The 114227-nt window shown below is 60.6% G+C and carries 107 protein-coding genes and 3 pseudogenes (2 of these 110 cut by a window edge); 38 read left to right on the top strand and 72 right to left on the bottom strand.

Annotation, left to right across the window (positions count from 1 at the left end; translation table 11 throughout):
• From OKC28_RS03685 to ribH, 8 genes are all read right to left on the bottom strand, one after another.
• Positions 1-794, bottom strand: the 5' portion of a protein-coding gene (locus OKC28_RS03685; protein WP_021138133.1) for an ABC transporter permease. The gene continues 148 nt to the left of window position 1, outside the view; only the first 794 of its 942 coding nucleotides appear in the window; its start codon is at positions 792-794; its stop codon lies beyond the left edge, outside the window.
• Between the two features lie 4 nt (positions 795-798).
• Positions 799-1773: an ABC transporter permease gene (locus OKC28_RS03680; RefSeq protein WP_005317584.1), complete on the bottom strand. Its 975-nt coding sequence runs from the start codon at positions 1771-1773 to the stop codon at positions 799-801.
• A 97-nt stretch (positions 1774-1870) separates the two neighbouring features.
• Positions 1871-3427, bottom strand: a complete 1557-nt coding sequence (locus OKC28_RS03675; protein WP_021138132.1) for an ABC transporter substrate-binding protein — start codon at positions 3425-3427, stop codon at positions 1871-1873.
• Positions 3428-3486: 59 nt separating this feature from the next.
• Positions 3487-5211, bottom strand: coding sequence for an ABC transporter ATP-binding protein (locus OKC28_RS03670; RefSeq protein ID WP_270687464.1), 1725 nt, complete (start codon positions 5209-5211; stop codon positions 3487-3489).
• 510 nt (positions 5212-5721) lie between these two features.
• Complete coding sequence (locus OKC28_RS03665; RefSeq protein ID WP_005317590.1) at positions 5722-6216, bottom strand: phosphatidylglycerophosphatase A family protein; 495 nt, start codon at positions 6214-6216, stop codon at positions 5722-5724.
• Positions 6213-7172 (bottom strand): thiamine-phosphate kinase, encoded by a 960-nt coding sequence (gene thiL, locus OKC28_RS03660; protein WP_169047554.1) that lies wholly within the window; start codon positions 7170-7172, stop codon positions 6213-6215. Before thiL ends, OKC28_RS03665 begins: the two co-directional genes overlap by 4 nt.
• A 101-nt stretch (positions 7173-7273) precedes the next feature.
• The gene (gene nusB / locus OKC28_RS03655; RefSeq protein WP_005317593.1) at positions 7274-7687 is read right to left on the bottom strand and encodes a transcription antitermination factor NusB; all 414 of its coding nucleotides are present in this window, start codon (positions 7685-7687) and stop codon (positions 7274-7276) included.
• 14 nt (positions 7688-7701) lie between these two features.
• Positions 7702-8172, bottom strand: coding sequence for a 6,7-dimethyl-8-ribityllumazine synthase (gene ribH / locus OKC28_RS03650; RefSeq protein WP_099994143.1), 471 nt, complete (start codon positions 8170-8172; stop codon positions 7702-7704).
• 198 nt (positions 8173-8370) lie between these two features.
• Here ribH and OKC28_RS03645 point away from each other — a divergent pair, with 198 nt between their 5' ends.
• Positions 8371-9573: a S1 family peptidase gene (locus tag OKC28_RS03645; RefSeq protein ID WP_270687458.1), complete on the top strand. Its 1203-nt coding sequence runs from the start codon at positions 8371-8373 to the stop codon at positions 9571-9573.
• A 52-nt stretch (positions 9574-9625) separates the two neighbouring features.
• Here the strand turns inward: OKC28_RS03645 and ribBA are convergent, their stop codons facing one another.
• The 7 genes from ribBA to glyA all read right to left on the bottom strand — a co-directional run bounded on the left by ribBA (position 9626) and on the right by glyA (position 15543).
• Complete coding sequence (gene ribBA / locus OKC28_RS03640; protein WP_270687456.1) at positions 9626-10735, bottom strand: bifunctional 3,4-dihydroxy-2-butanone-4-phosphate synthase/GTP cyclohydrolase II; 1110 nt, start codon at positions 10733-10735, stop codon at positions 9626-9628.
• A 143-nt stretch (positions 10736-10878) separates the two neighbouring features.
• Complete coding sequence (gene ribE1 / locus OKC28_RS03635) at positions 10879-11532, bottom strand: riboflavin synthase E1 (protein WP_270687454.1); 654 nt, start codon at positions 11530-11532, stop codon at positions 10879-10881.
• Positions 11533-11587: 55 nt separating this feature from the next.
• On the bottom strand, positions 11588-12697 hold the full coding sequence (ribD, locus tag OKC28_RS03630; RefSeq protein ID WP_270687452.1) for a bifunctional diaminohydroxyphosphoribosylaminopyrimidine deaminase/5-amino-6-(5-phosphoribosylamino)uracil reductase RibD: 1110 nt from the start codon (positions 12695-12697) through the stop codon (positions 11588-11590).
• 74 nt (positions 12698-12771) lie between these two features.
• The gene (gene nrdR, locus OKC28_RS03625) at positions 12772-13221 is read right to left on the bottom strand and encodes a transcriptional regulator NrdR (protein WP_005317604.1); all 450 of its coding nucleotides are present in this window, start codon (positions 13219-13221) and stop codon (positions 12772-12774) included.
• 134 nt (positions 13222-13355) lie between these two features.
• Positions 13356-13688, bottom strand: a complete 333-nt coding sequence (locus tag OKC28_RS03620; RefSeq protein ID WP_270687449.1) for an NIPSNAP family protein — start codon at positions 13686-13688, stop codon at positions 13356-13358.
• Positions 13689-13754: 66 nt separating this feature from the next.
• Positions 13755-14183 (bottom strand): hypothetical protein, encoded by a 429-nt coding sequence (locus OKC28_RS03615; RefSeq protein ID WP_270687447.1) that lies wholly within the window; start codon positions 14181-14183, stop codon positions 13755-13757.
• A gap of 106 nt (positions 14184-14289) precedes the next feature.
• The gene (glyA, locus tag OKC28_RS03610; RefSeq protein WP_111588446.1) at positions 14290-15543 is read right to left on the bottom strand and encodes a serine hydroxymethyltransferase; all 1254 of its coding nucleotides are present in this window, start codon (positions 15541-15543) and stop codon (positions 14290-14292) included.
• 560 nt (positions 15544-16103) lie between these two features.
• Between glyA and OKC28_RS03605 the strand changes: the two genes are divergently transcribed.
• From OKC28_RS03605 to OKC28_RS03575, 7 genes and pseudogenes are all read left to right on the top strand, one after another.
• Entirely contained in the window at positions 16104-16391 is a 288-nt protein-coding gene (locus OKC28_RS03605) for a hypothetical protein (protein ID WP_021138124.1), read from the top strand.
• A gap of 44 nt (positions 16392-16435) precedes the next feature.
• Positions 16436-16561, top strand: a pseudogene (locus tag OKC28_RS03600) (GFA family protein); the annotation flags it as partial.
• 147 nt (positions 16562-16708) lie between these two features.
• On the top strand, positions 16709-17353 hold the full coding sequence (torD, locus tag OKC28_RS03595) for a molecular chaperone TorD (protein WP_270687443.1): 645 nt from the start codon (positions 16709-16711) through the stop codon (positions 17351-17353).
• A gap of 4 nt (positions 17354-17357) precedes the next feature.
• A complete protein-coding gene (locus OKC28_RS03590) occupies positions 17358-17726 on the top strand; it encodes a hypothetical protein (RefSeq protein ID WP_005317625.1) in 369 nt (122 codons plus the stop codon).
• A 171-nt stretch (positions 17727-17897) separates the two neighbouring features.
• Positions 17898-19037, top strand: a complete 1140-nt coding sequence (locus tag OKC28_RS03585) for a hypothetical protein (RefSeq protein WP_270687441.1) — start codon at positions 17898-17900, stop codon at positions 19035-19037.
• On the top strand, positions 19027-19662 hold the full coding sequence (locus tag OKC28_RS03580) for a hypothetical protein (protein ID WP_005317632.1): 636 nt from the start codon (positions 19027-19029) through the stop codon (positions 19660-19662). Before OKC28_RS03585 ends, OKC28_RS03580 begins: the two co-directional genes overlap by 11 nt.
• A gap of 124 nt (positions 19663-19786) precedes the next feature.
• The gene (locus OKC28_RS03575; RefSeq protein WP_270687437.1) at positions 19787-22237 is read left to right on the top strand and encodes a sensor domain-containing protein; all 2451 of its coding nucleotides are present in this window, start codon (positions 19787-19789) and stop codon (positions 22235-22237) included.
• 45 nt (positions 22238-22282) lie between these two features.
• On the opposite strand, the gene OKC28_RS03570 is transcribed toward OKC28_RS03575, so the two are convergent.
• On the bottom strand, positions 22283-22582 hold the full coding sequence (locus tag OKC28_RS03570; protein ID WP_270687435.1) for a hypothetical protein: 300 nt from the start codon (positions 22580-22582) through the stop codon (positions 22283-22285).
• Between the two features lie 168 nt (positions 22583-22750).
• Here OKC28_RS03570 and acs point away from each other — a divergent pair, with 168 nt between their 5' ends.
• The 7 genes from acs to OKC28_RS03535 all read left to right on the top strand — a co-directional run bounded on the left by acs (position 22751) and on the right by OKC28_RS03535 (position 30820).
• Positions 22751-24697, top strand: coding sequence for an acetate--CoA ligase (gene acs / locus OKC28_RS03565; protein WP_058393738.1), 1947 nt, complete (start codon positions 22751-22753; stop codon positions 24695-24697).
• Between the two features lie 390 nt (positions 24698-25087).
• Positions 25088-25537 carry a type II 3-dehydroquinate dehydratase gene (aroQ, locus tag OKC28_RS03560; protein ID WP_021138116.1) on the top strand — a complete coding sequence of 150 codons (450 nt, stop codon included), beginning with the start codon at positions 25088-25090 and terminating at the stop codon, positions 25535-25537.
• A 36-nt stretch (positions 25538-25573) separates the two neighbouring features.
• Positions 25574-26029 (top strand): acetyl-CoA carboxylase biotin carboxyl carrier protein, encoded by a 456-nt coding sequence (accB, locus tag OKC28_RS03555; protein ID WP_034283807.1) that lies wholly within the window; start codon positions 25574-25576, stop codon positions 26027-26029.
• A gap of 15 nt (positions 26030-26044) precedes the next feature.
• Entirely contained in the window at positions 26045-27385 is a 1341-nt protein-coding gene (accC, locus tag OKC28_RS03550) for an acetyl-CoA carboxylase biotin carboxylase subunit (RefSeq protein ID WP_005317655.1), read from the top strand.
• Between the two features lie 207 nt (positions 27386-27592).
• The gene (locus tag OKC28_RS03545) at positions 27593-27856 is read left to right on the top strand and encodes a YhdT family protein (protein ID WP_021138114.1); all 264 of its coding nucleotides are present in this window, start codon (positions 27593-27595) and stop codon (positions 27854-27856) included.
• Positions 27846-29303 carry a sodium/pantothenate symporter gene (panF, locus tag OKC28_RS03540; protein WP_270687429.1) on the top strand — a complete coding sequence of 486 codons (1458 nt, stop codon included), beginning with the start codon at positions 27846-27848 and terminating at the stop codon, positions 29301-29303. Before OKC28_RS03545 ends, panF begins: the two co-directional genes overlap by 11 nt.
• A gap of 89 nt (positions 29304-29392) precedes the next feature.
• Positions 29393-30820, top strand: coding sequence for a PTS transporter subunit EIIC (locus OKC28_RS03535; RefSeq protein ID WP_270687427.1), 1428 nt, complete (start codon positions 29393-29395; stop codon positions 30818-30820).
• A gap of 2 nt (positions 30821-30822) precedes the next feature.
• Here OKC28_RS03535 and OKC28_RS03530 read toward each other — a convergent pair whose 3' ends face one another.
• Positions 30823-31695 (bottom strand): LysR family transcriptional regulator, encoded by an 873-nt coding sequence (locus tag OKC28_RS03530; RefSeq protein WP_270687425.1) that lies wholly within the window; start codon positions 31693-31695, stop codon positions 30823-30825.
• A gap of 100 nt (positions 31696-31795) precedes the next feature.
• Here OKC28_RS03530 and OKC28_RS03525 point away from each other — a divergent pair, with 100 nt between their 5' ends.
• The 7 genes from OKC28_RS03525 (at position 31796) to OKC28_RS03495 (ending at position 40049) form a co-directional block, all read left to right on the top strand.
• A complete protein-coding gene (locus tag OKC28_RS03525; protein WP_270687423.1) occupies positions 31796-32812 on the top strand; it encodes a zinc-binding alcohol dehydrogenase family protein in 1017 nt (338 codons plus the stop codon).
• Positions 32813-33341: 529 nt separating this feature from the next.
• Complete coding sequence (gene prmA, locus OKC28_RS03520; RefSeq protein WP_270687421.1) at positions 33342-34220, top strand: 50S ribosomal protein L11 methyltransferase; 879 nt, start codon at positions 33342-33344, stop codon at positions 34218-34220.
• 291 nt (positions 34221-34511) lie between these two features.
• Positions 34512-35897, top strand: a complete 1386-nt coding sequence (eat, locus tag OKC28_RS03515) for an ethanolamine permease (protein ID WP_265451924.1) — start codon at positions 34512-34514, stop codon at positions 35895-35897.
• 33 nt (positions 35898-35930) lie between these two features.
• Positions 35931-37367, top strand: coding sequence for an ethanolamine ammonia-lyase subunit EutB (locus OKC28_RS03510; RefSeq protein WP_265451925.1), 1437 nt, complete (start codon positions 35931-35933; stop codon positions 37365-37367).
• On the top strand, positions 37367-38224 hold the full coding sequence (gene eutC / locus OKC28_RS03505) for an ethanolamine ammonia-lyase subunit EutC (RefSeq protein WP_265451926.1): 858 nt from the start codon (positions 37367-37369) through the stop codon (positions 38222-38224). The genes OKC28_RS03510 and eutC overlap by 1 nt, the downstream gene beginning before the upstream one ends.
• Positions 38225-38382: 158 nt before the next feature.
• Positions 38383-39357 carry a D-2-hydroxyacid dehydrogenase family protein gene (locus tag OKC28_RS03500; protein ID WP_270687416.1) on the top strand — a complete coding sequence of 325 codons (975 nt, stop codon included), beginning with the start codon at positions 38383-38385 and terminating at the stop codon, positions 39355-39357.
• 137 nt (positions 39358-39494) lie between these two features.
• Complete coding sequence (locus OKC28_RS03495; protein WP_265451928.1) at positions 39495-40049, top strand: sugar O-acetyltransferase; 555 nt, start codon at positions 39495-39497, stop codon at positions 40047-40049.
• 409 nt (positions 40050-40458) lie between these two features.
• Here OKC28_RS03495 and OKC28_RS03490 read toward each other — a convergent pair whose 3' ends face one another.
• Positions 40459-41007, bottom strand: coding sequence for an NAD(P)H nitroreductase (locus OKC28_RS03490; protein ID WP_265451929.1), 549 nt, complete (start codon positions 41005-41007; stop codon positions 40459-40461).
• Between the two features lie 120 nt (positions 41008-41127).
• On the bottom strand, positions 41128-43155 hold the full coding sequence (locus tag OKC28_RS03485) for an NADPH-dependent 2,4-dienoyl-CoA reductase (protein ID WP_005317696.1): 2028 nt from the start codon (positions 43153-43155) through the stop codon (positions 41128-41130).
• A 220-nt stretch (positions 43156-43375) separates the two neighbouring features.
• Between OKC28_RS03485 and sppA the strand changes: the two genes are divergently transcribed.
• A complete protein-coding gene (sppA, locus tag OKC28_RS03480; RefSeq protein ID WP_270687411.1) occupies positions 43376-45220 on the top strand; it encodes a signal peptide peptidase SppA in 1845 nt (614 codons plus the stop codon).
• Positions 45221-45285: 65 nt separating this feature from the next.
• Here the strand turns inward: sppA and OKC28_RS03475 are convergent, their stop codons facing one another.
• Together OKC28_RS03475 and OKC28_RS03470 are read right to left on the bottom strand one after the other, a co-directional pair.
• Positions 45286-45843, bottom strand: a complete 558-nt coding sequence (locus OKC28_RS03475; protein ID WP_059111386.1) for an NUDIX domain-containing protein — start codon at positions 45841-45843, stop codon at positions 45286-45288.
• A gap of 6 nt (positions 45844-45849) precedes the next feature.
• Positions 45850-46650, bottom strand: a complete 801-nt coding sequence (locus OKC28_RS03470) for a DUF2989 domain-containing protein (protein WP_111588433.1) — start codon at positions 46648-46650, stop codon at positions 45850-45852.
• Between the two features lie 197 nt (positions 46651-46847).
• Here OKC28_RS03470 and OKC28_RS03465 point away from each other — a divergent pair, with 197 nt between their 5' ends.
• Both OKC28_RS03465 and OKC28_RS03460 read left to right on the top strand, forming a co-directional pair.
• Positions 46848-48281, top strand: a complete 1434-nt coding sequence (locus tag OKC28_RS03465; protein ID WP_265420896.1) for a glyceraldehyde-3-phosphate dehydrogenase — start codon at positions 46848-46850, stop codon at positions 48279-48281.
• Positions 48282-48366: 85 nt separating this feature from the next.
• The gene (locus tag OKC28_RS03460; RefSeq protein WP_005317709.1) at positions 48367-48660 is read left to right on the top strand and encodes a YeaC family protein; all 294 of its coding nucleotides are present in this window, start codon (positions 48367-48369) and stop codon (positions 48658-48660) included.
• A gap of 247 nt (positions 48661-48907) precedes the next feature.
• Here the strand turns inward: OKC28_RS03460 and ansA are convergent, their stop codons facing one another.
• Positions 48908-49915, bottom strand: a complete 1008-nt coding sequence (gene ansA, locus OKC28_RS03455; RefSeq protein WP_021138095.1) for an asparaginase — start codon at positions 49913-49915, stop codon at positions 48908-48910.
• Positions 49916-50359: 444 nt separating this feature from the next.
• Between ansA and gltS the strand changes: the two genes are divergently transcribed.
• Positions 50360-51559, top strand: a complete 1200-nt coding sequence (gene gltS, locus OKC28_RS03450; RefSeq protein ID WP_159167055.1) for a sodium/glutamate symporter — start codon at positions 50360-50362, stop codon at positions 51557-51559.
• An 88-nt stretch (positions 51560-51647) separates the two neighbouring features.
• Here gltS and OKC28_RS03445 read toward each other — a convergent pair whose 3' ends face one another.
• The gene (locus OKC28_RS03445) at positions 51648-53519 is read right to left on the bottom strand and encodes a methyl-accepting chemotaxis protein (protein WP_058393897.1); all 1872 of its coding nucleotides are present in this window, start codon (positions 53517-53519) and stop codon (positions 51648-51650) included.
• A gap of 254 nt (positions 53520-53773) precedes the next feature.
• Here OKC28_RS03445 and prfB point away from each other — a divergent pair.
• Together prfB and lysS are read left to right on the top strand one after the other, a co-directional pair.
• A protein-coding gene (gene prfB, locus OKC28_RS03440; protein ID WP_096118696.1) for a peptide chain release factor 2 occupies positions 53774-54872 on the top strand; the annotation gives its coding sequence in 2 pieces (ribosomal slippage) (positions 53774-53848 and positions 53850-54872; 1098 coding nt in all).
• Between the two features lie 22 nt (positions 54873-54894).
• Positions 54895-56433 carry a lysine--tRNA ligase gene (gene lysS, locus OKC28_RS03435; protein WP_021138091.1) on the top strand — a complete coding sequence of 513 codons (1539 nt, stop codon included), beginning with the start codon at positions 54895-54897 and terminating at the stop codon, positions 56431-56433.
• A gap of 112 nt (positions 56434-56545) precedes the next feature.
• Here lysS and OKC28_RS03430 read toward each other — a convergent pair.
• Positions 56546-57335 (bottom strand): annotated as a pseudogene (locus OKC28_RS03430) (PhzF family phenazine biosynthesis protein).
• Positions 57336-57534: 199 nt separating this feature from the next.
• Between OKC28_RS03430 and OKC28_RS03425 the strand changes: the two are divergent.
• The 3 genes from OKC28_RS03425 to OKC28_RS03415 are packed head-to-tail and all read left to right on the top strand — an operon-like array spanning position 57535 to position 61821.
• On the top strand, positions 57535-59325 hold the full coding sequence (locus OKC28_RS03425; RefSeq protein WP_270687528.1) for an assimilatory sulfite reductase (NADPH) flavoprotein subunit: 1791 nt from the start codon (positions 57535-57537) through the stop codon (positions 59323-59325).
• Positions 59325-61037: an assimilatory sulfite reductase (NADPH) hemoprotein subunit gene (gene cysI / locus OKC28_RS03420; RefSeq protein WP_270687401.1), complete on the top strand. Its 1713-nt coding sequence runs from the start codon at positions 59325-59327 to the stop codon at positions 61035-61037. The genes OKC28_RS03425 and cysI overlap by 1 nt, the downstream gene beginning before the upstream one ends.
• Positions 61027-61821, top strand: a complete 795-nt coding sequence (locus tag OKC28_RS03415) for a phosphoadenylyl-sulfate reductase (protein ID WP_270687399.1) — start codon at positions 61027-61029, stop codon at positions 61819-61821. Before cysI ends, OKC28_RS03415 begins: the two co-directional genes overlap by 11 nt.
• A gap of 98 nt (positions 61822-61919) precedes the next feature.
• Here OKC28_RS03415 and proX read toward each other — a convergent pair whose 3' ends face one another.
• The 7 genes from proX to OKC28_RS03380 all read right to left on the bottom strand — a co-directional run bounded on the left by proX (position 61920) and on the right by OKC28_RS03380 (position 68116).
• Positions 61920-62918, bottom strand: coding sequence for a glycine betaine/L-proline ABC transporter substrate-binding protein ProX (gene proX / locus OKC28_RS03410; protein WP_270687396.1), 999 nt, complete (start codon positions 62916-62918; stop codon positions 61920-61922).
• Positions 62915-64066 (bottom strand): glycine betaine/L-proline ABC transporter permease ProW, encoded by a 1152-nt coding sequence (proW, locus tag OKC28_RS03405; protein ID WP_021138085.1) that lies wholly within the window; start codon positions 64064-64066, stop codon positions 62915-62917. The genes proX and proW overlap by 4 nt, the downstream gene beginning before the upstream one ends.
• The gene (gene proV / locus OKC28_RS03400) at positions 64063-65259 is read right to left on the bottom strand and encodes a glycine betaine/L-proline ABC transporter ATP-binding protein ProV (RefSeq protein ID WP_017412696.1); all 1197 of its coding nucleotides are present in this window, start codon (positions 65257-65259) and stop codon (positions 64063-64065) included. The genes proW and proV overlap by 4 nt, the downstream gene beginning before the upstream one ends.
• A gap of 500 nt (positions 65260-65759) precedes the next feature.
• Entirely contained in the window at positions 65760-66254 is a 495-nt protein-coding gene (gene folA / locus OKC28_RS03395; RefSeq protein ID WP_256685164.1) for a type 3 dihydrofolate reductase, read from the bottom strand.
• Between the two features lie 24 nt (positions 66255-66278).
• Positions 66279-66746 carry a threonine/serine exporter family protein gene (locus OKC28_RS03390; protein ID WP_005317742.1) on the bottom strand — a complete coding sequence of 156 codons (468 nt, stop codon included), beginning with the start codon at positions 66744-66746 and terminating at the stop codon, positions 66279-66281.
• A complete protein-coding gene (locus tag OKC28_RS03385; RefSeq protein ID WP_046400741.1) occupies positions 66743-67540 on the bottom strand; it encodes a threonine/serine exporter family protein in 798 nt (265 codons plus the stop codon). Before OKC28_RS03385 ends, OKC28_RS03390 begins: the two co-directional genes overlap by 4 nt.
• Before the next feature lie 234 nt (positions 67541-67774).
• Positions 67775-68116, bottom strand: a complete 342-nt coding sequence (locus tag OKC28_RS03380; protein WP_270687391.1) for a DUF3135 domain-containing protein — start codon at positions 68114-68116, stop codon at positions 67775-67777.
• A gap of 411 nt (positions 68117-68527) precedes the next feature.
• Here OKC28_RS03380 and mog point away from each other — a divergent pair, with 411 nt between their 5' ends.
• Positions 68528-69058, top strand: a complete 531-nt coding sequence (gene mog / locus OKC28_RS03375; protein WP_005317752.1) for a molybdopterin adenylyltransferase — start codon at positions 68528-68530, stop codon at positions 69056-69058.
• 36 nt (positions 69059-69094) lie between these two features.
• On the opposite strand, the gene OKC28_RS03370 is transcribed toward mog, so the two are convergent.
• The 18 genes from OKC28_RS03370 to OKC28_RS03285 all read right to left on the bottom strand — a co-directional run bounded on the left by OKC28_RS03370 (position 69095) and on the right by OKC28_RS03285 (position 84995).
• Positions 69095-69472, bottom strand: coding sequence for a DUF2541 family protein (locus tag OKC28_RS03370; protein ID WP_442865738.1), 378 nt, complete (start codon positions 69470-69472; stop codon positions 69095-69097).
• Positions 69473-69601: 129 nt separating this feature from the next.
• Positions 69602-70828: a beta-ketoacyl-ACP synthase gene (locus tag OKC28_RS03365; protein WP_005317759.1), complete on the bottom strand. Its 1227-nt coding sequence runs from the start codon at positions 70826-70828 to the stop codon at positions 69602-69604.
• 91 nt (positions 70829-70919) lie between these two features.
• Positions 70920-71645 (bottom strand): 3-ketoacyl-ACP reductase FabG2, encoded by a 726-nt coding sequence (locus tag OKC28_RS03360; RefSeq protein ID WP_005317763.1) that lies wholly within the window; start codon positions 71643-71645, stop codon positions 70920-70922.
• A 9-nt stretch (positions 71646-71654) separates the two neighbouring features.
• The gene (locus OKC28_RS03355; RefSeq protein ID WP_270687384.1) at positions 71655-72116 is read right to left on the bottom strand and encodes a hotdog family protein; all 462 of its coding nucleotides are present in this window, start codon (positions 72114-72116) and stop codon (positions 71655-71657) included.
• Complete coding sequence (locus OKC28_RS03350; protein WP_270687382.1) at positions 72113-73294, bottom strand: beta-ketoacyl-[acyl-carrier-protein] synthase family protein; 1182 nt, start codon at positions 73292-73294, stop codon at positions 72113-72115. The genes OKC28_RS03355 and OKC28_RS03350 overlap by 4 nt, the downstream gene beginning before the upstream one ends.
• Positions 73291-73854 carry a DUF3261 domain-containing protein gene (locus OKC28_RS03345; protein WP_270687379.1) on the bottom strand — a complete coding sequence of 188 codons (564 nt, stop codon included), beginning with the start codon at positions 73852-73854 and terminating at the stop codon, positions 73291-73293. Before OKC28_RS03345 ends, OKC28_RS03350 begins: the two co-directional genes overlap by 4 nt.
• Positions 73851-76226 carry an MMPL family transporter gene (locus OKC28_RS03340; protein ID WP_270687377.1) on the bottom strand — a complete coding sequence of 792 codons (2376 nt, stop codon included), beginning with the start codon at positions 76224-76226 and terminating at the stop codon, positions 73851-73853. Before OKC28_RS03340 ends, OKC28_RS03345 begins: the two co-directional genes overlap by 4 nt.
• A 50-nt stretch (positions 76227-76276) precedes the next feature.
• Positions 76277-76867, bottom strand: a complete 591-nt coding sequence (locus OKC28_RS03335; protein WP_270687526.1) for an outer membrane lipoprotein carrier protein LolA — start codon at positions 76865-76867, stop codon at positions 76277-76279.
• Positions 76868-76887: 20 nt separating this feature from the next.
• Positions 76888-77313, bottom strand: a complete 426-nt coding sequence (locus tag OKC28_RS03330) for an acyl-CoA thioesterase (RefSeq protein ID WP_234576652.1) — start codon at positions 77311-77313, stop codon at positions 76888-76890.
• A 141-nt stretch (positions 77314-77454) separates the two neighbouring features.
• Positions 77455-79017, bottom strand: coding sequence for an HAL/PAL/TAL family ammonia-lyase (locus OKC28_RS03325; protein ID WP_270687374.1), 1563 nt, complete (start codon positions 79015-79017; stop codon positions 77455-77457).
• Positions 79004-80686, bottom strand: coding sequence for a glycosyltransferase family 2 protein (locus OKC28_RS03320; protein ID WP_270687371.1), 1683 nt, complete (start codon positions 80684-80686; stop codon positions 79004-79006). The genes OKC28_RS03325 and OKC28_RS03320 overlap by 14 nt, the downstream gene beginning before the upstream one ends.
• On the bottom strand, positions 80683-81039 hold the full coding sequence (locus OKC28_RS03315; protein ID WP_256685188.1) for an ApeI family dehydratase: 357 nt from the start codon (positions 81037-81039) through the stop codon (positions 80683-80685). Before OKC28_RS03315 ends, OKC28_RS03320 begins: the two co-directional genes overlap by 4 nt.
• Positions 81023-82393, bottom strand: a complete 1371-nt coding sequence (locus OKC28_RS03310; protein WP_270687368.1) for an AMP-binding protein — start codon at positions 82391-82393, stop codon at positions 81023-81025. The genes OKC28_RS03315 and OKC28_RS03310 overlap by 17 nt, the downstream gene beginning before the upstream one ends.
• Positions 82390-83028 carry a hypothetical protein gene (locus tag OKC28_RS03305; protein WP_270687366.1) on the bottom strand — a complete coding sequence of 213 codons (639 nt, stop codon included), beginning with the start codon at positions 83026-83028 and terminating at the stop codon, positions 82390-82392. Before OKC28_RS03305 ends, OKC28_RS03310 begins: the two co-directional genes overlap by 4 nt.
• Complete coding sequence (locus OKC28_RS03300) at positions 82997-83245, bottom strand: acyl carrier protein (protein WP_005317801.1); 249 nt, start codon at positions 83243-83245, stop codon at positions 82997-82999. The genes OKC28_RS03305 and OKC28_RS03300 overlap by 32 nt, the downstream gene beginning before the upstream one ends.
• A 3-nt stretch (positions 83246-83248) precedes the next feature.
• The gene (locus OKC28_RS03295) at positions 83249-83515 is read right to left on the bottom strand and encodes a phosphopantetheine-binding protein (protein ID WP_005317803.1); all 267 of its coding nucleotides are present in this window, start codon (positions 83513-83515) and stop codon (positions 83249-83251) included.
• A gap of 17 nt (positions 83516-83532) precedes the next feature.
• Positions 83533-84291 (bottom strand): lysophospholipid acyltransferase family protein, encoded by a 759-nt coding sequence (locus OKC28_RS03290; RefSeq protein WP_021140773.1) that lies wholly within the window; start codon positions 84289-84291, stop codon positions 83533-83535.
• A complete protein-coding gene (locus OKC28_RS03285; protein ID WP_270687362.1) occupies positions 84276-84995 on the bottom strand; it encodes a beta-ketoacyl synthase chain length factor in 720 nt (239 codons plus the stop codon). The genes OKC28_RS03290 and OKC28_RS03285 overlap by 16 nt, the downstream gene beginning before the upstream one ends.
• A gap of 181 nt (positions 84996-85176) precedes the next feature.
• Here OKC28_RS03285 and OKC28_RS03280 point away from each other — a divergent pair, with 181 nt between their 5' ends.
• The 3 genes and pseudogenes from OKC28_RS03280 to OKC28_RS03270 all read left to right on the top strand — a co-directional run bounded on the left by OKC28_RS03280 (position 85177) and on the right by OKC28_RS03270 (position 87016).
• Positions 85177-85638, top strand: a complete 462-nt coding sequence (locus OKC28_RS03280; protein ID WP_265451942.1) for a hypothetical protein — start codon at positions 85177-85179, stop codon at positions 85636-85638.
• Positions 85639-85656: 18 nt separating this feature from the next.
• Positions 85657-86753, top strand: a pseudogene (locus OKC28_RS03275) (methyltransferase).
• Positions 86754-86800: 47 nt separating this feature from the next.
• A complete protein-coding gene (locus OKC28_RS03270) occupies positions 86801-87016 on the top strand; it encodes a hypothetical protein (RefSeq protein ID WP_270687360.1) in 216 nt (71 codons plus the stop codon).
• 37 nt (positions 87017-87053) lie between these two features.
• On the opposite strand, the gene OKC28_RS03265 is transcribed toward OKC28_RS03270, so the two are convergent.
• Both OKC28_RS03265 and OKC28_RS03260 read right to left on the bottom strand, forming a co-directional pair.
• The gene (locus OKC28_RS03265) at positions 87054-87809 is read right to left on the bottom strand and encodes a DNA/RNA non-specific endonuclease (RefSeq protein WP_058393696.1); all 756 of its coding nucleotides are present in this window, start codon (positions 87807-87809) and stop codon (positions 87054-87056) included.
• 248 nt (positions 87810-88057) lie between these two features.
• Positions 88058-89035 carry a cytochrome-c peroxidase gene (locus OKC28_RS03260; RefSeq protein ID WP_270687356.1) on the bottom strand — a complete coding sequence of 326 codons (978 nt, stop codon included), beginning with the start codon at positions 89033-89035 and terminating at the stop codon, positions 88058-88060.
• Between the two features lie 448 nt (positions 89036-89483).
• Between OKC28_RS03260 and OKC28_RS03255 the strand changes: the two genes are divergently transcribed.
• Entirely contained in the window at positions 89484-90209 is a 726-nt protein-coding gene (locus tag OKC28_RS03255; protein ID WP_270687524.1) for a carbonic anhydrase, read from the top strand.
• Positions 90210-90282: 73 nt separating this feature from the next.
• Here OKC28_RS03255 and OKC28_RS03250 read toward each other — a convergent pair whose 3' ends face one another.
• The 10 genes from OKC28_RS03250 to OKC28_RS03205 all read right to left on the bottom strand — a co-directional run bounded on the left by OKC28_RS03250 (position 90283) and on the right by OKC28_RS03205 (position 103281).
• Positions 90283-91191 carry a pseudouridine-5'-phosphate glycosidase gene (locus tag OKC28_RS03250; RefSeq protein WP_005317829.1) on the bottom strand — a complete coding sequence of 303 codons (909 nt, stop codon included), beginning with the start codon at positions 91189-91191 and terminating at the stop codon, positions 90283-90285.
• Positions 91185-92276, bottom strand: a complete 1092-nt coding sequence (locus OKC28_RS03245) for a PfkB family carbohydrate kinase (RefSeq protein WP_270687354.1) — start codon at positions 92274-92276, stop codon at positions 91185-91187. Before OKC28_RS03245 ends, OKC28_RS03250 begins: the two co-directional genes overlap by 7 nt.
• Before the next feature lie 286 nt (positions 92277-92562).
• Entirely contained in the window at positions 92563-92985 is a 423-nt protein-coding gene (nirD, locus tag OKC28_RS03240) for a nitrite reductase small subunit NirD (RefSeq protein WP_270687351.1), read from the bottom strand.
• A 47-nt stretch (positions 92986-93032) separates the two neighbouring features.
• A complete protein-coding gene (gene nirB, locus OKC28_RS03235) occupies positions 93033-95567 on the bottom strand; it encodes a nitrite reductase large subunit NirB (protein WP_442865737.1) in 2535 nt (844 codons plus the stop codon).
• Between the two features lie 78 nt (positions 95568-95645).
• Complete coding sequence (locus OKC28_RS03230; protein WP_212538886.1) at positions 95646-96467, bottom strand: ABC transporter ATP-binding protein; 822 nt, start codon at positions 96465-96467, stop codon at positions 95646-95648.
• 31 nt (positions 96468-96498) lie between these two features.
• Positions 96499-97458: an ABC transporter permease gene (locus OKC28_RS03225; protein ID WP_270687345.1), complete on the bottom strand. Its 960-nt coding sequence runs from the start codon at positions 97456-97458 to the stop codon at positions 96499-96501.
• 14 nt (positions 97459-97472) lie between these two features.
• The gene (locus OKC28_RS03220; RefSeq protein WP_270687343.1) at positions 97473-98831 is read right to left on the bottom strand and encodes a CmpA/NrtA family ABC transporter substrate-binding protein; all 1359 of its coding nucleotides are present in this window, start codon (positions 98829-98831) and stop codon (positions 97473-97475) included.
• A 290-nt stretch (positions 98832-99121) separates the two neighbouring features.
• Entirely contained in the window at positions 99122-99706 is a 585-nt protein-coding gene (locus OKC28_RS03215) for an ANTAR domain-containing response regulator (RefSeq protein WP_270687341.1), read from the bottom strand.
• A gap of 128 nt (positions 99707-99834) precedes the next feature.
• On the bottom strand, positions 99835-100593 hold the full coding sequence (gene cobA, locus OKC28_RS03210) for a uroporphyrinogen-III C-methyltransferase (RefSeq protein ID WP_270687339.1): 759 nt from the start codon (positions 100591-100593) through the stop codon (positions 99835-99837).
• A gap of 30 nt (positions 100594-100623) precedes the next feature.
• Positions 100624-103281 carry a nitrate reductase gene (locus tag OKC28_RS03205; RefSeq protein WP_270687337.1) on the bottom strand — a complete coding sequence of 886 codons (2658 nt, stop codon included), beginning with the start codon at positions 103279-103281 and terminating at the stop codon, positions 100624-100626.
• A gap of 335 nt (positions 103282-103616) precedes the next feature.
• Between OKC28_RS03205 and OKC28_RS03200 the strand changes: the two genes are divergently transcribed.
• A complete protein-coding gene (locus tag OKC28_RS03200) occupies positions 103617-104141 on the top strand; it encodes an RNA methyltransferase (protein ID WP_270687335.1) in 525 nt (174 codons plus the stop codon).
• Between the two features lie 5 nt (positions 104142-104146).
• Here the strand turns inward: OKC28_RS03200 and OKC28_RS03195 are convergent, their stop codons facing one another.
• A complete protein-coding gene (locus tag OKC28_RS03195) occupies positions 104147-104884 on the bottom strand; it encodes a substrate-binding periplasmic protein (protein WP_212538882.1) in 738 nt (245 codons plus the stop codon).
• A 208-nt stretch (positions 104885-105092) separates the two neighbouring features.
• On the opposite strand from OKC28_RS03195, the gene OKC28_RS03190 reads away from it, so the two are divergent.
• The gene (locus OKC28_RS03190; protein WP_270687331.1) at positions 105093-105521 is read left to right on the top strand and encodes a universal stress protein; all 429 of its coding nucleotides are present in this window, start codon (positions 105093-105095) and stop codon (positions 105519-105521) included.
• Positions 105522-105588: 67 nt separating this feature from the next.
• Here the strand turns inward: OKC28_RS03190 and OKC28_RS03185 are convergent, their stop codons facing one another.
• The 10 genes from OKC28_RS03185 to OKC28_RS03140 all read right to left on the bottom strand — a co-directional run.
• The gene (locus tag OKC28_RS03185; RefSeq protein ID WP_265432729.1) at positions 105589-106224 is read right to left on the bottom strand and encodes a murein L,D-transpeptidase catalytic domain family protein; all 636 of its coding nucleotides are present in this window, start codon (positions 106222-106224) and stop codon (positions 105589-105591) included.
• A gap of 155 nt (positions 106225-106379) precedes the next feature.
• Positions 106380-107633 carry a glutamate-5-semialdehyde dehydrogenase gene (locus OKC28_RS03180; RefSeq protein ID WP_131729567.1) on the bottom strand — a complete coding sequence of 418 codons (1254 nt, stop codon included), beginning with the start codon at positions 107631-107633 and terminating at the stop codon, positions 106380-106382.
• 97 nt (positions 107634-107730) lie between these two features.
• Complete coding sequence (gene proB / locus OKC28_RS03175) at positions 107731-108834, bottom strand: glutamate 5-kinase (RefSeq protein ID WP_011898405.1); 1104 nt, start codon at positions 108832-108834, stop codon at positions 107731-107733.
• 222 nt (positions 108835-109056) lie between these two features.
• Positions 109057-109449: a sigma factor-binding protein Crl gene (gene crl, locus OKC28_RS03170; protein WP_021139789.1), complete on the bottom strand. Its 393-nt coding sequence runs from the start codon at positions 109447-109449 to the stop codon at positions 109057-109059.
• A gap of 60 nt (positions 109450-109509) precedes the next feature.
• Positions 109510-110778 (bottom strand): esterase FrsA, encoded by a 1269-nt coding sequence (gene frsA, locus OKC28_RS03165; protein ID WP_021139790.1) that lies wholly within the window; start codon positions 110776-110778, stop codon positions 109510-109512.
• A 110-nt stretch (positions 110779-110888) separates the two neighbouring features.
• Positions 110889-111356 carry a xanthine phosphoribosyltransferase gene (gpt, locus tag OKC28_RS03160; RefSeq protein WP_005317860.1) on the bottom strand — a complete coding sequence of 156 codons (468 nt, stop codon included), beginning with the start codon at positions 111354-111356 and terminating at the stop codon, positions 110889-110891.
• A 109-nt stretch (positions 111357-111465) separates the two neighbouring features.
• Entirely contained in the window at positions 111466-112512 is a 1047-nt protein-coding gene (locus OKC28_RS03155) for a phage integrase (RefSeq protein WP_270687323.1), read from the bottom strand.
• Positions 112509-113180, bottom strand: a complete 672-nt coding sequence (locus OKC28_RS03150; protein ID WP_270687321.1) for a DUF7424 family protein — start codon at positions 113178-113180, stop codon at positions 112509-112511. Before OKC28_RS03150 ends, OKC28_RS03155 begins: the two co-directional genes overlap by 4 nt.
• Before the next feature lie 21 nt (positions 113181-113201).
• Positions 113202-113828, bottom strand: coding sequence for a BRCT domain-containing protein (locus OKC28_RS03145; protein WP_270687319.1), 627 nt, complete (start codon positions 113826-113828; stop codon positions 113202-113204).
• 18 nt (positions 113829-113846) lie between these two features.
• Positions 113847-114227: the 3' portion of a S24 family peptidase gene (locus OKC28_RS03140; RefSeq protein WP_270687317.1), read on the bottom strand. Its footprint extends 378 nt past the window's final position; 381 of the gene's 759 nt are visible here — the last part of the coding sequence; its start codon lies off the right edge, out of view — the gene reads right to left on this strand; it ends in the stop codon at positions 113847-113849.

Here is a 114227-nt window from a genome sequence, read left to right as displayed (position 1 = left end):
AGCGAGCCCAGCGAAGGCTGATCCACCGGCATCCCCAATCCGAGGAAGGAGAGAGCCGCTTCGCTCATGATGGCGTTGGCCACCTGAACGGTGGAGATCACCAGGATGGGCGACAGGCAGTTCGGCAAAATGTGACGGAACATGATGCGCGGGGCACGGAACCCCATCACCTTGGCCGCTTCCACATACTCCTTCTTCTTCTCGGCAAGCACAGAGGCACGCACAGTCCGGGCATACTGGGGCCACTCGGCAATGCCGATGATCACCACCAGCATCAGGATGGCAAACTTGGAGTAAAACTCGGAGCCAAAGGTTGCCTGAAAGATGGCGGAGATGATGATGGCCACCATCATGGTGGAGAACGACAGCTGCACGTCGGCAAAGCGCATCAGCAGGCTGTCGATGCGACCACCGAAGTAACCGGCGATCAGGCCGATGACGATGCCGAGCACCAGTTGCAACCCCACCGCGAACAGGCCGATGGAGAGCGAGATGCGGGCACCATAGAGGATGGTGCTCCAGATATCGCGCCCCTGATTGTCGGTGCCGAGCCAGAAGCGCTCTTCGCCACCATCCAACCAGGAAGGTGGCAGCTCCGCATCCATCAGATCAAAACTGGTCTGGTCATAGACGTTGTGCGGTGCCAGCCAGGGCGCCAGCAACGCCGCCAACACGAACACCACGAACACAGCAAAGCTGAACATGGCTACCTTGTCCCGCAGGAAGTAGTAGACAAAATCAGAGTTCTTGAATCGAGCCCAACGGCTTGGGCTCACAGTCACAGCGTTACTCATGCGCTTACCCCTTGGCGGTCAGGTTGACGGTCGGGTTGATGAACCCGTAGAGCAGGTCGACCAGGGTATTGGTCACCACGAAGATAAGTCCCACGAAGATGACGTAGGCGGTGATGAGCGGCGTATCCACTCTGTGGATCGCCTCAAGGAACAGGAAACCGGTTCCAGGCCACTGGAACACGCTCTCGGTCAGAATGGTGTAGGCCACCATGGTGCCGATCTGCACGCCACCGACGGTAATCACCGGCAGCATGGTATTTTTCAGAGCGTGCTGGTAGTAGACCTTGTTGTTGTCCAACCCCTTGGCACGGGCAAACTTCACGTACTCGGAGGAGAGCTGCTCCAGCATCTCGGAGCGTACCAGCCGGATAAACAGCGGCAGCATGATGGAGGAGAGAGAGACGGCCGGCAGTATCAGGTGCAGGATACCGTCCCAAGTGAAGAAACCCGACTCCCAGCCCAGCACATTGGCGGTCTCGCCACGGCCATAGGCCGGCAGCCAGCCAAGCTGGATGGAGAAGAGGTACATCAACATGATGGCGGTCAGGAACACAGGAATGGAGATGCCTATGCTGCTCACGGCCATGATGATCTTGGTCAGGATGCTGCGCGGGCGGATCGCAGAATAGACCCCAAGCGGAATGGAGACCACTACTATGATCACGGCGGCGCCAAACACCAGCTCAAGGGTCGCTACCAGCTTGTCGAGGATCACCTCGAGGGCCGGTCGCTTGAAGAAATAGGAGGTACCCAGATCCCCATGCACCGCATTTTTCAAGAAGCGGCTGTATTTGATGAGGAAAGGATCGTTAAGGCCCATCTTCTCGCGCAATTCGTGACGCTGGGCTTCGGAGACGGATTGTCCCACCAGCTCGCGCAACGGATCCCCCAGGTTGTCCTGGATGGAGAAGGCGACCAGGCTGATGACGAACATCACTATCACGGCCTGATAGAACCGTTTCAGCAGGAATGTAAACATGCTTGTCCTTCTACGTGGCCTGTGTCTTGGCACAGGCTTCTGTTAATGGCGGGGGTTGCCACAGGCTACCCCCGCTCAGTCCTTCCTTGCGACTCGCTTACTTGCCGACCACCAGATCGCCGAAGTAAGGGAAGTTCATTACGTTGACGATGGGCTTGATGTCGGCGTTTTTCTTGGCGCCATACGCCAGATTTTCCCAATGGAGCGGCACATAGGCAGCATCATCGATCAGCATGGCTTCCACCTTTTGCAGCATGGCAGCACGCTTGGCCGGATCTGTCTCGGCGTTGGCATCCATCACCATCTTGTCAGCTTCTGCGTTGGCATAGCCGGCGCAGTTGTACTGACCCATGCCGGTTTCGGCATTCTTGGTGAAGGTCAGGAACTCGAAGAAGTTGGCCGTATCTTCGGTATCCGAGTGCCAGCCGATCAGCTGCATGTCTGCGGCGCACTTGTCAAACTCGGGCCAGTATTGCGCCACCGGCATGGTCTTCAGATCCACCTTGATGTTGATCTTGGCCAGCATGGCGGAGACCGCCTGGGCAATCTTGACATCGTTGACGTAACGGGCGGCCGGGGAGATGAAGCTCATCTTGAAGCCCTGCTCGTAGCCCGCTTCCTTCATCAGCGCCTTGGCCTTGGTCAGGTCATATTGGGGTACCAGCGCTTCGTTGTGACCGGCATAGCCTTTCGGGCTCAGCTGGCCTGCGGGGGTACCAAAGCCCTTGTTGATCTTGTCGACGATGCCCACCTGGTTGATGGCGTAGTTGATCGCCTGACGCACGCGCTTGTCTTTGAGCGCCGGGTTGGTGCTCTGGTTCAGCTCTATGATGATGGCGCGAGTACCGGACAGGGTCACCAGCTGGGTGTCCTTGCCATTCTTGACGCGTTCCAGATCGTTCGGGGCAACCGGGTAGATGACATCCACGTCACCACCCAGCAGGGCGGCAACACGGGTCGCATCTTCCTTGATCGGCACCAGGGTCAGGTTGTCAACGTTGCCCTTGGAGCTCTTGTCCCAGTAGTTGGCGTTGCGGGTGTACTCCAGCTTGACGCCCTGCTCGCGGAACTTGACGCTGAACGGACCCGTACCCGAGACATTGGTGGATGCATAAGAGTCACCGTTCTTGACGATCTCGGCCTTGTCTTTGCCTGCTTCTGTCTTGCCGGTATAGAACTTGGAGTCCATCGGGAAGATATAAGTGACGGTCTGCAGCACCAGGGGATAGGGCTTGTCGGTGATGATATCAACGGTGAAATCATCCACCTTCTTGATGTCGGCGATGGGGTCGAAGATGGCCTTGAAGTCCACCGAGTCTTTCAAACGCTTGACGCTCCACACCACGTCATCGGCGGTGAAGTCGTTGCCGGAGTGGAACTTGACACCCTTGCGCAGATGGAAGCGGACTGTCTTGTCGTCGATACGCTCAAACTTCTCGGCCAGGCGCGGCTCGAACTGCAGATCCTGAGTCCAGCGCATCAGGGGATCGAACACCAGGTGGGACATCTCCAGGGTCTGACCGGAGAGCTGCTCCTGGGGATCCAGCGAGGTCGGATCAGAGGCTACGGCGACCTTGATGTCGGCGGCAGAAACGTTAAAGGCGAGGCCGGCGGCGAACAGCGCCATGGCGATCTTGGATAATCCTTTCTTCATGTCTTTCTCCATGCTTTTGGCTTTCTTATTGACAGACAAACCGGCGAGCCGGTGCTTTCCTAGCTTGCGATTTCCAGCCCCTCACGGGACATTCCCTTGAATTCCGGCATGAGGGAAATCAGCTTGCGGCTGTACTCATGCTCGGCATTGGTAAACAATTTTTCGGTCTCGGCCACTTCCACCAGATGACCGTGCTGCATCACACCGATGCGATCGCACATCTGGCGGATCACCGGCAGATCGTGGCTGATGAACAGCATGGTGAGCCCAAGCTCCTGCTGCAGATCCTTGAGCAAGTTGAGGATCTGGGCCTGTACCGACACATCCAGCGCCGAGGTGGGCTCGTCACAGATGAGGAAGCGCGGCCGGGTCGCCAGTGCTCTGGCGATGGAGATGCGCTGACGCTGACCGCCGGAGAACTCGTGGGGATACTTGACCCCGGCACCACGGCCGAGTCCGACGTGATCGAGCAGGTCGTTGACTATCCCCTCGATCTGGCTATCGCTGCCCGCCAGCTTATGAAAGCGGATGGGCTCGGCGATGATGTCACGCACCTTCATGCGCGGGTTCATCGAGGAGTAAGGGTTCTGGAATACCATCTGCATCTGGCGGCGCAGGGGGCGACGCTCACGCTCGCTCTTGAGGGCGGTGAGATCGATCCCCTCGAAGAAGATCTTGCCGGTATCGGGCGGATAGAGGCCTGTAATGGCGCGGGCTATGGTGGACTTGCCGGAGCCCGACTCCCCCACCAGACCGAAGGTCTCCCCTTCGAAGATCTCGAAGCTGATATTGTTGCAGGCCCGCACGTACTGGCGGCGGCTCGGGAAGATGGAATCCTTGGTGACAAACCTCAGGTCCACGTTCTCCACCCGCAGCAGGGCCCCTTCGTAAGTGCGTTCATCCTGACTCTGACCAAGCCAGTGAGTCTTGAGATCGATATTGGTATCAGGCGCACTGGCATCCTCGATATAGGAGACCAGCGGGAAGCGCACCAGCTTGACGTCCGAGCGGGGCACAGCCGAGATGAGGCTGCGGGTATAAGGGTGATTGGGGCGGCCCAGTACCTGTTCAGTGGTACCGAACTCCACCAGATCACCGCGGTACATGACAGCCACCTTGTCGGTCACGTTGGAAACCACGCCCATGTCGTGGGTCACCAGCATGCAGCCCACCTGGCGCTCTTTGCAGAGGTTGCGGATGAGCTGGAGGATCTGATCCTGAATGGAGACGTCGAGGGCCGTGGTCGGTTCATCGGCAATGATGAGCTCGGGATCGCAACTCAGGGCGATGGCGATAACGACCCGCTGACGCATGCCGCCTGAGAACTGGTGCGGATACTGCTTGATGCGCAGCTCGGGCTGCGGGATCCCCACAGCCCCCATCAGCTCGAGGGCCTTGGCAAAAGCCGCGTCGCGAGAGAGCTCGGTATTGGCCAGAATGGTTTCCACCAACTGCTGTTCAACGGTGAACAAGGGGTTGAGGGAGGTCATGGGATCTTGAAAGATGAAGCCGATGCGGGAACCACGGATGGCTCGCATCTCGTTCTGGCTCTTGCCGGAGATGAGTTCACCGTTGAGATAAATGTCACCACGGGCGATGCGACCCGGTGGGCTCAGCAGGTCGATGACGGCGTTGCCTATGGTGGATTTTCCGGCGCCAGATTCGCCTACCACACCGACGATCTCCCCTTTTTCGACACACAAAGAGAGATCTTTGACCGCGGCCAGCACCCCATAGCGGGAGGGGTACTCGATCCGCAAGTTTTTCACTTCGAGCAAGGACATGTTTACCTCTGCGGGGGACATCCGTCCCAAATAATTCGTCCGTAAATCAGCCGCAGATGCCGGTTTGCCTTGGTATTTATCTTGAGTGCTTGTTCTGAGTAAGAAACGCTCAATTCATGAGGCAGTTAAACCAGCGATCCGGGCGGGTTTTTTGCATTTTTTTGGAATAACCCGCGAGTAACTTAGACGGTTTAACCGCGAGTGTAAATGATCGGGTTATACAATTTCGCAATACTTTGCCTAGCCAGTGGCCACTTCAATAGTCATAAATGATGACTTATGTCACATAGCCAGACTATATGACCATCACCAATCATTTTTAGTGCTTTTACTTTCAACAAAGGCGCAACAGGCGGGAATATTCACTATCAGCACAATAGCATTAAGCTTCGAATGAGTAGTGAATATTTATGTGAAATGATTTTTAAACGGCAGCATATGCCAGTGAATGAAAATTAAACAGTGGTATATAGGGGAATGCCAGTGTGGTCATCCCCCTGACAGGGCAATTCAACCCAGCCAATATGCCAGTAATTGCATACAAAGCAGGGCGAACAAACCGGCGATGAGATCGTCCAGCATGATACCGAGTCCGCCGTGAATGCGGCGATCAAACCAGGAGATGGGCCAGGGCTTGAATACATCGAACAACCGGAATAGCACAAAGCCGGCCAGCACCCAGGTCCAGCCGGCTGGCGCCGCTATCATGGTCACGCCAAAGCCGATCACCTCATCCCAGACGATGGCGCCGTGATCCGGCATACCGATGGCGTCGGTGGCACTCTGGCATATGCGAATACCCGCCACGAACCCCACCACCAGCAGGGCAATGAACCAGGGAGTGGAAAGCCCGCTCACCAGCAGGTACAGCGGTATGGCGGCCAGCGTCCCCATGGTACCCGGCGCTTTGGGAGAGAGGCCGGAGCCAAACCCCACCGCCAGAAAATGGAGCGGGTTCTTCAGGTTCAGCCTTTTCAGCTCGGGCTTTATCATAAACAAGGTCATGCGAAGTGATCCCAGCCTGTCAGTTGCAGCTCGACCGTTTGCTCGCCGCGAACATAGTCGATACCCGGTTCACCGGCCAGAATGCGGCCGATCCTGGTGAACTTGACGCCACAGTTGGCGAGCGCCGTGTCCAGCGCGCCGCGATACTCCTCGGGCACGGTGAAGCAGAGCTCGTAGTCATCGCCCCCGGCCAGCGCCAGCTGCCAGGCATCCAGCTCCGAGACCGCATCCTGCAGCACGGGCGAAAGGGGCAGCAGAGCAAGGTCAATCTGGGCCCGCACCCCGGAGGCCTTGAGGATATGGCCGAGATCCGAGGAAAGCCCATCTGAAAGATCCAGCGCACTGCCCGCCAGCCCGCGCAGAGCCTGGCCGGCCAGAATACGGGGATGGGGATGATCGAGCCTGGGCAGCACGGCGGCCAGCTGGTTCTCGTTGAGGGTGCGTTTGCCAAGCAGATGGGAGAGCGCCAGGGCGGCATCCCCCAGGGTACCGGTCACATAGATGCCATCACCGGCCTTGGCGCCGCTGCGCATCAGGGCCCGGCCTGCGGGAACGGATCCCTTCACCGAGACTGTGATGGAAAGCGGCCCGCGGGTCATGTCACCGCCCACCAGCGCCACATTGTAGTATTCGGCCAGCTCCAGAAAGCCTTCGGCAAAACCTGCTACCCAGCTCTCATTGATGGCGGGCAGGGTCAGTGCCAACGAGACCCAGCGCGGCTCGGCCCCCATGGCGGCGAGATCGGACAAATTGACCGCCAGCGCCTTGTAGCCAAGATCCACCGGATCCATGTCGGGAAAAAAATGGACGCCGCTCACCAGGGTGTCTGTGCTCACCGCCAGCTGGGTATCCGCTGGCAGGGTCAGCAGGGCGCAGTCATCTCCAGGGCCCATCACCACGTCCTTGCGGGCGTGGGGGATCTTGAAGTACTTATCAATCAGCTCAAATTCACCCATGCAATAAAAAGCCAGCGGTTAGGCTGGCTCCTCTCTTCAAAGCGGTTCACGATCTTGCTGCGAAGCCGTAAACACGCTCGTGATGCTGATGGACATCAGGATCAACGCTTGTTCAGCGTCTTGATCACCTTGTCCAGTACACCGTTGACAAACTTGTGGCTGTCATCGGCAGCAAAGGCCTTGGCCAGCTCGATCGCTTCGTTGATCACCACACGGGGCGGCACATCATCGCGACGGGTCAGCTCATAGGTCGCCAGACGCAGGATCGCCTTGTCCACCATGTCCACTTCTTCCAGCGGACGGGAGAGGAAAGGTGCAAACACCTTGTCCAGCTCGTTGCAGTGGAGGGCTACCCCGAACAGCAGATCGCGGAAATAGTTCAGGTCCACACCCTTGGTGTCCTGATCGATCTTGAACTGCTCTTCGATGTCGCCCACGTTGGCCCTGGTCATCTGCCACTGGTAGATGGCCTGGGTGGCGCAATGGCGGGCTTTACGGCGCTCGGACGGTTTCAATGTACTTCTCCTCGTTACACGTCCAGCTGTTTCAGGACGTTGATCATTTCGAGCGCGCTCAGTGCAGCCTCTGCACCCTTGTTACCCGCCTTGGTACCGGCTCGCTCGATGGCTTGTTCAATGTTTTCTGTAGTCAGTACGCCGAAGGCAACCGGAATTTCATATTCCATCATTACCTGGGCCAGGCCCTTGCCGTTCTCGCTCGCCACCAGCTCGAAGTGGTAGGTGCCACCACGGATGACGGTGCCCAGCGCGACTATGGCGTCGTATTGACCACTCTTGGCCAGCTTTTTGGCCGCTAGGGGGATTTCGACGGCGCCCGGCACGCGTACCAGGGTGAGATTGCTGTCCTGGACTTGACCTTGACGCTTCAGTACGTCCACAGCACCGTCTACCAGGCTTTCGTTGATGAAGCTGTTGAAACGGGCAACGACAATAGCAACGCGCGCCTCAGGAGCGGCGATATTTCCTTCGATAACCTTCATTGGAAATCCTGTATCTGTGCAATCAAAAGGGGCCGGAGTCAAAAGTGCGCACATTCTAGCACAAAGGGGAATCGGACAAAAACATGCATCACAGTTTCGACAACGAGACCACTATTGAGATTTTAATTAGCTGCTCCGACCTGTTAATAATACCGGGCCCTGGCACGGGGTAAAAATAATAACATCAAGGAGTTCAGTATGTTGGATTTCAAACGCAGCTGCGTCGCCTTCGCCTGCCTGCTGCCACTGGCTGTTCAGGCCGATGCTAGCAGTCCGCGCATCATCGGCGGCAGCGCCGTGACGGCCCCAAGCTGGATGGTTGCCATCGGAGAAGTCGTCAACGGCAATTGGAGCAATTTCTGTGGCGGCACCCTCATCGACAAGCAGTGGGTACTCACCGCCGCTCATTGCGTAGGCGATGCCCAGTCCGGCCCCATGGAAGTCGCCATCGGAGTGACTGACCTGAGCCGTCCCCACGCTCGCAGCAAGGTCGACCAGGTGCTGATGCACCCCGAGTATTATGTCAATCTACTGGGCAATCTGGGTTATGGCGAACCCCCGAACGCCTCGGATGTGGCCCTGCTGCACCTTGCCACCCCGGTTACCCAGGCCCCTATTGCCATCGCTGACCCAGCCATTAAGGATACTTGGCAGTGGAGCACGACCATGCTGCATGCCCTTGGTTACGGCGGCACCGACCCTGACGCGACCACATCCAGTCCACAGCTGCTGGCGGTGGATCTCGCCTATCGGGGGGAACGCGACTACTGGTACGGTGACCCCACCACAACCCACATTTTCGCTGGCAACCAGATCGATCAGGACTCCTGCAAAGGCGACAGTGGTGGTCCGCTGACTTATGGCGGAAAGCTGGTCGGCGTGACCAGCTATGGGGCTTTCCCCTGTGCAACCGGCAGCGCCGGTGGCTATGTCTACGCTCCTGCCTTTAGTGACTGGATCACCGAGCAGCAGCAGGGCGTCACCCTGACCACGATCCGCGGCCTCATCCTGCCCTCCGGCACCAGTGGCTGGGCCGACTACCTGCTTGCCAATCGCAGCAACCAGGCTGTGACCCTGAGCGGCGTCTACAGCGATGCTCCGGCCATGAGCAACAGCTGTCCCGGCCGTCTGGAAGCAGGCCAAACCTGCACACTGCGCCTTCGTGCCGACGGCAACGACACCCTCGGCACGCTTCGCCTGCAGGGGGTAGAACTCACTGTCACTGACGAGCGAGGCGCGAGTCAGCGTCTTGAGGCCGCCCTGATGAGCCTCACCAGCGAACCCACCAAGATCCCGGACACCACAACGACCACGGCCTCACATGGTGGTGGCGGTGGTGGCGCCATGGGCCTCGGAGCCCTGTTGCTGCTGCCGCTTGTCTGGCTGCGCCGTCGCCGCTAAGGCAAAACAATAAGGGATGACCGAGGTCATCCCTTATTTCATGGCATCAGGTTTATTCGCCTACGTATTCCACCACTTCCAGACCGAAACCGCCGAGGGCGTGGTATTTCTTCGGTGAGCTCAAGAGCCGCATCTTGCCAACCCCAAGCGTCTTGAGGATCTGGGAGCCGACACCGACCCGACGCGAAGTACCCTGCCACTTGGCCCCTTCCGGTTGCAGCCCCTTGTCGGCGGCCTCGAAGCCCTTGACCCGCGCCAGCAACTCGGCGCCGTGGGCCTCGGCCCCCAGGATCACCAGCACGCCGCCTTCCTCGGCGATGCGGGCCATGGATTTGGGCAAGGGCCAGCTGCGGGCAGCATGGCGGTCGGTCAACAGCAGATCGCTCAGCACATCGTGCAGGTGTACCCGCACCAGAGTGGGCTGGTCAGCCTGTATCTCACCCTTTTTCAGGGCGAAGTGAACCTGATTGTCGATGGTGTCGCGGAAGGTGACCAGATCAAACTCCCCGAACTCGGTGGGCAGTTTGCACTCGGCCACTTTCTCGACCGTGGTCTCGTGCTGGTTGCGGTACTCGATGAGGTCGGCGATGGTGCCGAGCTTGATGCCATGCTGCTCGGCGAACACTTCCAGATCCGGACGACGGGCCATGGAGCCATCCTCGTTGAGGATCTCGACGATGACGGAAGCGGCCTCGTAACCGGCAAGACGGGCCAGATCGCAACCCGCTTCAGTGTGACCTGCACGGGTCAGCACACCACCATCCTGCGCCATCAGCGGGAAGATGTGGCCCGGCTGCACCAGGTCGGCGGCCTTGGCATCGGGCGCTACGGCGGCCTGTACTGTGACGGCGCGATCCGCCGCTGAAATACCTGTGGTCACCCCTTCGGCCGCTTCTATGGTCACGGTGAAGGCGGTGGAGAACTGGGCATTGTTGCGATCAACCATCAGCGGCAGCGCCAACTGCTTGCAGCGATCCCGGGTCAAGGTCAGGCAGATGAGGCCACGGCCGTAACGGGCCATGAAGTTGATATCCTCCGGGCGGACACAGGAGGCGGCCATGATGAGGTCCCCTTCGTTCTCCCTGTCTTCGTCATCCATCAGGATCACCATCTTGCCAGCCTTGATATCGGCAATGATTTCCTGGGTTGTGCTCAGCGCCATGGGCTACTCCATCAACTTGCTTCGGGGATTGAGCCCGGAGGCTCACTTTGATACAGAATTATGTTGCTCTAGATGGGGGCTCTGGGCCCCATTTCAATCAGAGCGGGATCACAGAAAATCGTTTTGGTCAGCTGTTTCGCCACTTACAGGAAGCCGGACTGGGCCAGTTTCTCCAGAGTCAGGCTGGAGGTAGCAGCGTCCTGCGCTTTGCCTTGCATCAGCCGCTCCAGATAACGGGCTATCTGATCCACCTCGAGATTCACGTGATGACCCGGTTTCCAGCGAGCTATGGTGGTCTCCTGGGCGGTGTGCGGCACTATGGTGAGGCGAAACAAGTCCCCCTGCACGGCATTGACCGTCAGGCTGATGCCATCTACCGCGAGCGACCCCTTCTCGGCGATGTAGTGAGAGAGTTCCGCCGGTGCCTTGATCCAGTATTCGATGGCGCGGCCGCTGCTGGACTTGCTCTTCACCTCACCCACCCCGTCCACATGACCGGAGACCAGATGGCCGCCAAGCCGGGAGGTCGGCATCAAGGCCTTCTCCAGATTGACGGGATCGCCGACTTTGGCCGCGGCGAAACCGGTACGAGACAGGGTTTCCAGCGACACATCGGCGGTGTAACTCTTGTCGCCAAGACCAATCACGGTCAGGCAGACGCCGTTGGTGGCAATGGAGTCGCCCAGCTTGACGTCGCCAAAATCCAGCGTCGGCGCGTGGACTGTGAGCGCCATATCCTCGCCCTGGCGGCGCAGCGCGGCAAGGGTTCCCACCGCTTCGATAATTCCGGTAAACATGCAGATCACCTTGATGATGACGGGGCTGGTTCGGCCCCTGATAACGATTGGAAAATCAGGCTATCCTTGCGGTGATGCGGATATCCTGTCCCACCAGCCGCACATCCTTGATGCAGAGCTTTGGCGCCTGGAAAAGACGGGTGAGCGCTGGCAGATGGAACAGGCCACGCCCCTCATCCCCCATCAGTTTCGGCGCCTGATAAAGCACCAGCTCATCCACCAGCCCCTTGTCCAGCAAGGCACCGCAAAGCCTGGGGCCGGCTTCCACCAGCACGGAATTGATGTTCCGCTTGGCCAGCAGCATAAAGAGGCTGACCAGATCCAGCTTGCCATCCAGCAGGGGCAGCTCCAGTTGCTGCACCCATTCAGGCCAGTCGCCAGCCGCCTTGTGACGGGCCAGCAAGACAGGGCCTGTGCTCTGGAACAGGGGCAAGTCCGGGGTCAGCCGGTTCTGGGAATCGACGATGACCCGCAGAGGCTGGCGCAGGGTCTCTTTGGGATAGCTGGCCTTGACCGAGGGGGGCAGCTCGTCCCAACGCACCGTCAGCGAGGCACCATCGGCCAGCACGGTTTCGGCGCTGGAGAGCACGGCGTCGTGACCGGCGCGCAGCCGCTGCACATCGGCACGGGCCAGGGGGCCCGTTATCCACTGACTCTCGCCGCTTGCCATGGCGGTGCGGCCATCGAGGCTGGCACCGAGTTTGACGGTCACCAGCGGAAAAGCGGTACGCATCCGCTTGAAGAAGCCCGGATTGAGCGCCTCGGCTTCGCTAGACAGCAAGCCAAAATCGGTCTTGATACCTGCTTCCGACAACATCCGCAGACCACGCCCGCCCACCTCGGGGTTGGGATCGACCATGGCCGCCACCACCCGGGTCACCCCGGCCTTGATCAGCGCCTCGGCGCAAGGGGGGGTACGGCCATGATGGGAGCAGGGCTCCAGAGTCACATAAGCGGTCGCACCACGGGCTTCGTCACCGGCCTCATGCAGGGCATAGACCTCGGCATGGGGTTCTCCGGCTCGTTTGTGCCATCCCTCGCCGACCACAACGCCGGCTTTCACCAACACGGCGCCGACACAGGGATTGGGGGCCGTGGTATAGCGGCCGCGGCGGGCCAGTTCAAGGGCCCGATTCATCCATTGGTAATCATCTTGACTAAACATCTGGGCTCCCGTTCAAAGCGAGAAAATGGGCGTTGCAGGTTCGATTGGCGCAGCGTAACCGGACATTGGGAAGCTTATTTCTCCAGCTTGGCGATCTCTTCGCCGAACTCGCGGATGTCCTCGAAGCTGCGATAGACGGAGGCAAAACGGATATAGGCGACCTTGTCCAGGCTCTTGAGCTCATCCATCACCAGATTGCCCACCAGCTGGGAGGCGACTTCGCGCTCACCGGTGGCTCGCAGGCAGGACTTGATGTGATTGACCCCCTTCTCGATGGCCTCCATGCTCACGGGTCGCTTCTCCAGCGCCCGCAGGATGCCACCACGCAGCTTCTCTTCATTGAAGGGCTCGCGGGAACCGTTGGACTTGATGACACGGGGCATCACCAGCTCAGCCATCTCGAAGGTGGTGAAGCGCTCGTGACAGAGCAGGCACTCACGACGGCGGCGTACCTGATGGCCTTCTGCCACCAGACGGGAATCGATCACCTTGGTATCAACCGCACTACAGAAAGGGCAATGCATCGGACCTCCGGCGTTAACTGAAAAGGCACCTGCCCCGCGGGGTCAGGATCTTGGTCGGCCAGTGTAGCACGGCCATCCAAAGCCGGTAAAAGCCCAGAAAAACAATATGTCACCGTCTATATTCCTTAAACACTTCAGGGGGTGCGAAGTCCGTCTATGGCCGTTGCAGGCAAGCAGATGACGGTATTTGCATCCGCTTCGATCAGCGCAACAATGGCGTCTCTCGGGCCTTCTCGCCAGGCATCCGTTGCATAGAATGCCGCCTGGGAAGCGCTCAGATGCGCAAGATCATCGTATGCCCGCATCAGAAAATAGGCATCCGGATCATGCAGGGAGGGGCCGTGGCTCACCACATCCATCCCACATTTACGGTACAGTGGCATGCTCTGCTCGGTCACCAGCGCATGAAACTCGGCGCGGCTCCCCGCCTTGAGCCGATAACTGCGGATTTCCAGCACTCTCTTCATCGCACTTTCTCCAGCTAAAAAATACCGCCAGCAAGGCGATATTTAACCATTCACTCAACCAGAAACTCAGTCGTCATAGGGCAAGTCGGCGGGGTCACAACCTGCATGGTCGGGTGCCGGATCTTGCGCAAACTGCACCGCATCAATGTGAGTGTGCCCCTCTATCAATGCCTTGCACACCCTGTGCATGCCATCCATGACCCGACCTGCACTATCCAGAATGATGGGATAGGCAAGGGAAGCACTGGCAATCAACTGACAATGCTCGGCTATGCTGCGCACCGTGGGTCTGGCCACGCAGTGTCCGTACCAGTGATCGGTATCCAGCTCGGCAATCTGTACCAATGGCACAGCTTGCACCGGCAAGCCTTGGCTCAACCGCACCAGACGCCGTACATCCCATGCCAGCAGCCCCTCCGGACTATCGCGAAAATGGTACTGGGCACGGATGGACACGATCAGATCGTCATCTGTGATACCGGGCTGGGCTGGCATTATGTCTCCTATGTCTGCACAAGCTCGGCGCCCATGGCGGGGCCGAGACAGAAAAAACAATGCCACCCGCAGGTGGCATTGGTCTCAAACCAGCATGGCTGGTGTATCAGGCATAAACCGGGAAACGACGGCAGATATCCAGCACCTTTTCGCGGGTGTTGGCCAGCACTTCGTCGTTGTCATGGTTGTCCAGCACGTCACAGATCCAGTTGGTCAGCTCAATGGACTCGGCTTCCTTGAAACCGCGGCGGGTGATGGCCGGGGTACCGATCCGCACACCTGAGGTGACGAACGGGGAACGCGGGTCATTCGGCACAGAGTTCTTGTTGACTGTGATGTTGGCTTTGCCAAGAGCGGCATCGGCTTCTTTACCGGTCAGCTCACGGCCAATCAGATCAACCAGCATGAGATGGTTGTCGGTACCGCCGGAGACAATCTTGTAACCGCGCTCGATGAAGGTCGCCGCCATGGCTTTGGCGTTTTTGACGACTTGAGCCTGATAGGTCTTGAACTCGGGCTCCAGCGCCTCTTTGAATGCAACGGCTTTACCGGCGATGACATGCATCAGCGGGCCGCCCTGGCCGCCCGGGAAGACGGCTGAGTTCAGCTTCTTGTACAGATCTTCGTCGTCAGCGGCGGAGAGGATCAGACCACCACGGGGACCGGCCAGGGTCTTGTGGGTAGTGGAGGTAACCACATGAGCGTGGGGCACCGGATTCGGGTAGACGCCAGCGGCAATCAGACCGGCTACGTGAGCCATGTCAACGAACAGCCAGGCACCAATCTTGTCGGCGATTTCACGCATGCGGGCCCAGTCGACGATACCTGAGTAGGCGGAGAAGCCACCTATCATCATCTTCGGCTTGTGCTCGACGGCCAGACGTTCCATTTCGTCATAGTCAATCTTGCCGGACTCATCGATACCGTAAGGAATGATGTTGTACAGCTTGCCGGAGAAGTTGACGGGGGAGCCGTGGGTCAGGTGACCACCATGGGCCAGGTTCATGCCCAGCACGGTGTCGCCCGGCTGCAGCAGAGCCATGTAAACGGCACTGTTGGCCTGGGAGCCGGAATGCGGCTGCACGTTGGCGTAAGTGGCACCAAACAGTTCCTTGGCGCGCTCGATGGCCAGGGTTTCAACCACGTCGACATATTCGCAACCACCGTAGTAGCGCTTGGCCGGATAGCCTTCAGCGTACTTGTTGGTCAGCTGGGAGCCCTGGGCTTCCATGACTCGGGGGCTGGTGTAGTTCTCAGACGCGATCAGCTCGATGTGCTCTTCCTGACGACGGGTCTCGTCTGTGATGGCCTGCCACAATTGCGGATCATAATTGGCGATGGTCATGTCACGTTTCAACATCCGTTTCTCTCCTGAAAATCGTTTGCGCGTTAGGTGAAGTGGGCCCGCGCATTGTAACGTGAGCTGGATCAAAGAGACAGTCCAACCACCCAAAAATTTGTTTATAAAATGTAAAATGTGTCGCAAATTTCGAAGTCAGTGCAGGCTTTCCCCTCAGCCATAGCGCAGGTATTCGTGCTGACATTAGTGCTGGCGAATAATCCTCCCTCTGTCCATCCGTCTCCGATACCCATAACACCATAGCCCTGCCAGTAAACAGAAACCGGGACAACAAACAGCCAAAACCAGAGCCGGATCATGGATATAGCCGTTACTAACAGATAACATCTTTACACGGCACAGCGGTTGCACCGCCAATAGATGGAGGCAAAACATGCCGGGCAAGACCCTCGCCACGCTCCCGATGGATCTCGATTTGCACCTTCCCCTGGCACTGAGCTTTCGCCAGCCTGCCTGCCGACCGAACGCTGGCAGCAAGAATTTCCACTCGACACACCTGTTCCATGGCGGGTCAAGCCTCTCTCATCCTTCCTTGCATCACCTCAACACGGGGGTACACCATGATGGATAACCTGATGCTTTTTCTGATCATATCGGTATTCGCTGTTTTCTATTGGGTCTACTACACCGGCAGTCGCAAAAGCCCTTTCACCACCCAGTGGGAGACATTGCCCACCAAAGAGCAGTATCTGGCGGCGCATCCGGAGGCCATCGATGGCGATATCATCTTCTGCATTCACTGCGGCCATCATCAGCAACTGGATGTCGGCCTGCTGCACCAGACCGATTTTCGCCGCCAGCATATCTGCACCCGTTGCAAGAAGGCGATCTACCGCGAAGAGATCTGATATCTGATTCATCACCCTGGAAGCTGCAAGTTCTCCGGGGCCGATTACGCCTCGGGATCCTCGACCAGGCTCAGAGCCAGCGACCCGGCTTTCACATCTTCGTGGGCTCCAAAGCGCCCCGGCACGAAATAGCCGATGGGCTGCCGCAGTTCGAAACCCGCCCCCTCTGAGTTGCCATCAATACGCCCTGAAAACGTCGCCATCGGCGGCGTTTTTTCTGGCTTGTTCGCCGAATTGTCACCTATGGGTTAACTTTTCTGCCAAAGCCGTTAGAATCGGGCTCACTCTGTTTCCCGCTTGCCATCCACGGAGGAAAAATGCAGGAATTTCTGGCCACTAGCGAACGTCGGGCCGAACTTTACTGGTGGTTCGCCACCCTGTTTAGCGCCGAGCTCAGCGATGAACAGATCGCCGAATACGACAGCTACGATGTGCGAAGCTTCCTGAAGAGCCTCTCCACGCTGGATCCCATGCGCCCGGCCGTCGCCGAGCTCAATGAGGCCATCGCCCGCCTGCTGGTGCGTAACGAGCGCGCCACTGCCCTGGCAGCCGACTTCAAGGGACTGTTTCTGGCCGATACGGCCGTTCAACCTTATGAATCCGCCCATCTGGATGCCTCATCCCTCGGCCGCATGAAGCAACGACTGGCACGCCTTGCCATCGATGTCAGTGCCAAATACCCGCAGCCGGTCGATCACCTTGGGGTCGAACTGGATCTGATGGGCAACCTCATCATACGTGCCGCCGAAGCCCCCAGTGCCGATCAGCGTGAACAGTGGCTAGGCGAGCAGGAAGCCTTGCTGCATGGCCATCTGCTGGCCTGGTTCCCCCATTTCGAAGCCGCTTGCCGCGCCGCCGATCCCTTCGGTTTCTACGGCGCCAGTGCTCGCTTGCTGGGTGTATTCCTCACCATGGATGCCAACTACCTCAGCCTGGTCAAACCGGCATCCTCCGCCGACTGAGCCGATGAAAACCGCCCTGCTACTGATCGCCTGCTGGCTGCTGACCCTGATCCCGCAGGATCAGGGTCTGACGCCGCTCTTCAGCTTGCTGTTCAATCCGGACAGAGATCTGTATGGCACGGCCCAGCTCACCGGTTTCGGCGGCATACTCCTGACCCTCTATCTCGCCAACCTGGGGGTGGAGGTGGTGCTTCGCCGCCGTTTTCAGATAGCCGGCATGCTGACCCTGCTGGTCGCCTGGATAGGCTTTATCAATGCCAGCGGCAGCGAAGCCCACTGGCTCTTGCTACTTGCCCTCTCCCTGCCCTTTCATGTGCTCGGCCTGCTGGTGCTGACGCGCGGCATTCAGGCATTCGGCCGCCAGAAAGGCTGAAAAACCGCCAAAAGTATTACAAATCATGACAGCCGGATCCCCGCATTCCCCGTCCCAGCAAGGTCGGCGTGGTGGGAGCCGGTAACATCTGCTTACATTCAGCTCCCATTCAGTTTTGTTGCAACCGTTATAGTGCGGCTCCTTTTTACCAACCGACACAGGAGCAACAGCATGCCTCCACAGGATGCGCGCATCACGGGTCTCGATCTGTTGCGAGGGCTTGTCATCTTCATGGCCGTCTTCGAGCACTACACCGGCTACCTCAACTACTGGTACATCGACTTTTTCAACCGTGAACATGCCCTCTGGGACAGCTTCTATCTGTCGCACAAGGCGATGGCCGGTCACCTGCTGCCCATGGATAACACCACGGCACAGGTCTCGGCCTGGCTTATCCCCTGGGTGAGCCAGATCTACCTGGCCCTGGCGGCCTTCAACCTGAGCCGTCGCAGCCAGGAGCGTTTCAGACCACAACTGGGCGGCAAGCTGGTGCTGTTTGCCAGCATCATACTGATCCTCTATGTCGAAGGGCTGGTCATAGCCCCCAACTTCGGCGAGGCCATCTCCTTCTATCCTGTCATGCTGTGGATGTGCCTGCTGGCACTCTTCTCTCTGGTTTACGCCTGGTTCGGCATCCGCGGCATGCTGGTACTGACAGTGCTCAGCCTGCTGCTGGATCAATTCGGCGTGCAGACCCTGCTTGGCAATATCGACAGCTGGATGAAGCTGCACGTGCACCCCGACTATGAGCTGGATGCCCGCCTCGATCTCTTCATGGCCAGCGGCTGCTTCGGTTTCCTGTACGGCTGGTGCTGGCATCAGCGCCCTCAGTGGCGGGATCGCCTCAATGGCCTGGTACTCACCCTCTCCCTCATCGCCCTCGTTATCTATCTTGCGTTTGGCGAGAGCAGTTCGGTCGAACTCAGTGACATCTACGCCAACGAGCACGAGCTGGCGCTGGACATGACGGGACGCGCCGGGATCTGGGGCATGGAGTTTCTGGTGATCGGGGCCGTACTCTGGCTGCATCAGCACAACATCAACCTGTGCTGGCGACCGCTCAACTGGATCGGCATGTATTCGCTGACCGTCTTCATCTTCCACAAGAGTATCTTCGTGCACCTGTGGGGCCCCTTGCTGCTGTGGTGGACTGCCCGCCAGGGCACCATTCTGCCCAACAGCTTCGGCCTTATCATGCTGCTCAGTGCCACCAGCGTGCTACTCATCTATGCCTTGCAGCGCTCCGGCATCATCTGCCACCTGATGGGCATGCATCAGGACAGAGACTGGGTGCGGCTCTATGGCAAGTAGTCGCTGGCTGCTGCTGACCCTGCCACTCGCGCTGCCCTTGTCGGCCAAGGAGCAGGATAACCTGTGGCAGGTGGGCGGCCAGTGGCAACTCGACAGCAATCAGGCCGGGGTCAAGGCTGACGCCAGTGCCCACTTCTGGCTCGCCTATGAGCGAGAAACCATGGTCGGCCTGATCTTTGCCGATGGACAGAGCGCCGGGCTGGCCTTGCCGCTCTACAAGCAGAGCTTCCTCGCGCTGGGGGTCAGTCCCATGCAGGTGGTAGATCGCACCCGTTTCAGCGCGCTCTGGCGCCTCGGCTGGCAACTGGACGAGGATCATCAGCTGAGCCTGGGTCAGCTCTATGATGTGACCGGTCGCTATGGCCATATCTGGTATATGGAACACAGCCTGCCGCTGCCGGCAGCCCTCTCCCTCAATCTCTGGCTGACGCGAGGCAGCCAGGCCCACATGGCGGCCTATGGTGCCAGCGAGGGGTGGCGGGATTGGGGCGTCACGCTGGAGCGCAGCTGGGGCTGGCAACAATGGCGACTGGGCACAGAGGTGGGCGCCAAACAGTGGCTCATCAAGGATCGCGATTGGCAACCCGTGGTGAACCTGACCCTGAGCTATCGCTTCAGCTGGTAACCATCACTTCAACCGGCAACACGACCAGATAGGGGGCAAATGCAGCCCTCTATCTTCCCTCCAAAGCGCTTCATGCCATACTGACAACACCTTAAGTGACAAGACAGTCAATTCAGGAGCCGTCATGCAGGAAGAGACATCCGAATCCATGCCAGATCCGCCAACGCCGGGTCAACTGAATCCAAACGAGCTGCAACAGCTGTTTGAGCTGGCGCCGTTCGGCATAGGCGTGTTCGACCGCTACTTTCGCTGCCGCAGCGTCAACCAGACGCTGGCCGATATCAACGGCCTCTCCCGGGAAGATCACTACGGCAAATATCTGCGTGACATAGTGCCGACGCTGGCCCCTGTGCTGGAACCCCTGTTTCAACAGATCATCAGCAGCGGCATTCCCCAGGTGGAATTGAGCCTGAGCGGCCAGACGGAGGCCCATCAGGGCCAGCAACGACGCTGGCAGGCAATCTACAGCCCCATGCTGGATGAACAGGGCACCCCTGACGGCATACTGACCATAGTGCGGGATGTCACCGAGCAGTATGAAGTGCAGCAACGGCTGCAACTGGCCATGAGTGCAGGCCAGATTGGCGTCTGGGAGTGGCATGTGGCCGAAGACAGGTTGCAATTTGATGGCCAGGTCGAACGTCTGCTCGGCACGGCCGCCAACCAGTTTCAGGGGGGAATGGATAACTTCATCAAGCGCTTCGATCCCGTGTCGGGGGAGCATCTCAGAACCGCCCTCAACGGCACGGCCCCCCTTCACCTGACTTTGAGCTACCTGGGGCCCAACCAGATGCGAGGCTGGGTCGATCTTCATGCCGATCATGTGGCCGCCACCGACACTCAGGGACGCCGCATCATGGGGGTGATCCACGATGCAACCGATCGCTGCAATCAGGAAGACAAGCTGCGCCAGGCCAATGTGGTCTTCGACACCACGGCCGAAGGCATCATCATCATGGATGGGCAGCGCCAGATCATTTCGGTAAACCCGGCCTTCTGCAACATGACCCAGTACGAACCGGACGAGATAGTGGGCAAGTCACCGGAAGCCATCATGCATCCCCGTCGCCATACCGACATTGACTACCCCTGGCACACCCTGCTGCCCGGCAGCCACGCCTGGCACGGGGAGATGATGTGTCTGCGCAAGGATGGCGACTACTTCACCTCCTGGCAGCATGTCAGCGCCGTCTATGACAGCCGCCACAACACGGCCCACTATGTAATCACCTTCTCCGACATCAGCGCCATTCGCAAGGCAGAGGCGCAGCTCAACCACCTCGCCTATCACGATCCTCTGACCGAGCTTGGCAACCGCAACCTGTTGCAGGAGCGGCTTGAGCTGGAAATCAAGACTGCCCAGCTCAATCGGCAGCAACTTGCCCTGCTGTTCATCGACCTCGACGGTTTCAAACTGATCAATGACAACCTGGGCCACAGGGCGGGGGACCAACTGCTCAAGCTGCTGGCCGGGCGTATCCGCCAAAGCCTGCGTCACAACGATGTGGCTATTCGGCTAGGCGGAGATGAATTCCTGGTGCTGATCCCCTATTTCGAACAACAGGATGAGCTGGCACAGCTCGCCGAACAGCTGCTGGCACGTCTGCGCGAGCCGGTCGAACTGGAACACGAGCAGGTCGCCATTTCCGCCAGCATAGGCATAGCCCTCTACCCTGAGCACGCCCGGAGCCCGGACGCCCTGGTCAGTGCTGCCGACAACGCCATGTACGAAGCCAAAAGCCAGGGCCGTAACGGATATCTGTTTTACAGTCCCGACATGGCCGAACAGACACGGGAACGGATGAGCATGGAGCAGGGGCTGCTCAAGGCCATTGATCAGCATCAGCTCTGCATCCTGTATCAACCCATGACAGATTTGGCCAATAACCGCCTGAGCGGGCTGGAAGCCCTGTTGCGCTGGCAGCATCCCAGCGAAGGCATGATAGCGCCAGCCCGCTTCATACCGGTGGCAGAGGAGTGTGGTTTGATAGAGCAGATTGGGGAGTGGGTGATGCGCACCGCCTGCCGGCAGGGACAGGCATGGCTGACGGCCGGGCTTGCCGTGCCACGGCTCTCGGTCAATGTGTCGGTAAGGGAGATGCGCGCCATTGGCTATGTGGAACGGGTCGCGGCCATCCTGGCGGAGACCGGCTTCCCGGCGGAGCGGCTGGAAATAGAGGTGACGGAAAGCATCATACAGCGAGTCGACCATAGCTTGCAGCTGTTCACCCGCCTCAAGGCGCTGGGGGTGCAGATTGCCATCGATGACTTCGGCACCGGCTTCTCATCCCTGAGCTTGCTCAAAAGCCTGCCCATCGATAGCATCAAGATAGATCAAACCTTCGTGCAGGCTCTGCCCGATGACAAGCACAGTCGGGAGCTGTGCCGCACCATCATCAACCTGGCCGACAGCCTGGGCATGGCGGTCACCGCCGAGGGGATCGAGACCCAGGCACAGCGCCAGTTTCTGCAATCCCTGCACTGTCAGGAGGGACAGGGCTACCTGTTCAGCCACCCCTTGACCGAACCCCATCTGGCTGCCCAACTGACTCCTCGCAAGGGAGTCTGGTGCTGAAGCCGGCAAGTGCTGCAAGAATCGCTCAATGATCGAAAATACGGCTCACTCACTGAACGTCAACCTGGCATCCCACCCCTCGCTCTGGCCCTGGAGCGAGTCTGCCATCAGTGCATCCTTCGGGTAGCGCGGTTTTAGCTGCCCGAGGGTAACAGTCACTGGGGGTTTGCGCGCCAGAAATGCATTGCCCATCTGATCGGCAATACGCTCTCGCACTGCTGGCAAGCTGGCCTGTTCGCGGGTCACGGCAAACTCTTTGGGCTGGGGAGCAGCCAGCGCGGCTTCATCGGCAAGCGTAGAGGCATCGGACTGCCAGAGGGCGGTGCAAAGGAGCAGGGACAACATGGCTATCTCCATCGATAAAACCGATGTTTTTACTCAATCACCGATGAATTGTCACGAATAGCACTGTAAGCAGATGTTTCCATCTATCCAAAAGTCTAATTGCCCTCGTACGCCAAAGGTATAAGTTGTTACTTAATCATTAAAAGAATGTATTCAAAGGAGTGACAGATGAGCGAGAGCAAGGTCTACCCGGTCAAAGCCCACATCAGCAACGGTGCCCTGCTGGACAAGGCAGGTTACGAGGCCATGTACCTAGCCTCCGTGCAGGATCCGGATGCCTTCTGGGGTGAACAGGGAAAAATCATCGACTGGATGAAGCCTTATACCAAGGTAAAGAACACCTCGTACGACCCGGGGCATGTCTCCATCAAGTGGTATGAGGATGGCCTGCTCAACGTCTCGGCCAACTGCCTGGATCGCCATCTGGCACAGCGCGGTGACAAGGTGGCCATCATCTGGGAAGGTGACAACCCGGCAGAGGATCGCAAGCTGACCTACCGCGAGCTGCACGCCGAGGTGTGCAAGTTTTCCAACGTATTGAAAGCACAGGGTGTGCATCGGGGTGATGTGGTCTGCCTCTACATGCCCATGGTGCCGGAAGCGGCCATCGCCATGCTGGCCTGTACCCGTATAGGTGCCGTGCACAGCATCGTCTTCGGCGGCTTCTCGCCGGAGGCCCTGGCCGGCCGCATCATTGACTCAGGCTCCTCCATCGTCATCACGGCCGACGAGGGGCTGCGTGGCGGCCGCCCTGTCCCGCTCAAGAAAAATGTGGATGAAGCGCTCACCAATCCGGATACCCGGGTCAGCAAGGTGATAGTGCTCAAGCGCACCGGTGGCAACGTTGCCTGGCACAACCACAGGGACATCTGGTGGCATGAGGCAACTGCCGCCGCCAGCAGCGACTGCCCACCCGAGGCAATGAACGCTGAAGATCCCCTGTTCGTCCTCTACACCTCCGGCTCCACCGGCAAGCCCAAGGGAGTGTTGCACACCACCGGCGGCTATCTGGTCTACGCCACCCTCACCTTCAAGTACGTGTTCGACTACCACGAGGAGGACATCTACTGGTGTACCGCCGACGTGGGTTGGGTCACGGGCCACTCCTATCTGGTCTACGGGCCGCTCGCCAACGGCGCCACCACCATCATGTTCGAAGGGGTGCCCAACTACCCGGCCACCAACCGCATGAGCCAGGTGGTGGACAAGCACCAAGTCACCATCCTCTACACGGCCCCGACGGCGATCCGCGCCCTCATGGCCAAGGGCCGTGATGCGGTAGAGGGCACTTCCCGCCAGAGCCTGCGCATCATGGGTTCAGTGGGCGAGCCCATCAACCCGGAAGCCTGGGAGTGGTACTACCGCACCATAGGCGAGGAACGCTGCCCCATCGTCGATACCTGGTGGCAGACCGAGACCGGCGGCATCCTCATCAGCCCGCTGCCCGGCGTCACCGATCTCAAGCCAGGCTCGGCCACCCGTCCCTTCTTCGGGGTACAGCCGGCGCTGGTGGACAACATGGGTGAACCGCTGGAGGGTGCCACAGAGGGCAACCTGGTGATCACCGACTCCTGGCCGGGTCAGATGCGCACCGTGTTTGGCGATCATGAGCGCTTCGAGCAGACCTACTTCTCCACCTTCCCGGGTCGTTACTTCACCGGCGACGGCGCCCGTCGCGACGAAGATGGTTACTACTGGATCACGGGACGGGTGGATGATGTACTCAACGTCTCCGGCCATCGCATGGGTACCGCCGAAATTGAATCGGCGCTGGTCGCCCATCCCAAGATCGCCGAAGCGGCGGTGGTGGGGGTGCCCCACGAGATCAAGGGTCAGGGCATCTACGCCTATGTCACCCTGATCGCCGGGGAAGAGCCGAGCCGCGAGCTGCACAAAGAAGTGAAGGAGTGGGTACGCAAGGAGATCGGTGCTATCGCCACCCCGGATGTGATCCACTGGGCGGAGGGGCTGCCGAAGACCCGTTCCGGCAAGATCATGCGCCGCATCCTGCGCAAAATAGCCACCGGCGAGACCGACAGCCTGGGGGATATCTCCACTCTGGCGGATCCCGGGGTCGTGGATAAACTCATCCGCGAGAAGTCGGAAGCGGCCTGATCATGCGCTCCATAATGCAGCGCAAGATCGCGGCAGGCGAGACCGACAGCCTGGGGGATATCTCCACCCTGGCGGATCCCGGGGTCGTGGATAAACTCATCCGCGAGAAGTCGGAAGCGGCCTGATGTAGCCCGTTATCTGCCTCCAGAGCCGGCCCAGTGCCGGCTTTGTCGTCTCTGCTACTGAGCAATTGAACAGCTCACCACTTAGTGCAAAAAACAGACAGATGTAGAGATTAGACCAGTAAAATGCTGCTAATTTTCACGAAATCAATATAATTGCGAAATCTGTGTGCCAGTGCACACCGAATTGCGCAGAAAATGGCTAGATTTCTGGTAGTCCACAAGATAGCTGGTAGATAGCAGCATTATCATCGAGGATGTACTCAATATGTCGCAAAATCACCGTATTCTCCTGCTCAACGGGCCAAACCTGAACCTGCTGGGCAAACGGGAACCGGGCATCTACGGCAGCAAGACGCTCGATGAGATCGTCGCCGATCTGAAGCACAATGCCAGCGAACTCGGCGTCACACTGGAACACCTGCAATCCAACGCCGAACATGAGTTGGTCAGCCGCATCCACCAGGCCATGGGCCAGGTGGATTATATCATCATCAATCCAGCCGCCTTCACCCACACCAGTGTCGCCATCCGCGATGCGCTGCTGGGTGTCGCCATCCCCTTTATCGAGGTGCACCTGTCAAACGTCCATGCCAGGGAGCCTTTCCGTCATCACTCCTATCTGTCTGATGTCGCTAAAGGAGTAATCTGCGGGCTGGGTGCAGATGGCTACCAATTCGCTTTAACCGCGGCCGTGCATCAGTTGCGCGCGGCTTGATAATCACTGATCAGATAAAGAAGAAAGAGAATGCTAATGGATATCCGCAAAATCAAGAAGCTGATTGAACTGGTTGAAGAGTCCGGCATTGCCGAACTGGAGATCTCCGAAGGTGAAGAGTCCGTTCGCATCAGCCGCAACTTCTCCGGTCAGGTGACCACAGCCATGCCGCAGATGATGATGCAGCCGGCCATGGCCCCTGCTGCCGCACCGGCAGCCGCCGCCGTCGCACCGACCGCAGATGCGGCCACCCCGAGTGGTCACCTGATGCGCTCCCCCATGGTTGGCTCCTTCTATCGCTCCTCCAGCCCGGAAGCCAAGCCGTTCGCGGAAGTCGGTCAGCACGTCAATGTCGGCGATACCCTGTGCATCGTCGAAGCCATGAAAATGATGAACCAAATCGAGTCTGACAAGACCGGCGTGATCAAAGCGATCCTGGTTGAAAATGGTCAGGCCGTCGAATTTGACGAGCCGCTGTTCATCATCGAATAAGGGAAGTTGCCACCCATGTTGGACAAAGTAGTCATCGCCAACCGCGGTGAAATTGCCCTGCGGATCCTGCGCGCTTGCAAAGAGCTCGGGATCAAGACAGTGGCCGTTCACTCCACCGCCGATCGGGAGCTCAAACATGTGCTCCTGGCCGACGAAACCATCTGCATCGGCAAGCCTGCCAGCGGTGAATCCTACCTCAATGTGCCGGCGATCATAGCCGCTGCCGAGGTAACGGGTGCCGTTGCCATCCACCCGGGTTACGGCTTCCTCTCGGAGAACGCCGATTTCGCCGAAGTGGTCGAAAAATCCGGCTTCATCTTCATCGGCCCGCGCGCCGAGACCATTCGCCTGATGGGTGACAAGGTCTCCGCCATCGAGGCGATGAAAAAAGCGGGCGTACCTTGCGTGCCTGGCTCTGACGGCCCGGTCGACAGCGATGCCAAGCACAACGCCGCCATCGCCAAGCGCATCGGTTATCCGGTGATCATCAAGGCCGCCGGTGGCGGTGGTGGTCGCGGCATGCGCGTGGTGCGCAATGAAGCCGAGCTGGCTGCCGCCATCGCCCTGACCAAATCCGAAGCAGGCCAGTTCTTCAAGAACGACATGGTCTACATGGAGAAGTACCTGGAGAACCCGCGCCATATCGAAATTCAGATATTGGCAGACGGCCAGGGCAACGCCCTCTATCTGGGCGAGCGTGACTGCTCCATGCAGCGTCGCCACCAGAAAGTGGTCGAAGAAGCACCGGCACCCGGCATCACCGAAGAGATGCGCAAGTTCATCGGCGAGCGCTGCGTGCGCGCCTGCATCGAGATCGGCTACCGCGGTGCGGGGACCTTCGAGTTCCTGTACGAAAACGGCGAGTTCTATTTCATCGAGATGAACACCCGTATCCAGGTTGAGCATCCGGTCACCGAGATGGTCACCAGCGTGGATCTGATCAAGGAGCAGCTGCGCATCGCCGCCGGCCAGCCCCTGTCGATCACCCAGCAGGACATCCGCATCCGTGGCCATGCCATCGAATGCCGGATCAACGCCGAAGACCCGGCCACCTTCATGCCGTCTCCGGGCCTGATCCAGCGCTTCCACGCGCCGGGTGGTCTGGGCGTACGTTGGGATTCCCACATCTACGCCGGTTACAAGGTACCGCCTTACTACGACTCCATGATCGGCAAGCTGATCTGTTACGGCGAGAACCGTGACGTTGCCATCGCCCGCATGCGTCAGGCGCTGGACGAGCTGGTGGTAGAAGGGATCAAGACCAACGTCTCCCTGCAAAAAGAGATCATGAAGGACGAAAACTTCCAGCACGGTGGTACTAATATCCACTACCTGCACAAGAAGTTGGGTCTGTAAGGATCGCTGATAGAGACCCGATGACATTGCACGGTGGCAGTTCCAATGCCCACTACCTGCACAAGAAGTTGGGTCTGTAAGGATCCGAGGCAGAACAATGACTTCCGATAGAAGTCAGCTCCGCAAGGAGCCTCTGTTGAAAAAGGGCCATGGCGACATGGCCCTTTTTTGTTATTCTTGCGCCCCTCAAAATTGTCGGAGGCCAAGGTGAATCGTTTCGCGCTCGCTCGTCGGGAAGCAGCCCTCTGCCTGCTGCTGACCCTGCTCTATTTCTTTGCCTGGTATGGCACTGCGTATTTCATCCCGGAAGAGATCGAATACTGGGACATGCCACTCTGGTTCCTGCTCAGCTGCATGGTGATGCCGCTGCTGTTCATTGTGTTGTGCGGCCTGATGGTGGATCGCCTGTTTGTGGATATTCCCCTCGACACACCTCCCCGCAGTGCCAAGGAGCCTCCCCATGAATCTTGAGTTGATGCTGCCCCTGGTCATCTATCTGGTGCTGGTGCTGGGAATCGGTTTCTGGGCCAGTCGCCATCGCACCGGCGGCGACTTCGTGCAGGAGTACTTCATCGGCAACCGCAGCATGGGCGGTCTGGTGCTCGCCATGACGCTGGTGGCTACCTATACCTCGGCATCATCCTTCATCGGCGGGCCGGGTGCCGCCTACAAGATTGGCCTTGGCTGGGTGTTGCTGGCAATGATCCAGCTGCCCACCGTCTGGCTCACCCTGGGGGTGCTCGGCAAGAAGTTCGCCATCATTGCCCGCCGGGTCAATGCGGTGACCATCAATGACATGCTGTGGGCCCGCTACCAGAGCAAGGCAGTTGTCATTCTCGGATCCGTTACTATCATCCTCGCCTTTATCGCCACCATGGTGGTGCAGTTCATCGGCGGGGCTCGCCTGCTGGAGACTGCCACCGGCCTCTCCTACCAGCAGGGGCTGATGCTGTTTGCCAGTTGCGTGCTGCTCTACACCATCATCGGCGGCTTTCGTGCCGTGGTGATGACCGACGCCCTGCAGGGGATCATCATGCTGATCGGCACCGGCGCCTTGCTGGCAGGGATCCTGATTGCCGGGGATGGATTACCCAACCTCATCCACCAGCTCAGGGAGATAGACCCCAAACTGGTGAGCCCGACGGGGGCCGGTGACATGCTGACCCAACCCTTCATGCTGAGCTTCTGGATCCTGGTCTGCGTCGGTGTGGTGGGGCTGCCCCACTCGGCCCTGCGCTGCTTCGGCTATCGGGACAGCAAGGCGCTCCATCGCGGCATCCTTATCGGCACTGTGGTCAGTGCCCTGCTGATGTTCGGCATGCACCTGGCCGGCGCCCTGGGCCGCGCCATCCTGCCCGGCATGGACAGCCCGGACAAGATCATGCCCTCCCTGATGATGGAAGTGCTGCCGCCCTGGCTGGCCGGGGTGTTTCTGGCAGCACCGATGGCGGCCATCATGTCCACCATCGACTCCCAGCTGATCCAGGCCTCCGCCACCCTGGTGAAGGATCTCTACCTCAACTACCTCAATCCCAAGCAGGAGAAGCTGGAGGTGCGCATTCCTCGCCTCTCCCTGCTCTGCACCCTGATCCTGGGCACGCTCGTATTGCTGGCGGCGCTGCAGCCCCCCGAGATGATCATCTGGCTCAACCTGCTTGCCTTCGGTGGCCTACAGGCCGTGTTCCTGTGGCCGCTGGTACTCGGCCTTTACTGGTCAAGGGCCAACGGGCCGGGCGCCCTGGCCAGCATGGTATCCGGCATTGTCTGCTATGGCGTACTGAGCCAGTGGGGGATAAAACTGGCCGGACTGCATGCCATAGTACCGAGTCTGGGGCTGGGGCTGGTTGCCTTTGTGCTGGTCAGCCTGCTGACTCCGCCACCCAGCCAGGAGGTTCGGCGATTATTCGAACAGCAATAACAAAGAGATTAATAAAGGGTTCCAAAACTATCCCCAAATAGGTTTTTTACGGGTAAACTGTGCGCCAAGTCACAAAACTCAGCACCTTTATGCCAGTACAGAACGCCAGACAGACCCTGATCCAGGCCCTGCAACGACTCGGTTATGCCCTGTTGTTGCCGGTCTCCATACTGCCACTGGCTGCGCTGCTCTACCGGCTCGGTCAACCGGATGTACTGGATCAGGCTGTGCTCTCCCTCACGGGGCGCGCCCTGTTCAGCCAGATGCCGCTCATCTACGCGGTGGCCATCGCCTTCGGCCTGAGCCGACAAGGAGAGGGCACCCAGGCGCTGGCCGGGGCGGTCAACTTTCTGCTGCTGAGCTCGGCGCTGGGCACCCTGGCCCCCGGCCTGCATGCAGACATGATCTGCGGCCTGCTGGCGGGGCTAACCACCGCCATCATCTACCCCTGGGTGAAACGGCGCACCATGCCTGGCTGGCTGCAGATGGCGCAGGGGGATTTCGCCTGCCTGTGCATCTCGGCGATCGCCTGCCTGTTGCTGGCGTTTCCTCTCTCCCTGTTCTGGCCACTGCTGGAGCAGGGCATCACGCTGCTGGCCTCGGAACTGCTCACCACCCCACTGGGCGCCTTCTGTTACGGCACCCTCAACCGGCTGCTGATCCCCCTTGGCCTGCATCAGGTGCTGGGCAGTCTCATCGGCCTTGGCGAGAGCAACCTGCAGGCGCTGGCCACCGCCCAGCCGCTGCATGAAGGGTATGTAGCCGGTCTCTATCCCATCATCATGTTCGGCCTGCCGGGCGCCTGCTTTGCCATCTGGCTGCACCGCCAGCGCATGCAGCGACTGCCGCAGGGTGGACTGCTGCTCACCCTGGCGCTCACCTCTGCACTATTGGGGATCACTGAGCCCATCGAGTTCCTGTTCGCCTTCACCGCTCCCTGGTTGTTTCTGGCTCATGCCCTGCTGACCGGGTTGTCCCTGGCCATCTGCAGCGGGCTTGGCATCCAGGTGGGCAGCTACTTCTCCGCCGGTCTGCTGGATCTGGTGCTGAGTTATCAGTCCGGCGAGCACAGCTTCTGGCTCATTCCGGTCGGCATCCTCTTCTTCGTCGCCTACACACTGCTCTTCTATCAGCTGCTGGAGCGAGCGCCCCTGAGCCTGCCGAGCAAGCCCATCGCCAATGAGCACCCACGGTTGGCCAATGTCGCCCCCTCGGATCCCCAGATGCTGGCGATCCAGTACCTCAAGGCGCTGGGGGGCATGGACAATCTGCAAGCCATGAGCGTCTGCCTGACCCGCCTCAGTCTTCGGGTGTGCGACATAGCGCTGGTGGATCAGTCCCGCCTGCCGGGGCTGGGTTGCCTCTCCTGGATCCAGCTCAACGACCATCAACTGGTACTGGTGCTGGGCCCCAACGCCAGCCTGATCGAGGGGCAGATCCGCATGCTGGCGGAGCGTCAGTCGGTGCCGCTCGGCCTCAAACCCAATCAGGAGTCTGCCAGCCCAGGCAACTGGTAGGCTCAGGCGAACGGCAAGCGCTCGGCGACGAAGTCCATCAGCGAGCGCAAGGCAGGCGCCAGATGTTCCCGGCTCGGGTAGATGAGGTAAAACGGATTGGGCGGTATGGGGTGATCCGGCAGCAATTTCTGCAACGGCCCCGTCGCCAGATCCTCCTGACAGACATGGTGTGGCAACAGGGCAATCCCGCCTTCATGCAATGCCAGCTCCCGCAGCGCCAGCAAGCTGTTGCTGATGCAGGCCCCTTGCGGCCGCCAGCCCCCCTCCTGCAATGGCCACACGGGCAATGCCGAGTGCACCAGACAGGGGTGAAGCCCCAACTCGGACAACTGCTGCGGCGCACCATGAGCCGCCAGATAACCGGGAGCCGCCACCAGATGACGCGGCACCTGACCAATGCGCCGGCAAATGAGACTGGAATCTTTCAGCGGCGCCGCCCGCAGCGCCAGGTCATAACCCTCACCCACCAGATCCAGCTGATCGTCGCAGAGGGTCAGCTCCAGCACCACCTCGGGATAGAGGGCACGAAATTCCGCCAGGATCCTGCCAAGCAGCAGAGTACCGGTCGCCTCGGGGGCGGTGATCCGCACCCGCCCCGCCGGGGCCGATCGCAGCCGCGCCATCGCCAGATTGGCGCTGCGGGCCAGCGCCAGCAGCGCCTGGCATTGCTCCACGTAGATCTCACCCTGCGGGGTCAGGCTGAGCCTGCGGGTGGTACGCTGCAGCAGTCGCACCCCGAGCTGGGTCTCGAGCCGCGAGATCTTCTGGCTCACCGAGGACTTGGGCATGCCAAGCACCTCGGCGGCACCGGTAAAACTGCCCTGCTCCACCACGGTAGCGAACAGCCCCATCAACTCCAGATCGACATTGTTCATATATTCAAACAGTCTTTACCAATTACCCATCTTAATAAGAATAATTAACCAGACTAGAGTAGCTGGCAATCCCAATCCATCCGATTTGAAAGGAACTGCCATGAAAGCCATTGCCCTGACTCACTACCTGCCAAGCGATCACCCCGACTGCTTTATCACTGCCACCCTGCCCGATCCGATCCCGGGCCCGCGGGATCTGCTGGTGAAAGTGACAGCCACCTCCATCAATCCTGTGGATACCAAGGTGCGCGCCCCCAAGGCCAAGATTGAGGCCAGCCCGCGTGTACTGGGCTGGGATGCTGTCGGTGAAGTCGTTGCCGTCGGCAGCGAAGTGAGCCTGTTCAAGGCAGGCGACAGAGTCTGGTATGCCGGCGACATCAGCCGCCCGGGCAGCAACAGCGCCTTGCAACTGGTGGATGAGCGCATCACCGCCCTCGCCCCTACCAGCCTGACCGACCTGGAAGCCGCCGCCCTGCCGCTCACCGCCATCACAGCCTGGGAGACACTGTTCGAGCGCATCGGCCTTCACCACGAGAGCACAGGCAAGCTGCTGATCATTGGCGGGGCAGGTGGAGTAGGCTCCATCGCCATTCAGCTGGCTCGCCAGCTCACCAATATGGACGTGATTGCCACTGCATCCCGACCAGAAAGCCGTGAATGGTGTCTGGCAATGGGCGCCCATCAGGTGGTAAGCCATCACAAGCTGCAGGAAGAGCTTACCGCTCTGGGCATCACCCAGCTCGATGCCATCTTCTGCACCAATGCTACCGAGCAGCACTGGGATGCCATGGCCAGCCTCATTCGCCCGTTCGGCCACATCTGCACCATCGCCGAATCCAGCGAGCCCTGGGATCTCTCCCTGCTCAAGAGCAAGAGCGCCACCTTCAGTCAGGAATTCATGTTTACCCGATCCCTGTTCCAGACCCCGGACATGATCGAGCAACATAAGCTGCTTGGCCAGGTTGCCTCCCTCATCGACCAAGGGGTGCTCAAGAGCACACTCACCCGCACCCTGTCCGAGCTGACCCCGATCACCCTGGCCCAGGCGCATGCCGAGGTGGAAGCCGGCCGCATGGTGGGCAAGCTGGTGATCGACATGAGCAGATTTGCAAACTAATCCCTTATAGGTAAAAACTGCACCATCATGGGGTGATTTCACCAGTGACAGGCCCCAACAGTGCACAGTTCATATCAGGCACCAGACAGTCACCACGCAGAGTCACCATAAAAACGACATAAAAAAGGGGCCATCCCGCCGGGATGGCCCTAAATACCTGAACGTTGGGGTAACAATCACACACATATCCTTATGCAGGACATACCCATCTTTGCATCTTGTGTGCCAACGCCCCCACTTCCCCCCTTTTTCATCCCTTCACGCCTGTCATCCGTACTTGTTTCCCCCAGCCAGCACTAATGCCGAAAAAAAAAGCCACCCAAAGGTGGCTGAAAAAAGATGACGGAACTTTCCTAGAGCAAAGCATTCAGCGGGAACAGGTTGCTTCCCGTCACCCAATGAGGAATACATTAACCGTGCCAACTCGGCAGAGTTCTCTTCCTGCGCCACGCCGACATGGGCAAACCACGACAGCACAGGCCCATGATGATAGAATCTCGCGGTTTCACATTTATGAAGAGTCGACGCCATGCCCTGGATACAAATTCGAATCAACGCCACTGCCAAGACAGCAGACAAGGTGAGCAACATGCTGCTGGGGCGTGGAGCCCAGGCCGTGACCTTTATGGATGCCCAGGATGTCCCCGTCTACGAGCCGCTGCCCGGTGAAACCCCGCTCTGGGGCGAGACCGAAGTGATGGGCTTGTTCGATGCCGAAACCGATCCGGCCCCCACCATCGCCTTCTTCCAGCAGATCTTCGGGGAAGACGTGGGCTACAAGGTCGAGCAGCTGGAAGACAAGGACTGGGTGCGCGAGTGGATGGATCACTTCCACCCCATGCAGTTCGGCGAACGGCTCTGGATCTGCCCGAGCTGGCGCGATGTGCCAAACCCCGATGCGGTCAACGTCATGCTGGATCCGGGTCTGGCATTTGGTACCGGTACCCACCCCACCACGGCGCTCTGCCTGCAGTGGCTGGACGGGCTGGATCTGGCCGGCAAAACCGTGGTCGACTTTGGTTGTGGCTCCGGCATCCTCGGCATTGCCGCCCTGAAACTGGGGGCCGCCCGCGTCATCGGCATCGACATAGACCCGCAGGCCATTCAGGCCAGCCGTGACAACGCCGAGCGCAACGGCGTGGCGGGCCAGATCGAACTCTATCTGCCGGCGGATCAGCCACAAGACGTCGAAGCGGACGTAGTGGTCGCCAACATCCTGGCCGGCCCGCTGCGCGAACTGGCTCCGCTGATCGCCGGCCACGGCAAGCCGGGCAGCCTGATGGCGCTCTCCGGTGTGCTGGAGAGCCAGGCCCCGGAGCTTGAGACCATTTACGGCCAGTGGTTCGACATGTACCCGACTGCGGTAAAAGAGGAGTGGTGCCGCCTCTCCGGTCGCAAGCACGGCTGATGGCAACCACCTCATACAACAAGGGCACCGATGGTGCCCTTGTTGTTTCCGCCATCCTCTCGTGTCTCCCCTGCTCACTGCCCCACATACAAGCAAAGGCCCGACCTTCGGCCGAACAATCTGGTGCTGCTGCACCACAACAACGCAACGATCACACCTTGGCCCCAGACCATAAAACAGCTGTAACCATATGAATAAAAATGACTAAATAACCATATAACTGGATGGCATATCCCTTGCAATTTGCCTCTTCAGAGACTTTCACCATTGAACGTCATATTGGAGAAGCGTATGCAGCAACAGGATTGTGCGAAACCGGAACTGAAACGAACCCTGGGGGCTTTTCACCTGTGGGGGATCGCCGTGGGACTGGTCATTTCGGGGGAATACTTTGGCTGGAGCTACGGCTGGGCACAAGCAGGTACCATGGGCTTTCTGGTCACCTCCCTGCTGGTGGCCACCATGTACACCGCCTTTATCTTCAGTTTTACCGAGCTGACCACCTCAATTCCCCATGCAGGAGGCCCCTTTGCCTATGCCTACCGTGCCTTTGGTCCGGTCGGAGGATATATCGCAGGCTTTGCCACCCTGGTGGAATTTGTATTCGCGCCGCCCGCCATCGCCATGGCGATCGGGGCCTACCTCAACGTCCAGTTTCCGGCCATAGACCCCAAGTGGGTGGCGGTGAGCGCCTATCTCATCTTCATGACCCTCAATCTGGTCGGAGTCGGTATCGCCGCTACCTTCGAGTTGCTGGTCACCCTGCTCGCCATTTTCGAGCTGCTGGTCTTCATGGGAGTAGTAAGCCCGGGTTTCAACGCCAGCAACTTCATGCTCAACGGCTGGGCAGGCCAGCAGGAGTTCAACCTCGGCGCTCTCTCCGGTATCTTTGCCGCCATCCCGTTCGCCATCTGGTTCTTCCTCGCCATTGAAGGCGCCGCCATGGCGGCCGAAGAGGCCAAGGAGCCGAAGAAGACAATTCCGAAAGCCTTCATCGGTGGCATCCTGACCCTGGTCATGCTGGCCATGGGGGTCATGGTGTTCGCAGGCGGCGTCGGAGACTGGCGCCAGCTTGCCAACATCAATGATCCCCTGCCCCAGGCGATGAAAATGATAGTGGGCGAGAGCAGCGGCTGGCTGCACATGCTGGTCTGGCTGGGGCTGTTCGGCCTGATCGCCTCCTTCCACGGCATCATAATGGGCTACTCACGCCAGATCTTTGCCCTGGCCCGGGCCGGTTATCTGCCCGGTGCCCTGGCCTCGGTCAACCGCCGCTTCCAGACCCCCCACTGGGCCATTCTGGCCGGTGGCGTTGTGGGGATCCTGGCGATCTTCTCCGACTCGCTGATCGTCATAGGCGGGCTATCCCTCACCGCCAACATAGTCACAATGGCGGTGTTTGGCGCCATTGTGATGTACATCATCTCGATGGCGGCCCTGTTCAAGCTGCGCCGCAGCGAACCGGCACTGGAGCGTCCATTCAGAGCCCCTCTCTATCCTTTTGCTCCGGCTCTCGCCTTGGGACTGGCAGTACTCTGTCTGGTCGCTATGGTCTATTACAACGGTTTGCTGGCGCTGATCTTTGGCGCCCTTATGCTGGCGGGCTACGCCTACTTCCGTCTGACCCATGATGAAGGGATTGCCGCCAGTGACGGTGAGCTGGTCAAGGCAAGCTGAACCAGGTCCTCTGTGCCCATCAGGAGCAAGGCCATGCGCTGGCCTTGTTTCCCCACCCTGCATCGACGAGAGAGCCCCATGTATCGCACCCAACTGTCACACCACGTCTATCAGTTTCCCGACCTTCGCACCCTGATGGCCAAGGCGACCCCTGCCCGCTCCGGTGACTATCTGGCCGGCGTGGCCGCCCACAGCGCCGAGGAACGTATGGCGGCCAGGATGGCGCTGGCAGACCTTCCGCTCAAAACCTTCCTCAATGAGGCGCTGATCCCTTACGAGCAGGATGAGGTAACCCGCCTCATCATGGACAACCACGATCACGCCGCCTTCGCCCCCATCAGCCACTTGACGGTAGGGGATTTTCGCAACTGGCTGCTGTCTGAGACGGCCAACAGCCAGACCCTGGCACGCATAGCCCCCGGCATCACACCCGAGATGGCAGCCGCGGTCAGCAAGCTGATGCGCAATCAGGATCTGATCCTGGCCGCCAAGAAGTGCCGGGTCGTCACTGCCTTTCGCAACACCATAGGGTTGCCCGGCCACCTTAGCGTGCGGCTGCAACCCAACCATCCCACCGATGATCCTCAAGGGATAGCGGCAGCCATGCTGGACGGTCTGCTGTACGGCGCGGGAGATGCGGTGGTCGGCATCAATCCCGCCAGTGACAACTTGCCCGTACTGGCCAGCCTGAACCAGATGCTCGACGAAGTGATCCAGCGTTTCGCCATTCCGACCCAGTCCTGCATCCTGACCCATGTCACCAACACCTTGCAGCTCATAGAGCGCAATGTGCCGGTAGACTTGGTGTTCCAATCCATCGCCGGTACAGAGGCTGCCAACCGAGGATTTGGTATCGATCTGGCCCTATTGCAAGAGGCATATGACGCCGCCCTTAGCCTGGGGCGTGGCACCCTTGGCAACAACGTCATGTATTTCGAGACTGGCCAGGGCAGTTGCCTCTCGGCCAATGCCCACCACGGACTGGATCAGCAGACCTGCGAGGCCAGAGCCTACGGGGTTGCTCGCCACTTCAAGCCGTTGCTGTGCAATACCGTGGTCGGTTTCATCGGACCGGAATACCTCTATGACGGCAAGCAGATTATCCGCGCCGGACTGGAAGATCACTTCTGCGGCAAACTGCTGGGGGTGCCGCTCGGCTGTGACGTCTGCTACACCAACCACGCCGAAGCGGATCAGGACGACATGGACACCCTGCTCACCCTGCTTGGCAACGCTGGACTCACCTTCCTCATCGGCGTTCCCGGGGCGGACGACATCATGCTCAACTACCAGAGCACCTCGTTTCATGACGCCCTCTATATTCGCGAGCTGCTCGGCCTCAAGCACGCACCGGAATTTGCAGACTGGCTGGTGCGGATGCAACTCACCAACCCTGGCGGCCAACTGCTCGATGCCAGCCTGCGCCACCCTCTGTTAACGGCTTTTGGCCAAAGCGGCAAGGTGGCCTGATGAGCAAGGATCCCCATGACATGAGTGACATAGTTCACCTCAATCCCTGGCTGGAACTCAAACGCTACACCTCGGCCCGCATAGCACTGGGGCGTACCGGAGTCAGCCTGCCCACAGAGGCACTGCTGGCGTTTGGTCTGGCCCATGCACAGGCTAGAGATGCTGTGCACCAGCCCCTGGAAGTGGCCGCCCTGACCAAAGCGCTGCACGCCACAGGACACAAAGTCCTGACGGTGCAGAGCGCCGCCACCAGCCGGGAAGAGTATTTGCGTCGCCCGGATCTGGGCCGACGGCTGAACGATGCCAGCCGCCTCCTGCTGAGCCAGCTGCCGCAAGCAGAGGCCGATCTCGCCCCCCTGGAGTATCAGACCCGGCAGGCTGAAGCCGATCTTGTCATCATGCTGGGTGATGGACTCTCCTCCACCGCCCTGCATCAGAATGCCCTGCCCTTTATCGAGGCGCTGCAACCCCATCTCAGGCGCCTTGGGTTGGCCTGTGCCCCTCTGGTGATCGCCAGCCAGGCCAGAGTGGCACTGGGAGATGAGGTAGGGGAGCTGCTAAGGGCCCGGGCCGTACTGGTGATGATTGGCGAGCGCCCCGGCCTCTCCTCCCCCGACAGTCTGGGGCTCTACCTGACCTGGCAACCCAGAGTCGGGTGCATGGATTCACAGCGCAACTGCATCTCCAACGTACGTCCCGCCGGGCTCGATTTCCCCCAGGCGGCTCACAAGCTGGCCTGGTTGCTGGAGCAGGCCTTCAACCGCCGCTTGACCGGGGTTGCCCTCAAGGATGAGAGCGGCGAGCTGGCCAGCCTGATCGAACACGACGCCCCGCTTCCCCCTTGCCGTCCAGCATGACAACGGGGCGGCCAGCCCGGTCCGCCCCATCACCAATTCCAAACTGAACCACTTGAATCTGCAATGAAAACTGGGCATCGTCTCGCCTGCCCCCGCCAAGAAGCCAAGGGGCGCGCCTCTACCCCTCAGGACAATTGCTTGATACACAAGAGGAACGGATGAAAATTGCCATTCTGGATGACTATCAGGATCAGGTTCGTCACCTGCCCTGCTTTGCCTTGCTGGCGGGTCATGACGTTACCATCCTCAACCAGAGCGAACCCGATACAGCGCGCCTCGCCGCCATGTTGGAGGGAGTAGAAGCACTGGTGCTGATCCGCGAGCGTACCCGTATCGACGAACAGCTGCTGATGCGGCTTCCCACCCTCAAACTGATCAGCCAGACCGGCAAAATCAGCCAGCATATCGATCCGGTACTGTGCCAGCGGTACGGAGTCGCAGTTGCCGAAGGGGTAGGCAGCCCTGTTGCTCCCGCCGAACTCTGCTGGGCACTCATAATGGCAGCCTCCCGCCATATTCCGGCTTACACTCGCGAGTTGACCAAGGGCCAGTGGCAGCAATCGGGTTCACTCGGCCTGGGACGCACCCTGTACGGTCTGACGCTCGGTATCTGGGGCTACGGCAAGATAGGTCAGCGCATCGCCCGTTACGGCAATGCATTCGGTATGTCTGTGCTGGTATGGGGTAGCGAATCTTCTCGTCAGCGGGCGACACAGGATGGGTTCGACGCCGCCCCCAACAAGACAGCGTTCTTCCAACGGGCCGATGTCTTGTCCCTGCATCTGCGGCTCAACGAGCTCACTCGAGCCTGCGTCACCCGTGCCGACCTGGCTCGAATGAAGGCAGACTCTTTGCTGGTCAATACCAGCCGGGCCGAGCTCATTGAATCTGGCGCACTCCATGCGGTGCTCAGTGCGAATCCCACCCGGCAAGCGGCACTGGATGTGTTCGATAGCGAGCCCGCCAACCTGGATAACGAGCCTCTCCTGGCTTTGCCCAACGTGCTGGCCACACCGCATCTGGGCTATGTGGAGCAAAACAGCTATGAGCTCTACTTTCGCAAGGCATTTGAAAACGTGCTGGCCTTTGCCGAGGGCAGGCCACAACACCTGGTGATGCCGGCTCTGGGCTGAGGCTCACTCTTCTCCTGCTGACAAAGCAGTAATATATGCCTCTGTCAGTGCGCTTGCTGCAGGTGGACAGGTCTGCACTGGAGGTGCTGCGCTTGCCACCCAAATAGCCTCATGCCAACCAGAGAGCAGGAATCCCCATGACCGAATATCAGAAGATGATCAGCAGCCAACCCTACAACTGCATGGCGCCGGAGCTGGATGTCCTGCGCCGTGAAACCGCGCGCCGCTATCGACGCTTCAATCGGGCGGAAGAGGAGGATAAACAGCTGGCGCTGTTGCAGGAGATAGTCGGCGAGCTGGCGGAGAACGCCTTTATCTGCCCGCCGTTTTACTGCACCTATGGCCGTCATATCAGTCTGGGGGCGGGATCCTACGTCAACATGGGGGCCACGTTTCTGGACAACGCACCGATCCGCATCGGCGCCAACGTCATGATAGGGCCGAACGTGCAGATCTACACAGCTGCCCACGCGCTGGCCGCCGATGAGCGCATTCAGGGGGTGGAGACGGCGCTGCCGGTGACCATAGAAGACAACGTCTGGATTGGCGGCGGCGCCATACTGCTGCCCGGTGTCACCATCGGGCGGGAGGCCATCGTCGGCGCGGGGGCAGTCGTCACCAAAGACGTACCTGCCGGCGCCCGGGTAGTGGGCAACCCGGCGCGGATCCTGCCTGTCAAAGCGGGGCGCTGACCCATTCACGCCGCCAGTCCGCCGCAGGGACTGTCGGGCGGGGCCCACTTCACCGACCAGCAGTGCAGCAACGGCAGGCGTGCTGCAGTCAAAAGGATCCCATAAAAATAAAGCCCAATGTCATGAAGACGTTGGGCTGTAAAAAGGTGCTACGGAATTGCGACTCTCATCGCAGAAAATTAGAAGGGGTCACCTTCTAAACTGGCTCAGGGATATTAACGAGGCGCAAACGTTTTACATAGCGTAATCAACCAGGATTGAGAACAGCATCTCACTATTTAAAAAATTCCCTGCCAATCCCCATCACCCTCTTGGCAAGTATTTATTTATCAGTACAGCCTCAGGTTCGTGATCGATCGAGATAAAAAAAGCCCTGAAAAGTCAGGGCTTTGGCTGAAATTCATACGACTTAGAAGCGGCGGACAAACTCGCCTGGCGGCAGTCCGCGCAACTTGCGCGCCTCCAACATGGGGGTGCCGAGGTAGAGAAAGCCCACCAGTTGATCCTCCGGTGCCAGTGCCAGCCCCTTGTTGATCAACTCATCGAAGATGAACCAGCCGGATCGCCAGATGCCGTTGAAGCCCTGGGCTTGTGCCGCCATCTGCATCGCCATCAGGGCGCAACCGGCGGAGAGCTCCTGCTCCAGTTTCGGCACCTTGGGGTGGGCCTGATAACGGGTGGCAACGGCCACCAGCAAGGGAGCGCGCAGCGGCGCCTCCTGGCACTTCTTGATGCTCTCTTCATCTTCGCCACGGGCACGAGCAGCCTCGGCCAGCAGATCCCCCAGCCGCTCACGCCCCTCCCCTTCAAACAGGATGAACTGCCAGGGAGTCAGGGTGCCATGATCCGGCGCGCGCAAGCCCGCCTTGAGGATATTGTCGAGCACCTCACCGCTTGGGGCGGGTGTGGTCAGGCGGCCACAGGAGTGGCGGTTGAGCAGCAAAGTGAGGGCATCCATGGGCAAATCCTTGTCAGGGGCTGTGATGGCGCTACCTTAGCACAGCGCACAATGAAGAAAACCCCTGAGCCTCAGGGGTTTATCGCAATATCAGACCGATAGCAGGCCAAGGCGGAGCAACTAGATAACGGCGGCCAGCTCGGCCCCCTGGCGGATCGCCCGCTTGGCATCCAGCTCGGCGGCCACGTCGGCGCCACCTATGATGTGCACCGGCTTGCCTGCCGCCTGCAAACCGGCCTGCAGCTCCTTGAGAGGCTCCTGGCCGGCACAGATGATCACCTGATCCACCGGCAGGCACTGTTTGGCTTCACCTATCTGGATATGCAAGCCTTCATCGTCGATGCCAAGGTACTGGACGCCGGAAAGCATCTGTACCTTGCGGTTCTTGAGCACGGTTCTGTGGATCCAGCCGGTGGTCTTGCCCAGACCGTCACCCACCTTGCTCTCCTTGCGCTGGAGCAGCCAGATCTGGCGTTCGGGAGCGTCGATCTCCGGTGTGATCAGGCCACCGCGCTCGCCAAGCTGCTTGTCGATGCCCCACTCCTTGAGCCAGTGATCGCGATGTCCGTCTGTACCGCTATCAGCCTTCTTCTCCACAAGGTATTCGGCCACATCAAAGCCGATACCACCGGCGCCGATCACCGCCACCTTCTGGCCGACCGGTTTGTGATCCCGCAGCACGTCGATGTAATTGAGCACCTTGGGATGCTCTATGCCAGGAATGTTCGGGGTACGCGGGCGTATGCCGGTGGCGAGGATCACCTCGTCAAAGCCGCCACCGAGCAAACTCTCGGCGCTCTGGCGCTGGCCGAGGTAGAGCTCGACGCCGCACTTCTCCAGCCGTCTGGCAAAATAACGAAGAGTCTCGTGAAACTCCTCCTTGCCCGGGATCTGCTTGGCAAAGTTGAACTGGCCACCAATCTCGCTCGCCTGATCGAACAGGCTCACCTGATGGCCGCGCTCGGCGGCGTAACAGGCGAACGCCAGCCCGGCCGGGCCCGCCCCCACCACCGCCAGCTTCTTGGGCTGGGGCACGCGGCCAAACGTCAGCTCGGTCTCGAAACAGGCGCGGGGATTCACGAGGCAGGAGGCGCGTTTTTGCTTGAACACGTGATCCAGGCAGGCCTGGTTGCAGGCGATGCAGGTGTTGATCTCGTCCGCCCGGTTCTCGGCGGCCTTGATGACAAATTCAGGATCCGCCAGGAAGGGGCGCGCCATGGAGACCATGTCCGCCTCGCCGCCCGCCAGAATGCGCTCGGCCACTTCCGGGGTGTTAATCCGGTTGGTAGTGATAAGCGGCACTGTGAGGTGCTTTTTCAGCTCGGCGGTCACCCAGCTGAAGGCACCGCGCGGCACGCTGGTGGCTATGGTGGGAATTCGCGCCTCGTGCCAGCCGATGCCGGTGTTGATCAGGGTCACGCCGACCTGCTCCAGCGCCTTGCCAAGGGCTACCACCTCCTCCAGCGTCGAACCCTGCTCCACCAGATCCAGCATGGAGAGACGGAAGATGATGATAAAATCCGTGCCGACCCGCTCGCGGATGGCCCGCACTATCTCCACCGGAAAACGCATCCTGTTCTCATTGCTGCCGCCCCAGCCATCAGTGCGTTTGTTGGTGCGCTCGCAGATGAACTGGTTGATGAGGTAGCCTTCCGATCCCATCACTTCGACGCCGTCGTAACCGGCCGCCCTGGCCAGCTGCGCGGTGGAGGCAAAGTCACGAATGGTACCGCGGATCTGCCGCTCGCTCATGGCGCGCGGTTTGAACGGGGATATGGGCGCCTTGAGGGCGCTCGGCGCCAGACTGAAGGGATGGTAGGCATAGCGGCCGGCATGGAGGATCTGCAGCGCTATCTTGCCCCCCTCCTGATGCACCGCCTGAGTCACCTTCTTGTGCTTGGCGACTTGCCAGGGGAAGCTCAGCTGTGAGCCGTGGGGCACCAGCCGCCCACGCAGATTGGGGGCTATGCCACCGGTGACGATGAGGCCGACACCGCCACGGGCGCGCTCGGCATAGAAGGCGGCCAGCTTGTCAAAGCCCCCCTTCTCCTCTTCGAGGCCGGTATGCATGGAACCCATCAGTACCCGGTTCTTCAACTGGGTAAACCCGAGGTCAAGGGGCGTCAGCAACGTAGGATAAAGGCTCACAATGCCTCCAGTTAATTTTTTGTTATCAAATTGCAGCTAGAGTAAAGAATCAAAAATGCTTTTTCAAACAAATGTTTGGACATTTTTTCGGCGCACAGGCGTATCCCGAAGCAAGAGAAGGCGATCGCACCACGATCGGACCGAAGCGAAAATGGCAATTCACCGGCCAACTGGTTAATAATGACCCTTCTCTACCCATTAACAGGGCGATAACGCGACTATGTCTATTTTCAAAGGTCTGGGTTGGCTGTTTCGCAGTCTCTGGCGCCTGCTCAACTTCACCCGGCTGATGCTGGTCAATCTGCTTTTTCTGATCCTGGTGCTGGTCATCGTCTTTAGCTTCAGTCAAAAAGAGGCACCACAGGCGCCCATCGAAGGGGCTCTGACTCTCAATCTCAACGGCGTGCTGGTGGAACAGCGCTCCCAGACAGATCCCACAGTGCAGTTGCTGCGCCAGATGGACAGCAGCGACGACCAACCGAGCGAGATCGTCCTCTCCGATCTGCTTTGGGCCATACGCAGTGCCAAAGATGACGATCGCATCAAGGCGCTGGTGATCAAGCCACAGGGGCTTCAAGGTACTAGCTTGTCCAAGCTGCAGGAAGTGGCTGGCGCCATCGACTCCTTCCGGGAGAGTGGCAAACCTGTCATCGCCATGGCCGACTACTACAACCAGGGTCAGTATCTGCTGGCCGCTCACGCCGATCATGTGCTGCTCAATCAGAGCGGCGCCGTGCTGATCGAGGGGCTCGGTGTCTACCAGACCTACTTCAAGTCGGCGCTGGAGAAGCTCAACATCACCCCCCATGTGTTCAAGGTCGGCACCTACAAATCCTTCGTCGAACCTTATACCCGCAATGATATGTCACCCGAAAGCAAGGAGGCGAACCAGCGCTGGCTGGATCAGCTGTGGCAATCATATGTGACAGATGTGGCCGAGCAGCGGGAGATAGAACCCGAGGCCGTCGCCCCAAGCAAAGATCGTTTCCTCGAGCTGCTGCGCAAGGCCGGCGGCAACGCTGCCAGCTACGCCCTCGACAATGGTCTGGTGGATCAGCTCGCCACCCGTGACGAGATGACCCAGGCAGTCATCAAAGAAGTGGGTGAAAGCAAGGATCACGGCTGGAAAGGGGTTGGCCTGAAAGAGTACCTGGCGGCGGCCCCCGAGCAATATCCCCAGAGTGGCAAGGATGAGGTGGGCCTCATTGTTGCCAGCGGCGCCATCATGGATGGCGTGCAGTCGGCCGGTACCATAGGTGGCGACAGCCTGTCGGAGCTGCTGGCCGATGCCCGCCGTGACGACAAGGTGAAAGCCGTGGTGCTGCGGGTCGACAGCCCGGGTGGCAGCGCCTTCGCCGCCGAGCAGATCCGCGCCGAACTGCTGGCGCTGAAACAGGCAGGCAAACCTGTGGTGATCTCCATGGGCAGTTACGCCGCCTCGGGTGGCTACTGGATCTCAGCCGATGCGGACAAGATCTTCGCCTCCCCTACCACCCTCACCGGCTCCATCGGGGTGTTCGGCATGTTCGCCACCATCGACAAGGCGCTCTCCCAATACGGGGTGCACACGGATGGGGTGGGCACCACGGATTACGTTGGAGTCGGCCTGACCCGCGCCCTGCCTGATCACGTCGGGCAAGCCATTCAGCTGAGTGTGGAAGATACCTATCAGCGCTTCGTCGGTCTGGTGAGCAAGGGCCGTGGCCTGAGCCCGCAAGAGGCGGAAAAAGCCGCCGAAGGCCGGGTCTGGACCGGCCAGGATGCCAAGGCGCTGGGTCTGGTGGATGAATTCGGTAATCAGGAGGACGCCATCAAGGCGGCGGCCACCCTTGCCAACCTCAAGGAGTGGCAGGTCACCCCCATAGAAAAAGAGGAGTCAGCCAAAGACAAGTTCCTGCGCCAGCTGTTCGACAGCAGCGCCGAGGCACTGGCCCCGCACCTGCAAAGCTGGTTGCCGGCCGGATTTGGCAAGGCGTTGATGGAGGTGAACCGCGGCCTGGATCCGCTGACCCGCTTCAACGACCCCCAAGGCACCTATGCCTTCTGCCCTGTATGTGTGCAGTAATCGGACACTCGCAATAAAAAAAACGCCTTCGGGCGTTTTTTTGCATCTGGCTCAAGGGACCTGATTCACACCAGCAGGCCGGACTCGTGCCAATGATGCAACTCGGCTAGTACCCGGGTCTCCCGCGCCGTCCACTGGGGACAAGGACCCGCCAGCTGGGTCTTGTTGGTTTGCAGCGCATCATCCAGCTCGAACCAGCCAGGGGTGAAACCTAGCCGTACCTCGTAGGGCTGGGGGCGAGGTTCACTCCACCCCTCACCGACACGACACAGGTAATAGAAAGAGCGGATGCAATAGGCGTCATAGTCGGCCTCCCGGGCGGCGCGGTACTCCCGCGTCTGGCCGAGCAGGGCGCCGACCTCCACCAGCTCGGCACCACACTCTTCCCGCAGCTCGCGAGCCAGGGCAGTGCCGTGGCACTCCCCTTCTTCAATGCCGCCACCGGGAAACATGAGATCGCCGTTGACCCGGGAGTGCACCAACAACAGCCGGTCGCCACGCAGGACTATGGCCCTGACTGTCACGCGCTCCAGCCTGCGGCCATCAATGGCCACCTGGCCGTGCTTCAGCTGGATGTCGAAGGGATGAGGCCAGTCACTGGCCAGTTGTTTTATCTGGTTCATCAGGGATCAGGGACGATAAGTCCCGCTTTTTAGCTGCTCGACTATGGTGGCGGCCTGACTGTCCCAGGCCTCCTGATCTGCCTTGCTCAACGCATGATAAAGGCCCAAACGCTTGGCCGAAACGTCGGGCGTATCCTGAAACGACTCGCTCACCTTGCCCCACAGATACGCCAGACCGTACTCCTTCTGGCCCATGTAGAGGGTGCTCAGAGAGGTGAGGATCCGGCTGTTGACCTTGTCCCCTTCTCCATAGAGGGAGAGGGCATGGTGCATGAGAGTGATGGCTTTCTGTGGGGCACTCTTGGCATACATGCCCCCCAGTGCCAGCTGCAGCTCGGGCTCTTTGAGTACTGGCTGCCCCTCCAGCGCCATGAATTGCTCACGGGCCTGCTCGTTGATGTTGTTGGTCCAGTGCCAGAGCAGCAGGTAGGGATCCTGCGAGTTGCGGGTCGCCGCATCGAGCTCGGTAAGCTGATCACCGGCCGCCAGCATGCCTTCCACTCTGGGGCTCTTCTGCTCCCTCGCCGTCTTGTACTCTATGTTGGTCGACCGCTCCGCACACTTGAGATAACGCTCCAGATTGCGCATCAGCTCGTACTTGCGCCTGTCCGTCCCCTCTTCTTGCAGATAGAAGCGGCTGCGGATGATGTCGGTCCGCTCGTAGCGGCACCAGCCATCGTCCACCAGGTCCTGACACAGCTCGGGATGATTGGCACAGATGTTGTGGATCCTGTCATCGTTGCAGGCCATCAGAGTCAGGCCGCAGGAGAGGCCGAGCAGTACGGAACGCAGTGGAAAAGGGGTCATAGTTCACATCTGGTTGGTAACAATGGGAGCCTTGTGCAGCCACCTCTGGCTAGCAAACCGGCTACATATCCATTACAATGCGCGCGCCGTATAAGGCCGCGATTGCAGAATGATATAACGAAATATACACCCCTACACTGATCTGCATTCGACGAATTTCTATTTGCCCCAACAACGTGAAATAAAGGATCTGGTTAATGACCCACGAGCACTACTTGCAGGCGTGGCAGGAGAGCCAGGAGCTCGCCGAAGCCATGCAACCCTTGATAGGTCGCCTCTACCGACAACAAGGGATCGAGATCACCCTCTACGGACGCCCGCTGCAAAACGCCTCCACCATCGATATCCTCAAAGCCCACAGGGTCGTCCGCCGTCATCAGGGCACCCCGCTTCCGATCCAGCAAAGCTTCCCCCTGCTACAGGCCATCCTGGCCTTGAACCCTACCGCCGCCGAGATCGATCTTGGCAAGCTGGCCGTCGGCTACTGGCAGGATCACCAGGACGAAGCAGGCATTGACGATTACCTGCGTGCCAAGTTGGCACCAGCACTGGGGCGGAGTGATATCCCGCAACCGACGGACGTGGTGCTCTACGGTTTTGGTCGCATCGGCCGCCTGCTGGCACGCCTGCTCATAGAGCGTACCGGCGCCGCCAACTCACTGCGTCTGCGAGCCATAGTGGTGCGCGGCGGCCGTGAGGGAGATCTGGAGAAACGCGCCAGTCTGCTGCGTCGTGACTCGGTACATGGCCCCTTCAACGGCTCCATCGAGGTGGACAGTGATCGCAGTGCCATCATCGCCAACGGCACCTTCATTCAGGTGATCTACGCCAACAGCCCGAGCGACATCGACTACACGGCATACGACATTCACAATGCACTCATCGTCGACAACACGGGTGTCTGGCGCGACGAAGCCGGTTTGAGCGAACACTTGAAGGCGCGCGGTGCCGCCCGTGTGCTGCTGACGGCACCGGGCAAGGGCGACATGAAGAACGTGGTGTTCGGGGTCAATCATGAAGTGATCGGGCCGGATGACAAGATCATTTCTGCCGCCTCTTGTACCACCAACGCCATCACACCTGTGCTCAAGGTGATGCAGGACAAGTACGGCATCCGCCACGGCCACGTGGAGACAGTCCACTCCTACACCAACGATCAGAACCTGATAGACAACTATCACAAGGGCGAGCGCCGCGGTCGCAGCGCAGCCCTCAACATGGTAATGACCAGCACGGGGGCAGCCAAAGCGGTGGCCAAGGCACTGCCGGAGCTCAAGGGCAAGCTGACCGGCAACGCCATTCGGGTGCCCACCCCCAACGTGTCGCTGGCCATCATCAACCTCTCACTGGAGCAGAGCACCGACAGAGAGAGCCTCAATGCCTATCTGCAGCAGATGGCGCTAAGCTCGGCCCTGCATCGCCAGATCGATTTCAGCGCCAGCACTGAGCTGGTCTCCTCCGACATGGTGGGTTCCCGCTTCGCAGGCATAGTGGATTCCCAGGCCACCATCGCCGAGGAAGATCACTGCGTCCTCTACGTATGGTATGACAACGAGTTCGGGTACAGTTGTCAGGTAGTGCGGGTGATGGAGCAGATGGCTGGCGTAGTCCGCCAGGATCTGCCTGCATAGACCGATAGGGTCTACCTGCATAGCTCGCCAGGATCTGCCCGTCTAAGAACCTGGGTTCATGGCTCAATTTTCAAGGAGAAGCCGGATGTCGTTTCAACAGGGTGAGTTTCAACAGGCCATCAGACAGATGCCCAAAGAAGTGTACGAGCGGCTCAAGACAGCGGTTGAGCTGGGCAAATGGCCCGATGGCAAACCCCTGAGCGACGAGCAGAAGGCAACCTCCCTGCAGGCCGTGATGGCCTGGCAGGCGATGCACCTCGACAATCCCGAGCACATGAACATAGGCCGGGACGGCGAGATAGTGATGAAGAGCAAGAGCGAGCTCAAGCGTCAGTACCGTGACGAGGAAGAGATAGTGCGGATCGACCTCAGTCACTGAGGCAGGCTGCCCATCCCGTGCCGCGACCGGGCACGGCAAACAGCAGAGAGGGGAGCCATAGTGGCTCCCCTCTTTTTTCCTCTCCCCCCTCATGATGAGGAGGCCAGAAGCTGTTCACGACCTGTCGCAAGAAGGCGTCAGCAAGGTGAAGAGCAGCGCAGGAACCGGAGCGTATAGATATACGTGAGGATTCCGAGCAGCACATGAGCCTTGATCACGGCTTCGCAGCAAGATAGTGGACAGTTTCTCAGGGCGTCAGCTCGCCGCGCAGGGACTGTTGCATCAGCTCGCGGATGCGGGGTGCAGGCAAGTCCAGGCTCAGCAGGAAGTGCAGCTTGGTGAGCGCCGCCTCGGCAGTCATGTCAAACCCCGAGATAACCCCGGCGCGGGAGAGCGCATTGCCGGTGGCATAGCCCCCCATGTTGACTTTGCCGTGCAGGCACTGGCTCAAGTTGACTATGATGACGCCGCGGGCAGACGCCTCGGAAAGCAACGCCAGCATGGCCGGATTCTGCGGTGCATTGCCCACGCCAAACGAGAGCAGGATCAGCGCCTTCACCGGCTGCTGCAATATGTTGGCGATTACCTCGCTGGAGATGCCAGGATAGAGGGTCACCACGCCGATGGGTTGGGGGGTAATGTCGTGCAGCACCAGCGGACGATCGGACGGCTCCCCCAGCTCACCCGCTTCCAGCGAGATGGCGATGCCGGCATTGAGCAGGGGCGGATAGTTGGGGGAGTCGAAGGCGTGGAAGCCATCGGCGTGCACCTTCTTGCTGCGGTTGCCACGATAGAGCTGGTTGTTGAAAAACAGCGTCACCTCGTGGATCGGGTAGTTGGCAGCGATATAGAGGGCGTTGAGCAGGTTCTGCTGACCATCGGAGCGCAGCTCGGCGAGCGGGATCTGGGAGCCGGTGATGATGACCGGCTTGTGCAGATCTTCGAGCATGAAGGAGAGCGCAGAGGCAGTGAACGACATTGTGTCTGTGCCGTGCAGGATCACGAAACCGTCGTATTTCTCGTAGTTGCCTTTAATATCCTCGGCGATCCGCTGCCAGTCCGCAGGCGTCATGTCGGAGGAGTCGATAAGGGGGTCATATTCGTGGATATGGTAATCCGGCATCTCGGGTCGATGAAACTCGGGCATCCGCGCCAGACAGTCTTCCATAAAGCCCGCCATCGGCACATAACCGTGGTCGGAACGCTGCATCCCTATGGTACCGCCTGTGTAGGCAATGTAGATGGACTTCTTCACACCCTCTCCTCTTGATGGACCGGAAACTGGCAAATTAATAAAGGAATAAACCGACGACGTCACACCTGACCGGTTTCCTCTTGTGGGCTGGAAACCGGCGAATTATAGAGACTGGCGCCCCAAATGACAGCCGCGAAATAGCAGATCCCGCCCATAATATGACGCCCATCCCAACAGTGTTAAATGTTGCAACAAACACACACCAAGGCTACTTATATGACAAATATGGATTTAAGTGGTGTTTTTTGCTACTATCCGGCGGATTTTTCGTAAATCTCATCTGGATGCCTGATCAATTCAGGCCCGCATCGATCCCATTTCTGCATGGGACCGGGGCTTGCAGCCCCTTCTTTGTTGGCACCTGAGCCACCCTGATTTTTATCCCGGCTGAATCTCTGAGTCTTCATCAGCGAAAGACACAGCCAATCAACATGGGAGTACTGAATGTTACAACTTGATTCCTACGCCACCCTGGTCGCAGCCACTCTGGTGTTGCTGTTCGGCCGTGTGCTGGTGACCCGCGTCGGGTTGCTGCGCACCTTCAACATCCCCAAACCGGTTGCTGGCGGCCTGGTGGTCGCCCTGGTGTTGTTGTTGCTGCGCTCCACCCTGCAGGTGGAACTGCAATTTGATACCAGCCTGCAAACTCCGCTGATGCTGGCCTTCTTCGCCTCCATCGGTCTCTCCGCCGATCTTGCCAGCCTCAAGCGCGGCGGCAAGGCGGTGATCACCTTCCTGATGGTGGTGACCGGCCTGCTGCTGGTGCAAAACAGCCTGGGGGTGGGTCTGGCGACCCTGCTCGGGCTGGACCCGCACATGGGACTGCTGGCCGGTTCCATTACCCTCTCCGGCGGCCACGGTACCGGTGCGGCCTGGAGCGCCACCTTCTCCGAGAAGTACGGGGTGCAATCCGCCGCCGAGCTTGCCATCGCCTGTGCCACCTTCGGCCTGGTACTGGGGGGCCTGATCGGTGGCCCGGTGGCACGCTATCTGGTGAAAAAAGTGCAGGTGCCCGGCGAGGAGCACAACAAGGACGACGCACCACGGGGCTTCGAGATGCCCGACATGGAACGCCCGCTCACCACCTTCAGCCTGATCGAGACCCTGGCACTGATCGCCATCAGCCTGAAAGGGGGCGAAATGCTCTCCGCCTACCTCAAGGGCGGCGCCTTCGAGCTGCCGGTCTTTGTCTGCGTGCTGTTTGTCGGCGTGCTGCTGCGCAACCTGCTGACCCTGCTGAACTGGCACGAAGTGAGCGATCGGGAAGTCTCTTTGCTCGGCAACGTCAGCCTGTCGCTGTTTCTGGCCATGGCGCTGATGAGCCTGAAGCTGTGGGATCTGGCGAGTCTGGCTCTGCCCATCTTCATTTTGCTGGTCGCCCAGACGCTGGCGATGGCGCTCTACGCCATCTTCGTCACCTTCAGGGTCATGGGCAGCAACTATGACGCGGCCGTGCTGGCGGCAGGCCACTGCGGCTTCGGCCTGGGGGCTACCCCGACCGCCATTGCCAACATGCAGGCCATTACCCAGCGCTTCGGCCCGTCCCACCTGGCGTTTCTGGTGGTGCCCATGGTGGGTGCCTTCTTCATCGACATCATCAACGCCATGGTGATCAAGTTGTTTATGGCCCTGCCTTTCCTGTAAGCACGCCACAACCACAAAATAAAAGCCCCGCACTCTGCCGAGTGCGGGGCTTTTTCATTTCAGCCCGGACAGGCTGCAACCCTGAGTCTTACAGGATAAAGGTCGACACCTGCTGGTTCAGGTCGGTAGCACGACCCTTGAGGCGATGGGCCTGATCCAGATCGCGCATGGCGGCGGCAGTGATCTCGTCACTCACATCCTTGATGGCGGTGGTGTTCTGGGTGATCTCGCCAGTCACCTGGGTCTGCTCCTCGGCAGCGGTGGCGATCTGACCCGCCATGTCGGAGATAAGCGACACGGCCTGGGTGATCTCTTCCAGCGCGGCAGCGGCGGCATCGGCGTCTTTCACGCTGTTGTCGGCCAGGCCCTGGCTGGTCTGCATCAGGCTGACTGCACGGGCAGTGGTCTGTTGCAGCGTCTCGATAGTGGACTGGATCTCCTGGGTGGAATCCTGGGTACGACGGGACAGCACCCTTACTTCGTCCGCCACCACGGCGAAACCACGACCCTGTTCACCGGCACGGGCCGCTTCGATGGCCGCGTTCAGCGCCAGCAGGTTGGTCTGCTCGGCAATGCCCTGAATGGTGGAGAGGATACCGGAAATGGCCTGGGCGTGACGGCTCAGCTCGCCGATCACGGCGGTCGCCTGCCCCACCTCTTCGGCCAGACCGTTGATGGACTGGCGGGTCTGATTCACCAGCATCTTGCCCTGTTCACTGCTCTGGGCGGATTGCTGGGCGGCGGCGGCCGTGCTCTCGGCATTGCCGGCGATCTCCATGGTGGCGCTCGCCATCTCGGTGACGGCAGTGGCAACCATGGTCACTTCCTGTTGCTGGCGCTGCAGCTCGTCCACCGAGGCCTGGTTGGTCACCAGACTGCGCTCGGCATCGGCGTTCAGCTCGTTGGCCAGCTTGCGGATGTTGGCTATCAGCTGATGCTGACTGCCGACGAAACGGTTGAAGCTGTTGGCCAGCTGGCCCACTTCGTCGTTGGCGTCGATCTTGATGCGCTGGGTCAAATCACCGTTACCGTCGGCGATGCGGGCCAGGGCCTGGGAGACCTTGGTGAGCGGGCCGAGCAACAGGCTGACCAGCCAGGAGATGGCGAGAATGCTGCCCACCAGCACCAGCAGGGCCAGACCGAGCTGGGTCATCAGCAAGGAGGAGAGCGGTGCCTCCAGGGTAGCCTTGTCCAGCACCAGTACCAGTTCCCAGTCGGTATCCGGGATGTCTACTGCCATCAGCAGCTTGTCACGGCCTTCGCTGTCAAAGTAGGCAGGGATCAGGGTATTGCCAGCCTTGCTCTGATCGATGAGGGCATTGGTCAGATCGTTGTCGATCTCGGTGGCCGGCTTCATCGCCTTGGCTGCATCCTTGTACGCGATGACGGTACCATCCTTGTGCATCATGATGGCAAAACCGTCGGCGGGCAGCTTCATCTTGGTGATGTCTTCTACCAGGGATGCGATGGAGAGGTCACCACCGACCACGCCGCCCTGAGCCGGTTGGGCCAGCGTCACCACCATGATGTTGTAGGCAACGTCCAGATAGGGCTTGGTCACAATGAGGCCGCCCTTGCTCATGGCTTCCTGATACCAGCCACGAGAGCGCGGATCATAACCGCTACGGTTGATGGAAGGATCCGAGTCGTTCATCTTGCCATTACCCTCACCGAAGTAGGTGAGCTGGAAGCGACCCGACACTTGCGCCTGTTGCAGGGCATTGAGGGGTTCTGCACTGGCCTTGTTACCAAGGGCCTGGATCACGTCGCGACGGGCAGAGAGCCAGTCACTGACGCTGGCTGCCTGCTGGCTGCCCAATCGTTGCACCTGTTCCTGACTGCCTTGCAGCAACAGGGACTTCTGGCTGGTATAGCTCTGCCAGGAGAGCAGCAGGATCACCAATGACAAGGCGATCACCACCGACAAGAGTATCTTCTGCTTGAGTGATAGGTTTTTCATCATGATTTCTTCTTATGAGGTCAGGAACCGGATTTCCCAAAAGAGTGCACAGCACTGCGTAGTTATTAGCGACCTGGCAGGCGAAAACTGAACCTGCAAATGAGTCTGCGGACGATATTTTCCACCGAGTTGGGGAAAACTGCACCAGAAATTGACTACCGGATGCGCACAAGAAGAGGCGACCCTGTTTATTCCTTCCACAATTGGCTAGAATATCCCGTTTTTAAATCACATCGACCCCGAGAGTTTTCACGATGTTTGAAGTCAATCCTGTATTAAACAAACTTAAGGAGCTGTCTGAGAGGACAGAGCTTCTTAGGGGGTACCTTTGACTATGACGCCAAGAAAGAGCGTCTAGAAGAGGTCAACGCCGAGCTGGAACAGCCGGACGTATGGAATGAGCCCGAGCGCGCACAAGCGCTGGGCAAGGAGCGCGTCTCCCTGGAGAACGTGGTCGGCACCATTGACACCCTGACCCAGGGTGCCGAAGACGTCGAGATGCTGGTGAGCCTGGCGGTGGAAGGGGAAGACGAAGATACCTTCAACGAAGCCGTGGCCGAAGCCGATGTACTTGAAACCAAGCTGGTGGACCTCGAATTCCGTCGCATGTTCTCCGGTCAGCACGACGGCTCCGATTGCTACATCGACATACAGTCCGGCTCAGGTGGTACCGAAGCCCAGGATTGGGCCAACATGGTGCTGCGCATGTACCTGCGCTGGGGCGATGCCCACGGTTACAAGCCGGAGCTTATCGAGCTCTCTGACGGCGACGTGGCCGGCATCAAGTCCGCCACCGTCAAGTTCACCGGCGAGTATGCCTTCGGCTGGTTGCGTACCGAAACCGGCGTCCACCGTCTGGTTCGCAAGTCACCGTTCGACTCGGGTGGCCGTCGCCACACCTCATTCTGTTCCGTATTCGTCTATCCCGAGATCGATGATGACATCGACATCGAGATCAACCCGGCCGACCTGCGGATCGACGTCTACCGCGCTTCCGGCGCCGGTGGTCAGCACGTCAACCGGACCGAATCTGCGGTACGTATCACCCACATCCCGACCGGTGTCGTGGTACAGTGCCAGAACGATCGTTCCCAGCACAAAAACAAAGATCAGTGTATGAAGCAGCTGAAAGCCAAGCTCTACGAGCTGGAAATTCAGAAGCAGAACGCTGAGAAGCAAGCCCTCGAAGAGACCAAGTCCGATATCGGCTGGGGCAGCCAGATCCGTTCCTATGTGCTGGATGATGCACGCATCAAGGATCTGCGCACCGGCGTCGAAACCCGCAATACCCAAGCGGTACTCGACGGCGACCTGGACAAGTTTATCGAAGCTAGCCTGAAATCAGGCCTGTAAAAACAGAACAGCAGGAATCACCATGTCTGAACAAACCACAACTCCGGAAGTCGACCACACTCTCGAACTGAACAACGAGATGACGGAGCGTCGTTCCAAGCTGGCCGCCTTGCGCGCCCAGGGCAACCCCTTCCCCAACGACTTCCGTCGTGACAGCCTCTCTGGCGATCTGCATGCCGAATTTGGCGACAAGAGCGCCGAAGAGCTGGTGGCCTTGGGTAAACAGGTGAAGATTGCCGGTCGCATCATGACCCGCCGGATCATGGGCAAGGCGTCTTTCGCCACCCTGCAGGACATGGCTGGCAAGATCCAGATCTACGTGACCCGTGATGATCTGCCGGAAGGCTTCTACAACGAGCAGTTCAAGAAGTGGGATCTGGGTGACATAGTCGGCGTGGAAGGGACCCTGTTCCGTACCAACACAGGCGAACTCTCGGTACACGTCTCCACCATCCGCCTGCTGACCAAGGCACTGCGTCCGCTGCCCGAGAAGCACAAGGGCCTGACCGACCAGGAAGCTCGCTGCCGCCAGCGTTACCTGGATCTGATCGCCAACGAAGAGTCCCGCAAGACCTTCATGATCCGCACCAAAGTGGTTGCCGGTATCCGCAAGTTCTTCAACGACAAGCGCTTCATGGAAGTGGAAACCCCCATGATGCAGGTCATCCCGGGTGGTGCCTCCGCGCGTCCGTTCGTCACTCACCACAATGCGCTGGACATCGACATGTACCTGCGTATCGCCCCCGAGCTTTACCTGAAGCGTCTGGTGGTCGGTGGTTTCGAGCGCGTGTACGAGATCAACCGCAACTTCCGTAACGAAGGTATCTCGGTGCGTCACAACCCCGAGTTCACCATGATCGAGTTCTACATGGCCTATGCCGACTACATCGATCTGATGGACCTGACCGAGGAGCTGCTGCGCACCCTGGCCCAGGACATTCTGGGTGACACCAAGATCCGTTACGCCAAAGAGGGTGAAGAGGGTCTGACCATCGATTTCGGTCAGCCGTTCCAGCGCCTCACCATGGTGGACTCCATCCTGAAGTTCAACCCGGATGTGACCCCGGCGGATCTGGCTACCCTGGAGAGCGCCAAGGCGGTTGCCAAGCGTCTGCACATCGAGCTGATGAAGGGCTGGGAGCTGGGCCACGTGATCACCGCCATCTTCGAAGAGACGGTAGAGCACATGCTGCTGCAACCCACCTTCATCACCGAGTACCCGGCAGCCGTTTCTCCGCTGGCGCGCCGCAACGACGTGAACCCGGACGTGACCGACCGCTTCGAATTCTTCATCGGTGGCCGCGAACTGGCCAACGGCTTCTCCGAGCTGAACGATGCGGAAGACCAGGCCAAGCGCTTCCAGGATCAGGTGAACCAGAAAGAAGCCGGTGACGACGAAGCCATGTTCTACGACGCCGACTTCGTCACTGCGCTGGAACACGGCCTGCCGCCCACTGCCGGTCAGGGTATCGGTATCGACCGTCTGGTGATGCTGTTCACCAACAGCCACACCATCCGTGACGTCATCCTGTTCCCGGCCCTGCGCCCGCAACAGAAATAAGCTCAGAGTACAGGCCAGACCTGTGACTCGATGGCAACGAAACGCCCCGCAACTGCGGGGTGTTTTTTATGGCGAACATTATGGCGAACATAGAGGGGCACACGCTTGTACCTTACAGAGTGGATGGCAGCAGCCACTCCCCCTGCCACAGGGTCAACGCCTGACCCGACATCAAGACGCGATCCCCCTGCAGGACAAGCTTCAGCTCCCCACAGCGCGCCGAGATCTGGCGAGCCCGCAGCTCTCTCTTGCCCAGTCGCTCGGCCCAGAAGGGCACCAAAGCGCAGTGGTTGGAGCCGGTGACGGGATCCTCATCCACCCCGACGGGAAACGAAGTCATCGCCTGCACTGCTGGACGGGGCCGTCACCATCAGTCCCCGCCCAGGCAGGGCACGCAGGGCATGAAAATCCGGTACTAGCCCCCTCACCTCCTCTTCGCTTTCAAGCTCCAGCAGGAACTTGGCACCGGCCGCCAGGGTCTGCCGCGGCGTACAGCCGAGCGCAGACTCGTAAGCCGGGTCCAGCACCAGTGGCGTGAGCGGGATCCGCGGGAAGTCGAGCTGGATCCATTCCCCCTCGCGCCGGGCCAGCAAGACGCCGCTGCGGGTCTCGAAGCGGATGACCTCCTGAGGGGCCACCTCCCCGGTCTGCCACAGCACGTGGGCGGCAGCGAGCGTGCCGTGACCACAGAGATCCACCTCGACCTGAGGGGTAAACCAGCGTAGCTGATAGCACGCCGCCCCTGCCCGTGTGAGAAAGGCGGTCTCCGACAGGTTGAACTCGGCCGCCATGGCCTGCAGTCGCGCATCAGGCTGGGCCGGCCCCAGCACCACTACGGCCGGGTTGCCGCCAAAAGGCTGCTGGCTGAAGGCATTGACATGAAACAGTCTGATAGTCGGCATTCGTTTTTCCTGTGACGTCACGACGGGGCTCATTCTTCGCCGTTTATACCATGAAACAGGGCGCAGCCCGAGCAGGCTCAAGCCAGGATCCCCTGGGGTTTTAATGCATTAATAGAATAAAAAAGACATTTTTATTCTTTGTTGTTATCCATCACACCCCTTAACCTGACCAAAAATCAGACCATGGAAGACGCGTGTGATGCAATTGAAGGACTCCCTGACCAATCTGGCCCCCCTCTCTGATGAACAACAACGTCAGCTGAACCAGGCATTATCAACCCTCAATACCCAGCAACTGGTCTGGGTGAGCGGTTATCTCTACGGTCTCTCCCAGGCGGGCAGCCAGCCAGTGGCGGCAACGGGTGCAGTGACAGCGCCCGGCGGCAGCCTGACCATTCTCTACGGATCCCAGACCGGCAATGCCAAAGGCGTGGCCAGTGCCATCCAGGCGCAGGCGCAGGCCCGCGGCCTGCCGGTGACCCTCACCTCCATGGCGGACTACAAACCCAAACAGCTCAAGAAAGAGACCCACCTGCTGGTGGTAGTGAGTACTTACGGGGAGGGTGAACCACCGGAGAGTGCCGTCGATCTGTTCGAGCAGCTCAAGAAGGGCAAGGTTGGCAAACTGGAGGGGCTCAAGTTCGCCGTGCTGGGGCTGGGCGACAGCTCCTACGAATTTTTCTGCCAGACAGGTCAGGACTTTGACAGCCTGCTGACCAAGGCGGGCGCCGATCGCATTCATGAGCTTGCCAGCCTGGATGTGGACTATCAGGATGCCGCCAAGGCCTGGGGCGAGCAGGCGATCAATGCCATTGCCGCCACGCTTTCTGCCGGGGTTGCCACCAGCAGCGTGGCGGGGGCGGTGCAAGCGGCTGTCGGTCACAGTCAGTACGACAAGGCCAATCCCTTCCCGGCCCGCCTGTCGGTGAATCAGAAGATCACCGGCCGCGATTCCACCAAGGATATCCGCCATATCGAGATCAGCCTCGAAGAGTCTGGGCTGACCTATCAACCTGGGGATGCCCTCGGGGTCTGGTTCGACAACGACGCCGACCTGGTGGGGGAAGTGCTGGCCCTGTCCGGACGCAGTGGTGACGAAGCCACCGCCCATGGCAGCCTGCGCGAGGTGCTCACCCGCAATCTGGAACTGACCCGGTTGCACGGCGGCTTTATCACGGGGTTGGCAGAGATCTCGGGTAACGCAGCGCTCAAAGACCTGGCCGGTGACAAGGCCCAGGTCAATGCCCTGGTGGCCTCAGCCCAGGTGGTGGATGTGCTCAAGCGCTTCCCGACCGAACTCAGCGCGGAGCAGTTGACTGGCCTGCTGCGCCCCCTCACCCCTCGCCTCTACTCCATCGCCTCCGCCCAGAGCGAAGTGGAAGAGGAGGTGCATCTCACCGTTGGCGTGGTGCGCTACCCGCAAGAAGATGGCACTGTGCGCAGTGGCGCCGCCTCCTCCTATCTGGCGGACAGGCTGGCCGAAGATGCCGAGGTACGGGTGTTTGTGGAGCACAATGACAACTTCCGCCTGCCGGCCAATCCCGATACCCCCGTCATCATGGTGGGACCGGGCACCGGCATAGCCCCCTTCCGCGCCTTTATGCAGGAGCGCGAGGCACAAGGGGCCGAGGGCAAGAACTGGCTCTTCTTCGGCAATCCCCACTTCACCCAGGACTTTCTCTATCAGGTGGAGTGGCAGCGCTATGTGAAATCGGGCCTGCTGTCGAAGATCTCGCTGGCCTTCAGCCGGGATCAGGCCAACAAGATTTATGTGCAGGACAGACTGCGTGAATCGGGTCTGGAGCTCTACCAGTGGCTGGAAGCAGGTGCTCACTTCTATGTGTGCGGCGATGCCAACCACATGGCGAAAGATGTGCAGGAAGCCCTGCTGGATGTGATTAGCGATCATGGCCACAAGAGCCGTGAGGAAGCAGAAGAGTATTTGAGCGAATTGCGTCGTGCCAAACGTTATCAAAGGGATGTCTATTGATGAGCAAGCAAACAATTCCGGGGCCAGTGGAAGGACCGCTGGCCGACAACGAGCGCCTCAAGCGCGAGAGCAACTTTCTGCGCGGCACCATAGAGCAGGATCTGCAAGACCCGCTCACCGGTGGCTTCAACGGCGACAACTTCCAGCTGATCCGCTTCCACGGCATGTATCAGCAGGATGACAGAGACATACGCCCGGAGCGTACCGCCCAGAAGCTGGAGCCCCTGCACAACGTCATGCTGCGCGCCCGTCTGCCGGGCGGCATCATCACCCCGGCCCAATGGCAGGTGATCGACAAGTTCGCCGAGGAGCACAGCCTGTATGGCAGCATCCGCCTCACTACCCGCCAGACCTTCCAGTTCCACGGAGTATTGAAGCGCGACATCAAGCTGATGCACCAGACCCTCAACAGCACCGGCATAGATTCCATCGCCACCGCTGGCGACGTGAACCGCAACGTGCTCTGCACCAGCAATCCGGTGGAGTCTGAACTGCATCAGGAAGCCTACGAGTGGGCCACAAAAATCTCCGAGCACCTGCTGCCCAAGACCCGAGCCTACGTGGAGATCTGGCTGGATGGCGAGAAGCTGGGTGGGGACGAGGAGCCGATCCTGGGCTCCAACTACCTGCCGCGTAAATTCAAGACCACAGTGGTGATCCCGCCCCACAACGACGTGGATATCCACGCCAACGATCTCAACTTCGTGGCGATTGCCGAAGGCGGCAAGCTGGTGGGCTTCAACGTGCTGGTGGGCGGGGGTCTCGCCATGACTCACGGCGACACCAGCACCTACCCGCGCAAAGCGAGTGATTTTGGCTTTATTCCCCTCTCCCACGTATTGGAGGTGGCCGCCGCCGTGGTCAGCACCCAGCGTGACTGGGGCAACCGGGTCAACCGCAAGAACGCCAAAACCAAGTACACCCTCGAACGGGTCGGTGTCGAGGCGTTCAAGGCCGAGGTGGAGAACCGCGCAGGTATCCCCTTCGCCGAGAGTCGTCCCTATGAGTTCACCAGCCGTGGCGATCGCTTCGGCTGGGTCGAAGGGATCGATGGCAAGCACCACCTGACCCTCTTTATCGAGAATGGCCGTTTGCTGGACTTCCCGGGCAAGCCGCTCAAGACCGGCATGCTGGAAATCGCCAAGATCCACCAGGGGGATTTCCGCCTGACCGCCAACCAGAACCTCATCATCGCCGGCGTCCCCGCTGGCGAGAAGGCGCGCATTGAAGTCCTGGCTCGTCAATACGGCCTGCTGGATGACGGCGTGAGCGAGCAGCGCAAGCAATCCATGGCCTGCGTGGCCCTGCCCACCTGCCCGCTGGCGATGGCCGAGGCCGAGCGTATGCTGCCGGCGTTTGTCACCGACATCGAGGGCTTGCTCACCAAGCACGGACTGGCGGATGACGCCATCATCTTCCGGGTCACCGGCTGCCCCAATGGCTGCGGCCGCGCCATGCTGGCGGAAGTGGGTCTGGTGGGCAAGGCACCGGGCCGCTACAACCTGCACCTGGGTGGCAATCTGGAAGGGACCCGTATCCCGCGCCTCTATCAGGAGAACATCACTGAGCCGCAGATCCTGGCCGAGCTGGATCGACTGATCGGCCGCTGGGCTGCCGAACGCAATGCGGCGGAGTGCTTCGGTGACTTCGTGATCCGGGTTGGGGTGATTGCGCCCGTTATCGACTCAGCGAGGGACTTCTATGCTGCTTAATCTGCCGCTTAATGTCACTGAAGATGGCCGTCTTGACCTGCAAGCCCTGCTGACCCTCGGCCGTGAAGAGCAGACCGAGGCGCTGGCCCCCCTCAACCGGGAGCTGGACACCATGAGCGCCCCCGAGCGGGTGCGCTGGGCACTGGCCAATCTGCCGGGGGAACATGTACTGTCATCCAGCTTCGGCATTCAGGCCGCGCTGATGCTGCACCTGGTAAGCCGCGAGCGGGCCGACGTACCCGTGGTACTCACCGATACCGGCTATCTCTTCCCCGAGACCTACCGCTTTATCGATGAGCTGACCGAACGGCTGGCGCTCAATCTGAAGATATACAGGGCAGAACTGTCACCGGCCTGGCAGGAGGCACGCTTCGGCCTCCTGTGGGAGCAGGGGGTGGAGGGGATCACCCGCTACAACCAGCTCAACAAGGTGGAACCCATGGACCGCGCCCTGAGCGAGCTGGGGGCCCAGACCTGGTTTTCCGGCCTGCGCCGGGAGCAGGCGGGCAGCCGTGGCAAGCTGCCAGTGCTGGCCATCCAGCGCGGTCGCTTCAAGTTCCTGCCTGTCATCGACTGGAGCAACAAGGACGTCTTCTACTACTTCAAGGAGTTCGACCTGCCCTACCACCCACTGTGGGAGCAAGGCTACCTCTCGGTCGGCGACGTGCACACCACCACCAAGTGGGAGCCGGGCATGAGCGAGGAGCAGACTCGCTTCTTCGGCCTCAAGCGCGAGTGCGGCCTGCACGAAGAGAGCGGCGAGCACGACGGCTCAGGTATCTGATCCCTCTTCAGGATTCTGACAATAAAAAAGCGCCCGGCAACTGCCGGGCGCTTTTATGGGTGATATTCAGCGCGTGAAGGCGCGCCCTGATTATCCGCTTACTTGGCGGCGCGAGCCTGAGTCAACAAGTCGTTGACCTGGGCTTCGTGTCCCTTGAGCCAGGCCATCACATGGCGCTCGATATCCGCCTGGGTGTTCTGACCCTTGTTCATCAGCCCGTTCTGGATATTGATGTCATTGAGGGGCAGCTTGACGATGCTGAACAGCTTGGCGGCCGCCGGATTGGCTTCGGCAAACCCCTTGTTGGCGACGATGTGCATGGAGTTGACGGGGAAGCCGTAGTTTTTGCCATTGGGCAAACGGGTCTTGTCCGCATCCTTGGCATTGGCAGGGACTTCCAGCCACACAACGTCACGTCCCGGCACCAGCTCGCTGCTCAGCCAGTAAGGCGTCCAGGTGTAGTAGAGCACCGGCTTGCCACTCTGATAGCGGGCCCGGGTGTCGGCGATCAGGGCCGCGTAGTTGCCCTGCTTGTGAGTGACGGTCGGGGTCAAACCAAACGCATCCAGATGATGATTGATGGCCTCTTCACAGCCCCAACCCGGGTTGCAGCCCACCAGATCCGCCTTGCCGTCACCATCGCCGTCAAACAGCGCCGCCAGCTTGGGATCCTTGAGCTGACCCAGATTGGTGATGCCGTACTGGGTTGCCGTCTTCTTGTCGATGAGATAACCCTGGGCGGCCCCCGATACATAGGTGCCCTGGCGGAAGAACACCTTGTCGCCGCCAGCCTGCTCGTACTTGTTGTTTTGCAGCGGGACCCAGTTAAAGGCCAGGAAGGTGCCGTCGCCTTGTGCCACCGAGGCGTAGGCCACGTTGTAGTCCACCTCCTGCACAGGCTGGACGTCATAGCCGAGGCGGTCCATCAGCTTGCTGACCAGCAAGGTCTGGAAGGTCTCTTCCGGCAGGGAGCTCTGCAAGGGTTGAACGCGGATCCCCTCCCCCGGTGATTCAGCACTGGCCACGGCGACAGAACTCAGCAACAGGGAGTTCAGCAGCAGTGTGCTCAGGGTCAGTGTCCTGGTAATGGGTTTCATGCGTTTACTCCTTTGTAATCAATAGATTTGCTACGGCCACGCAGGCGCATCAGCAGCGCCACAGGGCCATGTTGATACCAGCGGCCTGTGCGGCTGCGATCCCGCTGCCCCATTGCCTGGGTCAGACGGTCGAGCACTATGGCCAGCAGCACTATGCCGAGGCCACCGATGGAGGCGAGCCCCATGTCGAGGCGACCAATGCCGCGCAACACCATCTGGCCCAGACCACCGACCGCTATCATGGAGGCGATCACCACCATGGAGAGTGCCAGCATCAGGGTCTGATTGACCCCGGCCATGATGGTGGGCATGGCCAGTGGCAGTTGTACCTTGAACAGCAACTGGGAGGGGCTGGCACCAAACGAGTGGGCCGCCTCCACCAGATCCTCAGGCACTTGCCTGATCCCCAGCATGGTCAGCCGGATCATGGGTGGCAGGGCGAAGATGACGGTCACCACCACACCGGGCACGTTGCCGATACCGAACAACATGACGATGGGAATGAGGTAGACGAAAGCCGGTGTGGTCTGCATGGCATCCAGCAGCGGTCGGGTCCAGGTAGACAACCGCTCGCTACGAGCCAGCATAATACCGACCGGCAAGCCAATCAGGATGCAGAAGAAGAGCGAGGTCAGCACCAGCGACAGGGTCACCATGGCATCGGACCAGGCACCTATGAGCCCGATCCCGACAAGAGAGAGCAGGGTGCCAAGGGCCATGCGGCCATTGACCATCTGCCAGGCGATCAGGGCCAGCATCCCCATCATCAGGGTGGATGGCACTGTCTGCAGCAGATGGGTCATGGCGTTGAGAGTGACCTCTACCGGTGCCCGGATCAGCTGAAATACAGGGCGCAGGTTTTCGACCAGCCAGCCGATACCGCTCTCCACCCAGACATCCAGCGGCACCAGTGCCTGCTGGAAGGGATCCAGCCAGTCGACGGCCGCAGAGGTATCCGTCGCTTCAATCTGGTTCTGCCAGTCAGCGGCTTCAGTCTCTGTGCTGCCCCAGGGATCCGTGGCAACAGTCGTGGAGGCAGAGGCACCCCAGGGGTCGGCCTGCGCCTCATCGGCCCGGACGGGGGCACTCGCCAGCAGCAAGAGTGCCAGCAAGCCGGTCAGCAGACGATGAAAGGGTTTGATATTCATACCGGGGTACTCCTGTCCAGGGTGTTCAGCAAGTTGGCTTTGGAGATAAGGCCCAGGTAGGTGCCATCTTCCTCGACCACGGGCACCTGACAGGGCGCTGAGGCCACCTGACTGATGAGTTCATTGAGCGAGGTGTCGCCCAGGATGGGCTGGATATCGGCCAGCAAGGCCTGCTCCAGGCTTCCTTTGTTTTTCACCGCCTGACCGAGCGACTCGACCGAGACGACCCCGAGGAAGCGACGGCTGCGATCCACCACGTAACCGAACTCCCGCTCCTGATCCTTGAGCTGACGCAGGGCGTTGCCCGGCCCATCCGTGGTGTGCTTCTTGATAAGCGGCATCTGCTTGCGACTGACGATATCGCGGGCACTGAACACATTGGCCAGATCCACGCCGCGAAAGAAGGCACGCACATAATCGTTGGCCGGTTGGCTCAGGATCTCGTCGGGGGTCCCGACCTGGATCACCTGACCGTCCTGCATGATGGCGATGCGATCGCCGATGCGCATCGCTTCATCCAGATCGTGGGAGATAAAGACGATGGTGCGCTGATGGCTGGCCTGCAGCTTGAGCAGTTCATCCTGCATCTCGGTGCGGATCAGCGGATCCAGCGCGGAGAAAGCCTCATCCATCAACAGTATGTCGGGGTCATTGGCCAGTGCGCGGGCCAGGCCGACCCTTTGCTTCATGCCACCGGAGAGGGCATCGGGGAAGGAGTCCACCCACTGGCCCAGACCCACCTGATTGAGTGCCTGGCGGGCACTTTCCTGGCGTTCGAGAAGCGGCACACCGGCCAGCTCCAGACCAAAGGCGGCATTTTCCAGCACGCTCAGATGAGGCATGAGGGCAAAAGATTGGAACACCATGCTGATCTTCTTGCGCCTTACCTGACGCAGCTCGCTGTCCGAGATGGCGGCGATGTCCTCACCGTCGATCAACACCTGACCACGGGTCGGCTCGATAAGGCGGTTGAAGAGACGCACCAGGGTAGATTTGCCCGAACCGGACAAGCCCATTACCACGAAGATTTCTCCCTCGTGGATGGCGAGATCCACCCCATGCACACCCAGGGTCTGACCCGTCTTTTTCAAAATGCTGGCGCGGTCGTGCCCTTTCTCCAGCAATTTGAAGACTTTCTCCGGCTGTTCTCCGAAGATTTTATAGAGTGATTTGACTTCGAGTTTGACTGTCATACTGTCCTATTTTTATTGTCGGCATCTTGATAATTAACCCGCCGAACGCTAACCAATTACTTACTACACTAAGCAATTTTTGACAAAAACGGAAGAACCATAAGAGTCCATGCAAAACAATAAAAACATAGCACATTGATTTTAATGGTTTATTTTTGACAATAAAAACCCACAAATCGACAAGCATGACCCATGCCAGCATGCTTTTTTGATTAGATGACTAATATATTAATCACCCTTGTTAGGGAAAAATCTAATGGAGTCGGGCTGTTATGGTGCGATTCTCGGATGCAGTGATCCCCTCACAGAAAAAACCTGCAAAATCATTACAACCCTAATGATTTGATTGGGGAGAAAAGAGGCAGAAAATGGAGCAAGGAGGAAGTGCCAAGTGCAGCCCTGACAGATGATATGTCTCTCGGGCTGCCCAGTTGCAGCAAGGAAAAAGGCCCCTTGTGCAGCACAGGGGGCCTTTCATTTTCAACGGTGACCCGGAGCTCTCAGCGCCGCTGCCAGGTTTCGAAGCAGTAGGGATAAGGATTCTTCTCGTCGGGCTCATGGGGTTCGCGCTCAACGCAATGCCACTCGTCCTCTTCGAAGGCGGGGAAGCGGGTATCCCCGGCCACCGCCAGATCGATTCTGGTCAGATAGAGGCTGTCGGCCCGTGGCAGCAGCTGGCCATAGAGATGACCACCGCCGATCACCATCAGCTCGTCCACATTCCCGGCGCTTGCCAGCAGCGCCAACGCGGCCTCGACAGAATCGACTACCTCCACCCCGTCGGCCTGGTAATCGGGATTGCGGCTGATCACCAGATTGCGCCGCCCTGGCAGCGGCCGACCAATGGATTCAAAGGTCTTGCGCCCCATCAACACAGGCTTGCCCAGGGTCACCCGCTTGAAGTGGGCCAGATCCGCTGGCAGGTGCCACGGCATCTGGTTATCCAGGCCTATCACGCGATCGTGCGCCATGGCAGCAATCATGGAAATCTTCATGGGGTCAGCCTCTCACAGCGTCAGTCAAATAATGGGCCGGTTACGGTACACGACCAGGGAGGGGATCGCCAAACCGAAACTGAGGGCCCCCACGATGAACAGTGCCTTGAGGCCGTTCTCCACCGCGCTCTGGATAAGCTCCATGGTCACCCCCGAGATATTGAGCTCCACCACGGCGATCATGGTCTTGAACGCATAACTGCCGGGGATCATGGGAATGATGGAGGCGACACTGAACACAGGACGTGGCGCCAGCAGGCGACGGGACCAGTAGACACAGACAAAGCCGACCGTGGTTGCCGCCGCCAGGGTCGCCCACTCGATGGGCATACCGTAATGGATGAGCAGGGTACGCAAGCTGTGGGCCAGGGCACCGCCCATGGCACAGTACTTCAACATGCGCGGCGGCACGTTGAACAACATGGCAAACCCCACGGCCGGAATGGAAGACCAGAAGGCATCCTTGGCCAGTAGCCAGATCAGATCCATCATACCTTCCACCCCCAGATACCGGTCACCGACATGGCCAGAATGATGCCAATGGCTGCGCTGATGGTAAGCAGAGTTGCCGTGCCCCAGCGCGCAAGCCCCATGTTGAAGTAACCCTTCACCATGTCGGAGACAGCATTGATGAGCGGGAAACCCGGCACCAGCAAGAGCACGCTGGCTGCCATGGCGAGATAGGGCTGGGCGCCCCAGTTGAAGAAGGTGGCACTGGAGGAGAGCAAGGTGGCGATAAAACCGGTCGCGGCAAAGTTGATGAGCGGACTGTGGTGATGCCGGGCGATCAGCTGGCGCACCCGCATCGCTACGGCAGCGGAGAGACAGGTCACCAGGAAGATGGGCCAGTCACCGCCAAACAACAGGCTGAAGGCGCCGCAGGAGAGCCCCACCATGGGGACCACCAGCCAGGGGTGGTAATGAAACGGCACTATGCCGTCGAGCCGCAGACGCACCTCTCGTGCCCCTATCAGCTCCTTTTCCGCCATGATGCAGATACGCTGGATCTCGCACACCACCTGCATGTTGATACCATGTTCCCGCACCCGGCGGGTAGTGGTGACACAACTGCCCTGATAGAGGCTGGTGAGCACTATGGCACTGGAGGAGATGGCCATCTCGACGCTCTCCAGCCCAAGCGCCATGCCCAGCCGGACCGTGGTTTGCTCTATGATGCGGCTCTCCGCCCCGAACTGGGCCAGCATCTGGCCCGCCTTGACGATGATGCGGGTGATCTCTGTCTGTTGATCCCGCGACAGCACCCGCCTTGGTGTGATACTTCTCATAATCCCTTCGAGTCGTAGCAAATTTAAAGTATCGCCATATTAGCCTAACTGTCGGCGCCATTCATCCACACCGATCACGGCAATAATCAATTTTTAATAAAACAGCTGGCGCCACTAAAACACATCAAATGGATTACAAATAACTCCAGATAAATTAACGTCACCAAGCGAGCCTCACCTGGTAACGAATATATTATCTAAAATAATATTTAACTGAATTATTAATGAAGGGCGTTATTTCTTCTTGTGGTAATAATAAAAGAAAGAAACAACATTATTTTCCCTATAGACGGGCGCCTGATCGGCATAGAGATTGGCATTGAGCTGGATCATCTCGCTGCGCATGGAATAAAAGGAGTCATGCATCATGGCCGCAATACGAATACAGCTGTCCATGTTGTTCTTGGCCAATTTCCGCTGGCAGTCGATGCGAAACTGCAGGCCGCGCAGCCGCTGTTGCTGCTCTGGGCTGACCCGGTCGATCAAGCCCTCTATCTGCTGTCGCAGCAACTCGTCGAGCCGCTCGGGCTCCGCCACAGCCAACCGTCTCAAGGTATCAAAATCAGGCAACTCCATATGCCCTCCCGCGGCCAGCCGCTGCATGGTGATACTCAAACAACAACGATCAGCTCATAATTCAACCAACCGTATAAGAAGTTATATAAGACGATTACCCGCCTGGTTCAATCCATACAGCCTTCTTTCGAACCCGATTGCGCCAAAAAATGACGGCAGCGGCCAGCTGCCACCGGCTTATTCGTTATGGATCAACCGATTATTCCTGAATATTTCCCCTTAATCTGTTTATACATTTTTATGGCGACGACACCCTGGCCTTATGTCTTATTGAAAGGGAACCTGCAATATTGCTTTTCATTCGGCACTCGATGTTGAGCACCACACTCGCCAATGTCTGGCCTCGTTTAACATATCTCACTGATTATGTTATTTTATTTGCCACTTATTCAGCGCAACCAAGAGCAGACCATGAGCAAGGCAAAAATCGGCATCGTCACCGTCAGCGATCGCGCCAGTGCAGGCATCTACGAAGACCTCTCCGGCAAGGCCATCATAGAGACGCTGGGCGCGTATCTGACCTCTGAATGGGAACCCGTCTATCAGGTGATCCCAGATGAACAGGATCAGATTGAAGCAACCCTGATCCGGCTGGCAGACGAGGAGCAGTGCTGCCTCATCGTCACCACGGGCGGCACTGGCCCCGCCAAGCGGGATGTGACCCCCGAGGCCACGGAGGCGGTGTGCGATCGCATGATGCCGGGCTTTGGCGAGCTGATGCGGGCCGAGTCCCTCAAGTTCGTGCCAACCGCCATTTTGTCGCGCCAGACCGCCGGCCTGCGCGGCAGTTCGCTCATCGTCAACCTGCCGGGCAAGCCCAAGTCCATCCGTGAGTGCCTGGATGCGGTCTTCCCCGCCATCCCCTACTGCATCGACCTCATGGATGGACCCTATCTCGAGTGCGATGAAGCCGTGATCAAGCCGTTTCGCCCCAAGAAATAGGTAAATGGACGGGGGATGTGAACCCCCGTCCATCTCTTATTTGCGGCCGTATATCTTGACCCCGGCCTTGCTCCCCTCCGAATTGCCATAAACCTCGATCCGCTTGATGCAAAGGCGGCTGCCGAGGGATTTCCAGTCCGATTCCTGATCAGCTTTGAGATCCTTGTCAAAAGTGAGGGTCTTGCTGCTGTCGTTGCCATAAAACACCTTGACCCGGTTAAGGGTTAATTCCCGTCCTGCCTTGACCATGATGGACTTGGCAGGTCGGCAGACAATGATGGTAATAATGGCGGCATGGTCGCCCACTCCCAGCAAGAGAGTCTTGCCCAGCCGAAAGTCATCATCGGCCATGGCCGGCGCAGGCAGCGCCAATAAAAGGGTCGACAGCAAGAGCGCATTGAAGCCGCGGCGCAGGTGGGGTTAAGCAGAGAAAACAGCAGATGGAACAGACATTATGCCTCCCTAAAAATGGGAGGCATCTTAATTCATCCAGACCAAACCCAGGCTGTACCGGCACCCTGCCCGCAGGCAAGACGCATGGCTTCAGGACCAGCGTTTGAAGATAAGGGAGGTGTTGATACCGCCGAAGGCGAAGTTGTTGGACATCAGATAGTCCACCGCCAGCGCGCGACCATTGCCTACCACATGATCCAGCGGGGCACAGGCCGGATCCGGCTCGGTCAGATTGATGGTGGGGGCAAACCAGCCCTCCTGCATCATCTCCAGCGACAGCCAGGCCTCAACGGCACCGCAGGCGCCCAGGGTATGGCCGAAGAAGCTCTTGAGCGACGATATGGGGGTCTTGTCGCCAAAGATGGCGGCAGTGGCGTGGCTCTCGGCAATGTCGCCACGCTCGGTGGCCGTGCCGTGGGCGCTGATGTAGCCGATGTCGGCCGGTACCAGCCCTGCCTGGGCCAGCGCCATCTCCATGCACAGCTGCATGGTCTCCTGCTGGGGCTGGGTCACATGGGCGGCGTCGCAGTTGGTGGCAAACCCCACCAGCTCGGCGATGATGGTGGCTCCACGCGCCTGTGCATGTTCCAGCTCCTCCAGCACCAGGGTGCCCGCCCCTTCGCCAATGACCAGTCCGTCCCGCTGCCGGTCGAACGGCCGTGGTGCCAGCTCGGGGTTGTCGTTCATCTGGCTGGTGGCAAACAGGGTGTCGAACACCACGGCCTCAGACGGACAGAGCTCCTCCGCCCCACCTGCCACCATCAGGGTCTGGTAGCCGTGCTTGATGGACTCGTAGGCATAGCCAATCCCCTGGCTGCCGGAGGTACAGGCGCTGGAGGTGGGGATCACCCGCCCGCGCAGGCCGAAGAAGAGGCCGGTATTGACCGCCGCCGTGTGCGGCATCATCTGCACATAGGTGGTGGCCGTGATGCTGGCAGTGCTCTTGTCGTTGAGCATGACCCCAAAGGCGCGGATGGGATCCGTGCTGCCAGTGGAGGAGCCATAGGCGATGCCGGTGCGACCGCCGGTCAGCACAGGGTGGTCAAGCAGTCCGGCCCGCGCCAGCGCCAGCTCGGTGGCCACGGTCGCCAGCTGGGAGACACGCCCCATGGCCCGGGTCTTCTTGCGCGGATAGTGGGCAGGCAGCACAAAGTCGGTAATGGGCGCCGCCAGCCGGGTGTTGAGCCCCTCGTAGATGGCCCATTCCGGCATGGTCACCACAGCGTTGCGTCCCGCCTGCAACTTTGCCCGCACACTTGGCCAGTCCTGGCCGAACGCCGTCACCCCGGCCATGCCGGTTACTACTACCCGCTTCATACCATACCGCCATTCACAGAGATGATCTGGCGAGCCACAGAGACAGCACCAGTTGGAGTCGACATCAGGCAGGAGAGCCATTGCATAAGTGTCATACCATGCCCCCGTTGATGGAGATGACCTGCCGGGTCACGTAGGCAGCGATATCCGACATCAGGTAGGAGACCAGCCCCGCCACCTCGTCGGCCTGCCCCATCCGCTTGAGCGGGATCAGTTTCATCGCCTCCTCTTTCACCTCGGCATCGACCATGCCGGTATCGATGAGGCCAGGTGCCACGCAGTTCACCGTGATCTTGCGCTTGGCCAGTTCCAGCGCCAGCGCCTTGGTGGCCCCCATGATGCCGGCTTTGGCGGCACTGTAGTTGACCTGGCCACGGTTGCCCATCAGGCCGGAAACCGAGGAGATGGTCACTATGCGACCGCCCCGGCGCAGGCCAATCATCGGCATGATGCAGGGCTTGAGCAGGTTGTAGAAGCCATCCAGATTGGTGTGCAGCACCCCATCCCAATCCTCGTCCGTGAGGGCGGGGAAGGCGGCGTCACGTATGATGCCGGCGTTGCAGACCACGCCGTAATAGGCGCCATGCTCGGCCATGTCGGCTTCCAGCCGCTCGCGGCAGCCCTGACGATCGGCTATGTCGAACTGGATCAGGCGCCCCTGTCCCCCTGCGGCTTGCAGGCTCGCCAGAGTGGCCTCGGCACCTGCGCGGTCGCCGTGGTAGTGCACGACGACGAAAAAACCGTCGGCAGCCAGCTTGAGGGCGATGGCGCGGCCTATCCCCTTGCTGGCGCCCGTGACCAATACGGTAGAGATCATGAAGCTTCCTTACGCTAACAAATCGGACAATTCGCCGGGTGCGGGTTGATAGGTCGAGAGGCGCGCAGTGGCGCACTCCTGCCCATCTTGCAGGATCCGGCATTCAAAACTGGCCATGCCGCCGTCTTGCAACAGGCAGCTGGCCTCTATGGTGAGCAGGGCCCCCGCCGCAAAGCGGGTGGGCTGGCAGCGATATTTGCGGGTACCGAGCAGCATGCCGATGCGCACCGGCTCGCCGCGCAACCGCCCCTGCATGCCAGCCCAGGCGGCTATGGTCTGGGCCATCAGCTCTATGCCTGCCCAGGCGGGCAAATTGCCCTCGCCATCGAGCAACAAGGCGTGCCGGGGGCCGACCCGTGTCTCGCAGCGCACCTGGCTCGCATCCACGGTGCAGATGCGGTCAAGCAGCAGCATGGGGGCCTGATGGGGCAACAGGGCCTCGATGGCGGGCAGCGGTATGCGCTCATTCATGAGGGTGATCTCCCGAACAGCAGGCTGACGTTGTTGCCACCGAAGGCAAAAGAGTTGGAGAGGACCCGGGGTGCCGCAAGCCGAGTGGCGCCCCTCACCAGCCGGATGGGTGCCAGCGCCGGATCCGCCGTCATGACCCCTTGGGGCGGCAGCGGCAGGGCCCGCTCCAGCAGCAGGCAGGCGAGCGCAGCTTCAATGGCACCGGCAGCGCCCAGGGTATGGCCGGTGAGCGGCTTGGTGGAGCTGCAGGGCACCTTGTCCCCGAACAGGCGATGCACGGCCTGGCTCTCCATGGCGTCATTGAGGCGGGTGGCCGTGCCGTGCAGGTTGATGTAACCCACCTGGTCAGGCGCTATACCAGCCTGAGCCAGCGCCATCTGCATGGCTGCCTCGGCCCCCACGCCGTCCGGATGAGGGGCCGAGATATGCCAGGCATCGGACGACTCGCCCGCCCCCAGCAAGGCCAGCGGCGCAGGCTGTTTGCTCAGCAAAAACAGCGCGGCCCCCTCGCCGATGTTGATCCCCTGTCGACCGTTGTCGAATGGCTGGCAGAGGGTGCCACTCAAGGACTCCAGGCTGTCAAAACCGTTGATAGTCAAGCCGCACAGGCTGTCGGCGCCACCGACGATCACCGCATCCACCAGTCCGGCCGCCAGCATCCGCTGACCGCTGATGAAGGCGCGGGCGCTGGAAGAGCAGGCGGTGGAGAGGGTGTAGGCAGGCCCGGAGATGTCGAGATAACGGGCCAGAAATTCGGACGGAGAGCCCAGCTCCTGCTGGCGATAGTCAAAGGCCGGGGGAATTGCCTCCCCCCGCCGGGCGGCGGCGATCGCCAGCTCGGCCTCGCCGATCCCGGCTGTGCTGGTGCCAAGCACCAGGCCTACCCGCGCAGGGCCAAACTCCGCCAGCGCCTTGTCCAGGGCCGGGCGGATCTGCGCCAGCGCCGCCAGCAGCAGGCGGTTGTTGCGCGAGGCATAAGGGGCCAACGCCGCCGGTATTTCCGGCAAAGCACCCTCGACCCGCCCCACCGGGGTCAGGCGACCATCCAGCAAGGTCTGGTTGTGGCGGGTGAGCGGCGTGCTCCCCTCTGCCTGCCAGGCCAGCAGGGCCTCGGCGCTGGCATCCCTGCCCTCCCCCAATGCCGAAATGAGGCCGTAAGCCGCGATATAACAACTCATTGGGACAGAGTCTCCAGCTGCAAACGGTAGTGAAATACATGCTGTTGCAGGCTGACCGGCTCCCGTACGCCGCCCTTGTCCTGGTACCCGATCTCGGTGACCAGGGCGCCATCGGGAGAGCGCAGCCGGCGCGTCAGCCCTTGGTCCCGCAGCGTCCAGCCCGGCGGCAGCTGCGGCTGCCAGCTGGCCAGTGGCCAGTAGCAGAGCATGACGTCCGCCAGCACCTGGGTCACTGGAGGCATGCCGGTGGCGAGCAGCGGGCTCAGCTGCTGAGTCGCTATACCCTGCTGATCGTAACGCCCCCGAAACAGCCGCACCCCGCTCGGGGTCAAGCCGACCAGGGTCAACTGGCTGCCATCGGCCTCCAGCACAGTCATCAGCTGATGGGCGCTCTCACCCACGGTGGCCGTCAGCAACTGCTGGCGATAGAAGGGGGTAGCAAGCACGGGGGCAGGCAGCGCCATGACGGTCCCCTTGTCGAGATAGGCGGTGGGGGAAGGCTGGCTGCTGCAGCCCCCCAGCAAAAACATGAGTAATACAAACAGTGATCTTATTGTCATGTTGGCTCCCGGCTATCCTGCCCTGGCAATTGGGGCTCCCGCACAGCGCCATCCGGTTGCACGCGGTCCAGCACCAGAGGCGACAACAGGAAGGCAGTAAAGATACCGCCGCTCAACACCAGACCAAAGCCCGCTATGGCGGGGGTGTGACTCAGCGCCAGCAAGCCGAACGCCAGCTGGGTGGTGAGGTTCGCCAGCAGGATGGCGAGCAGGGTGGAACTCTGCCGCGCCAGCTGGTTGCCACAGTGGGCAAAGAAGAGACCGTAGTCGATGCCGATGCCGAAGATGAGGCTGAGCGCCAGCACACCAAACAGGGTGAGCGGCTGGCCGCAGGCGGCGAGCAGTGCCAGCCCCATGGCGAGAGCAATCAGGTTGACCAGCAGCACCCGGGACGCCCTGGCTGCCCCCATCCGCCGCCAGAGCAGCAGGGCCACCAGGCCGATGGCCAGCAGCAGCAGTTCAGCCAGCTTGATCCGGTAGTGGGCAAACAACTGGCTCCACTCGCTGCGCTGATCCTGCCAGTAGATACCCTGCTCGGCAGCTGCCAGCGCCGTCAGGGCGACCTCGTCCTGCACCCCGACCAGTGGCACCCAGATGGCGACGCGGCCATCCTCCAGCGAGTGCCACAGCAGACGGCTCCCCTCGCTGACCGGGCTGGCCAGCCAGGCTGCCGGGGTCAACCAGTCAGGCTGACGGGCGGGCCCTTTCCCCCCTGCTGGTATTGGCACCCCGGCCTCTTGCAATCGGGCCACCACCCGGGGCAACAGGGCCCGAATGGCGGCCGCATCCTGCTGCTGGCGCGCCAGCGAGGGCAGCCAGCGGCTGAGGGAGACAAAGTCCCGCAATGCGCCGCTATTTTTAAGCTCGGTCAGCTGATCATCCAGTCGCTCCAGCCGTTGCAGCGCCTGCTCGGCATCCGTACCCGTCACCAAAAAACCCTGCATGCCCCCCTGCTGACCGGTCAGGGCCTTGATCTGGTTCTCCTGCGCCTGCAGTTCCACCGGCAAGGGTTGCAGCCGACGTATGTCGTCATCCACCTGCAGTTGGCTGATGCCAAGGGTGGCCAGCAGCAGGCAGAGCAGCGGCAGGCCGATGCGCACCAGGCGACGCTGCTGCCAGGCTCTGAGCCAGGCCATCAGCAGTGGCTGACTGCGCAGGGGCCGGGTCGGCAGGGGGCCCGACCAACGCGGGAACAGGCAGAGCACAGTGATGAAGGCGCTGAACAGGCCCGCCAGTGCGCACACCGCCAGCTGCTGCAGCCCGGGGAAGGGGGCAAACCAGAGCAGGCCATAGCCGATCAGGGTGGTCAACACCGCCAGTGAGAGGCTCGGCAGCAGCTGTAGTCGGGTCTGATGCGGCGTCTCGTCGCCGCCGTGCAACCGTCGCTCGCACAGGAAATGGATGGCGTAGTCGATGGCGATGCCGATGAGACTGCTGCTGATCACCAGGGTGAAGAGATGGATCTCGCCAAACAGGATGAGCACAGTGCCCAGCCCCCACATCAGCCCCACGCAGATGGGTAGCAGGGAGAGCAGCAGCGCCCGGGTCGAGCGAAATACGCCCCAGATAAGCAGAATGACTCCGATCATGGAGCCAAGCCCTATGGTGGAGATGTCCTGCTGGGCCAGGTTGCTGGCGTGCTGGCTGTAGAAAAGGGTGCCACGGCGCAGCAGCTCGGCACCGGGATAGGCTTCGGCCAGCCGTTGCTCGGCGTTGTCGAGCACCCTCAGCAACCCCTGATTGCGCTGGATATCGAAGGCGGAGAGATCCAGCTCGGCCCGCACCATGAACCAGTCGCGACCCGCCTTGTCCCGGCTGACCAGCCAGCCCTCCTTGAGTTGCATGGGGCCGCGAGCCTCTGCCAACACCCCTGCCCGGGTCAACAACAGCGGATCACTCTGCCACTCGGCGCGGGAAACGCCGCCAAAGGGCGAGTAGATCTGGCCAAGCACCCATTGGCTCCAGCCCTCGGCGCCAGCCGCCAGCCGGGCCCGGCCCGCTTCATCCAGCCGCTGCCAGGCGAGACTGTGCAGATAGCCCTGCCAGGCGGGGGCCAGCTCGGGCTGATAGCCCTTGATATGGGAGAAGGCCGCTATCTGGTCGAGCTGTTTTACCCACAGCTCGGCCGCCGCCTGCCCGTTCTGTCCGGCAGGCAGGCTCAGCATCCAGACCAGCTGGCGATCGAGCTGTTGCAGCAAGCCCTGCTGCAACGCCGGATCCAGATCGCTGCGGGATTCGTGGGGCAACAGATCCATCAGGCTGGTGTTGATGCGGCTGTGGGGCAGCTGCCAGACCAGCACGGCCACCAGCAGAAGACAGAGACCGATCCAGATAGTGCCAAGCCGACGCCAGGTGGTTTCAGATTGCAGCAAGGTCGATTCTCCCGGCCAAACCAAGGGCAGTGGCAAGGTACAATACGGGGCTAGTGGGCAGCAAAGCGGGCCTGCTCCTCGTGGGTCAGTGGCAGGCTTCGCTCCTGCCAGGCGCTGAAACGGATGCGGGTGCTGTCACCCTGCTTGTCGGCAATGACCAGCTCATCCAGCTGACCTTGCCCGCTCAGGGTGAGGCTGGCGAACACCTTGTCCAGCGGTGTCAGGGTCGGCACCAGCAGCAGCTGCCAGCCCGCCTCCGTGCTCTGAAAATCGACCTTGAAGTAGCGGCTCAGGGTCACCTCGTCCGAGCCGAACAGCGCCAGCAGCATCTGGCTGAATTCAAGCAGTTGCGGGCTGTCGATGACGGTGGCGGGCTGATCCGCCATCTGCTGCACCATGCGTTGTGGCGTCAGGGTCAGGGTCAGGGCAAAGGGCTTCTGCTGCTGCCACCAGAGACCAAGGTCGCGCACCAGCAGCAGCTCACCGGAGGCCTTGAGCGGCTGGCTCAGACCCGCCACCTGTTTCTCCTGTTCGAAATGGGCCTGCCTGACCTGACTCAGGGTCAGCAACTGCTGCACCTGGTCACGGCTCAGTGGAGCCGCCTGCAGCGGCAACGCCAGCAACAGGGTCAGCCCGACCATCACGCGGTTCAGAAGAGGCCTCACTGGCTCACCCCCAGCTTGTCCAGCAGCACCTGGGGCGAGGCCAGGCACATCTCGCCGCTCGCCTTGCTCACCGCCACCTGGATGCTGTAGCCCTTGCTGGTGCGGGTGCCGCTCGCGGCATCGCTCAGCAGGTAGTCGATCTTCAACCGGTTCTGGTACTCGGTCAGGGTGGCGCGCACCCGCACCCGCTGGCCGAAGCGCAGCGGCGCCAGATACTTCATCCGGGTGTCAATAATGGGCCAGAGGTAGCCGGAGGCCTCCATCTGCGGGTAGTTGTAATCGATAAGATCGAGCAGGGCGCAGCGGGCCAGCTCTACGTAGCGAAAGTAGTGACCGTGCCAGGCGACGGCCATCATGTCCACGTCGTGGAATGGTATGGTCACTTCGATCTCAGTGCTGATCTGCCAGGGTTCATTCTGCATGGGTTGTCTCATAGGGAGTGCCCCTGCCAGACCAATGCAGCCATCATGTCCACGTCGTGGAATGGGATGGTCACTTCCACTTCAGTGCTGATCTGCCAGGGTTCATTCTGCATGGGTTGTCTCATCAATAGTGACCTTGTTTCAGTCCTGGCTCGGCCCATAAAGGGAGTAGTGACGCTGACGGAGACTGGCGATCAACGCCCTGAGCTCCTGCTCCAGCGCCCTGTCTTCCAGCAGAGGCGCAAACTCGGCCCGCACCTGCTGCACCATATGGGTCAGGGCCGGGCTGAGTGGGCGGGTGAAGGGTGTGGGCTGGGCCAGGCGCAGCTCGACCCCCTGTACCGCCGCCAGCAGGCAGGCGGCCCCGACCTGTTCGGTCAGGGTCAGCACCCGCAGGGCATCGCGCGCCGCTATGGTGCCCATGCTCACCTTGTCCTGGTTGTGGCACTCGGTGGAGCGGGAGAAGACGCTGGCGGGCATGGTCTGCTTGAGCGCCTCCGCGGTCCAGGCCGAGACGCCGATCTGCACCGCCTTGAAGCCGTGGTTGATCATCTGCCGCCCGGCTGGCGCCCCCGAGAGGTTGCTCGGCAGGCCGCCGTTGAACTTGGTGTCGACCAGCTGGGCCAGCTGGCGATCCAGCAAGTCCGCCAGATTGGCGATGGCCGTCTTCATGCTGTCCATGGCCATGGCGATGTGGCCGCCGTAGAAGTGGCCACCGTGCATCACGTGCTCCCCCTCCCCGTCGATCAGCGGGTTATCGTTGGCGCTGTTGAGCTCGTTTTCGATGAGCTGGCGCCACCAGGGCAGGCTGTCGGCCACCACACCTATGACGTGGGGGGCGCAGCGCAATGAGTATCTGTCCTGCAGCCGGTCGCTGTGGCGCGGCAGCTCGCCGGCCACCAGATCCGACCTCAGCCAGGCCGCTATCCCCTGCATGCCGGGGTGGGGCTTGGCGGCAAACAACCGCTCGTCGAAGTGGAAGGCGTTGCCCCCCATGGCGACGCTCACCAGCGCCGTGATCCGGGTCGCCAGTTGCATCAGGTAGTCGGCGCGGGCGTAGGCGAGACAGGCCAGCGCCGTCATTACCGAAGTGCCGTTCATCAGCGCCAGCCCCTCCTTGGGTCTCAGGGTCAGGGGAGTGATCCCCAGCTCCCGATAAACCTCGACGGTGGGACGCAGCGCACCATCGTGATGGAGCTCGCGCTCCCCCACCAGCACGGCGGCGACGTAGGATAGCGGCGTCAGATCGCCGCTGGCACCGACGGAGCCCTCTTGTGGAATGCGCGGTATGAGATCCTGCTCCAGCAGCCAGCAGAGCCTCTCGAGCAAACCCGGGCTGACGCCGGAGACCCCTTGCGCCAGGGAGCAGAGCCGGGTCGCCAGCACGGCGCGGCCGGCATCGAGCTCGAAATCCGCCCCCAGCCCGCAGCCGTGGAAGCGGGTCAGGTGCAGTGGCAGCTCGGGCACCAGCTCGGCGGGCACGGGTCGGGTCACCGAATCCCCGTAGCCTGTGGTCACCCCGTAGATGACCCCCTCCTCGGCCAGCAGTCGGTCGAGAAAATCAGCCCCCCGCTGGATGCGGGCCATAAAGGCGGGATCCCGGTTCAATGCCGGGCGGGCACGGCGCTCTGCCAGCGCCACCACATCTTCGATGGTCAACGGCTCGGCGCCGAAGGTGACGCACTTCATCTCACTCTTGTTCATCGGTCAGCTGCCAGAAATCAAAAAAGTTGAACCAGTCCAGCGGGGCACGCAGGCAGTGATGCTGCAGGCGATCGGCATAGGCCTGCACCCGGGACGCGAGTATCTGTTGTCGCCCCTGGCGCGGCAGACTGAGGCTGTCGGCAAAGGGCTCGAAATGCACCCGAAAGCGCCCCTGCTCCTTGAGGCCGAACATCAGGTAAACCGGGCAACCCAGCACGCTGGCCAGGGCAAAGGGACCGAGGGGAAAGGGGGCCGGCGCGCCGAGAAAGTCGGCCCAGACCACCCGCTTCTCCCGGGTCACAGAGGTGCGATCGCCGACGATCACCACCCACTCCCCCTGATCCAGCTTCTCCTTGAGCAGGATGGCGGTATCGGCCCCCATCTCCTGCACCTGAATGAGGTTGAGCCGTGAATCCGGGTTGATCTGCTTGAGCAGAGCGTTGAAACGGGCCGCGTGACGGGTGAAGACCAGCGCATTGATGCGCACCTCCCCCTTGCGACTGCCAAGGGCCCGGCACAGCTCGAGGTCGCCGAGGTGAGAGCCCAGCAGCAGCAAGCCCTTGCCGCTGTTGATGGCGGCCTCGTAGTGATCCCTCCCCACCAGCTCGACCTGATCCTCGGCTATATCACCGCGCCAGCCGGCAAGCTTGTCGAGCGCAGACTCACCAAAGCGCAGGAAGTGGCGAAAGCTCGATCTCGGCTCAGGGGGGAGCCGTATGCCCTGAGTGCGGGAAAAGGCCTCGAGCCGGGCCAGATAGGCTTGGGATGCCTGACGCTGGGCGCGGCCGGTCAGCCAGAAGTAGCCGATGACGGGGTAGAGCAACAGGGAGAAGCCCCGCCGCCCAAGCAGGCGATAGCTGGCCAGCATGATCTGCATGCCGAGCAGGGATCCGCGCTCCGGGGTGCGCGACCAGTGGGTCCGGCGCTCACGCCACAGCCGGGCAGCCCCTGCGCCGAGGCGCAGCAGCAGATCCCACAACAGGCGGCACACCAGCCGGGTGTGCATCCAGGAGATATCGCGGTTGTCGCGCCAGAGCTGGAAATGGGAGCTGCCATCGGCGGGATAGATGACCCGGGTCGGCACGAAACGCACCGCCACCCCGGCCCAGTGCAGGCGCACCATCACCTCGGTGTCAAAATCCATCCGCCTGCCGAGCGCCACCTGTTCGAGCAGCGCGCAGCTGGCCGCCAGCGGATAGACCCGAAAGCCGCACATGCTGTCCTTGATGGCAAACGACAGCGTCTCGATCCAGACCCAGACATGGGTGATGTAGCGGCCATAGAGGCGCCCTCTGGGCACGGAATCGTCGTAGACAGGGCGCCCCGAGATAAGCGCATCGGGATCCCGGTGCGCCTCGGCCAGCAGGGCCGGAATGTCTGCCAGATCGTGCTGGCCATCGGCATCCACCTGCAGGGCGTGGCTGAAACCGAGGCCATGGGCGTGGCGCAGCCCCGTCATCACGGCACCGCCCTTGCCCTGGTTGTGCGAATGGCGCAGCAGGGTGACCCAGGGGTGGCGGGCGGCCAGCCCATCCAGCGCGGCGGCGGCGACGGGTTCGCTGCCATCGTCGATCAGCAGGCAGGGCAGCTCATATTCGGCCAGCCGATCCAGCACGGCGGCCAGGGGGCCGGCATGGTTGTAACAGGGGATCAGGATGCAGGGCGTCATGGGATGAAGCGCACCCGTCCGCTGCTCGCCGGCTCATCCCCCAGCGTATAGCTGAAAACGAGCTGATCCTTTTGTGGCTGCCACTGCAGGCTCAGGCTGCATTCGGCCCCCGGCCGCAGCGGACGCTGGAACTTGAGCTGATCCAGCCCGTGAAACGGCAGCTCCAGGTTGAGCCGGCTGGCGGCATAGTGCATGACCCAGTGGATCTGGGTGACCCCTGGCAGCAGGGGCGCGCCGGGAAAGTGGCCCGCAAACCAGGGCAGCTCAGGATCGAGCCGCAGGTGCAGGCGCACGCCATCGGCCAGCGTCTCGCAGCCAAGCACTGTCGGCAGCGTGTCAGCAGAGAGGCTCATCGAACAGCTCCTTGAGTTGTGGCCAGGGGCGTTTGCCCTGGGCGTTGAGCGGCATCTGGTCAACCCGGCGCAGGCTGCGCGGCAGGGCGACCGGTTCGAGCCAGGGGCGCAGTTGCTGGCGCAGGGCCAGCAGGAAGCGGCCCTGACCCAGCTCGGCCCAGCGGGCGGCCCCCACCTCGCTCAGCACCAGCACGGCGCCGAGGATCTGGCGCTGGCCTTGCTGCAGAGGCAGCACGGCGGCCAACTCCACCTCCGGCAGGGCTTGCAGGCGCGCCTCCACCTCGTCGAGGGAGATGCGCTTCTCCTCCAGCTTGATCACCCTGTCCTGGCGCCCCAGCAGCTCGAATCCGGCCCCCGTCATCAGGATGCGATCGGCGCAGGCCAGCCAGCCGTCCTCTGCCAGGAAGGGGGAGCGCAGCAGCAAGCCCTGATCCGGGCCGACCCGCACCTCAACCCCGGGCAGCGTCGTCCAGGGGGTCTGCGCCTGATTGCGCTGGCGCCAGCCGATACCGCCAGTCTCGCTGCTGCCGAAAATCTCCACCGGCAGCTGGCCGAGCAGGGCCCGGGCCTGATGGGCATCCCCGGGTTGCAGAGGCCCGCCGGAGGAGACGATAAGGCGGCAGCCCGCAGCGGGAATGGCCGGATCGAGCCGGCTGAGAAAAGCGGGGGAAGCGATCAGCACCCAGGGAGCGGTTTGCACCGCCAGTTGCTCCGGATAGTCGATGCTGCGACGATCGAACGGACGCCCCAGGGCCAGAGGCAGCAGGATACGAAACAGCAGGCCGTAGATGTGCTGGTGACTGACGCTGGCCAGCACCCGGGTGTCGGTCAGGGCCTGGCCCCAGAGCGCCATTTGCACCCGCAGCTCGGCCTCCAGCTGGGGCCAGGCTTTGGGGATGGCCTTGGGCTCGCCGGTGGAGCCCGAGCTGAACAGGGTCAGATCGAGACGTTCGGGTGTCAGGTCGGCGCGCTCTGCATCCCGCTCGCCATGGCAATCGGCAAGGGGTAGCCGCAACTGGGGCACATCAAGCCCATCGACTGGCAGCTCGCCATCGGTGAGCAGGCCGTCAAACTGATCCCGCAGCGCCAGCAGCCCGGCCACCCGTTGATGGCCCGGCAAGATGGCCTGATGACCGCCGAGGGCGCAGGCCAGCAGCGCCTGGGCAAACAGCAGACTGTCATCGAAACAGAGCGCCCAGCGCGCGCGAGGCTGCCCGGGGCGAGCATGGCGTGCCATGACCCGGGCCAGTTGCAGGCTACCAAGACGCAGCTCGGCCAGAGTCACCTCGCCGCCTTGACCGAACGCCACCAGCTGGTCGTCGTCCCGCTGCCAGAGCGTTTGCAGCAGGGTCATGGGGCCAGCCTCTTCATCAGTCGCCGGCGTACCAGATACTCCCCAGCCATCAAAGCGCTCATCAACCCATAGCTGATGAGGCCGTTGTAGAGGCTCCAGAGCGCCAGATCGCCGTACCAGATGGTGAAGGCCGCCAGGGCGCCATTGACCACGAAGAAGCCGCACCAGATCTGGGTCACCCGCCGGGTGTAGCCGATGGCGATATCCGGCAGGCGGGGATCCTGCAAGCGGGCCAGCCGCTCCACCAGACTCATGGGGCGGGTCAGGCTCCAGCCAAACAGGCAGAGCAGCGCCAGGCTCACCGCCAGCGGGTAATAGAGCAACCAGTGGCGGGCAGAGAATAGCGCCGACAGCAGGGTCAGCCCCAGACCGATGCAGGCCAGCAGGCGACCCAGCCAGAGCCACTCAGTCAGGGGACCAAACCGGACCCGCCGCTTGAGCAGACCCGGCAGCAGCCGCAAGAAGAAGATGACCAGCAGCCCCACCAGCAGCGGAGTCTGGCTGGTGTGAGTCAGCCCCCAGTACACAGCCAGCGGGTAGAGCAGGAGGGCACCACCGGCCAGCCAGGAGAGCCAGCGCGTCATGATCTGGCGCGTATCCGCATCAGGCGCCGGCGAGCAGACGCTCGACCGCATCCACAACGTCATTGACGCTGCGCACCGACTTGAACTCTTCCGGCTTTATCTTCTTGCCGGTCAGCTTTTGCAGGTGCACCACCAGATCGATGGCATCTATGCTGTCGAGCTCGAGATCCTGATAGAGACGTGCCTCGGGAGTGATGGCCTCTTCATCGACTTCGAACAGATCGACGAGGGCGGTTTTGATCTGGGCAAAGATGTCGTCACGGGTCATGGCTCAGGCCTCCCCTTTCGACTGGGCCTGCACCAGGGCGACCAGGGCTGCGACTGAGGCAAAGTGACGACGGGTATTCTCATCCTCGGCGGAGAGCACTATGCCGTAGCGGCCCTTGATGGCAAGGCCCAGCTCCAGCGCATCGATAGAGTCCAGTCCCAGGCCATCACCGAACAGCGGGGCCTGGCTGTCTATATCTTCAGGGGTCAGTCCCTCGAGGTTGAGACTGTCGATGATGAGTTGTTTGATCTCTAGGTGCAGGTCTTGCATAACTGTTCCATACGCTGTCATTGGGGCCCTGTTTGCAGGGTCCGGGTGAGAAAACGGGTCAACTGGCGCGCGGCCAGAGCGCTGCTCTGGCCGGTGGCGACCACCTCGTCTGGCGCCACTTGCGGCAGGAATTCTATGGTGAAGGTCGGCTTATTTTCCGGGATCTTGAACCATTTGTCCTGCTTGGTGAGAAATCGGGTGTTGCAGTGGATCCGCACAGGTTGCAGGGGCACCTGGCTGCGCACCGCCAACTGGGCGGCGCCCCGTTGCAACTTGATGGGCTCCCCCGGCGTGGTGCGGGTTCCCTCAGGGAAAATCAGCAACAGACCGCCGGCCTGGATCCGCGCCATGCACAGGGGCAGGAGGCGCTCCGCTTCTACGTTGGGAATATAATCTGCCGCCCTGACCACGCCGCCCACGAAAGGGTTGCGCCAGAGGGATTGCTTGACGATGCAGTCACACACCGGCATCTCGGCGGCCAGCATGACGTAATCGAGCAGGCTGGGGTGATTGGCCACTACCAGGGCGCCGCGCAAGTCGGCGGGCATGCCGCTCACCCGATAATCCAGCACGCCCCAGCCGCGCAGCACACCAAGAAACAGCCGAAAGCTGTGGCGTATGGTCAGCTGGGCCAGGGTACGCCGTCGCTCCCCGCGCAGGCAGAGCGCCAGCAACGGAAACCAGAACAGGGTGAGCAGCAGACCGCCCACCCCGAACAGAGCGAAGCCAAGGGCCGTGCCAAGCAGGCGCCAGCACAGGTTCAGCGCCGCTGCCATGTCCACTCCTGCCGGCCATTGCAAAGGGTCAGTGCCGATTCATCCCGCAGCAGGGCCCGCCAGAAGGCCAGCGACTGAGGCAAAGTCGAAGTTGCCCCGGCCTCCGGACTCACGCCATTCGCAGCTTGGCAGCACCACTGCTCACCGGCCTGCAATATCAGCCCCAGTGCATGGGGTGGCGCCTCGTCTGGCAGCCAGGGGCGATGAAAATCCGGCACAGGCCCCTCGAACGCCACCAGCAGCACCTGTTGGGCACCGGCGTACAAGGCCGCGACCGCCTCGGTGAACCCCGCCATCAACCCGCCCTCCCCCGCCGCCAGCGACGTCATGGGAATGGCGGCCTTGCCCTGGATGGAACAGAGGCCAGCGGCCGTATTGTGGACTGACATGGAAAAATCCGTGGGTGAGAGCGCCTGTCTGGCCGCCAGCGCCTGCAACAGGGTCACGGAACGAGCCAGCTCGCCGTGTCGACTGACGAAGATGGCATAATCGACGGGATGGCGGGCCAGCAGGCTCAAGCCGACCTGCACCGCCAACCGGGAGCCCTGGCTCAGGCGACGCGCCATCATCATGGGCAACAGAGGAGTGACAGGAAATGGTGCCGCCGCAGGCCATTGACCCCACTGCGCCCACTCCTGCCAGTCGCTTTCGTCGACCAGACCCGGTGACAGTGCCTGACTAGCTTGCAGCGAAAAAGAGAGCATATTTCAGGCAACCTGTCCTTAACATTTGGCGTGAGCACGAAGACGGAAAAAAGCACTAACCCGCTGGGCAGTGCCTGCTCCATGGAAATTAACAATTGGAGTCATCACATTAATGCTGCGCGAATAATACCATTATTCGTCAAAAATAATAGCTGGCGCAGATTATCTATTGGCATAGTGATTGAAAATAAATGATTTGTGTTGTCTCATTGCCATGCCCTCAATATTGAATATCGTCGCAAGGAATATTATGAAAGTTATTAACAAGGTATCCCTGTTGCTGGCCTGCGCCCTGCTGGCTGCCTGCTCTACCAGCCAGCCCATTCGCAATATGGCCGCCAACCCGGTTGCCTTTACTCTGACTGAAGATCAGGTAGCCAGTGCCATTATCACGGCGGGGATCGGTAAAAGCTGGGTAATGAAAAAAGAGAAGCCGGGACTTATTCGCGGCCAAGTCAATGTGCGCCAACATCAGGCTGTGATCGATATTCCATATAGCGCTCACGACTATTCCATTAATTATGTGAGCAGCGTCAATCTGGATGATAAAGGCAAGGGCAACATTCATCGCAGTTATAACCGCTGGGTCCTGGGCCTGAATCAGGCCATCCAGACCGAACTCGCCCGCGCAAACAGCCGCTGATCCGGCAGGAGCCATCCAGTGAACCACTATCAGGCAGACCCCTATAACGCGCTGGAGGCCATCAGTGCGGCCCAGAAGATCGCCTTCGGGCCCATGTTGTTCCAGGCCAGCTGGTGTCTGCGTGAAACCGGGGTGCTCGCCTTTCTCGAGAGCCGTGGCCAGCAGGGTGCGCCGCTGGCACAGATAGCCAGTGCGTGCGAGCTGAGCGAATATGCCGTCAGCGTTCTGCTGGACATGGGGCTCGGCGGTGGACTCTGCTACCTGGCCGGCGAGCACTATGTGCTGGGCCGGGTCGGGTCGGGTCGGGTCGGGTCGGCAAATATCTGCAGCACGATGCCATGAGCCGGGTCAATCTCGACTTCACCCAGCATGTCTGCTATCAGCCCCTCGCCCACCTGCTCGATGCCATCCGTCAGGGCACACCGGCCGGCTTGCAGGAATTCGGCCCCTGGCAGACCCTCTACCCGCACTTGAGCGAGCTGCCGGAGCCTGCCCGCAGCAGCTGGTTTGCGTTTGATCACTTCTACTCCGACTGGGCGTTCCAGCAGGCCCAGGACAAGGTATTCAGCTATGAGCCGCGCCACCTCTACGATCTGGGCGGCAACACCGGCAAGTGGGCCATCGCTTGTGCCAAGCGGGATCCCGCCCTGCACGTCACCATTCTGGACTTGCCCGAGCAGCTGGCACTGGCCCGCCTGAATATTGAAGAGGCGGGTCTCGGCGATCGAGTTCAGGGTCATGGGGTGGATCTGCTGCAACCGGGCCCCTTGCCCGGCGAGGCAGACATCTGGTGGATGAGCCAGTTCCTCGACTGCTTCAGCCACGAGCAGATAGTCGCCATCCTGAACCGGATCCGGCATTGCATGAAACCGGACGCCAGAGTCTGCATCCTGGAGCTGTTCTGGGACCGGCAGACCTTCGAAGCCGCCAGCTTCAGTCTCAACGCCACCTCCCTCTACTTCACCTGTCTGGCCAACGGCAACAGCCGCTTCTATCACTCCAAACAGATGTACCAGTGCCTGCGCGAGGCTCATTTCCATGTGGAGGAGGAGCACGAGATCCCGGACCCGGGCCATACCCTGCTGGTTGCCCGCCCGCTGCACACGGGGCCATAATGCCCGCCGCAGATCGGATATAACGATGAAACCTGAAGGAGCACGGCATGATGCGTAACTGCATGGCACTGTTGGCACTCGGCCTGACCCTGGGCACCTTGACCAGCGGATGTGCCGACATCAAGGAGGCGGGCAGAACCGTGGGGCATACCACCCGCAACGTGACCCGCGAGATTGGCCACACCACCCGGGATGTGACCCGCGAAATTGGTCACGGCACCCGGGACACCGTCAAGAAGATAGGTGACAACCTGAACGACTGACAACAGGGGCCCAGGCCCCTGTTGTCGTTACCGCGAGTCAGTTGCCCCACATGGCCATCAGCCGTGATTCCATGGCCTCTTCCTGCTCATCCGGCAGCTCGGTGAAAAGATCCAGTCCGGTCTGCTCCTCCACCGCATCCACAGTCACTATGTAATCCGCAAGCCGGCTGGCCGATACGTTCTGTTGCGGCAGAACGAAGGCGATCGCCTCCTGGTTGGCCACATCCATCACCACCCGGTAGTAGGCGTGGGGCACAGTCACACCATTGCCAATGGCAGCATCGGAGTTGGTGAAGATGGGGCCCGTGATCACCTGAACATCCTGATAGGCGATGGCCCACTGGCGGGTCTTCTCTTCCAGAATGCGCCAGGCCCCCTGATTGAGCGCCGGCAACTGCGGCGTCATGTTGGTCAGCAAGAAGCTCTGCTTCATGGTAGCGGCGGTGGAGCGCATGTCCGCAGCGGGCGCCTGATGACCCCTGTCGTAGCCCGACCCCTTGTAGTCCGCCAGAGTAGCGCGGAACTGCACCGGCACCTCCCTGTCTTCGGCGAAGGCATCCTTGCGTGGCACCTGACCCTGGGCGCTGGCCGCCGTCATACGGTAAGAGACCCAGTCTGCGACCTTGGTGTCATAGTTGTATCCGGCGGCATAACCGTCCCGGCACAACAGCTGACTGGATTGACTCGGGACCCCGAGTTTGACGTGATCCTTGCACTGGAAGCCTGCCGCCAGGGCCGGGAAGGTGGTGAGAGTGAATCCGATAGCCAGAACTAATTTATTGATATTATTCATTATTATGCCACTCCTTGTATTGGGCGGAGTGATTTGACACCAGGTCGGATGAGTTAGGCAATCGAACAGATTGTGAGCGTGTTGAAATTGTGAAGAGGGCTGCAAATCGGTGAAATCCCCGTCGCCAGCTGGGGGATTGTCATCCCCTTGTCATTATGCTGAATACGGTACTTTGGCTTTGTTATCATAGAGATAGAGCCATGAAAAGCGGGGCCTCTGCCCCGCCTGGATTCAGACTCACGACCCGGTCAGCTCTTGACCTGAGGCCTGGGTGTATCGGCTTGGGAGGGCGGCAGGATCGGCAGCACTATCCGGGGCTGCTCGCCGGTCAGGCTCTTGAGGTAGGCGGTCATGTCGTCGGCCTCCTGCTCGCTCAACGCCTGGCCCAGCTGGATGTCCGCCATTATCTGCACCGCCTCCTTCAGATCCCAGACTGAACCATCGTGGAAGTAGGGGTAGGTCAGCTCTATATTGCGCAGGGTCGGCACCTTGAACCAGCCGATGAACTGCTTCTCGCCCGTCACGCCGCCACGGCCCTGGGCCGGGTTGTCGGTCTTGAACGGCTTGACCAGCCCCATCTTCTGATAGGAGTTGCCACCTATGGCCACCCCGTTGTGGCAGGCAGTGCAGCCCTTCTCCTTGAACAGCTGATAGCCCTTCAACTGCTGCGCCGTCAGCGCCTTGCCGTCTCCCTTCAACCAGCGATCGAACGGCGCGTTGGGGGTGACCAGGGTCTCTTCGAAGGCGGCGATGGCGTCTGTCACCTCATCGATGCCAAAGTCCGCCTTGCCGTAAACGGCGCTGAAACGGCTGCGATATTCGGGCAGGGTATGCAGGGTATCCACCGCCAGCTTGTGGGTGAAGGCCATCTCCAGCGGATTTTCGATGGGGCCTGCCGCCTGCGCCTTCAGATCCTTGGCGCGGCCATCCCAGAACTGCACGAAGTTGAGGCTGGAGTTGAGCACTGTGGGGGAGTTGATCGGTCCCTCCTTCCACTTGTGACCGAGGGAGCTGACCTGATTGTCCACGCCGCCGGTCGCCAGGTTATGGCAGGAGTTGCAGGAGATGGCGCCGGATTTGGAGAGCCTCGGCTCGAAGAACAACATCTTGCCCAGCTCGACTTTCTCTGGCGATCCCACCTTGACTGCCTCGACGGGTTGGATCGGTTCGGCTGCCCACCCCATCCCCGACAAGCCCAACGCCAGCAACAAATAATATTTATTCATTTTTCTCTCTCCCTTGTGGCTGTGCATAACAGCAACCTCAGCCTGACCGGGAACGCTTGTGCGTTATTTGCTCAAGATCAAATGAGACCAACAAAAACCACAATAAAAACAATGAATTATTATATTTCAGACGGACTGGTGGCGGGGACTTGCGAGGCAAAAAAGAGCTGAATTTCGATGAGTGAATTATGAACAAATTCATCCACAACAACAGCTGATTAATTAGATTGCTGTCATTGAATAAAGCGATTATTCAATATGCAGTGGCAGCCACCTGTTAATTAGATTCATTTTATATGCATCATAAATATGATCTGTCATACGGCTGTTAATAATAAAAATACTGTCTAACATTCTGTATCCCGCATTTTAGATAATGCCATCCACTGTTCCTTCACTTATTAAGGAAGCGGATGGCTGTGCTTTTCAATCAAGATAAGGATGTATGATGAGAAAGTCTCTGTTGGCCTGCTCTCTGTTGCTCTGCCCCGCCGTCTTCGCTGCCACCCCGCACTGGGAGTACAGCGGTGAGGCAGGCCCGGCACAATGGGCCAAACTGACGCCGGAATTTGGCCAGTGTGCAGGCAGCAACCAGTCGCCGATAGACCTCGACGGTCTGGTCGACGCCAAGCTGGCTCCACTGCAGTTCCACTATCTGGCGGGCGGTAAAACCCTGGTCAACAATGGCCATACAGTACAAGTCGGCTATGCCCCGGGCAGTACCTTGATGCTCGATGGCATGCGCTTCGAGCTCAAGCAGTTCCACTTCCATGCTCCCAGTGAAAACCTCATCAAGGGCAAATCCTATCCGCTGGAAGGGCACCTGGTGCACACCAATGCCAAAGGCGAGATCGCCGTGCTGGCCGTGATGTTCGAAGCGGGCAAGGCCAATCCGGCGCTGACCCGGGCCTGGGATCAGTTGCCAGCGAAAACGGGCGAGATCCACGCCCTCAAGGCGCCGCTTTCGGCCGAGCAGTTGCTGCCAGCCAATCGCGACTACTACCGCTTCAGCGGTTCGCTGACCACACCGCCCTGCTCGGAAGGGGTGCGCTGGCTGGTAATGAAGCAGCCGGTGCAGGTGAGTCAGGCCCAGATCGACGCCTTCAAGGCGGTGATGCACCACCCCAACAACAGGCCCGTGCAGCCACTGCATGGTCGGCTGGTATTGCAATAATCCACCCGGGCGATCACAGCGCCGAAATAGAAAAGAGGGCCAAAAGGCCCTCTTTTTCATTCACCGCGAGTCGTTACAGGCTGGCGGCAATACGCGCCCCCAGGGCGGCGTTGTTCAGCACCAGCTGGATATTCGCCGCCAGCGAGTTGCCGCCGGTCAGCTCGCACACCCGCGCCAGCAGGAAGGGGGTGGATGCCTTGCCCTTGACTCCCTGCTCGTCCGCCTCTTGCAACGCCTGCTTGATGGCCGCATCTATGTCGGCCTTGGGCATGGCGAACTGGGTCGGGATGGGGTTGGTGACCACGGCGCCACCGGCCAGTCCCAGCTCCCACTTCAGACGCAGCGCCTCGGCAATGGCCGCCGGTGTGTCGAGGCGGTAATCCACCTTGAAGCCGCTCTCGCGGGTGTAGAAGGCGGGCAGCTCCTCGGTCTGATAACCGATGACGGGCACACCCTGAGTCTCCAGGTACTCCAGGGTCAGGCCGATGTCGAGGATCGACTTGGCACCAGCACACACCACGGCGACCGGGGTCTGGGCAAACTCCTGCAGATCCGCCGAGATGTCGAAGGTCTCCTGGGCACCGCGATGAACGCCGCCGATACCGCCGGTGGCAAACACCCGGATACCGGCCATGGCGGCAATGATCATGGTAGAAGCCACAGTCGTCGCGCCCAGCCCCTTGTTCGCCAGCACGAAGGGGATATCCCGTCGGCTGCACTTGGTGGCGTCGTGACCGGCCCGGCCCAGCGCCTCCAGCGCCCCCGCATCCAGCCCCACCTTGAGGCGGCCATCCAGAATGGCGATGGTGGCCGGTACGGCGCCGTTGTCGCGCACCACCTGCTCTACCTGGCGCGCCGTCTCCACGTTCTGCGGATAGGGCATGCCGTGGGAGATGATGGTGGACTCCAGGGCAACGACAGGTTTGCCGGCGGCCAGGGCAGCGGCGACTTCAGGTTGGATATCGAGGTAAGCGTTCAACATGGGTACTCCTCCAGCATGCGTTCAACGGCGGCCTTGGATAGGCCGGAAAAGACGGTATCGGAACAATTGACGGTGAGGGCGGCGCAGCCGAGGGCGAAACAGGTGGTGTCGGTCATGTCGCTCTCCTGCAACCAGGCGTGGGCCAGCCCTGCCATGAAGGCATCGCCACCGCCGGTCACGTTGACGACAGGGCTGCCGAGCACGGGCAGATGGCCCTGGCACTCTCCGTCGCTGTAGAAAATCCCCTGATCGCCGAGGCTCAGGAACAGCCGCTGCACCCCGGCGCGGTGGAACCAGGCTGCCGCCATGGGCCAGGTATCGGGCCCGGCAATGGTGAAGCCACACAGCTGCTCAGCCTCGCTGCGGTTGGGCTTGAGGGTGTGGATCCGGTGCAGCCAGGGGCGGATCTTCTCCACCTTGGCCACGGAAACGGTGTCGACGAAGATGATGTGCTCACCCTGGCGCTCGAACAGCCAGTCCAAGGTGTGGGTGGCGAGGTTGGTGTCGAGCACCCAGAGCCGGGCCGCACCAAGGAAACCAGTGAGCGGGGTAAGCCGGGCCGGTGTCAGTTGATCGATGATCGCCATGTCGTTGACGGCGCAGCTCATCTCGCCGCTGCCATCGTGCAGGCTGAGGTAACAGGAGGTAGCCTGCCCCTCCAGCACCAGCACCTGGCGCACGTCAACGCCGGCGCGCTGGCTCACTTCCAGCAGATGATGACCGTACTGGTCGTTGCCCACCGCAGTCAGCAGCCGGGTGTCGGTACCGAGCCGTGCCAGGTTCTCGGCTATGTTGCGCCCCACACCGCCGGCGGAGGTGCGCACCTTGCCGGGGTTGGAATCGCCGATGCGCAGGTTGTCATGACTGCAGCCGCAGATATCCATATTGGCGCCGCCGATCACCACGGCGTAGGGGCCTTCCCGCAGCACATAGCCCCGCCCCTGCACATAGCCCTGCCGCATCAGGCTGGAGATATGGCTCGCCAGCGCCGAGCGGCTGATGCCGAGGCGATCCGCCAGCTCCTGCTGGGCAATCATGGGATCCTGGCGCAGCAGGGCGAGGATCTCTTGTTCACGCTCAGTCATAGACAAACATCCATTTACAAACGTTTGTCTATTATTTATGAAAAACGTTTTCCCGCCATACTCTCGTGCAAGAAATGTCGGGTCAGCCACAAAAAATCACCGGGCAAGCACGGTGATCCTTCATGGGATATGTGCGGCGCACTCAGCCCAGCCGCGCGATACTCAGGACCGGATAGTCCAGACAGCGACCGTCCATCAGGGCGTAGCGCTGCTTGTAATGTCGGGTCAGCAACAAGAACATCACCGGGCAAGCCCGGTGATCCTCAATGGGATATGTGCAGCCCGCTCAGCCCAGTTGCACCCAGATCTCGCCGCCGTCCAGCCGCACCGGCCAGCAGGCGACGCTCAGGGCTGGATCATCCAGACAGCGGCCATCGGCCAGGGCATAGCGCTGCTTGTAGAGGGGCGAGGCGACCACAGGCTCACCACCACAATCCCCCACCAAACCCCGACTCAGCACGGCCACACCGGCCAGGGGATCAAGATCATCCAGCGCATAGACTCGCTCGCCGAGCCGAAACAGCGCCAGGGAGCGACCATCCAGCCAGGCGCTGCGCCCCGCCTGCTCCGGCAGGGCCGAGATCGCACATACCCGCCGCCACTCACCATGCTCGCTCTGCAATAGCGCATCCCTGACGCCGTGCATCTCTGCCCCTTGTTGCCGTTCACCCAGCGTCTCCTGCCCTGCATTCTCGTTGGCATCGCTCATATCACCTCCTTGATGCTGATGGCTGGTTTGCAACCCACTGGCCCCGTTCATATCACCTCCTTGATATTGATCGCCGGCACCCATTGGCCCCGCTCCTCCCGTCTGGGGGGCGTGTTCCCCTCCGGCTGGTTGACGAAGGCCTCGAACAGCTTCAGCTTGTCCGGATCCGCCAGCGTACTCTTCCACTCGCACTGCCAGCTGCCGACTATGCCGTCCATCATGGCCTCCAGCTCGGCGCCGATGCCGAGCCTGTCCTCGATGATCACCGACTTGAGGTAGTCGAGCCCGCCCTCCATGCTCTCCATCCAGACCGAGGTGCGCTGCAGCCTGTCCCCGGTGCGCACGTAGAACATCAGCAACCGGTCGATGTAGCGGATCAGGGTCTGTTCATCGAGGTCGGTGGCAAACAGGTCGGCGTGGCGCGGCCGCATACCGCCGTTGCCGCACACATAGAGGTTCCAGCCCCGCTCGGTGGCGATGACGCCTATGTCTTTGCTCTGGGCCTCGGCGCACTCCCGGGTGCAGCCGGAGACCGCAAACTTCAACTTGTGGGGCGCCCGCAGCCCCTTGTAGCGGTTCTCCAGAGTCTGGGTCAGAGTCATGGAATCCTGCACCCCGTAGCGACACCAGGTGGAACCGACGCAAGACTTCACGGTGCGCACCGACTTGCCATAGGCCTGGCCTGTCTCGAAGCCCGCCGCCACCAGCTCGCCCCAGATGGCGGGCAGCTGATCGCGCCGGGCGCCGAACAAGTCGATGCGCTGGCCGCCCGTGATCTTGGTGTAGAGCCCGTACTTGCGTGCCACCTCCCCTATGGTAATGAGGCCATCCGGGGTGATCTCACCGCCGGGGATGCGCGGCACCACAGAGTAGGTACCGTCCTTTTGCAGGTTGGCGAGGAAGGCATCGTTGGTATCCTGCAGGCCACGGTGGGGCTTCTCCAGCACGTGCTCGTTCCAGAGCGACGCCAGTATGGAGGCGACCGTCGGCTTGCAGATGTCGCAGCCAAAGCCCTTGCCGTGCTTGTCTCGCAGCGCCTCGAAGCTCTTCAGCTCGCCGACCCGGGCCAGGTGATAGAGTTCCTGGCGGCTGTAAGCGAAGTGCTCGCACAGCCCCTTGTCCGCCTCGACCCCAATCTCCGCCAGCGTCTGATCCACTACCTGCTTGAGCAGGTTGCTGCAGCCGCCGCAGCCGGTGCCCGCTTTGGTGCAGCTTTTCACAGACCCCAGCTCGTGGTTGCCCGCCTTGACGGCTGCCACCACTGCGCCCTTGCTGACGTTGTGGCAGGAGCAGAGGATGGCGCTGTCTGGCAGCACCAGGGGCGCCGCCGCGCCGCCCGCCTCCCCCACCAGCAGGGATAGCGGCGGCTGGGGCAGCGCCACCCCGTTCTGGTAGTACTGCAGCAGCCGCTCATAGTCGGCTCCATCCCCCACCAGGATGGCGCCGAGCAGGCGGCTCCCTTCGCCGTCGGTCACCAGCTTCTTGTAGATGCCGTTGACCCTGTCCAGCAAGAGCAGCTCCTGGGCCCCGGTCGTGCTGGCGTGGGCGTCACCGATGGAGCCCACATCTACCCCCATCAGCTTGAGCTTGGTGGACATGTCAGCCCCGGCGAAACGGGTCTCGCCGCCGCACAGGCTGGCCACGGCGGCGCGGGCCATCTGGTAACCGGGGGCCACCAGACCGAAGATGCGCCCCTGCCAGAGCGCGCATTCGCCGATGGCGAGGATGGCGGGGTCCGAGCTGTGGCAGCCCTCGTCGATGCAGATGCCGCCGCGCTCGCCAACGCTCAGCCCGGCTTGACGGGCCAAACCGTCGGCGGGGCAGATACCCGCCGAGAACAGGATCACGTCCGCCTCCAGATGGCTGCCATCCTTGAACTTCAGCCGGTGACGGGCCTGTTCCCCATCCTCGATGCACTCTGTGGCCTTCTCCACCAGCACCTCGACTCCGAGTGCCCGGATCTTGTCCCGCAGCACGGCGCCGCCGTTGTCATCGAGCTGCACCGGCATCAGCCGCGGGGCAAACTCCACCACCTGGGTCTTGAGCCCGAGCAGGCGCAGGGCATTGGCCGCTTCCAGCCCCAGCAGGCCGCCGCCTATGACCACGCCGCTGCGGGCCTGGGCACAGGCATCGCGAATGGCGGCAAGATCCCCCAGGGTGCGATAGACGAAGCAACCCGCCCGCTGGTATCCGGAAATGGGCGGCACGAAGGGCACTGAGCCGGTCGCCAGCACCAGTCGGTCGTAAAGGAATTGCTCACCGTTGGCGAGCGTCAAGGTGCGAACGGCTCTGTCCAGCGCCTCCACCTCGGCCCTCAGCCGCAGTTCGATGCCTTGCGCCCCATACCAGGCGGGATCCGCCAGTTGCAGCGCCTCGGGCGCCTTGCCGCCGAACACCTCGGACAGATGCACCCTGTCGTAGGCAGAGTCAGGCTCGGCACCAAATACCGTCACCTCGAACCGGTTAAGGCCGCCAGCCGCCACCAGCTGCTCGATAAAGTGGTGGCCCACCATGCCGTTGCCGATCACCAGCAGACGTTGCTTCTCACCTCTCTCGGGCGATTCGACCAAGTGGTGGTCCATCTCATCATCCATACCGTTGCCCACCACCAGCAGTTTCTCTTTGTTAGCCATATCTCTCTTCCTTGAATCCGTCTGGGCTCAGGCGCGCAGCTTGCTGCGCACTTTCTCGGCCGCCTTGAGCGGGGTCACCTTGCGCTGCTTCTCGTAGAGGAAGCGCAGCACCTGCTGGCGCAGCTTGTGATAGTGACCATCGTCCGCCAGGGCGACCCTGTCTCTGGGCCTTGGCAAGTCCACTGTCAGGATCTCCCCGACGGTGGCGGCGGGGCCATTGGTCATCATGCAGATGCGATCGGAGAGCAGCACAGCCTCGTCCACGTCGTGGGTAATCATGATGACGGTATTGCCAAGCTCCGCCTGAATGGCCATCAGCGCGTCCTGCAGATGGGCCCGGGTCAGGGCATCGAGGGCGCCGAACGGCTCGTCCATCAGCAGCACTTTGGGGGAAAGCGACAGGGCGCGGGCGATGCCGACCCGCTGCTTCATGCCGCCCGACAGCTCGTGGGGCATCTTCTGGCTGGCGTGATCCATCTGCACCAGAGAGAGGTAATAATCGACCCGCTCCGCCACCGCCCGCCGGTTCGGCTCAACCTGCCCCACCGCCAGCGCCACGTTCTGCTGGACGCTGAGCCAGGGCAGCAGGGCGTGGTTCTGGAACACCATGGCCCGCTCGGGCCCTGGCCCCGCCACCTCGCGGCCATCGAGGATGATGCCGCCAAGGGTTGGCTCCAGCAGCCCGGCCACCAGGTTGAGCACAGTGCTCTTGCCGCAACCTGAGTGACCTATGAGGGAGACGAACTCCCCCTTCTCGATGCGCAGGTTGACCCGGCTGAGGGCCTCGAAGCTACCCTGCTCCGTCTCGAACGAGATGCCGACGTCGCTTATCTCCAGATAACTCTTCATTGGCTCTTCTCCTGCCTGAATAGAAATGTGATTAACGCAGCACCTGACGCTTGTCCCAGGACAACCACTGCTGCAGGGCCAGCATGCCCCTGTCCAGACCGCAGCCGATGAGGCCTATGGTGACCACGGCCACCATGATGCGGGCCAGGGAGGCCGAGCCGCCGCTCTGGAACTCATCCCACACGAACTTGCCGAGCCCGGGGTTCTGGGCCAGCATCTCGGCCGCGATCAGCACCATCCAGGCCACCCCGAGGGACAACCGCAGCCCGGTGAAGATCATGGGCAGGGCCGAGGGCAGCACTATGCGGCGCACATGGGTCAGGAAAGAGAGCCGCAACACCCGGCTGACGTTGTGCAGATCCCTGTCCAGCCCCGCCACCCCGACCGCCGTGTTGATCAGGGTCGGCCAGAGGGAGCAGAGGGTCACCGTCAGCGCCGAGGTGACGAAAGACTTGGCGAGCCAGGGCACAGAGCTGGTGTAGAGCGCGCTCACCACCAGGGTAATGAGCGGCAGCCAGGCCAGGGGCGACACGGGTTTGAGCAGCTGGATCACCGGATTGGCGGCGCGGTAGAGTCCCTGATTCATGCCGAGCAGCACGCCGCACGGAATGGCGATCAGGCTGGCCAGCCCGAAGCCGCACAGCACAGTGAGCAGGCTGGTGGCTATCTGATCGAAGAAGGTGGGGCGCCCGGTATAGGGGCGCAGCTTCACCTCGGCCGCCGGATCCGCCGCCAGCCGCTCGGCATTGCGCACCCGCTGACGCTCGAGGAAGGCGCTTGCCTTCTCCCGCTCCTGCACATGCTCCTGCCCCAGCGACCAGAGCTGGCTGGCGGTCGCAAGCGGCCCGGGCAGGGTGCCCAGACTGGTCTGTATCTGACTCGCCCCCCACTGCCAGAGGCCGAGGAACAGCAGCACGCCGAGCAGGGGCTGCACCATGACTTTCCAGTTGATGGCTTTCCAATTGATGAGTGGCCACTTGTGTCGTTTCATCGGAAACTCCTTGTTCATTGCACCCGCTCATCGCCCTTGAGGCCAATGGCAAACTGTTGCAGGTAGGTATTGGGATGGCGTCCGTCGTAGATGAGGCCGTCGATGAAACCATCCTGCGGGCCCCGATAGCCCTGTTCGCTGGCAAAATCGGGGAAGTCCTGCGCCCTGAACTTGCCCTCTGCGATCAGCGCCTCAGCCGCTAGGCGGTAGACCTCGGGTTGATAGACGGCCTTGGCGATCTGCTCGAACCAGGCATCCGGTTTGGCCGTCGGGATCTGGCCCCAGCGCCGCATCTGGGTCAGATACCAGATGGCATCCGAGTAGTAGGGATAGGTGGCGTGGTGGCGGAAGAAGACGTTAAAGTCCGGCAGGCTGCGCTTGTCCCCTTTCCCGTACTCGAAGGTGCCCGTCATGGAGCTCGCAATCACCTGCTCGTCGGCCCCCACGTACTCGGGTTTGGCCAGCAGCTTGGCCGCCTCGCGCCGGTTGCCGTTCTGCTCGGCATCCAGCCACCAGGCCGCCCGCAGCAGCGCCTTCACCAACCGTATGTGAGTATTGGGATGGCGCTCGGCCCACTGGCGGGTAACGCCGAACACCTTCTCCGGGTTGTTGCGCCAGATCTCGTAGTCGGTGATGACGGGCACCCCTATGCCCATGGCAACCGCCTGCTGGTTCCAGGGTTCTCCCACGCTGTAGCCCGCTATGGTGCCCGCCTCCAGGGTGGCGGGCATCTGGGGTGGCGGCGTGACCGACAGCAGTACGTCCGCCTGGCGCTGACCCGAGCTGTCGCCGAGGGCGGGGGCATAGAAGCCGGGGTTCAGCCCGCCGGCCGCCAGCCAGTATCTGAGCTCGTAGTTGTGGGGGGAGACGGGGAACACCATTCCCATGTTGAACGACTTGCCCGCCTGCCGGTATTGAGCCACCACGGGTTTGAGCGCAGCAGCGCTCACGGGAGCCGGCACCTGACCCGCCACCGCCTTGGGCAGGTGGGGTTGCATGGCAGCCCACACAGGGTTGGCGACCGTGATGGCGTTGCCGTTGAGATCCATGGCGAACGCCGTCACCAGCTCGGCCTGAGTGCCTATGCCGACATGGGCAGCCAGCGGCTGACCCGCCAGCATCTGGGCACCGTCCAGCTCGCCGTCGATCACCCGATCCAGCAGCACCTTCCAGTTCGCCTGGGCCTCCAGAGTGACGTAGAGCCCCTCATCCTCGAAATAGCCGCGCTCATAGGCCACCGCCAGCGGTGCCATGTCGGTCAGCTTGATGAAGCCCAGTTTGAGCTCCTCCTGCTCGGGAGCCCCCACTGCCGCCAGCGTCGGCAGTGACAGCAGGGCCAGCAGCAGACCCGCACATCCTTGTCTCTTGTTCATTCACCTTCCTCGCTCACATCACAGTCATGGACGGCCACTCCCCTGCGCCGTTGCAGGGTTGCGACCAAAAAAAAAGCCTCACCGATCCGGGATCGGTGAGGCCTCTTTGCCCTGTTGCGAGTGACGGGCCCATGGGCACCATCACTCCTTGTATGTTGACTAATTCACTTTCCGTGCCAAATTGGCCAAGCCACAGAAACTGGCTCTATCCTGCCTCTTTCCTCCCTGTTTCTCCCCTCGTTTGCCTCAATTAGGCGCAGTTGCACCAAAACGGTTGGCCACGGGGGCGCTCAGGCAGGCAGGGCCAGCAGCAGTTGCCGAGCCAGCTCCCCCAGGCTCAGGTGCCGGTTCATGGCAGTGCTGCGCATCAGGCGGTAGGCCTGCTCCTCGTCCAGCCCCTGATGACGCATCAGTCGCCCCTTGGCCTGCTCGACCAACCGCCGATCCACCAGCTGTTGGCGCAGTTCACTCTCGGTCTGCGCCAGCGCCTGCACCATGGCCAGCTGGCTGCGGGCCAGCCGCAGCCACTGCTCGACCGGCTCCCGCTCGCCACACGGGTGGGGCACCAGCAGCACCCCCTGCTGCAACAAGGTGACCTGACGCTCGGGGCCGATCCGTTCGCAAAACAGCAGGCGTGGCAACCCGGGCCAGAGAGAGAGACCGAGTCGCACCTCGGCGCCAAACTGGCGACTGCTGATGAGCAGGGCATCCCCCTGCCCGTTCGGGCTCAGCAGTTGGCGACTGTCCAGGATCTGCGGCTGATGGCCGTAGTGGCTGACCAGCAGGGCCAGACGGTTGGCCTGACTCGGCTCATCGGCGTGGATCATCAGGCGGGAAGGGGGGCCGGCACGGCCCCCTGAGGGAAGAGTAGTCATGGCGCTCCTTGCCAACGGCTGTCGCAGCTTGTCTGTCGCTGCGTGTCCACCACAGATGACGCAACATGAAGGCCAACTATTTGAATCTACCCCCTTTTTATCTATCTGGAGGTAGTGGAGGTAGGTACTCAGGCCACCCGATCCAGCGCCAGGTTCAGCAGGGCGTTCAGCTCGCTGCGCAGGCTCACCACCTCCCCCATGATCATCAGCACGGGACTCTGTCCGGCCAGTGTCACTGCAGCCTCTGCCAGCATGGCCAACCGGGTCTCATGAACCTGCTGCTGCGGGCTGCAACCGGCCACCACCAGCGCCACCGGCAGATCCGGCGAGGCACCGGCCGCCAGCAATCCCTGCCGGATCCGGGCCGCCCGCTCCAGCCCCATGTAAAATACCAGGGTGTGGCCGGCCCGTGTCAGCCCCTGCCAACCCTGATAGTCGCCCTCCTCCATCAGATGACCCGTCACCAGGGTCAGGGAGCGGGCCAGCCCCCTGTGGGTCAGGGGGATCAGGCAGCTGGCGGCGCAACCCAGCGCCGCCGTGATGCCGGGCACCAGCTCGGCGGCGATACCGTGGCGGGCCAGGTGCAGCGCCTCCTCCCCGCCCCGGCCAAACACCAGAGGATCCCCTCCCTTGAGTCGCACCACCCGCTTGCCGGTACGGGCCAGCGCCAACAGCAGGGCGTTGATCTGATCCTGGCTCGGACTCGGCTCGCCGCAGCGCTTGCCCACATCGAAACGGGCAGCCCCCTTGGGAATGCGGGCCAGGATCTCGCTCCCCACCAGACGGTCATAGATCACCACCTCCGCCGCCTCCAGCCGTTGCAGGGCGCGCAGGGTCAACAATTCGAGCGGGCCGGGACCGGCCCCTACCAGACTGATTTGGCTCATCACAGACTCCTTGTGTTGCCGCCCACGTCCTCAGACGGAGGCTATAAAAACATGCTTGATCAACAGCTTGTCGATCTCTGGCAGACAGGTGCCGCAATTGCTGCCACAGCCGAGCAAGGCCTGCAGCCCCGCCAGCTCGCTCACCCCCTGCCGGGTGATGGCGTCGACGATGCGCTGCTCCGACACCCGCAGACAGGAGCAGACCAGTCGACTATCTCCGGCCAGGGCCGCGCTCAGGGTCTGGCTCAGGGCCCCCGCCTGCAAGGGCGTACCGAGCAGGCTGGCCAGCAGATCGACCTTGATGTCAGGGCGCCGCTCCCCCACCAGCAGCAGGCCGTCGATGCGATCCTGCGCCAGCGCAACCGCAAGCCAGCCCTGTTTGAGCGGCAGCCGCAGCCAGCGGCCCGCCGCTCCCAGCCGCTGCCACAGCGCCTGCGGCCCCTCCGACCAGGAGGCCAGCAGGGTGCAGTTGCCTTCGGGCAGGGGGCGCCTGGCCCACCAATCCACCGCCTCCCCCCAGGGCTGCTGACCCAGCCAGAGCCCTTGCCAGCGGGTCGGCTGCGGCTCGACCATCACCCGCCCCTGCTTGAACATGGGCTGACCCGAGAGGGGATCCACCACGGCGGCGATGAGGCGGTTGACCGCCCCCTGGCTGCACTGGCTGTCGGTCCAGTGCATGGGCAAGAAAGCGTCCCCCTCCCTCAACCCCTCATCCACCCCGACGAGTAGTCGCGCTTCACCGAGATCATTGCTCAATCGCACCAGATCTCCCTCGGCCAGCCCGAGCGCCAGCAGGCTGGCGGCGCCAACCCGCAGCTTGGGCCAGGGTTCGGCTTCCTGCAGGCGGGGCACGTGGCCGGTGCGAGTCATGGTGTGCCACTGATCCCGCAGCCGGCCCGTGTTAAGTAACAAAGAGCCGAGTAACAACGAGTGGAGCCGCGGGGGGATGGCCCCCGCCGGCGCAGCAACGACGACAGGTTCGGGGGGAAAGTGCTGGGCCAGCGGCAGCAGACGGGCCCGCCCATCCGGCGTGGAGAAGACCCCATCCTCGAACAGGCGGGCGCGGCCACTGGGCCAGGCGGCGTTGACCGGCCAGCTCAGGGGCTCCAGCGCCTCGAACTCGGCCCGACTGAGGCGGGCCAGCCCCGAGATGTCGAACTGGCGGGCCCCCTCGTTCTCAAACCCCGACAGGGCTGCGTGTTCGCTGAAGATGTCGTGCTCATCCTCATAGGCAAAGCCCTCGCCAAAGCCGAGCCGGCGGGCCAGCTGGGTCAGCGCCCACCAGTCGGGCCTGGCCTCCCCCGGCAGAGGCAGGAAGGCGCGCTGGCGGCTGATGGTGCGCTCGGAGTTGGTGACTGTGCCGCTCTTCTCCCCCCAGGCGGCGGCGGGCAGCAGCAGGTGGGCCAGCCGTGCCGTGTCCGTGTCCGCCGTCACTTCGGAGACCACCAGCAGCTCGCAGCGGGCCAATGCGTCGCGCACCCGGTTGCCATCGGGCAGGGAGACAGCCGGGTTGGTGCCGAGCACCCATAGCGCACGTATCTCCCCTCGCGCCACCGCCTCGAACAAGGCCACTGCCTTGTGACCCGGCCCGCTCACCATGGTCGGGCTCTGCCAGAAGCGCTGCACCCGGTCGCGCTCGACCTCGCCAAAGCCCATGTGGGCCGCCAGCTGGGTTGCCAGCCCGCCCACCTCACGCCCGCCCATGGCATTCGGTTGCCCCGTCATGGAGAAGGGGGCTGCCCCCGGCTTGCCGATGCGCCCGCACAGCAAGTGGGCGTTGATGATGGCGTTGGCCTTGTCCACCCCCTGATTGGACTGGTTGATCCCCTGACAAAAGAGGGTGACTGTCCTGGGGGTGCGGGCAAACAGCTGGTAGAAGCCGAGCAGATCCCCTGGCGCCAGATCGCAGCTTCGGGCCACCGCCTCCAGCTGCCAGGCCGGGTCGTCCAGCGCCGCAGCCAGCTCGGCAAAGCCGCTCACATGGCGCGCCACGTAATCCTTGTCCCAGCCATCGTGATCGAGCAGATAGCGACAGAGGCCATTCCACAGCGCCACATCACTGCCGGGCTTGAGGGCCAGATGCAGATCCCCCTGCTCCGCCGTCATGGTGTGACGGGGGTCCAGCACCACCAGCTTGAGCTCGGGCCGCCGCGCCCGAGCCTGTTGCAGGCGGCGAAACAGCACAGGGTGGGTCCAGGCGGTGTTGGCCCCCGTGATCACCACCAGATCCGCCAGCTCGAGATCCTCGTAGCAGGCGGGCACCAGATCCTCGCCGAAGGCGCGCTGATGAGCCACCACCGCCGATGACATGCAGAGCCGGGAGTTGGTATCCACGTTGGCACTGCCCAGATAACCCTTCATCAATTTGTTGGCGACATAGTAATCCTCGGTAGTGAGCTGCCCCGAGAGGTAGATGCCGATGGCCGCAGGCCCGGATTCGGCCAATATGGCGGTAAAACGGCTGGCCAGGGTATCGAGCGCCTGGTCCCAGCCGATGCGCTGCCCCTGCCAGCGCGGATAGAGCAGGCGGTCGGGAAAATCCAGACTCTCCAGCAGACTGGCCCCTTTGACGCAGAGGGCCCCCGCGTTGGCCGGATGCTGTTCATCCCCCTTCAGCTGCCAGCTCGCGCCCTCCCGGCTCAGCCGGATACCGCACCCTACTCCACAATAGGCACAGGTGGTGTTCATTCCCTCGCTCCTTGTCGCCAGGCAGCCCGTCCAGTCGCGGGTCGCCTCCTTGCCGTGGCCCACAAAAAAGGCGTCCGCCCCTGATGGGGACGGACGCCTTTGTCCAGATAAGCCGAAATCATCTTGTCATGACAGATAACTGCAAACCCTGCGCCAAGATGTCAGCCCCAGTGCCACTGCGACCACACAGGCAAGGTTGCGCCGGGACGGTGCAGCTGCCCCCTTGTTGGGCCCCGCCAGGCAAGATGCAGGAGCCCTCCTGCAGGCATCGGCACGCATTCCATGGGCAAAGTACGAGCCAGGGGTATAATGCGGCCGCCACAGAGGAGAGAGAGATGAAAGAGTCGGATTACGGCTGTGAGGGACAAACCAATCCACAGTCACCAAAAGAGGACGCATCCCCGTATTGCTGCATCGGACTGGTCAATCCCAAGTCACCGGAGAACGTGGGGGCCGTGATGCGTGCCGCCGGTTGCTACGGGGCGGACGAGGTCTACTACACGGGCAACCGCTTCGAGCTGGCACGCCGTTTTGCTACCGATACCAAGCAGATGGTGGACAAGATCCCCTTGCTCGGGGTCGAGGCTCTGCTGGACTTTGTGCCGACCGGCTGCACCCCTGTGCTGGTGGATCTTATCGAGGGGGCCACCTCGTTACCGGATTATGTCCACCCTGAACGTGCCTTCTACATCTTCGGCCCCGAGGATGGCACCCTGGATCCCGCCCGCTTCGCGGCGGTGAAGGAGGTGATCTATGTCCCGACCCAGGGCTGCATGAACCTGGCCGCCTCGGTCAATGTGATCCTCTATGACCGGCTGGCCAAACGCCTGAGGGCCGGGCAAGACGCACCTCAGCCATAACAGGGTTACTTCTGCACCCGCTGCTCCAGCTCCTTGATAAAACCGCGATAGTAATCATGGAGTTGATAACGTCGATAGATCTCGGCCAGGGTGCCGCTGCGGATCAGGCGCACCATGCCCTGATCCCAGAGTTGCTGCAGGCGCGCCCCCTGCTCGGTATCGGCAAAGATGGGGTAGGTCGGGATCCAGCGCAGGAAGGTACGATTCATGTTGGCGGGAATGGAGTCGGCTGAATAGAGCACACCGGCGGTCAGGTAGTAGCGGTAACGCTCCTTGGCCAGCAGTTGCAACGCCATGTCGTGGCTGTCAATCTCGTGCCAGCGCATGGAGACAGGGATGTACTTGTCGAAGGCCCAGCCCCGCAGCCACAGCACCCCCTGCCCTTTCAGACTGTTTTCACCCAGCCACTGAGGTTGCCACTTCTTGAGCATCAGCACAGTCAGATCGTCGGCAGAGGCGGGATAATCCGGCTGGCGTACGCCGTTGACCTCGTCCCGATAGACCCCCATCGCCATGTCGCCCCCCTTCTGCGCCACCACCGCCAGCGCCCGCTTGTAGGGCACTATGTGCGGGACGACCTCATAGCCATGGGGCTGATAGATGGCACCGACGATATCCAGATAGATGCCCCGCCCATCGGGCTGGCAGAAACCGGGCCAGTCATCGCAATAGACATGCAAAGGGTCGGCCCTGCCAGGCAAGCAGAACAAGAGAAACAGCAACGAAAGCAGCAGACGAACCATGATTCACAATTTCCTCGGTGGCGATGCGCTTATCGGGCGGATCAGCCTGCGCGATGAGTACACCAAAGCCATACCACATGATATGGGGATCTCGAACCGAATCACCTCTTTTTCCCTGTTTTGCGAGCGAGTCGAGGGTTATTGCCCTCTGAATGGGTATTATTGACAATAAGATTCATTAGTAACCTAACCATAGGGGAGCCTTCATATGCCATCCATCAAAACCCTGCTCTGCCCCGTCGATTTTTCCCAGATGTCCCAGTCAGTGCTCGACTATGCGGTGTTCATGGCCCAGAGCCATCAGGCCGAGCTCAAGCTGATCCATGTGGTGGATCAATTGCATGGTTTCGACAGCTACAAAATCCTGCACATGACCGCCATCGAGATCACCCACGAAATGGAACGCCAGGCCAAGACCCAGTTGAAAGAGCTGGTTGCCACCCTGCCCATTGCGGCCAGCTTCGAAGTACGCTTCGGCCGCGCCGCCGACGAAATCGTCATTCAGGCAAAAGAGGAGAAGGTTGATCTCGTGGTCATGGGCAGCCATGGCCGTTCCGGCCTCAGCCACCTGCTGGTGGGCAGTGTCGCCGAGTCAGTGGTACGCCACGCACCCTGCCCCGTGCTGGTTGTCCGCTAACCCTTCCATCGCCAATCAACGAACCAAGGCCAGCACTCTGCTGGCCTTATCTCTTTCAGAAACGCGCTCAACCGTGGGCGTAGATGACGCTGCCACCCTTGATGGTGTCTATGATGGCTCTGGACAGCTCCTTGGGCAGCGCAGGGCAGCCCCAACTGCGACCCAGTTTGTCATATTTGCGCAGATGCTGCGGGCTGGCATAGCTGGCCCCGTGCACCACAATTGCCCGCTTGCGGGCATTGCAGTTCTTGCCCGGGCTCAGGCCATCGAGACGCAGTGAATAGCCGTGCTTTCCCTGATAGGTCTCGGCGGTGCGATAGACACCGAGGGAACTCTGCCTGGAATTCAGCTGATTGGAAAACTGGCGAGCGGCCAGCTCACCTGAATTGCGACCATGGCTGACCCAGGTGTGGTAGAGCAACTTGTGGCGTTTTACGTCGATCACGAACAGTCGGCGCTGAGTCGAGGGCTTGGTGTAATCGATGATGGTGAGGATGGGTTTGCCCTTGTGGCGCACGCTCTGGTAACTGTCGATGGCCTTGCGAAACACCTGCTTGTCGAGCTTGCCTGCCAACCCAAGCTGACGATAGAGATCCTGATCCCAACTGGCGTGGCTGCTGGCACTGAAACAGATCGCTCCGAACAGGAGCGGCAAGCTCAACCAGAGCGCACCAAATCGCTTTATCCAATCTGTTTGCTTCATCCTTGAATCTGCTCCCGTTTTTGTTGGTAGCGCAGTGTGCAAAATATCGCCACAGCCTGCTGGATAGTTATATGCAAGCCCCTGATGGGGCGCAAGAAAAAAGCACAAAAATGCCGACCATGGTCGGCATCATGCAATGCGTTCTGGTTGTGCTATCAGGCGCGGATCAGATAGTCCGCCAATCCCACCCATTTGTAGCTGGTCAGCTCGGTCAACCCCATGGGGCCGCGGGCATGCAGCATCTGGGTCGACACCGCCACCTCGGCACCCAGGCCAAACTGGCCACCGTCGGTGAAACGGGTGGAGGCGTTGACGTAGACAGCAGCCGAACCGGCGCCGTTCACAAAACGCTCCGCATTGGCGAGATCATTGGTGAGGATGGCATCGGAGTGACCGGCATTGTGCTCGCGCATGTGGGCCAGCGCTTCGTTCACGTCCGCCACCAGCTTGATCCCCAGGGTCAACCCCAGCCACTCGGTATCGAAGTCTTCCGGGCCTGCTTCGCACAGGTTGTCGGCACCAGCCAGCAGTGACATGGCGTTGGGAGCGGCCACCAGGGTCACCTGGCGCTCGTTCATCAGGCGGACCAGCTGCGGCAAAAAGCTCGCCGCAATTTTCTCATGCACCAGCAGGGTATCGAGGGCATTGCAGGCCGAGGGGCGCTGCACCTTGGCATTTTCGATGACCGCCAATGAGCGCACCGGATCGGCACTCTCGTCCACGAAGACATGGCTGATGCCAAAACCACCGATGATGACGGGGATGGAGCTGTTCTCCTTGCACATCTTGTGCAACCCGGCGCCGCCACGGGGGATGATCATGTCCACATAGCGATCGAGACGCAGCAGCTCGCCCACCAGCGCCCGATCCGGATTGTCGATGTACTGTACCGCTTCGGCAGGCAAGCCGGACGCAGCCAGCGCGGCCTGGATCACCCGCACCAGTTCCAGATTGGAGTGGAAGGTCTCGCGACCGCCACGCAGTATGCTGGCGTTGCCTGTCTTGAGGCAGAGACTGGCGATATCTATGGTCACATTGGGGCGCGCCTCGTAAATGACGCCGATGACGCCGATGGGCACCCGACGGCGGGAGAGGCGCAGGCCGTTTTCCAGCACCCGGCAATCTATCTCGGCACCAACCGGATCATCCAGGGTGATCACCTTGCGCACATCGGCCACTATCCCGGCAAGGCGTGCCGGGTTTAGCAGCAAGCGATCCAGCATGGCTTCGGAGAGGCCTGCCTCACGGCCTGCCGCAATATCCTTGTCGTTGGCAGCCAGGATCTGACTGCTGCGTGCTTCCAGCTCGTCGGCAATGGCAGCCAGCGCCCGGTTTTTCTGCGCCGTACTGATGGTCGCCAGCTGATAGGCGGCTTCACGGGCCGCCTGCCCCATTTTTTCCAGACTCATAACCTAATCCCTTTGTCTCTCGACTCTGGGTACCACCCTGGAGCAGTACCATATCGTCTCTGCGAATGGACCATTTATCCCGTTCTATCGAACGGCCTTAGAGCAGTACCATATCATCTCTGTGAATGGCCACGGCCCCATAGCCGTAACCCAATACCTGCTCGATGCTGTCCGAATGCACGCCGCGCAGCTTGTTGAGCTCGACGTGATCATAGCGACAGATGCCCCGCGCCAGCTCGACGCCTTTGGGGTCGAGAATGCGCACCACGTCGCCCCGGACGAAGTCGCCCTTCACGGAGACTATGCCCTTGGGCAGCAGGCTGGAGCCTTTGTCCTGCATGGCGGCAACAGCGCCTTGATCGACCTGGACTTCACCGTGCGGGGGCGGACCGGCCAAAATCCAGCTCTTGCGTCCTTCCAGCGGGGAAGCGAGCGCCGGGAACAGGGTTCCGATACGCTCACCTCTGGCGAGACGACCGATCACCTCAGGCATCTGGCCGGTAGCGATCACCACCTTGACCCCGGCACGGCGCGCCACGTCGGCCGCCTGCAGCTTGGTTGCCATGCCGCCAGTGCCGAGCCCGCCGACACTGCCCCCCGCCAACTTGCGCAGCGTGTCGTCTATGGTCTGCACCTCTTCTATCAATTGTGCATCAGGGTTGCTGCGCGGATCGGCGGTGAACAAACCCGTCTGATCGGTCAGCAGGATCAGCAGATCGGCATCAGCCAGGATGGCGGCACGAGCCGAGAGGTTGTCGTTGTCCCCCACCTTGATCTCGGCGGTTGCCACGGCGTCGTTCTCGTTGATGACGGGAATGATGCGATGATCGAGCAGGGTTCGCAGCGTATCGCGAGCGTTGAGGTAACGTTCCCTGTCCTCCAGATCGGCGCGGGTCAGCAACATCTGACCGATATGCAGCCCATAGAGGTTGAACAAGTCCTGCCATACCCGGATGAGCTGGGTCTGGCCTACCGCCGCCAGCATCTGCTTGTTGGGCAGAGTCGGCGCCAGCGGAGGGTGGCCCAGATGTTCACGCCCGGCGGCAATGGCCCCCGAGGTGACCACCACGACTCTATGGCCGTGACGATGCAAGGCGGCACACTGTCTGACCAGCTCCACCATGTGGGCACGGTTAAGCTGGGAAGATCCCCCTGTGAGCACGCTGGTGCCCAGTTTGACGACTATGGTTCTGTTTTCCATGGGAGCAAGAAGGCTGAAAAATTAGGAATCCCTTTATACCCACGGCCCTGTTGCCCTGCAAGGCAATTAAGCCCGCGAGCTGTGCTCGGATAAAGGAAGGGGTCAGGCATGCTTGTCTTGCAACGGCATGAACCAGGACTCAAGAGAGAGTGGGGGTAGAGGAAAGCCGTGTGGAAAAGATGGCCCTGCGAGTGAATGGACAACTCGCAGGGCATCAGATCATCAGGCGGCGGTGACCGCCAGCTCGTTGGTCACCTGCTCGGCAGGGGCAAGCTGGCACTCCAGCAAGGTGAGCTTGTCACTGATGAGCTTGTAGAAGCGGTTGAGGGTTCGCTCGACTTCTGCCTGGTGCTTTTTGGGCAGCGGCTTGTTGATCCACTCCCCTTCTGCATTGTAGAAACCGACCTGATAGTGATAACTGAAGCTGCGATCCTGCTGTTCCAGCACCATCCACCAACCCCAGAACTCCCGCTTGTCCGGTGCCGGCTTGGCACTGACACAGACGGAAAGACAGTCGAAACGGTAACGGCCCTCTTCACACAGGTCCTCACGTAAATAGGGGCCGATCGCGGCAAACTGCCTCAGCAGTCGCTTGTAGGTCACTCTTTCTGACATGTTAACCTCCCTGTTGAACAAGCCACATCACCTGGGTGACGTTATGTTTTTAGCGCTAAATCATGTGCATAGGTGTTTTTTAAGCCAGTCGATCATCTCTTTCAATGCCTCGTCGTACACCTCCAGCAAGGGTTGTTTGTCGAACACCACCGCCTTGCCATTGTGGCTGGCGGCTGCCAACGCCCGTACATCTTGCTCGGGGCAAATAAAATCCTTCTTGTGTCCGATACTTAATATCGGCACGGAAGTGCGAGTCCCCAGTAATCCTTGCGTCTTGAGTGAAAATACTTGGCACTTGGTGCGCAGCAACTCCCACTGAGCCGCATCGGCCCCAAGGCGGTTCGCCAGTCCGTCGCGCATCATGCGCGGGCAGCGGGCAAACATCTCCTGATTGGTGAACACCTGATTGACGCCGGCACCGATGCAGATGACGGTTCTGAGTTTGAACGGTTCGATGAAGGCCAGCCGTGCCGCCACATTGCCCGCCAGACGAAAGCCCACCATGGCGATGCGCTGATGATCGACCCAGGCAACCTCGGAAAGATGGTTCAACACTGCCTGATGCAGGCGACTGGTGTCCTGCACCAGCGGCCAGTGTTCGGCATAGCCGATGCCCGGCATATCCAGCGACAACATGCCGATGCCGTTGGGTTCCAGATACTTGAGGTAAAGGCTGAGGAAATCGACCTGCAAGGAGTCTATGCCACCGCTGACGATGACCAGAGGCACGGGTTTGTCGATGGTCGGCAGATGCAGATAGCCCTGAATGCTCTTGCCACGAAATGGCACCTGTATCTCTTTGAGGGGGACCTTGAACAGACGGCCAGCCTCGCGGTAAGCCATGTTGCAGAGCAGCTGAGCCTGATCGGCCAGCTCGTCATTCTTGAGATGGGGATAGCTGGCGATGGAGTAGTAACGTACCGCCTTGAGCAGATCTTTGAGGGCTGCCGCCGAGTCACCTTGCTCCGCGAGTGCCCGCCCCTGCTTGAAGTAACTGCCAGCCAGCAGACTCCACTCGTAGATCCAGTTTCCAGGCACATATCCCTTGATGGTATCCAGGTAACGCTCGTGGGTGCGCTCACCCTTTCCCATGGCGATGCAGGCCAGGGTCTGTTCCACTTCGACCGGATCCGCCCCCTGCCAGGCCCAGGTGGGTCGGCGCAGCAGACGGTACCAGTGTGACGACATGGAGCCGTCGATAAAGGTCTCGTCCAGATTGGCATCTTGCTCTTCCACCGGGCTGCTGTTGGAGATTTCAGACGTCTCCAGCACCTTCTTTACCCGGGTGAAAAGCTTTTCGGTCAGGTTAAGGTCATCATTCAAGTCCAAAGCAATTACTCATACTGTCAGGCAGTGGTCCCATCTTAACCACTTTTCACGCCAGGCAGCCAGTTACACCACAAAAAAACAGGGCTCCGGATGGGAGCCCTGTGTGGTGATTACTCTTCGTCGCAGATTGGATGGGCGAATTCCAGCGCCATATCCCATGGCTGCTCAATCCAGGTGTCTTGCGGAATGGCGACCTCGAAATCATCCACCAGCGGCTCACCCATCGGCTTGGCGAAGATGGTGATGAACTTGGCTTTGGGATAGAGATCGCGGATTGCCTTGGCAGTGCCACCGGTATCCACCAGATCATCCACCACCAGCCAGCCTTCACCATCACCTGCGGTGGTGGCAGCCTTCACCACCACCAGATCACGCTGGTTGTTGTGGTCATAGCTGGAGATGCACAGGGTTTCGACATTACGGATGCCAAGTTCGCGAGCCATCAGCGCGGCGGGCACCAGACCACCACGGCTAACCGCTATGATCCCTTTCCACTGGCTGACAGGCAGTTGACGACGGGCCAGACGGCGCGCTTCACGTTGCAGGTTATCCCATGAGACGTAGAATTTTTTAGGCATAGTAAATAACTCAATAGCTTACAGTTAAAACAAAGGGTTAGTGCGCAACGCTGCGCGGTAAAGTGCAATGCTTACGGAACTCTGCCGCCATTTCGCCGCCATTTTTTACCTATGAAAATGGGTTAGTCAGGGGGTTAAGTCTGACTGCGTCATCGAGGTGTTCGGGGGCAAAATGGGCGTATCTCATGGTCATCGTAATGGAGCTGTGACCGAGGATGCGCTGTAGGACGAGGATGTTACCACCATTCATCATGAAATGGCTGGCAAACGTATGCCTCAGCACATGAGAAAGTTGACCCGTTGGCAAGGTAACGCCTGATTTTTCAGCAGCATATTCAAATGCGTCATAGCATGGCGGGAACAATTTCCCATCGGCCCGCGCCTGCTTGGGGATCTTCCCATATAACTCGGGCGAGATAGGGACTGACCGATTCCGCTTGCTCTTGGTCTGGGTGAACGTCAGCCGGTATTTGCTCACCTGGGCGCGTGTTAGCCCTTGAACCTCCGACCATCGGGCCCCGGTCGATAGGCAGAGCATTACCACCATGGTCAGCTCCGGCACGCGGGAGTTGGCGCACGACTTGAGTAACAGGTCGATTTCACTCTTGGTGAGATAAGACATCTCACTTTCTTGTGTCTTGAACAGCCGTAACCCGACCAGCGGATGGGGATATGGCCACTCTTCCAGCCGGATCAGCTCGCCAAAGACGGCGTGGAGCAAACGCTGCTCGTTGTTGATCGTCACCACCCCAGCGGCTCTATCCCAGCACCGCCCAGGGAAGATGATCTGTCCACTCAAGCGCCCTTCACGATATGCCGCGAAATGGTTCTTGCTGAACTCCACCGCCAGCGGGTTCCCCATGGCCTCGGTCATCAAGGTCAGTTTGCGATGAACCTGTGTGGCTGCGGCCAACGTCTGCCCATGCAGGCGATACCACTGCTCGATGACGTCTGACAGATGGCGCTTATCTTCCGCGACCTTGTTGGTCGTCAGCCAAGGGTTGCTATTGCTCTCTTCAAGCAACCACTTCTCCCAGACCTGCGCCTCGCCCTTGGTGGCGAACCGCTTGCGCTTGCGAGGGCCATCACGGCCTTGGGGATAGACTTCGGCAAGCCAGAGCCGCGGCTTGCCGTCGTCGAGTTTGCGGACGGTCATTTGAATAAAACGTTAACAAAACCTTGGCCACCATGATCATTTGGATAAAACAGTGTGGCGGCATCAATATTGGATAATGTTATCTGGGTCCTCCCTGAGGGCGGCAGTTCCAAAGGAACAAAAGACATTGGTTTGCCATCAATGAACGCTTTGAATACGTTGAATTTCACCTTGTTTTTTGTGTCATTTAACAGATTGACTACGATGATGGCTGATTCAAGCTGTATTTTATTGGTCTGGAAATCCTGCTTGTTATGTTTCTCGAGGTTGTCTCTGATGCTTTTGGGGATACGGATGCCAAGAACTGCATCATCGCCATCATAAGAATAGATTTTTATACCCTTGGTTTTGAAATCATCCTCTGACTTAAATTTCCCAATCTGTATAGGTATGGAAAACATCACATAGCTATCCATCTTTTGCGTAAAGCACTCTTGATACTCGGCGCCATCGATTAACTGTGGAACAGTCTTTTGAGCCTCTATCACAGAAGAAGAAGGATTTCGCGAGTCCTCATATGAGTTACAGGATGCCACTTCAACGAGGAGACTGGCAGCGCCATTCTGCAAATTGGTGTTGTTGAGATCGCTGACGTTTACATCAGCCATCAGTTGAGTTTTACAACCAAAAATAATGAATGGAAAAGCAAGAAGTATTGGAAGTTTCATCACATCCTCACAAATTCAATATTAGCGTGACTCGCTATAAGACTCAGGAAGTTCACCGGTTTCAACAAGTAGCCTGATTTGCTCATCGCGTACCAATGGCACCCCGAGCTCATTGGCTTTCTTCATCTTCGACCATCCAGCATTGTCACCACAGCACAGAAAATCGAGCGAGGCAGATACGCCGGTGGCCACCTTCATTCCTGCGCTTTCTGCCAGTTCGGTTAACCCGGCTTTATCGACCTTGCTGAATCCGGTGAAACACACCTTGAATGAATAATCATCGATCGGCTTATCCAGCTTGGGGCCGCGATAACTGGGGTCAGACTTGATTTGCTGAATCCGGTCTGCATACAGGTTGCTGACCTGTTCGAAGGCTGCGGCCGCTTCCTCTTGGGTCGCAAATACATCAAGCACTCTATCGGTTCGCAAAGAGACAAACGTGGGCAACTCAAATGACATCGCAACGTCATCATCATCGGTCGCAATCGTCATCTGCATGCCGTACACCAGTTGGCGCACAGGGTCAGAGTGATATGCCGCCACTCGCTTGGCAGAGATAACCCCTTTGTTGCTCATGTAGAGGAGATTGAAAACTGGCAGCTCAGTGCCTTGATAGATAATTGACTCGGCAGAATACAGATCAAACACGGTTAGCCCCCTGCTATATCAGAATTTTTTACCTACCCGAACAACTCGACCAACAATATGAACATCTTGGCGCTGTTCTTTTGTGACGACCTGCTCACCATAAACAGGGTTGTCAGAAATTATTTTGAGGCCCCCGAAAGGGTCAAATTGAATTCGCTTTACCAGCAGGCTGTCACCGATTCGCAGTACATAGATGCCATCGCGCAAGGACTCTCCATTGCACAGGCTGATCAGAATCTTCTCGTTGTTACTGATGGTGGGCTCCATCGAATCGCCCTTTGCTCGGATGATGGCCAACCGCTCAGGTTTAAGGCCATCCTCTTTCAACTCATCAGTTCTGAAAGGTTCGGGAGCCAGCTTCAACTCATCCGCGATCACTGAACCATACCCAGCCGATGC

Source organism: Aeromonas sp. D3 (assembly GCF_027705025.1).
Taxonomy (GTDB): domain Bacteria; phylum Pseudomonadota; class Gammaproteobacteria; order Enterobacterales; family Aeromonadaceae; genus Aeromonas; species Aeromonas salmonicida.
The sequence above is the reverse complement of the archived record's forward strand: the minus strand, read 5'-3'. Positions and strand labels throughout refer to the sequence as shown.

Coding starts and splice junctions, on each gene's coding strand:
- OKC28_RS03495 (WP_265451928.1), top strand. CDS start 39,495: ATGACCGAATATCAGAAGATGATCAGCAGCCAACCCTACAACTGCATG.
- folA (WP_256685164.1), bottom strand. CDS start 66,254: ATGAAGATTTCCATGATTGCTGCCATGGCGCACGATCGCGTGATAGGC.
- OKC28_RS03315 (WP_256685188.1), bottom strand. CDS start 81,039: ATGAGCCTCTCTGCTGACACGCTGCCGACAGTGCTTGGCTGCGAGACG.
- OKC28_RS03180 (WP_131729567.1), bottom strand. CDS start 107,633: ATGAGTCTGGAAAAAATGGGGCAGGCGGCCCGTGAAGCCGCCTATCAG.
- OKC28_RS03645 (WP_270687458.1), top strand. CDS start 8,371: ATGTTGGATTTCAAACGCAGCTGCGTCGCCTTCGCCTGCCTGCTGCCA.
- OKC28_RS03300 (WP_005317801.1), bottom strand. CDS start 83,245: ATGACCCGTGACGACATCTTTGCCCAGATCAAAACCGCCCTCGTCGAT.
- OKC28_RS03305 (WP_270687366.1), bottom strand. CDS start 83,028: ATGCGGTCGAGCGTCTGCTCGCCGGCGCCTGATGCGGATACGCGCCAG.
- OKC28_RS03185 (WP_265432729.1), bottom strand. CDS start 106,224: ATGAAGCAAACAGATTGGATAAAGCGATTTGGTGCGCTCTGGTTGAGC.
- nirB (WP_442865737.1), bottom strand. CDS start 95,567: ATGGACCACCACTTGGTCGAATCGCCCGAGAGAGGTGAGAAGCAACGT.
- OKC28_RS03255 (WP_270687524.1), top strand. CDS start 89,484: ATGAGAAAGTCTCTGTTGGCCTGCTCTCTGTTGCTCTGCCCCGCCGTC.
- OKC28_RS03675 (WP_021138132.1), bottom strand. CDS start 3,427: ATGAAGAAAGGATTATCCAAGATCGCCATGGCGCTGTTCGCCGCCGGC.
- OKC28_RS03525 (WP_270687423.1), top strand. CDS start 31,796: ATGAAAGCCATTGCCCTGACTCACTACCTGCCAAGCGATCACCCCGAC.
- acs (WP_058393738.1), top strand. CDS start 22,751: ATGAGCGAGAGCAAGGTCTACCCGGTCAAAGCCCACATCAGCAACGGT.
- OKC28_RS03470 (WP_111588433.1), bottom strand. CDS start 46,650: ATGACCCCTTTTCCACTGCGTTCCGTACTGCTCGGCCTCTCCTGCGGC.
- OKC28_RS03680 (WP_005317584.1), bottom strand. CDS start 1,773: ATGTTTACATTCCTGCTGAAACGGTTCTATCAGGCCGTGATAGTGATG.
- OKC28_RS03200 (WP_270687335.1), top strand. CDS start 103,617: ATGAAAGAGTCGGATTACGGCTGTGAGGGACAAACCAATCCACAGTCA.
- OKC28_RS03500 (WP_270687416.1), top strand. CDS start 38,383: ATGAAAATTGCCATTCTGGATGACTATCAGGATCAGGTTCGTCACCTG.
- OKC28_RS03510 (WP_265451925.1), top strand. CDS start 35,931: ATGCGCTGGCCTTGTTTCCCCACCCTGCATCGACGAGAGAGCCCCATG.
- crl (WP_021139789.1), bottom strand. CDS start 109,449: ATGTCAGAAAGAGTGACCTACAAGCGACTGCTGAGGCAGTTTGCCGCG.
- OKC28_RS03230 (WP_212538886.1), bottom strand. CDS start 96,467: ATGAAGAGTTATCTGGAGATAAGCGACGTCGGCATCTCGTTCGAGACG.
- OKC28_RS03575 (WP_270687437.1), top strand. CDS start 19,787: ATGCAGGAAGAGACATCCGAATCCATGCCAGATCCGCCAACGCCGGGT.
- OKC28_RS03195 (WP_212538882.1), bottom strand. CDS start 104,884: ATGGTTCGTCTGCTGCTTTCGTTGCTGTTTCTCTTGTTCTGCTTGCCT.
- proW (WP_021138085.1), bottom strand. CDS start 64,066: ATGAATATCAAACCCTTTCATCGTCTGCTGACCGGCTTGCTGGCACTC.
- OKC28_RS03355 (WP_270687384.1), bottom strand. CDS start 72,116: ATGAATGAGCGCATACCGCTGCCCGCCATCGAGGCCCTGTTGCCCCAT.
- OKC28_RS03585 (WP_270687441.1), top strand. CDS start 17,898: ATGCCTCCACAGGATGCGCGCATCACGGGTCTCGATCTGTTGCGAGGG.
- OKC28_RS03290 (WP_021140773.1), bottom strand. CDS start 84,291: ATGGCAGCGGCGCTGAACCTGTGCTGGCGCCTGCTTGGCACGGCCCTT.
- OKC28_RS03465 (WP_265420896.1), top strand. CDS start 46,848: ATGACCCACGAGCACTACTTGCAGGCGTGGCAGGAGAGCCAGGAGCTC.
- gpt (WP_005317860.1), bottom strand. CDS start 111,356: ATGCCTAAAAAATTCTACGTCTCATGGGATAACCTGCAACGTGAAGCG.
- OKC28_RS03445 (WP_058393897.1), bottom strand. CDS start 53,519: ATGAAAAACCTATCACTCAAGCAGAAGATACTCTTGTCGGTGGTGATC.
- aroQ (WP_021138116.1), top strand. CDS start 25,088: ATGTCGCAAAATCACCGTATTCTCCTGCTCAACGGGCCAAACCTGAAC.
- OKC28_RS03365 (WP_005317759.1), bottom strand. CDS start 70,828: ATGAAGCGGGTAGTAGTAACCGGCATGGCCGGGGTGACGGCGTTCGGC.
- ribBA (WP_270687456.1), bottom strand. CDS start 10,735: ATGGCGCTGAGCACAACCCAGGAAATCATTGCCGATATCAAGGCTGGC.
- mog (WP_005317752.1), top strand. CDS start 68,528: ATGAGCAAGGCAAAAATCGGCATCGTCACCGTCAGCGATCGCGCCAGT.
- panF (WP_270687429.1), top strand. CDS start 27,846: ATGAATCTTGAGTTGATGCTGCCCCTGGTCATCTATCTGGTGCTGGTG.
- OKC28_RS03270 (WP_270687360.1), top strand. CDS start 86,801: ATGATGCGTAACTGCATGGCACTGTTGGCACTCGGCCTGACCCTGGGC.
- OKC28_RS03620 (WP_270687449.1), bottom strand. CDS start 13,688: ATGAAGAGAGTGCTGGAAATCCGCAGTTATCGGCTCAAGGCGGGGAGC.
- OKC28_RS03225 (WP_270687345.1), bottom strand. CDS start 97,458: ATGAAACGACACAAGTGGCCACTCATCAATTGGAAAGCCATCAACTGG.
- OKC28_RS03475 (WP_059111386.1), bottom strand. CDS start 45,843: ATGAACCAGATAAAACAACTGGCCAGTGACTGGCCTCATCCCTTCGAC.
- OKC28_RS03295 (WP_005317803.1), bottom strand. CDS start 83,515: ATGCAAGACCTGCACCTAGAGATCAAACAACTCATCATCGACAGTCTC.
- OKC28_RS03310 (WP_270687368.1), bottom strand. CDS start 82,393: ATGACCCTGCTGCAAACGCTCTGGCAGCGGGACGACGACCAGCTGGTG.
- OKC28_RS03325 (WP_270687374.1), bottom strand. CDS start 79,017: ATGAACAAGAGTGAGATGAAGTGCGTCACCTTCGGCGCCGAGCCGTTG.
- prmA (WP_270687421.1), top strand. CDS start 33,342: ATGCCCTGGATACAAATTCGAATCAACGCCACTGCCAAGACAGCAGAC.
- OKC28_RS03250 (WP_005317829.1), bottom strand. CDS start 91,191: ATGTTGAACGCTTACCTCGATATCCAACCTGAAGTCGCCGCTGCCCTG.
- nirD (WP_270687351.1), bottom strand. CDS start 92,985: ATGAGCGATGCCAACGAGAATGCAGGGCAGGAGACGCTGGGTGAACGG.
- OKC28_RS03385 (WP_046400741.1), bottom strand. CDS start 67,540: ATGAGAAGTATCACACCAAGGCGGGTGCTGTCGCGGGATCAACAGACA.
- cobA (WP_270687339.1), bottom strand. CDS start 100,593: ATGAGCCAAATCAGTCTGGTAGGGGCCGGTCCCGGCCCGCTCGAATTG.
- OKC28_RS03490 (WP_265451929.1), bottom strand. CDS start 41,007: ATGGATGCCCTCACTTTGCTGCTCAACCGCCACTCCTGTGGCCGCCTG.
- OKC28_RS03590 (WP_005317625.1), top strand. CDS start 17,358: ATGAAAACCGCCCTGCTACTGATCGCCTGCTGGCTGCTGACCCTGATC.
- OKC28_RS03320 (WP_270687371.1), bottom strand. CDS start 80,686: ATGACGCCCTGCATCCTGATCCCCTGTTACAACCATGCCGGCCCCCTG.
- OKC28_RS03380 (WP_270687391.1), bottom strand. CDS start 68,116: ATGGAGTTGCCTGATTTTGATACCTTGAGACGGTTGGCTGTGGCGGAG.
- OKC28_RS03265 (WP_058393696.1), bottom strand. CDS start 87,809: ATGAATAATATCAATAAATTAGTTCTGGCTATCGGATTCACTCTCACC.
- sppA (WP_270687411.1), top strand. CDS start 43,376: ATGTCTATTTTCAAAGGTCTGGGTTGGCTGTTTCGCAGTCTCTGGCGC.
- lysS (WP_021138091.1), top strand. CDS start 54,895: ATGTCTGAACAAACCACAACTCCGGAAGTCGACCACACTCTCGAACTG.
- OKC28_RS03245 (WP_270687354.1), bottom strand. CDS start 92,276: ATGACTGAGCGTGAACAAGAGATCCTCGCCCTGCTGCGCCAGGATCCC.
- OKC28_RS03335 (WP_270687526.1), bottom strand. CDS start 76,867: ATGGTCGGGCTGACCCTGTTGCTGGCGTTGCCGCTGCAGGCGGCTCCA.
- OKC28_RS03150 (WP_270687321.1), bottom strand. CDS start 113,180: ATGAAACTTCCAATACTTCTTGCTTTTCCATTCATTATTTTTGGTTGT.
- OKC28_RS03260 (WP_270687356.1), bottom strand. CDS start 89,035: ATGAATAAATATTATTTGTTGCTGGCGTTGGGCTTGTCGGGGATGGGG.
- gltS (WP_159167055.1), top strand. CDS start 50,360: ATGTTACAACTTGATTCCTACGCCACCCTGGTCGCAGCCACTCTGGTG.
- OKC28_RS03155 (WP_270687323.1), bottom strand. CDS start 112,512: ATGACCGTCCGCAAACTCGACGACGGCAAGCCGCGGCTCTGGCTTGCC.
- OKC28_RS03460 (WP_005317709.1), top strand. CDS start 48,367: ATGTCGTTTCAACAGGGTGAGTTTCAACAGGCCATCAGACAGATGCCC.
- OKC28_RS03605 (WP_021138124.1), top strand. CDS start 16,104: ATGATGGATAACCTGATGCTTTTTCTGATCATATCGGTATTCGCTGTT.
- proB (WP_011898405.1), bottom strand. CDS start 108,834: ATGGAAAACAGAACCATAGTCGTCAAACTGGGCACCAGCGTGCTCACA.
- OKC28_RS03285 (WP_270687362.1), bottom strand. CDS start 84,995: ATGCTCTCTTTTTCGCTGCAAGCTAGTCAGGCACTGTCACCGGGTCTG.
- OKC28_RS03215 (WP_270687341.1), bottom strand. CDS start 99,706: ATGACTACTCTTCCCTCAGGGGGCCGTGCCGGCCCCCCTTCCCGCCTG.
- ribD (WP_270687452.1), bottom strand. CDS start 12,697: ATGTTTAGTCAAGATGATTACCAATGGATGAATCGGGCCCTTGAACTG.
- eat (WP_265451924.1), top strand. CDS start 34,512: ATGCAGCAACAGGATTGTGCGAAACCGGAACTGAAACGAACCCTGGGG.
- accC (WP_005317655.1), top strand. CDS start 26,045: ATGTTGGACAAAGTAGTCATCGCCAACCGCGGTGAAATTGCCCTGCGG.
- OKC28_RS03615 (WP_270687447.1), bottom strand. CDS start 14,183: ATGCCAGCCCAGCCCGGTATCACAGATGACGATCTGATCGTGTCCATC.
- OKC28_RS03530 (WP_270687425.1), bottom strand. CDS start 31,695: ATGAACAATGTCGATCTGGAGTTGATGGGGCTGTTCGCTACCGTGGTG.
- OKC28_RS03670 (WP_270687464.1), bottom strand. CDS start 5,211: ATGTCCTTGCTCGAAGTGAAAAACTTGCGGATCGAGTACCCCTCCCGC.
- OKC28_RS03580 (WP_005317632.1), top strand. CDS start 19,027: ATGGCAAGTAGTCGCTGGCTGCTGCTGACCCTGCCACTCGCGCTGCCC.
- OKC28_RS03425 (WP_270687528.1), top strand. CDS start 57,535: ATGCAATTGAAGGACTCCCTGACCAATCTGGCCCCCCTCTCTGATGAA.
- eutC (WP_265451926.1), top strand. CDS start 37,367: ATGAGCAAGGATCCCCATGACATGAGTGACATAGTTCACCTCAATCCC.
- accB (WP_034283807.1), top strand. CDS start 25,574: ATGGATATCCGCAAAATCAAGAAGCTGATTGAACTGGTTGAAGAGTCC.
- OKC28_RS03205 (WP_270687337.1), bottom strand. CDS start 103,281: ATGAACACCACCTGTGCCTATTGTGGAGTAGGGTGCGGTATCCGGCTG.
- OKC28_RS03345 (WP_270687379.1), bottom strand. CDS start 73,854: ATGACAATAAGATCACTGTTTGTATTACTCATGTTTTTGCTGGGGGGC.
- torD (WP_270687443.1), top strand. CDS start 16,709: ATGCAGGAATTTCTGGCCACTAGCGAACGTCGGGCCGAACTTTACTGG.
- OKC28_RS03535 (WP_270687427.1), top strand. CDS start 29,393: ATGCCAGTACAGAACGCCAGACAGACCCTGATCCAGGCCCTGCAACGA.
- OKC28_RS03350 (WP_270687382.1), bottom strand. CDS start 73,294: ATGAGTTGTTATATCGCGGCTTACGGCCTCATTTCGGCATTGGGGGAG.
- nrdR (WP_005317604.1), bottom strand. CDS start 13,221: ATGCATTGCCCTTTCTGTAGTGCGGTTGATACCAAGGTGATCGATTCC.
- OKC28_RS03390 (WP_005317742.1), bottom strand. CDS start 66,746: ATGATGGATCTGATCTGGCTACTGGCCAAGGATGCCTTCTGGTCTTCC.
- OKC28_RS03360 (WP_005317763.1), bottom strand. CDS start 71,645: ATGATCTCTACCGTATTGGTCACGGGCGCCAGCAAGGGGATAGGCCGC.
- ribE1 (WP_270687454.1), bottom strand. CDS start 11,532: ATGTTTACCGGAATTATCGAAGCGGTGGGAACCCTTGCCGCGCTGCGC.
- OKC28_RS03190 (WP_270687331.1), top strand. CDS start 105,093: ATGCCATCCATCAAAACCCTGCTCTGCCCCGTCGATTTTTCCCAGATG.
- cysI (WP_270687401.1), top strand. CDS start 59,325: ATGAGCAAGCAAACAATTCCGGGGCCAGTGGAAGGACCGCTGGCCGAC.
- ribH (WP_099994143.1), bottom strand. CDS start 8,172: ATGAAGGTTATCGAAGGAAATATCGCCGCTCCTGAGGCGCGCGTTGCT.
- proX (WP_270687396.1), bottom strand. CDS start 62,918: ATGAAACCCATTACCAGGACACTGACCCTGAGCACACTGCTGCTGAAC.
- glyA (WP_111588446.1), bottom strand. CDS start 15,543: ATGTTGAAACGTGACATGACCATCGCCAATTATGATCCGCAATTGTGG.
- thiL (WP_169047554.1), bottom strand. CDS start 7,172: ATGGGTGAATTTGAGCTGATTGATAAGTACTTCAAGATCCCCCACGCC.
- proV (WP_017412696.1), bottom strand. CDS start 65,259: ATGACAGTCAAACTCGAAGTCAAATCACTCTATAAAATCTTCGGAGAA.
- OKC28_RS03415 (WP_270687399.1), top strand. CDS start 61,027: ATGCTGCTTAATCTGCCGCTTAATGTCACTGAAGATGGCCGTCTTGAC.
- OKC28_RS03570 (WP_270687435.1), bottom strand. CDS start 22,582: ATGTTGTCCCTGCTCCTTTGCACCGCCCTCTGGCAGTCCGATGCCTCT.
- OKC28_RS03665 (WP_005317590.1), bottom strand. CDS start 6,216: ATGACCTTGTTTATGATAAAGCCCGAGCTGAAAAGGCTGAACCTGAAG.
- OKC28_RS03220 (WP_270687343.1), bottom strand. CDS start 98,831: ATGAACAAGAGACAAGGATGTGCGGGTCTGCTGCTGGCCCTGCTGTCA.
- OKC28_RS03330 (WP_234576652.1), bottom strand. CDS start 77,313: ATGCAGAATGAACCCTGGCAGATCAGCACTGAGATCGAAGTGACCATA.